The 115,343-nt window shown below is 38.2% G+C and carries 92 protein-coding genes (2 of these 92 only partly in view); 46 read left to right on the top strand and 46 right to left on the bottom strand.

The genetic code is table 11. The annotated features are described in order from the left end of the window. From EGI26_RS15285 to EGI26_RS15295, 3 genes are all read left to right on the top strand, one after another. A protein-coding gene (locus EGI26_RS15285; protein ID WP_255079734.1) for an anhydro-N-acetylmuramic acid kinase crosses the window boundary here: on the top strand, nt 1-289 show its end. The gene continues 908 nt to the left of window position 1, outside the view; the window shows 289 of its 1,197 coding nt (coding positions 909-1,197); its start codon lies off the left edge, out of view; its stop codon occupies nt 287-289. Between the two features lie 173 nt (nt 290-462). After that, entirely contained in the window at nt 463-825 is a 363-nt protein-coding gene (locus EGI26_RS15290; RefSeq protein ID WP_255079735.1) for a BlaI/MecI/CopY family transcriptional regulator, read from the top strand. A gap of 12 nt (nt 826-837) precedes the next feature. Beyond that, nucleotides 838-3,252 carry a M56 family metallopeptidase gene (locus EGI26_RS15295; protein ID WP_255079736.1) on the top strand — a complete coding sequence of 805 codons (2,415 nt, stop codon included), beginning with the start codon at nt 838-840 and terminating at the stop codon, nt 3,250-3,252. A 7-nt stretch (nt 3,253-3,259) separates the two neighbouring features. Here the strand turns inward: EGI26_RS15295 and EGI26_RS15300 are convergent, their stop codons facing one another. Together EGI26_RS15300 and EGI26_RS15305 are read right to left on the bottom strand one after the other, a co-directional pair. After that, the gene (locus tag EGI26_RS15300; RefSeq protein ID WP_255079737.1) at nt 3,260-4,891 is read right to left on the bottom strand and encodes a DUF1501 domain-containing protein; all 1,632 of its coding nucleotides are present in this window, start codon (nt 4,889-4,891) and stop codon (nt 3,260-3,262) included. 3 nt (nt 4,892-4,894) lie between these two features. After that, entirely contained in the window at nt 4,895-6,442 is a 1,548-nt protein-coding gene (locus tag EGI26_RS15305; protein ID WP_255079738.1) for a DUF1800 family protein, read from the bottom strand. 176 nt (nt 6,443-6,618) lie between these two features. Between EGI26_RS15305 and EGI26_RS15310 the strand changes: the two genes are divergently transcribed. Then, entirely contained in the window at nt 6,619-7,317 is a 699-nt protein-coding gene (locus EGI26_RS15310) for a DUF1080 domain-containing protein (RefSeq protein ID WP_255079739.1), read from the top strand. A gap of 53 nt (nt 7,318-7,370) precedes the next feature. Here the strand turns inward: EGI26_RS15310 and EGI26_RS15315 are convergent, their stop codons facing one another. Together EGI26_RS15315 and EGI26_RS15320 are read right to left on the bottom strand one after the other, a co-directional pair. Continuing rightward, a complete protein-coding gene (locus EGI26_RS15315) occupies nt 7,371-7,733 on the bottom strand; it encodes a hypothetical protein (RefSeq protein WP_255079740.1) in 363 nt (120 codons plus the stop codon). Between the two features lie 247 nt (nt 7,734-7,980). Next, nucleotides 7,981-8,469: a methylated-DNA--[protein]-cysteine S-methyltransferase gene (locus tag EGI26_RS15320; protein ID WP_255079741.1), complete on the bottom strand. Its 489-nt coding sequence runs from the start codon at nt 8,467-8,469 to the stop codon at nt 7,981-7,983. A 68-nt stretch (nt 8,470-8,537) separates the two neighbouring features. On the opposite strand from EGI26_RS15320, the gene murF reads away from it, so the two are divergent. From murF to EGI26_RS15335, 3 genes are all read left to right on the top strand, one after another. Continuing rightward, nucleotides 8,538-9,827 carry a UDP-N-acetylmuramoyl-tripeptide--D-alanyl-D-alanine ligase gene (murF, locus tag EGI26_RS15325; protein WP_255079743.1) on the top strand — a complete coding sequence of 430 codons (1,290 nt, stop codon included), beginning with the start codon at nt 8,538-8,540 and terminating at the stop codon, nt 9,825-9,827. A 424-nt stretch (nt 9,828-10,251) separates the two neighbouring features. Beyond that, nucleotides 10,252-11,391 carry a DEAD/DEAH box helicase gene (locus EGI26_RS15330; RefSeq protein ID WP_255079745.1) on the top strand — a complete coding sequence of 380 codons (1,140 nt, stop codon included), beginning with the start codon at nt 10,252-10,254 and terminating at the stop codon, nt 11,389-11,391. A gap of 12 nt (nt 11,392-11,403) precedes the next feature. Beyond that, nucleotides 11,404-12,426 (top strand): serine hydrolase domain-containing protein, encoded by a 1,023-nt coding sequence (locus tag EGI26_RS15335; protein ID WP_255079748.1) that lies wholly within the window; start codon nt 11,404-11,406, stop codon nt 12,424-12,426. Between the two features lie 48 nt (nt 12,427-12,474). Here EGI26_RS15335 and EGI26_RS15340 read toward each other — a convergent pair whose 3' ends face one another. Continuing rightward, on the bottom strand, nt 12,475-13,521 hold the full coding sequence (locus EGI26_RS15340) for a sugar phosphate isomerase/epimerase (RefSeq protein WP_255079749.1): 1,047 nt from the start codon (nt 13,519-13,521) through the stop codon (nt 12,475-12,477). Nucleotides 13,522-13,751: 230 nt separating this feature from the next. On the opposite strand from EGI26_RS15340, the gene EGI26_RS15345 reads away from it, so the two are divergent. Together EGI26_RS15345 and EGI26_RS15350 are read left to right on the top strand one after the other, a co-directional pair. After that, entirely contained in the window at nt 13,752-14,207 is a 456-nt protein-coding gene (locus EGI26_RS15345) for an SRPBCC family protein (RefSeq protein WP_255079750.1), read from the top strand. Between the two features lie 118 nt (nt 14,208-14,325). Further along, on the top strand, nt 14,326-15,198 hold the full coding sequence (locus EGI26_RS15350) for a MerR family transcriptional regulator (protein WP_255079751.1): 873 nt from the start codon (nt 14,326-14,328) through the stop codon (nt 15,196-15,198). Between the two features lie 2 nt (nt 15,199-15,200). Here EGI26_RS15350 and EGI26_RS15355 read toward each other — a convergent pair whose 3' ends face one another. Next, on the bottom strand, nt 15,201-16,019 hold the full coding sequence (locus tag EGI26_RS15355) for an aldo/keto reductase (protein ID WP_255079752.1): 819 nt from the start codon (nt 16,017-16,019) through the stop codon (nt 15,201-15,203). Nucleotides 16,020-16,142: 123 nt separating this feature from the next. After that, complete coding sequence (locus tag EGI26_RS15360; RefSeq protein ID WP_255079755.1) at nt 16,143-17,138, bottom strand: phytanoyl-CoA dioxygenase family protein; 996 nt, start codon at nt 17,136-17,138, stop codon at nt 16,143-16,145. A gap of 133 nt (nt 17,139-17,271) precedes the next feature. On the opposite strand from EGI26_RS15360, the gene EGI26_RS15365 reads away from it, so the two are divergent. Next, on the top strand, nt 17,272-18,132 hold the full coding sequence (locus EGI26_RS15365; protein WP_255079756.1) for an AraC family transcriptional regulator: 861 nt from the start codon (nt 17,272-17,274) through the stop codon (nt 18,130-18,132). A gap of 233 nt (nt 18,133-18,365) precedes the next feature. Beyond that, nucleotides 18,366-20,018, top strand: a complete 1,653-nt coding sequence (locus tag EGI26_RS15370; RefSeq protein WP_255079758.1) for a hypothetical protein — start codon at nt 18,366-18,368, stop codon at nt 20,016-20,018. Nucleotides 20,019-20,065: 47 nt separating this feature from the next. Here EGI26_RS15370 and rlmF read toward each other — a convergent pair whose 3' ends face one another. The 10 genes from rlmF to EGI26_RS15420 form a co-directional block, all read right to left on the bottom strand. After that, on the bottom strand, nt 20,066-20,977 hold the full coding sequence (rlmF, locus tag EGI26_RS15375; protein WP_255079766.1) for a 23S rRNA (adenine(1618)-N(6))-methyltransferase RlmF: 912 nt from the start codon (nt 20,975-20,977) through the stop codon (nt 20,066-20,068). A 60-nt stretch (nt 20,978-21,037) separates the two neighbouring features. Continuing rightward, nucleotides 21,038-21,463, bottom strand: a complete 426-nt coding sequence (locus EGI26_RS15380) for a hypothetical protein (protein WP_255079767.1) — start codon at nt 21,461-21,463, stop codon at nt 21,038-21,040. A gap of 108 nt (nt 21,464-21,571) precedes the next feature. Further along, a complete protein-coding gene (locus EGI26_RS15385; protein WP_255079768.1) occupies nt 21,572-22,909 on the bottom strand; it encodes a Gfo/Idh/MocA family protein in 1,338 nt (445 codons plus the stop codon). A gap of 209 nt (nt 22,910-23,118) precedes the next feature. Next, nucleotides 23,119-25,143 carry a glycoside hydrolase family 3 N-terminal domain-containing protein gene (locus EGI26_RS15390; protein ID WP_255079776.1) on the bottom strand — a complete coding sequence of 675 codons (2,025 nt, stop codon included), beginning with the start codon at nt 25,141-25,143 and terminating at the stop codon, nt 23,119-23,121. Between the two features lie 59 nt (nt 25,144-25,202). Next, on the bottom strand, nt 25,203-26,561 hold the full coding sequence (locus EGI26_RS15395) for a DUF1080 domain-containing protein (RefSeq protein WP_255079778.1): 1,359 nt from the start codon (nt 26,559-26,561) through the stop codon (nt 25,203-25,205). A 116-nt stretch (nt 26,562-26,677) separates the two neighbouring features. Further along, entirely contained in the window at nt 26,678-27,559 is an 882-nt protein-coding gene (locus EGI26_RS15400) for a sugar phosphate isomerase/epimerase (protein WP_255079779.1), read from the bottom strand. Between the two features lie 75 nt (nt 27,560-27,634). Further along, complete coding sequence (locus tag EGI26_RS15405; protein ID WP_255079781.1) at nt 27,635-29,302, bottom strand: RagB/SusD family nutrient uptake outer membrane protein; 1,668 nt, start codon at nt 29,300-29,302, stop codon at nt 27,635-27,637. A gap of 13 nt (nt 29,303-29,315) precedes the next feature. Continuing rightward, nucleotides 29,316-32,372 (bottom strand): TonB-dependent receptor, encoded by a 3,057-nt coding sequence (locus tag EGI26_RS15410; protein ID WP_255079782.1) that lies wholly within the window; start codon nt 32,370-32,372, stop codon nt 29,316-29,318. A gap of 238 nt (nt 32,373-32,610) precedes the next feature. Beyond that, complete coding sequence (locus EGI26_RS15415; protein WP_255079783.1) at nt 32,611-33,996, bottom strand: Gfo/Idh/MocA family protein; 1,386 nt, start codon at nt 33,994-33,996, stop codon at nt 32,611-32,613. A gap of 17 nt (nt 33,997-34,013) precedes the next feature. Beyond that, the gene (locus EGI26_RS15420) at nt 34,014-35,171 is read right to left on the bottom strand and encodes a Gfo/Idh/MocA family protein (protein WP_255079785.1); all 1,158 of its coding nucleotides are present in this window, start codon (nt 35,169-35,171) and stop codon (nt 34,014-34,016) included. A gap of 219 nt (nt 35,172-35,390) precedes the next feature. Here EGI26_RS15420 and EGI26_RS15425 point away from each other — a divergent pair, with 219 nt between their 5' ends. Next, nucleotides 35,391-36,254 carry an AraC family transcriptional regulator gene (locus EGI26_RS15425; RefSeq protein ID WP_255079786.1) on the top strand — a complete coding sequence of 288 codons (864 nt, stop codon included), beginning with the start codon at nt 35,391-35,393 and terminating at the stop codon, nt 36,252-36,254. A 19-nt stretch (nt 36,255-36,273) separates the two neighbouring features. Here EGI26_RS15425 and EGI26_RS15430 read toward each other — a convergent pair whose 3' ends face one another. Both EGI26_RS15430 and EGI26_RS15435 read right to left on the bottom strand, forming a co-directional pair. Next, nucleotides 36,274-37,017 carry a LytTR family DNA-binding domain-containing protein gene (locus EGI26_RS15430; RefSeq protein WP_255079787.1) on the bottom strand — a complete coding sequence of 248 codons (744 nt, stop codon included), beginning with the start codon at nt 37,015-37,017 and terminating at the stop codon, nt 36,274-36,276. A gap of 3 nt (nt 37,018-37,020) precedes the next feature. Further along, on the bottom strand, nt 37,021-39,003 hold the full coding sequence (locus tag EGI26_RS15435) for a histidine kinase (protein ID WP_255079788.1): 1,983 nt from the start codon (nt 39,001-39,003) through the stop codon (nt 37,021-37,023). A gap of 214 nt (nt 39,004-39,217) precedes the next feature. On the opposite strand from EGI26_RS15435, the gene EGI26_RS15440 reads away from it, so the two are divergent. From EGI26_RS15440 to EGI26_RS15450, 3 genes are all read left to right on the top strand, one after another. After that, the gene (locus EGI26_RS15440) at nt 39,218-40,384 is read left to right on the top strand and encodes a hypothetical protein (protein WP_255079789.1); all 1,167 of its coding nucleotides are present in this window, start codon (nt 39,218-39,220) and stop codon (nt 40,382-40,384) included. A gap of 6 nt (nt 40,385-40,390) precedes the next feature. Continuing rightward, nucleotides 40,391-40,717, top strand: a complete 327-nt coding sequence (locus EGI26_RS15445; RefSeq protein WP_255079790.1) for a LytTR family DNA-binding domain-containing protein — start codon at nt 40,391-40,393, stop codon at nt 40,715-40,717. 207 nt (nt 40,718-40,924) lie between these two features. Continuing rightward, nucleotides 40,925-41,545, top strand: coding sequence for a LysE family translocator (locus EGI26_RS15450; protein ID WP_255079792.1), 621 nt, complete (start codon nt 40,925-40,927; stop codon nt 41,543-41,545). Nucleotides 41,546-41,550: 5 nt separating this feature from the next. Here EGI26_RS15450 and uvrA read toward each other — a convergent pair whose 3' ends face one another. From uvrA to EGI26_RS15475, 5 genes are all read right to left on the bottom strand, one after another. Beyond that, nucleotides 41,551-44,445: an excinuclease ABC subunit UvrA gene (gene uvrA / locus EGI26_RS15455; protein WP_303626762.1), complete on the bottom strand. Its 2,895-nt coding sequence runs from the start codon at nt 44,443-44,445 to the stop codon at nt 41,551-41,553. Between the two features lie 67 nt (nt 44,446-44,512). Beyond that, a complete protein-coding gene (locus EGI26_RS15460; protein ID WP_255079793.1) occupies nt 44,513-44,884 on the bottom strand; it encodes a type II toxin-antitoxin system VapC family toxin in 372 nt (123 codons plus the stop codon). Beyond that, complete coding sequence (locus tag EGI26_RS15465) at nt 44,871-45,038, bottom strand: hypothetical protein (RefSeq protein WP_255079794.1); 168 nt, start codon at nt 45,036-45,038, stop codon at nt 44,871-44,873. Before EGI26_RS15465 ends, EGI26_RS15460 begins: the two co-directional genes overlap by 14 nt. Before the next feature lie 82 nt (nt 45,039-45,120). Beyond that, nucleotides 45,121-46,197, bottom strand: a complete 1,077-nt coding sequence (locus tag EGI26_RS15470; RefSeq protein ID WP_255079795.1) for a DUF3810 domain-containing protein — start codon at nt 46,195-46,197, stop codon at nt 45,121-45,123. A gap of 6 nt (nt 46,198-46,203) precedes the next feature. Continuing rightward, nucleotides 46,204-47,553, bottom strand: a complete 1,350-nt coding sequence (locus EGI26_RS15475) for an Nramp family divalent metal transporter (protein WP_255079798.1) — start codon at nt 47,551-47,553, stop codon at nt 46,204-46,206. Between the two features lie 134 nt (nt 47,554-47,687). Between EGI26_RS15475 and EGI26_RS15480 the strand changes: the two genes are divergently transcribed. After that, nucleotides 47,688-47,834, top strand: a complete 147-nt coding sequence (locus EGI26_RS15480; protein WP_255079800.1) for a hypothetical protein — start codon at nt 47,688-47,690, stop codon at nt 47,832-47,834. On the opposite strand, the gene EGI26_RS15485 is transcribed toward EGI26_RS15480, so the two are convergent. From EGI26_RS15485 to EGI26_RS15505, 5 genes are all read right to left on the bottom strand, one after another. After that, nucleotides 47,807-49,330 carry a trypsin-like peptidase domain-containing protein gene (locus tag EGI26_RS15485; RefSeq protein ID WP_255079801.1) on the bottom strand — a complete coding sequence of 508 codons (1,524 nt, stop codon included), beginning with the start codon at nt 49,328-49,330 and terminating at the stop codon, nt 47,807-47,809. The genes EGI26_RS15480 and EGI26_RS15485 overlap by 28 nt on opposite strands. A 180-nt stretch (nt 49,331-49,510) precedes the next feature. Then, nucleotides 49,511-49,936, bottom strand: a complete 426-nt coding sequence (locus tag EGI26_RS15490; RefSeq protein WP_255079802.1) for an Hsp20/alpha crystallin family protein — start codon at nt 49,934-49,936, stop codon at nt 49,511-49,513. Nucleotides 49,937-50,295: 359 nt separating this feature from the next. Next, nucleotides 50,296-51,687, bottom strand: a complete 1,392-nt coding sequence (gene lpdA / locus EGI26_RS15495) for a dihydrolipoyl dehydrogenase (RefSeq protein ID WP_255079803.1) — start codon at nt 51,685-51,687, stop codon at nt 50,296-50,298. Nucleotides 51,688-51,958: 271 nt separating this feature from the next. Next, nucleotides 51,959-54,136, bottom strand: a complete 2,178-nt coding sequence (locus tag EGI26_RS15500) for a tetratricopeptide repeat-containing sensor histidine kinase (protein WP_255079804.1) — start codon at nt 54,134-54,136, stop codon at nt 51,959-51,961. Further along, nucleotides 54,133-54,837 carry a LytTR family DNA-binding domain-containing protein gene (locus EGI26_RS15505; RefSeq protein WP_255079806.1) on the bottom strand — a complete coding sequence of 235 codons (705 nt, stop codon included), beginning with the start codon at nt 54,835-54,837 and terminating at the stop codon, nt 54,133-54,135. The genes EGI26_RS15500 and EGI26_RS15505 overlap by 4 nt, the downstream gene beginning before the upstream one ends. A 247-nt stretch (nt 54,838-55,084) precedes the next feature. On the opposite strand from EGI26_RS15505, the gene EGI26_RS15510 reads away from it, so the two are divergent. From EGI26_RS15510 to EGI26_RS15520, 3 genes are read left to right on the top strand one after another with little or no spacing between them, the layout of a single operon-like run. Next, nucleotides 55,085-55,390 (top strand): LytTR family DNA-binding domain-containing protein, encoded by a 306-nt coding sequence (locus tag EGI26_RS15510; RefSeq protein ID WP_255079807.1) that lies wholly within the window; start codon nt 55,085-55,087, stop codon nt 55,388-55,390. Nucleotides 55,391-55,416: 26 nt separating this feature from the next. Continuing rightward, entirely contained in the window at nt 55,417-56,805 is a 1,389-nt protein-coding gene (locus tag EGI26_RS15515) for a hypothetical protein (protein ID WP_255079809.1), read from the top strand. Between the two features lie 11 nt (nt 56,806-56,816). After that, nucleotides 56,817-57,662, top strand: a complete 846-nt coding sequence (locus EGI26_RS15520) for a complement C1q domain-containing protein (RefSeq protein WP_255079811.1) — start codon at nt 56,817-56,819, stop codon at nt 57,660-57,662. A 509-nt stretch (nt 57,663-58,171) separates the two neighbouring features. On the opposite strand, the gene EGI26_RS15525 is transcribed toward EGI26_RS15520, so the two are convergent. Beyond that, entirely contained in the window at nt 58,172-59,092 is a 921-nt protein-coding gene (locus tag EGI26_RS15525) for an RluA family pseudouridine synthase (protein WP_255079812.1), read from the bottom strand. Between the two features lie 393 nt (nt 59,093-59,485). After that, on the bottom strand, nt 59,486-60,700 hold the full coding sequence (locus tag EGI26_RS15530) for a pyridoxal phosphate-dependent aminotransferase (RefSeq protein ID WP_255079814.1): 1,215 nt from the start codon (nt 60,698-60,700) through the stop codon (nt 59,486-59,488). A 385-nt stretch (nt 60,701-61,085) separates the two neighbouring features. Here EGI26_RS15530 and EGI26_RS15535 point away from each other — a divergent pair, with 385 nt between their 5' ends. The 5 genes from EGI26_RS15535 to EGI26_RS15555 all read left to right on the top strand — a co-directional run bounded on the left by EGI26_RS15535 (nt 61,086) and on the right by EGI26_RS15555 (nt 68,796). Then, complete coding sequence (locus EGI26_RS15535; RefSeq protein ID WP_255079815.1) at nt 61,086-62,321, top strand: flavin-dependent oxidoreductase; 1,236 nt, start codon at nt 61,086-61,088, stop codon at nt 62,319-62,321. After that, nucleotides 62,318-62,980, top strand: a complete 663-nt coding sequence (locus EGI26_RS15540; RefSeq protein ID WP_255079817.1) for a DUF1349 domain-containing protein — start codon at nt 62,318-62,320, stop codon at nt 62,978-62,980. The genes EGI26_RS15535 and EGI26_RS15540 overlap by 4 nt, the downstream gene beginning before the upstream one ends. A 202-nt stretch (nt 62,981-63,182) precedes the next feature. Next, nucleotides 63,183-64,556, top strand: coding sequence for an FAD-binding protein (locus tag EGI26_RS15545; protein ID WP_255079819.1), 1,374 nt, complete (start codon nt 63,183-63,185; stop codon nt 64,554-64,556). A 65-nt stretch (nt 64,557-64,621) separates the two neighbouring features. Beyond that, on the top strand, nt 64,622-65,686 hold the full coding sequence (locus EGI26_RS15550; RefSeq protein WP_255079820.1) for a hypothetical protein: 1,065 nt from the start codon (nt 64,622-64,624) through the stop codon (nt 65,684-65,686). A 251-nt stretch (nt 65,687-65,937) separates the two neighbouring features. Next, the gene (locus tag EGI26_RS15555; RefSeq protein ID WP_255079821.1) at nt 65,938-68,796 is read left to right on the top strand and encodes a gliding motility-associated C-terminal domain-containing protein; all 2,859 of its coding nucleotides are present in this window, start codon (nt 65,938-65,940) and stop codon (nt 68,794-68,796) included. 322 nt (nt 68,797-69,118) lie between these two features. Here EGI26_RS15555 and greA read toward each other — a convergent pair whose 3' ends face one another. From greA to EGI26_RS15570, 3 genes are all read right to left on the bottom strand, one after another. Next, nucleotides 69,119-69,589 carry a transcription elongation factor GreA gene (gene greA, locus EGI26_RS15560; RefSeq protein WP_255079824.1) on the bottom strand — a complete coding sequence of 157 codons (471 nt, stop codon included), beginning with the start codon at nt 69,587-69,589 and terminating at the stop codon, nt 69,119-69,121. A 284-nt stretch (nt 69,590-69,873) separates the two neighbouring features. Beyond that, nucleotides 69,874-70,470, bottom strand: a complete 597-nt coding sequence (locus tag EGI26_RS15565; RefSeq protein ID WP_255079825.1) for an outer membrane beta-barrel protein — start codon at nt 70,468-70,470, stop codon at nt 69,874-69,876. 89 nt (nt 70,471-70,559) lie between these two features. Then, complete coding sequence (locus EGI26_RS15570; RefSeq protein WP_255079831.1) at nt 70,560-71,579, bottom strand: sugar nucleotide-binding protein; 1,020 nt, start codon at nt 71,577-71,579, stop codon at nt 70,560-70,562. A gap of 380 nt (nt 71,580-71,959) precedes the next feature. Between EGI26_RS15570 and EGI26_RS15575 the strand changes: the two genes are divergently transcribed. The 3 genes from EGI26_RS15575 (at nt 71,960) to selD (ending at nt 75,381) form a co-directional block, all read left to right on the top strand. Then, nucleotides 71,960-72,727 (top strand): CDP-alcohol phosphatidyltransferase family protein, encoded by a 768-nt coding sequence (locus tag EGI26_RS15575; protein WP_255079832.1) that lies wholly within the window; start codon nt 71,960-71,962, stop codon nt 72,725-72,727. A 587-nt stretch (nt 72,728-73,314) separates the two neighbouring features. Further along, entirely contained in the window at nt 73,315-74,343 is a 1,029-nt protein-coding gene (gene mnmH / locus EGI26_RS15580) for a tRNA 2-selenouridine(34) synthase MnmH (protein WP_255079833.1), read from the top strand. Continuing rightward, complete coding sequence (gene selD, locus EGI26_RS15585) at nt 74,344-75,381, top strand: selenide, water dikinase SelD (RefSeq protein ID WP_255079834.1); 1,038 nt, start codon at nt 74,344-74,346, stop codon at nt 75,379-75,381. 10 nt (nt 75,382-75,391) lie between these two features. On the opposite strand, the gene EGI26_RS15590 is transcribed toward selD, so the two are convergent. Together EGI26_RS15590 and EGI26_RS15595 are read right to left on the bottom strand one after the other, a co-directional pair. Next, nucleotides 75,392-76,027, bottom strand: a complete 636-nt coding sequence (locus EGI26_RS15590; RefSeq protein WP_255079836.1) for a response regulator transcription factor — start codon at nt 76,025-76,027, stop codon at nt 75,392-75,394. After that, complete coding sequence (locus tag EGI26_RS15595; protein WP_255079841.1) at nt 75,990-77,825, bottom strand: 7TM-DISM domain-containing protein; 1,836 nt, start codon at nt 77,823-77,825, stop codon at nt 75,990-75,992. The genes EGI26_RS15590 and EGI26_RS15595 overlap by 38 nt, the downstream gene beginning before the upstream one ends. A 103-nt stretch (nt 77,826-77,928) precedes the next feature. Between EGI26_RS15595 and EGI26_RS15600 the strand changes: the two genes are divergently transcribed. Continuing rightward, entirely contained in the window at nt 77,929-80,652 is a 2,724-nt protein-coding gene (locus EGI26_RS15600) for a hypothetical protein (RefSeq protein WP_255079842.1), read from the top strand. Here the strand turns inward: EGI26_RS15600 and EGI26_RS15605 are convergent. Beyond that, nucleotides 80,618-80,863, bottom strand: a complete 246-nt coding sequence (locus EGI26_RS15605) for a response regulator transcription factor (protein ID WP_255079843.1) — start codon at nt 80,861-80,863, stop codon at nt 80,618-80,620. The two genes, EGI26_RS15600 and EGI26_RS15605, sit on opposite strands and share 35 nt — an antisense overlap. Nucleotides 80,864-80,917: 54 nt before the next feature. Between EGI26_RS15605 and lnt the strand changes: the two genes are divergently transcribed. Together lnt and EGI26_RS15615 are read left to right on the top strand one after the other, a co-directional pair. Continuing rightward, nucleotides 80,918-82,465 carry an apolipoprotein N-acyltransferase gene (gene lnt, locus EGI26_RS15610; RefSeq protein WP_255079848.1) on the top strand — a complete coding sequence of 516 codons (1,548 nt, stop codon included), beginning with the start codon at nt 80,918-80,920 and terminating at the stop codon, nt 82,463-82,465. A 71-nt stretch (nt 82,466-82,536) separates the two neighbouring features. Further along, nucleotides 82,537-84,027: a hypothetical protein gene (locus EGI26_RS15615; protein WP_255079850.1), complete on the top strand. Its 1,491-nt coding sequence runs from the start codon at nt 82,537-82,539 to the stop codon at nt 84,025-84,027. Here the strand turns inward: EGI26_RS15615 and EGI26_RS15620 are convergent. Continuing rightward, nucleotides 84,016-85,356, bottom strand: a complete 1,341-nt coding sequence (locus EGI26_RS15620; protein WP_255079851.1) for a 7TM diverse intracellular signaling domain-containing protein — start codon at nt 85,354-85,356, stop codon at nt 84,016-84,018. The genes EGI26_RS15615 and EGI26_RS15620 overlap by 12 nt on opposite strands. Before the next feature lie 331 nt (nt 85,357-85,687). Between EGI26_RS15620 and EGI26_RS15625 the strand changes: the two genes are divergently transcribed. The 6 genes from EGI26_RS15625 to EGI26_RS15650 all read left to right on the top strand — a co-directional run bounded on the left by EGI26_RS15625 (nt 85,688) and on the right by EGI26_RS15650 (nt 89,930). Beyond that, a complete protein-coding gene (locus EGI26_RS15625) occupies nt 85,688-87,145 on the top strand; it encodes a hypothetical protein (RefSeq protein ID WP_255079853.1) in 1,458 nt (485 codons plus the stop codon). Nucleotides 87,146-87,242: 97 nt separating this feature from the next. Continuing rightward, a complete protein-coding gene (locus tag EGI26_RS15630) occupies nt 87,243-87,554 on the top strand; it encodes a LytTR family DNA-binding domain-containing protein (protein WP_255079855.1) in 312 nt (103 codons plus the stop codon). 11 nt (nt 87,555-87,565) lie between these two features. Continuing rightward, complete coding sequence (locus EGI26_RS15635; protein WP_255079857.1) at nt 87,566-88,174, top strand: hypothetical protein; 609 nt, start codon at nt 87,566-87,568, stop codon at nt 88,172-88,174. A gap of 40 nt (nt 88,175-88,214) precedes the next feature. After that, nucleotides 88,215-88,343, top strand: coding sequence for a hypothetical protein (locus EGI26_RS15640; RefSeq protein ID WP_255079858.1), 129 nt, complete (start codon nt 88,215-88,217; stop codon nt 88,341-88,343). Nucleotides 88,344-88,552: 209 nt separating this feature from the next. Continuing rightward, nucleotides 88,553-89,446, top strand: coding sequence for a sugar phosphate isomerase/epimerase (locus EGI26_RS15645; protein ID WP_255079859.1), 894 nt, complete (start codon nt 88,553-88,555; stop codon nt 89,444-89,446). Nucleotides 89,447-89,501: 55 nt separating this feature from the next. After that, nucleotides 89,502-89,930 (top strand): DUF1761 domain-containing protein, encoded by a 429-nt coding sequence (locus EGI26_RS15650; RefSeq protein WP_255079861.1) that lies wholly within the window; start codon nt 89,502-89,504, stop codon nt 89,928-89,930. A 126-nt stretch (nt 89,931-90,056) separates the two neighbouring features. Here the strand turns inward: EGI26_RS15650 and EGI26_RS15655 are convergent, their stop codons facing one another. The 5 genes from EGI26_RS15655 to EGI26_RS15675 all read right to left on the bottom strand — a co-directional run bounded on the left by EGI26_RS15655 (nt 90,057) and on the right by EGI26_RS15675 (nt 94,582). Continuing rightward, entirely contained in the window at nt 90,057-90,437 is a 381-nt protein-coding gene (locus EGI26_RS15655; protein ID WP_255079862.1) for a hypothetical protein, read from the bottom strand. Nucleotides 90,438-90,509: 72 nt separating this feature from the next. Further along, complete coding sequence (locus EGI26_RS15660; RefSeq protein ID WP_255079870.1) at nt 90,510-91,142, bottom strand: cupin domain-containing protein; 633 nt, start codon at nt 91,140-91,142, stop codon at nt 90,510-90,512. A 72-nt stretch (nt 91,143-91,214) separates the two neighbouring features. Next, nucleotides 91,215-92,060 carry an AraC family transcriptional regulator gene (locus EGI26_RS15665; protein WP_255079872.1) on the bottom strand — a complete coding sequence of 282 codons (846 nt, stop codon included), beginning with the start codon at nt 92,058-92,060 and terminating at the stop codon, nt 91,215-91,217. A gap of 72 nt (nt 92,061-92,132) precedes the next feature. Continuing rightward, entirely contained in the window at nt 92,133-93,929 is a 1,797-nt protein-coding gene (locus EGI26_RS15670; RefSeq protein WP_255079873.1) for a tetratricopeptide repeat protein, read from the bottom strand. Continuing rightward, nucleotides 93,926-94,582 carry a response regulator transcription factor gene (locus tag EGI26_RS15675; protein ID WP_255079874.1) on the bottom strand — a complete coding sequence of 219 codons (657 nt, stop codon included), beginning with the start codon at nt 94,580-94,582 and terminating at the stop codon, nt 93,926-93,928. Before EGI26_RS15675 ends, EGI26_RS15670 begins: the two co-directional genes overlap by 4 nt. A 167-nt stretch (nt 94,583-94,749) precedes the next feature. On the opposite strand from EGI26_RS15675, the gene EGI26_RS15680 reads away from it, so the two are divergent. From EGI26_RS15680 to EGI26_RS15705, 6 genes are all read left to right on the top strand, one after another. Beyond that, complete coding sequence (locus EGI26_RS15680; protein ID WP_255079877.1) at nt 94,750-95,565, top strand: hypothetical protein; 816 nt, start codon at nt 94,750-94,752, stop codon at nt 95,563-95,565. A 25-nt stretch (nt 95,566-95,590) separates the two neighbouring features. Next, on the top strand, nt 95,591-96,952 hold the full coding sequence (locus EGI26_RS15685) for a sialidase family protein (protein ID WP_255079878.1): 1,362 nt from the start codon (nt 95,591-95,593) through the stop codon (nt 96,950-96,952). 1 nt (nt 96,953) lies between these two features. Then, nucleotides 96,954-98,675 (top strand): C1 family peptidase, encoded by a 1,722-nt coding sequence (locus tag EGI26_RS15690; protein ID WP_255079880.1) that lies wholly within the window; start codon nt 96,954-96,956, stop codon nt 98,673-98,675. After that, on the top strand, nt 98,623-99,591 hold the full coding sequence (locus EGI26_RS15695; RefSeq protein WP_255079882.1) for a pentapeptide repeat-containing protein: 969 nt from the start codon (nt 98,623-98,625) through the stop codon (nt 99,589-99,591). Before EGI26_RS15690 ends, EGI26_RS15695 begins: the two co-directional genes overlap by 53 nt. 283 nt (nt 99,592-99,874) lie before the next feature. Then, on the top strand, nt 99,875-101,707 hold the full coding sequence (locus EGI26_RS15700; RefSeq protein WP_255079887.1) for a C1 family peptidase: 1,833 nt from the start codon (nt 99,875-99,877) through the stop codon (nt 101,705-101,707). Nucleotides 101,708-101,722: 15 nt separating this feature from the next. After that, the gene (locus tag EGI26_RS15705) at nt 101,723-103,648 is read left to right on the top strand and encodes a caspase family protein (RefSeq protein ID WP_255079896.1); all 1,926 of its coding nucleotides are present in this window, start codon (nt 101,723-101,725) and stop codon (nt 103,646-103,648) included. 46 nt (nt 103,649-103,694) lie between these two features. Here the strand turns inward: EGI26_RS15705 and EGI26_RS15710 are convergent, their stop codons facing one another. Further along, nucleotides 103,695-105,557, bottom strand: coding sequence for a hypothetical protein (locus EGI26_RS15710; RefSeq protein WP_255079897.1), 1,863 nt, complete (start codon nt 105,555-105,557; stop codon nt 103,695-103,697). A gap of 208 nt (nt 105,558-105,765) precedes the next feature. Between EGI26_RS15710 and EGI26_RS15715 the strand changes: the two genes are divergently transcribed. Together EGI26_RS15715 and EGI26_RS15720 are read left to right on the top strand one after the other, a co-directional pair. Continuing rightward, complete coding sequence (locus EGI26_RS15715) at nt 105,766-106,740, top strand: ThuA domain-containing protein (protein WP_255079898.1); 975 nt, start codon at nt 105,766-105,768, stop codon at nt 106,738-106,740. A gap of 180 nt (nt 106,741-106,920) precedes the next feature. Continuing rightward, entirely contained in the window at nt 106,921-107,370 is a 450-nt protein-coding gene (locus EGI26_RS15720) for a nuclear transport factor 2 family protein (RefSeq protein WP_255079899.1), read from the top strand. A gap of 69 nt (nt 107,371-107,439) precedes the next feature. Here the strand turns inward: EGI26_RS15720 and EGI26_RS15725 are convergent, their stop codons facing one another. Both EGI26_RS15725 and EGI26_RS15730 read right to left on the bottom strand, forming a co-directional pair. Continuing rightward, nucleotides 107,440-111,249, bottom strand: a complete 3,810-nt coding sequence (locus EGI26_RS15725; RefSeq protein ID WP_255079900.1) for a PVC-type heme-binding CxxCH protein — start codon at nt 111,247-111,249, stop codon at nt 107,440-107,442. Nucleotides 111,250-111,420: 171 nt separating this feature from the next. After that, nucleotides 111,421-112,281, bottom strand: a complete 861-nt coding sequence (locus tag EGI26_RS15730) for a dienelactone hydrolase family protein (RefSeq protein WP_255079901.1) — start codon at nt 112,279-112,281, stop codon at nt 111,421-111,423. A gap of 164 nt (nt 112,282-112,445) precedes the next feature. On the opposite strand from EGI26_RS15730, the gene EGI26_RS15735 reads away from it, so the two are divergent. Next, on the top strand, nt 112,446-115,184 hold the full coding sequence (locus tag EGI26_RS15735) for a glycoside hydrolase family 2 protein (RefSeq protein WP_255079903.1): 2,739 nt from the start codon (nt 112,446-112,448) through the stop codon (nt 115,182-115,184). Between the two features lie 42 nt (nt 115,185-115,226). Further along, nucleotides 115,227-115,343: the beginning of an esterase-like activity of phytase family protein gene (locus EGI26_RS15740; protein ID WP_255079904.1), read on the top strand. Its footprint extends 975 nt past the window's final position; the window shows 117 of its 1,092 coding nt (coding positions 1-117); it begins with the start codon at nt 115,227-115,229; the stop codon falls past the right edge of the window.

Consider the following 115,343-nt stretch of genomic DNA (forward strand, 5'->3'; position numbering starts at 1 on the left):
CGAAACCATAACGGATTGTGTTTTCTCGATTTCAGAAAACGAATTACCTTCTGAGGTATTTATGAGTGGTGGTGGTATGCACAACCCATTGATTGTAAGTTTTTTACAAAAGAAAATGCCGAATACAAAATTTCTAAAAACAGACGACATTGGCATAGATGGAGACGCTAAAGAAGCCGTACTTTTTGCCACGCTAGCCAACGAAGCTCTATGTGGTGGCGAAACCGACTTTGGGAAAAGGAAAGGTGTACCAAGTGTAAGTATGGGCAAGGTCAGTTTTTTTAGCTGAGGATTCATTGTAGCTAGCTCTAGCACATTGAAAGAGAAATATTATCTTCATTCTACCCAATTTAAAGATTTAATACTTTCATTATAAGCACATTAAGCTTAAAAAACTGAATTTTAAATTAAATAACTGAAAAAACAGTTGTAAAACTGGATTTTTAGTTTTACATTTACTTCATGATAGAAGAACTTACAAAAACAGAAGAGAAAATAATGCAAATAATCTGGAATATAGGCAAATGCCTAGTTCGAGATATTATTGAAAAATTACCAGACGAACCCAAACCACCCTACAACACCATTTCGTCGGTGGTGAGGCTTTTAGAAAGTAAGGGCTTTTTGGGATTCAAGGCTTATGGTAAAACCCATGAATACTTCCCGATTATTACAAAAGAGCAATACAAAGAGGTAACTTTCAAAAAAGTATTTGCTGATTATTTTGACAATTCTCCTGAAAGTTTGCTCTCTTTTATGGTAAAAAAAGAAAATATAACGAACGAGGAGATAGATAAAATAAAACGAATGATTGACAATTTTTAAACATAATCCATCATGGAATTCCTGCTAAAATCCTCAGTTTGCATGACGGTCTTTTACGGACTATATTATTTCATTTTCAGTAAATTCACATTTCATACAATCAACCGATTATATTTGTTGATTTCTTTGGCTTTAAGCATAGCTATACCAATTTTAACTTTCGAAAAAGAAATCATAAAATACTACGAACCACAATCTGCCCCTGCAAATCAGCAAACTATAGAGACTTTCGAGGTTACAACTCCACAAAAACCATTCACAGAAGGAGCAAAAATTGAGGACACATCAGTTTCGTCAGCTCAAATTTTGTTAATTTTATATACAATTGGCGTATTTGTTTTTGCTTTCATTTTTCTAAAAAACATACTGAAAATTGGGTCCATAATTTCAAAAATGTCTTTTGAAAAGGATGGAAATTTGAAAATCTTTGATGCTACTGACCAGTTTACAAATGCTTCTTTTTTTAACAACATTTTTATAGATGCCACAAACCTAAATCCACTCGAAAAAACATTGGTGATTAAGCACGAAGAATTGCACTTTAAAAAACACCATAGCATCGACCTCCTAATTACAGCTTTATACAAAGTATTCTTTTGGTTCAACCCCGTAGCTTATTTCATCCAAAATTCTCTAAAGGAAATACACGAGTTTGAGGTAGATGAGGCGATTGCCAAAACTCATGACTCAAAAGAATACGCCAATTTACTTTTAAAACTTTGTGTGTCAAATAAATTCGAGTTTGTTCATCAAATAGGCAAATTACCACTTTCAGAAAGGATAAATTTCTTATTCACAAAACCAACTGTAAAAATGAAAAAATCACTCTATTCTATCTGTGTTCCTGTGTTAGCTCTGGCCATAATGGCATTCGCTAAACAAAAAACTGTAACGGTATTTAAAGACAAAACTGATACTGCAATTGTAAACAAAGTCGATGTAAAAACTTATCCATTAACGTTAAAAGCAGATAAAAACTATACCACTTGGGGCTTTGGAAAGTCATTGCGAATGTCACCAAGCAACATCACGCTGAATCACCTGACCACTGTAAACTATAATGGATTTCATTATGAAGTAAACCCTAACTCACTGACAACAAACACGATAAAAGAAGTAAACAAAGAATTTAAAAAGCGAAATCTTGAATTAATCATTACTGAAGAAGAAACAGATTCTGATGGAAATCTTACAAAATTAGGGTTGGTCATCAAACATTTGAAAACCAAAGAAATGACTCAATCTGAGGTTTTTGATATGAAAAATTACAGAAAAATGGGAGAAAATGGTGCTTTTTTTAACATCGAAGCTTATGATAGAAACTTCAAAAAATCTCAAATTTCTGTCATCTTTGGATCTAAAGATTTATTGGTAAACAAAAGCAATTTGCCCAAAAGTAAACACAATACTTTCAGCATAAACTCCGAATCGTCAATCATCAGCCATAGCTCCGATGTGATTAATTTCACAGTTTATCCAGATAAACTGACTTTAAAAGCCGCAGAAGAAGCCAAGGCATATTTCTCTGAGAATGGATTTGAATTTGAATTAAAAGCTCTCGAAACTGACCTAAAGGGGAATTTAACGAAAGCAAAAGTGTTATTCGGAAACCAAAGTCAAACCTTTGCTTTGGAGGAAATGCGTCATTGGATAAAACTAAAAAGCGAAACCAATTCAAAACCTCACAGAATGGATGAATCATTGGTTTTCGAAGGAATCTTGAAAACCAAAGAAACTAAAATATCTTTGAATAATTCCTGGTTTAAAGCCATGGAAAAGTCAGGAAAGTATGAAATACTTGGTAGTAAAATAGTTGAAAAGGTTACAACTTTAAATCAGAAAAAAGAGATAAGAACCGTATATGAGACCAATTTTTTAGGAGAAAATCCTTTGGTTATTATTAATGGCAAAGAATATCCAGCAGAAATTCTGACAAGAATAAATCCAAAAGTTTGCTTAATGCCTAAAATTCTCAGACCTGAAAATGAAACAGCCCTCAAGAAATATGGAGAAAAAGCCAGCGATGGGTATTTTGAATTACTGACGATGCAAGATTTTGTTCTAACGAGTGAAAAAGAAATATTAATTGAAAAAGAGGTGATTGTTAAGCACCTTAACCTACCAAAGAAAAGAATCCAAAGGATTGAATTTGAAGATCTTAATGGAAATACTTTAAATAGAGTAGTAGTTCACAGAGAAAACATGGAAAGTGTCTTCTTTGAATTTGACTTCAAGAAGAGTAGTAAGATTCTATTTATGTTAGATGGTAAACCAATAAGCGAGAAGGAACTAGCAAACTCCACCATCAGTATTTTAGAAGGAAAAGCTAGTCCGAAAATAACAAGAGAGGATAGTAAATTATATGGGGAGATTCTTAATAATTATGATGGTTTCGTATCATTAAAAACCTATAACACCTTTGACTAGAACTAAACTATATCTTCAAACACTTAACAAAGTGATTCCTCTTGCCGACTTTTATACGAAGCAGATAAAGCCCTGGACCGCCTTTGAGCTCTAGAAATACATTGTGCAGGCCTGCTTGATAGGTTTTTTCGTGTATTAAACCCATTTCTTGGCCGTTTACATAAGTCTGAACAATCCGCACTGCACCTTGAAAATACAGCCGCATATTCAAGAAAGCAGTGTTGCCCTGCACAGGATTAGGATAGAGTGTAAATTTATCTTGTTCGGTTATGTTTTTCGGGTTCATCGGATTCTCAGGATTATTTATATCCTGACTTACCTTGGGCACATCTGGTGGTGGTGGCAAAGTGATATCCTGCTTGGTAGATTTTAGGAATCCTTTCTCTTCTATATAGGCAAATTTTGACCCTAAAACATACTGTGCATATTCTGCCGTTTGCCCAAACCAACTCACCATTATTTCATAATAAATACTTCGAAAGTCTGTACGAAACCACAAATTCTGAAAGTCTCTGAAAGGCAAAAAAGCAAAATGATACCCAAATATTTCACCTTTTACTCCCTCTCCAAATGCAAAGCCAATGTTTGCCGTGCCGTGGTCTGTACCTAAGCTTCCGTTTTCATACGGCCTCCTCCCAAACTCCGAAGTGGTAATTCCTACAACTTTAGATGCATGGCCAAGTTGCTCTATATCAGACTGAAACGCACTGATGGCTTCGCTCAGTTCGGCCAATAATCTAGAATGAACACCGTCTAATACACCCTGATTTGAGTGCGTGTCATAGCCATGATGCTCTACAAAATATACCTTAGATTTTAGTCCGCCATTGATGAGTCTCGCCACCAATTTGAGTTGATTCGAAAGCGGTTGATCAGCATATTTTTCAATGTTTTTTCCATTATCAAACGCTGTCTTTATTACTCTAGAATATTCGTTTACCTCTAAACCTACTTTGTTTATATAATCAAATTCATTCAGAAAATAGGCTGATCCGCCAACATTTATTTTGTTGGACTCCACCGACTGAGCTTGGCTGTAGAGCTGCTCTGCATCTTCTAAAACTATTGATTTTTCGCCGCTTTCTCCCAAAAACATAAGCGAGGGATTCTGCCCTATTTGCAAACAAAATGGGCTGTCGCTTTTCTCTGATGGCCTTCCTCTATCAAAATACCTACCCAACCAACCCGTTTTTAAAGGTTCTGTATCGTTGTTGGGAGCTATTCCACTAAGCCAAATATCGGTAGATCTAAAATGAGAATAGTTGGGATTGTGATAACCGAGCCCATGCATTACTGCCAATTTGCCTGAATTAAACATGCCCAACATCCCGTTTTTAGGCCCTCGTTTGAGGTTGGGGTGCATGGCCATGCCAAGGTCTTTGCTGATAGGCTCCACAACGTTTCTTGGTATATGAAGCTTGGGTCTGTAAAGTGTGTAATAAGACTCCCACTCGTAAGGAGTGATGGTGTTCATGCCATCGTTGCCGCCAAACTGTTGAATAACTACAAGAATATTATCGTTTTCGGTATTGACATTGGATGGATCAAATGCACTCACACGCATTTTGCCAAGAGATAGATTGGTAACTACCCCAACACCCATGGTGGATTGCTTTATGAAATCTCTTCTTTTTATCATTTTCTAAAATAAGAAATATTCTGGTGCTTTGATAATCTCGAAAAGGAAACTCCTAACTCTCTGCCCAGCTTGTTCTTTGTTTTTGATGATTTCGTACCATTCATAATCAGGTGCTCCACCCAAAAACGTATTTTTAAACTTCTTGAATCTATCTTCAGACACTGGTCTGGCCAAAAACAACTCTACAAATCGCTCGGTAAGAATGTGGACATCACCGCTTCCCTCAATGCTCAACGCCCAATCTGCCAGCCGAGTGTTTGAGTTGTTGTTTATTATTTCTTTCAAAAAATGAATGGTGGTAGGCAGTGTTTTGGTAGACACCCAAGCTCTATAACCTCTCCAGCCCGCCACATTGGGAGGATTGAAAAGTTCTAAACCCAACGCCGCCATTATGTTTCTTGCGTAACGATCGTTGTAATCTATGTGCTTTACCAAAGCTACGATGGTTTCCGCAGGCGATTTTATTTGATTCCCAATGTTGAGATCATCAAAAAAATGTTGGCTCTTAAATAGCTTTTTCAGCATCGGTTTTAATTCAAACCCATTGTCTATAATTAGCTTAGCCATTTGGTCCACTACCGCAGTATCGGTCTTTTGTACATTGGCATACACAAAATATTGATAAAGCTTATTGCTCAAATACTTAGCCGAAACAAGTCCCTTCTTGGCCAATATTACATCAATAAGTTTTTGAACAGAATTCTTAAAGACATTTTGCTCATTTATCTCATAATTCACTTGAAAAACCTCTCCCATGAAAAGTTTAGAAGTTTTATCAAATTGGTTGGCATTTAAATATGCTTTGTACGGGGTGCCTTCATCAAGAAAAATGTTTACTTTCCAGCCTGTGAGTATTTTGGCCGCCTCTCTGATATCTTGCTCTGTGTAATTGCCTACACCGAGTGAAAAAAGCTCCATCAGCTCCCTTGCATAATTCTCATTTGGCGACTCGCTGATATTCTCGTTGCCGTTGAGATACTTGAGCATGGCTCCATCTATAGAAATCTGCTCTAAGAGTGTTCTGAAATTACCAGCATAGTTTTTCCGAAACAACTCGTTTTGACGATACATCGAGATAGACGGGATATTGTCGCAGCTAGCAAACTGCGTAGCGAAGTGGTCATGCCAAAAAAGAACCATTTTTTCTAAAAAGCTCTCGGTGTCTTTCTTCATTACACCTACCCACCATTCTCCTAGGGCGAGGTTATAATCTCCCACCAAAAGCGATTTTTTCGCTTCCGCTTCTTCTCTTTGTTTACCAGTAAGATTCCCTGGGTTTTTAATATAGTCATTGGCAAAAAAAGGAGGTGTTGGATTGATGTTGGCGTCTGCTTTGGCAAATAATTCATCAACAACAAAAGAGGCTGTTTTGCCCACAAATTTGTCTATAATATTGTTGGACAAACTAAAAGTGGCTCTTCTCAACAAATGCTGCACCTGAAGTCTACTGAGTGGCTGTGTGTACTCGTCTAAGCTGGAATTTACCTCCAACCTAGTCTGTGAAGTTTCAAACAAACTTTCAAAAAAATTTCTTCTCGAAACTGCCGCCATTTTTTGTGTTGAAATTGTCACAAGTTATAGAGAAAACGGCGTTCTGCCAAATTAGAATTACATTAGAGCGTCTCGAAGGCAGGAATAATATGGGAAAGACTTATTAAAATAATTTATTTAGTTTATTGAAATAAAACATATATTTGTGCTTGTTCAACTAATAAAAAAACGAATAAATGAAAAAGAATATTTTAGTTCTTATGTCCTTCATGCTAGTTTCGGCATTTGCTTTTGCTCAGAAAAAAGGCAAGTGGGTAAAACTCAGTGACGGAAAATCCTTCAAAAACTGGCATATCTACAACCATGCTGGCGAGCCAGTAAATGCCAAATGGAAAATTGTGGATGGAGCGTTTGTATTTGACAACGCAGCAAAGAGCGATTATAAAGTAAACGATTTGGTGTCTGATCAAGCTTATGAAAACTTTGAGTTGGAATTGGACTGGAAAATTGCCAAAAACGGAAATAGTGGGATTTTTTATGGTGTTTATGAAGATGCTAAGTTTAGCACTCCATACCTCACGAGCCCTGAAATACAGGTATTAGACGACGAAGGTCACCCAGATGCAAAGCAAGGAAAAAACGGCAACCGCAAGTCGGGTTCTCTTTATGACATGATACCGTCAGCTTCAAAAGGAAAGCTAGCTGGGGAGTGGAATAAGGTCAAAATCAAGAAGTTAAACAACCAAATAACTGTTTGGCAAAACGGCGTTTTAGCGGTGACCTATCCAACTGCTGGGCCAGAATGGGAGGCAATGGTGGCAGACAGCAAATTTAAAACGTGGGAAGGGTTTGGCAAATACCCAAAAGGTAAAATCGGTCTTCAAGACCACGGAAATGAGGTTTCATTTAAAAATATCAGAATAAAGGAATTGTAGGAAATTCAGTATTTCAGAGCCGTCAATTGATTAATCTTCAGCTGGCGGTTTTTTTATTCCTTAAACCTAAACTGCTTGCCTTCGCTTATAGGCAAGCTCGGCTTCCCTTTATAGTCTTGCACTATTCCTGAAATAAATACGGTTCGACCCACATCCTCTTTGGTGATTTTTACCTCTGGCACTGCATCAGGAAAAACCGTTACGCCAATTTCAGAGTTTGGAAAAGCTTCGTCAATATCCAAAAACAGAATGTCTTTTCCGTTGCGATCTGAATATGGCTTCACGCCTTTTAGAATACCTTTTAAAACCACTTCTTTTCCGATATAGTTTTTGGCTGTTGCTGCCGTAATGGTATCTGATTGAGCGAAAGTTTTTAGAGAAAAAAGGAATATGATTGAGAAAATGAGCGTTTTCATTCTTTGGCTTTTTGGTGAAATATTGGAATGCAAAGATAATTCTTCAAAGTCTATTTTTATTAAAACGATTCAGAACTTCTTTTGACAAAAGAAATTTGCCAAAAGAAATCTTTTTATTTTGAGGAAGGAAACATTCAAGACTAATTTTAGACACAGGCAGGAGTGATTAATTCTTTACGTCTTTTGAGACCTTGTCGTAAATAATAAAAAATCCGTGTCTTATCCGTAAAATCCGTGTGCTAATTGTTCAAAACAATTCCATCACACCATTGGCCACACGATTTTCCAAGTCAAGCAGATATCTTTTGTTTTCCAATCCTCCAGCATAGCCAGTAAGGCTGCCGTTGGTGCCGATTACTCTGTGGCAAGGAATTATTATGGCAATTGGGTTTTTGCCATTGGCCGAAGCTGCCGCTCTTATCACTTTGGGGTCGCCGAGTTTATTGGCCATGTCGGCGTAAGTCCAGGTTTTGCCATAAGGAATTTTGTATAGTAACGCCCAAACTTTTTTCTGAAAATCAGTGCCGTCTGCGTCAAGATTTAAACTAAATTCTTTTAGATTTCCTTCAAAATATTTTCGCAATTGCTCTTTGGCTTGTTGCAATATTTCTGGCTGAATGTCAGAAGATTCCTCAAGTTCTTTTACAAAACTTATGGCCTTTATAGCTCTCTCATCTGACTCTATTTTGAGTAAATGACCCGCGGTTTGTAAAAATGTTTTGAAATGATCAGCCACAATTTTTGGTTAAGGATGCCACGAAATTAAACAAAAAGGTAGAACTTTGATATCGAAAACACGAGCAAATGCAAATAGCAGAAATTTACGAGAAATTTAAGGAAAGTAAGGGCATCACAACGGATACCAGAAAAATAGGCGTGGGACAAATGTTTTTTGCTTTGAAAGGCGAGAAATTCAACGCCAACAATTTTGCAGAACAAGCTATAGCTCAAGGTGCTAGCTATGCCATAGTGGACGAAACAGAACATGCCCAAAATCCACAATGCATTTTGGTAGACGATGTACTAGAAACGCTGCAAAAATTGGCTAATTTTCATAGAAAAACTTTCGATATTCCTTTAATTGGACTGACGGGTTCGAACGGAAAAACGACCAACAAAGAGCTTTTAACAAGGGTTTTAAGCAAAAAATATAAAGTTCATGCAACAAAAGGCAATCTCAACAACCACATTGGTGTGCCATTGACTTTGCTAGAAATGCCCGTAGATACCGAAATGGCGGTGATAGAAATGGGAGCCAATCACCAGAAGGAAATAGAGATGCTTTGTGGTATTTGTGAGCCTACTTTTGGGTTTATCACCAATCTCGGCAAGGCTCATTTAGAAGGTTTTGGTGGAGAGGCTGGTGTAAGAAAAGGAAAAGGTGAGCTTTTTGATTTCTTGAAAACCAATCGAGGAACAGCCTTTGTAAACCAAACGGATGATAATATTGTGAGTTTGGCCAAAGAAAAAAATATGATGTTGGTAGTCTATTATGGAGCAGATGAATTCGCCCTTGAAATGACGGCTGAAAGTCCGACGGTTGAATTCCAAACACCTGATAGTGAGCAAATATACATCACACACATCGGCGGAAAATACAATTTTGACAATATGCAAACTGCTTTTGCCATTGGTCATTATTTCGGAATAAGTAATCATGATGCCGCAGAAGCGATTGCCGAATACAATCCCGACAACAACCGCTCGCAAGTAATTGAAAAAGGCAGTAATTCGTTCCTTATGGATGCTTACAACGCCAACCCATCGTCTATGGCGGCTTCGGTGAAAAACTTCGGAAATCTGAGAACTGAAAAACAAAAAGTGGTGATATTGGGCGACATGTTTGAGCTGGGTGAATACAGCCAAGCTGAGCATGAAACTTTGGGCAAATTAGTTTCCGAACAAGACTTTGACACCGTAGTACTTTATGGCGAAAACATGCAGCATGCATTATGCCATTTACCCAAAGCCTACTATTTTACGGATAAGTTTTCTTTACATAATTGGCTGATAGAAAAGGCTTTTGCAAATACTTATATTCTTGTTAAGGGTTCTAGAGGTGTGGGATTGGAGAGCGTTTTGACGGTGATGTAGTACAATTTTCTTAAATCGTTCGGAATTTATAAGAAAATCAAAATATGATTATTTTTAGAAAGGAGTTTTAAGAGAATTAGTAATAATTCGTTCTAAAATTCGTAGATTTTTCTCAAACTGATTTCTTTTGTAATCAATTATTTATCAAGTATTTATCTTTAAAACTTTTCTTCCTTTTAAAATATACAGGTAAAAATTAAACTTACCATTTAAAATATACAGGTAAAAACTAAATGCTCTCTTTAGAATATACAGGTAAAAACTATAATCCAAAGTGCGGAACACGATTTTACAAATCGTGAAAAATTGAATTATTCCGATATTTGATCTTAGTGATTTGAAAAAACGCTTTACGTTTGGCGGATTATCGGAATTATGATGAGCGATTTGAAAAATCGCTCTACCTTTGTAGAAAAAACAAAACATGTCTTTCCAATCGCTCGGACTATCGAAACCTTTGCTAGATGCCATCGAAAAGATGGAATATACGGAGCCGTATCCCATTCAGCAACAGGCCATTCCGGTAATTCTGAAAGGAAAAGATTTACAGGCCAAAGCCCAAACTGGTTCTGGCAAAACTGCTAGTTTTGTTTTGCCCATTTTGGAGCTTTTTCAACAGAAAAAACCTTCTCGAAACTTACATCTAAAAGTGCTAGTCTTGGCTCCCACGCGTGAACTGGCCATGCAGATAAGTGTGGTATTTAGTTCATTTTCAGTGGGCTTGCCCATTGCACCAAAAAATCTGGCCGTTTTTGGCGGTGTGCCATTGAACCAGCAAATGGTCAAACTCAGAAATACTGAAATCCTTGTGGCTACCCCTGGAAGGTTACTCGATATGGTTTCTACCAACTCTATACATTTGGGTAAAATAGAAATTTTGGTACTCGACGAAGCCGACAAAATGCTCGATATGGGTTTTCAGGACGAAATGGCTGATATTCTGAGATTGATTCCTGCCAAAAGGCAAAATCTGCTGTTTTCGGCTACACTTGACCCCAAGTTGGATAAAATAAAATCTTCCGTACTACATGACCCCGAAATTATTGAAATAGAGGCAGAAGTACTGAATCTGGATTTGATAAAACAAACAGCCTATATCGTAAAACCAGAGAAAAAAGGGCCGCTTTTGCGTCATCTCATTATTTCCCAAAATATGCATCAGGTGCTGGTTTTTGTATCCAGCACACGCACAGCAGACAACGTGGTGGCCAAACTCAAAAAAAATGGCATAAATGCTTCGGCCTTACACAGTGACAAATCTCAAAGTGCTAGAAGTGAGGCTTTAAGTGGATTTAAAAAAGGCAAAATCAATGTTTTGGTGGCCACTGATATTGCTTCAAGAGGGATAGATATAGTACAACTTCCGACGGTTATTAACTACGAATTACCTCGCTCGCCCAAAGATTATGTTCACCGTATTGGTCGCACAGGTCGAGCAAATGCAAACGGAGAAGCCATTTCCTTAGTGACCGATGAAGAGGAACACCATTTCTACATTATTCAGAAAAAAATGGGGCGAAAAGTGGAGAAGATTGATGCGGAAGGTTTGGATTTGGAGGTTTAAAATTAACGAATTGTGAAAAGAATTATCATTTTGGTTTTTAGTTTTTTAGCAAATATTGCCTTTGCTCAAACTCATTTACAATCTAAAATTGACAGTCTCTTAAATCTCAAGCAACCAAGGTCTTTCAATGGCGTAGTTTCCGTTTCTCAAAACGGTAAAACTGTTTATCAAAAGGCTGTTGGTATAGCAAAATCAAAAAATTATGAGTTGTTGAAACCGAATAGTAAATTTGTATTACTCTCTAACAGTAAGCAAATTACGGCCGTTTTGGTTTTAAGAGAAGTAGATAAAGGAAGGATAGATTTAGAGAAAAATATCAAAACTTATCTACCAAATTATCCTCAGAAATGGGCCGATTCTGTTTCGGTTCATCAGTTGCTTAATCATACTTCTGGAATAGGCAATTTTGAAAAACAATTGGCAACAAAGCCAGGAACGACATTTAAATACACCGATTTAAATTATATTCTTTTAGGAAAAATAGTGGAATCTGTCTCCAGAAACACCTACGAAAAAGCGGTAAATGACTTGTTTATGGTTTCTGGAATGAAAAATTCGGGGTACCCGAATCGACTGATTCAAAATGAGTTGGTTAGCGGCTTTCATTTTTCAGAAAACAAAGAAGAAATTACAAAGTATATCATTCCAAAGGATAGAATTCCTGCGGCGGGCTTGATTTCTACAGTTGCAGACCTAGCCATTTGGAACGAAAAACTGCATGATGGCAAACTTTTAAAGCCCGAAACTTATCAGAAAATGATTTCATACAACATCCTGTCTCAGCACAATGTTTTTGGAGAAAAAGCAATTGGTTATGGTTACGGAATTAGGGTAAATGACAAATCAGAAATCACCGAATTTGGTCATACAGGTATTGTGCCAGAGCAAGGTTTCACCTCGGTTAATTTGTATTATCCCAAAACAAAAACAAGTATAATTGTACTTGAAAATCAATGCTTTGACGATTTTAGTATCAGTTATTTTTTTGAGGCTGGAGTGAGGAAAATTGTATTGGAAAGTGGAATTCTGAAATAAAAAAAGAGCCGAAGCTCTTCTTTTTATTTATCAAAGAAAATAAGATTCTTATCCCAAAGCATTCTTACAAAACTCCAAACACTTCTGAACTTCTTTCACAGAGTTTGAGCCTTCTGGTATTTTGTATTCCAGCTCCACCGTTGCCGGGAATTTGTATTTGTTGTCTTTCATGATATTCAATACGTCTTTCAAAGGCGTGTCGCCAGTTCCCCAAGGTAAGTTTCCTTTGCCGTTGGCAGCATTTTGGCGGTCTTTTATGTGCATACTTAGTATGTTTTTATTCATTTTTTTCACAAAAGCAAGTGGCTCTATATTGCCAGCAGCTACAAAATGACCCAGGTCAAGATTTAAACCGTTGGCTGGTGACTGGCTCAAGGCAGTGTCCCAAAAAGTAGGGGTTTGTTGTTCGTGGCCATGGTAACCCACTTTTATACCATATTTTTCGGCTAATTTTCCGAGTCTCAATGTTTGTGCATCGTCTGATGGATGCTCCAAAGTTACTTGGTTGGCTCCTAAAGCTTTTGCGGCTTTCATTCCGTAAGCCACATCGTCGTCGCTATTTTCCTTTCCGAATGCATTTGGCTTAAAACCATATATCGACACACCCGCTTTTTTATACATTTTGCCCACTTCCTCAAACTTACTCATTTGCACACTCGACCTCCATTTTTTCACTTCGGCGTTGTATTCTTTCATCTGAGCATCAGCGGCATCTAATTTTTTAGTCTCCTCTTCTGTCAATGGTTGTTTTTCTCTTCTTTTACGCATCAAAGGGAAAAAAGTACGCATATCCACGGGATTTTTCGGTCTTCCTGCAAAAGTTTCAGCGGGATCTCCCATGAGTTCAACGGCACTTATGCCGCTATCTAGAATATACTGGAGTGTAGCTTCAGCACTTTGGTCGGGCATTTCTCTAAACGAATACGTGATAACACCTATCTGCACGCCTTTTATCAATGAACCGCCCTTGTAAAGGTCTCTGATAATGGCCGGAGCTCCGAAAATTTTGCTTGAACCCAGCACTGAACCAGTAATCAAGGCTGCGTTGGTAATAAACTGCCTACGAGAAACTTGAGATTTATCTATTTTTTCCATGAGATGTTTATGAATAAATGAATGAGTATTTAAGAGAATATTATCTTATAAAACTACAATTTTAAAATAAATATATCCTATAAAAACGACATTATTGATTCTATTTCCGATGATAAGGCAAAATTAACCGACAAAGAGTTTTTTTGTGAGAATGCAATTTTGTGATTTCTGTAAACATTGAGGATAGACCGCTGGTTTAAAGCCTGAGTATTACACTAAAACATTATTTGATGAAACGCCTCAAAGTCGAACAGTTTTTGCCGATTAGTCTTGAAAAAGCTTGGGATTTTTTCTCTTCTCCCAAAAACCTGAATGAGATTACACCACCTGAAATGACCTTCAAAATTCTGTATGATATTCCTGAAAAAATGTATGAAGGTCTCATGATCAGCTATAAAGTGTCGCCTATGCTCAATATTCCGCTTGACTGGATAACAGAGATAACACATGTGAAGGAAAACGAGTTTTTTGTGGATGAACAACGCCTCGGGCCATACAATATTTGGCACCACGAGCATCATTTTAAGGCAGTTGAAGGTGGTGTGTTGATGACGGACATTCTTCATTACGACATTGGCAAGTGGATATTTGGTTGGGTAGCGGGTAAACTTTTTGTTGACGCCAAAGTACGTGGGATTTTCACTTACAGGAAAATTATTTTAGAGAAAATGTTTCCGACAATTTAAAGTACTTTTGTTTCGAAATAGCAAAGTACCTAATCGTTATTTTCAGTTTAGACAAAACTTTTAAACATTTTAGCTTCTAAATAGTTGATTATCTTGTTAACTGAATACTACAAATGAAATGAGTCAATATTCCATAAGAGACCTTGAGCAGTTATCGGGTATAAAAGCCCACACTCTAAGAATTTGGGAGCAACGCTTCAACATTTTGGCTCCTCAACGCACTGATACTAACATCCGGTTTTATGGAGATCAAGAACTTAAACTCATTCTAAATATCTCGGTACTTAAAGATCATGGATACAAAATATCAGAAATAGCGAAGTTCGATGACGAAGAGCTTAAACGAGAAGTAAGTTTTTTGTCAGAAACTAAACTCGAATTTCCAGACCAAATCAACGCCTTAACTATAGCAATGATTGATCTCAACGAAGATGCTTTTGAAGAGATCATCAACAACACCATAGGCTTTTTTGGATTGGAAAAAACTATGGTTAATGTTATTTATCCATTTCTTTCAAAAATTGGCGTACTTTGGCTAACGGGCTCCATTGGTCCGTCGCAAGAACACTTCATCAGCAATCTTATCAGGCAAAAAATTATTGTTGCTATTGACAAACTTCCAAAAATCGAAACAACTAATGCTGAAAAAATTGTAATATTTAATCCCGAAGGTGAATACCACGAAATTGGAATTTTGTTTGCCAACTACATTTTTAAGTCACAAGGCAAAAAGGTCATTTATTTAGGGCAAAGTTTACCATTTGAAGACGTTAGGTTCGTTGTGGAGAAACACAGTCCCGACGCCCTTTTTACGGCTATTACTTCATTTCCATCACAGATTGATGTGCAGTTTTATTTAAATAAACTCTCGGAGGCTTTTCCTAATATTAAAATCTATCTTACTGGTATGCAGATAGTTGGACAATCACTACAGCTGAATCCAAACATGAAAATAATAAGTACCGTGGACGAAATGAGCAAACTGAATTAAGTTTACAATAACTCCATAGGATTGTCAACTACCCTAAAATCTTCGTTGAGCATATTCAAGAGTTTCATGTCATTTGCAGAAATTTCAAAATCAAAAATATCGAAATTCTCTTTTATTCTTAACAAGTTACTGGACTTCGGAATCGGTGAAACTCCGTGCTGAATACTCCATCTGAGAATTATTTGAGCAGGAGTTTTCTCATACTTTTTGGCCAAACTTTGAAGTAGATTATTGTTCATTTTTAGTCCACGAACCAAAGGTGTGTAGGCTTGTAAAACAATTCCTAATTTCTCACATTTCGATTTCAAGTTTTCTAAATACAAAAACGGACTAAACTCTACTTGATTAATGGCTGGAACAATTTCTGAATAAGTAAACAGTTCATCTAAAAAAGGCTCTAAATAATTGGCGACACCAATAGCACGAGCTTTACCAGATTCATAAATTTTTTCCAAAGCTTTCCATGTCTCTTTTCTCGCAGCTTTTATAGGCCAATGAATCAAATATAAATCCACGTAATCGGTCTGTAAAAGCTCAAGACTGTGGTCAAAAGCTCGTAAGGTAGAAGCATATCCTTGGTCTTTATCGTTCACTTTGGTGGTCAGAAATATTTCTTCTCTCGCCACCGAACTCGTTCTGATAGCGTTACCTATTTGCAGTTCATTTTCGTACATTGAAGCCGTATCAATCAATCGGTAACCCGTTTCCAAAGCCCATTCCACTGCTTGTTCAGCTTCTTTGTGGTGCATGTCAAAAACACCCAAGCCTAATAGTGGCATTTCTACACCACTATTGAGGGTTTTATAAGGTTGAGGTTTCATCTATAATTTTTTTGTAAACATAATCAGAAATTGGAACACAAATGACACTGACAGAACGGATTAACACAGATTGTTCTAAATCTGCGTTAATCAACTTGCCACATTAGATGCACAAAATAAATGTCACCATTTTTCCAAACCCAACAATTTCTTACCCAACTCACTCAGTTCTGCAGTTCCGTACTTAGTTTGTTCCCAGTTTCTTGGATCACCTGGAAAAGCATACCCTTCAGGTGCAATGCGATTTTTCCAAGAATTTACTCGCCAATCACGCATGGCCTCGTTGTCTTCTTCGGCTGGCATCATTGATATGTATTGAGCCACTCGTACCTTATTTTTTGAATTATTCGGGCGAATGCCATGTGGCTCTAAACTATTGAATATCAGCAAGTCTCCTGCTTCCAATTTCACTTTGTGGAACTTTCCCTCAAACGCAGATGTATCTGGTTTAAAACGGTTTCTGTCTTCTGGTTGGGTAAGTTTCCAAGTGTCATATGTTCTGTAAAGTTCGGGAATACACTGAAAACCACCCATATTTTCGTCGGTTTGGTCAGCTAATGCCAGCACTCCTTGTACATTTACAGGTTTGGTTTCTGGGTCATAATCCCAATGAATAAAGCCTTTATACTCAAATCCTGGACGAATCGGGAAATTTAGGTTAGCCCTGTCTATCGTTACCCATAGTTTTTCTGTTCCCCAAATATCTACAAAAGCATCGTACACACGCTGCATCTGGCGGTTGTTCCACAAGTGCTGGTTGTTATACACTTCTACCATGCCCGTGCCACCCAATTCTTTCATCTTCATTTCGGCTCTTGGGGCAGTGTACCAAGTAGACTCATCATTCGGGTCTTTTTCTTCAAATTCCCATAAGAAAGCCGCAGATTCTTTAGCTTGTTCTTTTGGTACTGCATTTTTTACTATAACATATCCGTTTTCTATCCAAAACTTCCAGTCCTCTTCGCTCAAAACCCTCAAAGGAGTATCATTGGAACGGTCGTTTAGAGCAATTTGACTACTCGTGGCGGTTGACGGATTTCCAGGAATATCAAGGTGATTAGTATTTGGTATCATAGTGGGAGCCATGGTAGGCACCATTCCAATATTAGGCGTTTCCATAAATATTTATATTTTATGTTTAAATAATATACAAATTTGGGCTTAAAAAATCAGGAAAACATTCTCAAAATTTGCCTATATTTGAACAATATTGACTTTGCTGGCATTTTTTCAAATCAACTAGTACATTATAGTGTCAAATGATAAATTAATCCTCGAAAAAATTATCCCTGATCAAGAAAAAAGCTCTTTTCATTGGTTGGTAAATCCAAAACTCAATGATTTTTTCTTGTGGCATTTTCATCCTGAATACGAACTGGTATTCATTGAAGCCGCAGAAGGTAAAAGACATGTGGGTGAACACGTGGGGAATTTTTACGAGAGCGACTTGGTATTTATTGGTTCATATATTCCCCACCTCAACTTCGATTACGGCATAAAAACCGAATATCTGAAAACTGTGCTGCATATTCAGCCACAATTTCTTAAAAACGAGCTCCTCAACACACCCGAGCTTGAGAGCATCGCTACTCTTTTTGAAAAATCGAAATACGGCATTTCCTTTGGAAAAAGTGTCAAAAACTTAATTGGTGAGAAATTCAAAAAAACAACAGAATTGCCTTATTTTGAACAGTTTATAAGTATGTTGGAGATTTTCAAAATATTGAGTGAAACAAATGACTATATGCTTCTTCACACAGAAATACCTAAAAATCAATACAACAAAAAAGAAGAAGAACGCCTGAGAAAGATAAATCAGTTTATAGAAATCAATTATACCAGAAAAATAGATTTGATAGAGATAGCCCAACTGAGTAATCTCAGCACAGCCGCTTTTTGTAGATATTTCAAAAAAATGACCAAATTGAGTTTTACCGAATTTTTGAATAATTACCGAATAAATCAAGCCAAACTGATGCTCATGAATCATAAAAATGTGTCCGAAACGTGTTTTGATAGTGGATTTGACAGCCTTTCCTATTTTAACAGAACCTTCAAGAAAGTTACCGGTGAAAATCCATCTGCATTTCGGAAAAAGTATAGTAAATTGTAAGCTTCGAGATGAAAAAAAATGGTGTTTTGGGCTCAATACTTTTGCCAATCTTTGGTCATAAACTTCCAATTAGTAAATGATCCGGGAAATATGGAGCAATACCTATAATGAGTGGTCGCTTTTGAAGGCGATTGAGAGTGTTGGATAAAATATTTATATTAAAATTTATTCATCCATATTTAAAGGTTTAATTTTACAAAACTTTTAGATTTCACAATTCAATTAAATGTCAAATGATTCGAATATTAAGTTTTCTATTTTTATCAATAATTTCTATTTCTACTTACTCACAAAAAATTGAAAGTACTAAAAAATTTAAGCTAACGGATTTAGCTGAATTAGAGGAAACCTTTCCGCAAATATGTAGCATAGGTATTGATGAAAAGACCGGACAATTTAATATATATTCAACTTTAAGGCTAGAGGCAACTGTTATTGAAAAAAATTCTAATAAAAAAGAAAATAAGAAACTTGAGTTTTTTTCTGGCAATGGAACTTCAAACTCTAAATCTCAAGGGATGTTAATGTCAAAAATTACTTTGGATAATCATGCAGATTTTCTTTCAATTGATAAAAAGTTGATTTCTAAGATTAATATCGAAAAGAACAAAAATTACGAATTTGAATTTAACAATAAAAAGACTCCTAAGGAACTAATTAAGCTAAATAAAGTTGAAAGTGATTACTTTGAGTTTACTAAAAACAATTTAGATTATAATGATTATTTAAATGAATCTTCTAATTATTTATTAAAAAGTGAGTTCGATAGCGAACTAAAAAAATGGTTTATTTTTCCTATTAAAAAAATTAAACAATTTGAAATAATAAACCAAAAACAAGAAACTTTTTTTGAAGATATCCCAATACATATTGAGAAATGGAAATTAGAATTTATGAATTTTAATACATATTTTGGTAATAAATTAAATTTTCAATTACCCGATAGCAATTATTTGCAGATTGTTATTTTTAATGCGAATGAAGGATATAAAGGTTTTAAGGCAAATTATAAAAATTTTGAATTTTTGTGTTTTGGTAAAAATGGAGAATTTGTTTTTAGTAAAAAAATACCTTTTGACTTACCAGTATCCCTTTATAAATCTAATAAAGTTTTTGATGAGAGAGGGAAATATTGTGGCGTTTATTACCTTTTTAAAAGTGATGCACTAGGCTTGGAAAAGAGGGAGTCAGAATTTAATGAGGATATTTTTCATTTGATTTATTTTGACAAAAACGGGAAATTTGTTTTTAAAAAACAATTCTTATACAAAAAGCAACTTTATCCTTTAATTGCTTTTTACAAAGAAAACTCTTTGAATTTATATAATAAAAATTCACTTAAATGGAAAAAAAATAGCGAATACGACGTTTTGAAATTTGGCTTAAACGATGATTTGCAAATACTTCCTTATAATCCTTTTACAAATCAAATAAATTTTGAAGGAGATGAATTACAATTAAATAATCCTATATTTTATAATGATAAAGTTTATGATGTTTCCTTAATTTACGATATTAAAGTTGTAACAGATGGTATAGGAAATCAAAATTTTATTTACTATTACTCCGGTGCATATTTAAGTGAATTTACTCAAGACATGAAGTTTATCTCGTCGAAAAAAATCCTTGAGCAAAAACCTTCAATTAAACCAATTGAATTTTCATTTTTAGAAAATGAGGGAATTTTAGTTTTTAGACATACCGCTGGAAACTCTATTTTCTCTCTAGAAGATAATAAAAAAGTTTTTCATGTGCTTCCAGACAAAGGAGTCCCACCTTTTTTATTATCAAAAAATTATATCCATTCCAAAATTGACAAAACTTTAAACTTTTTTTATGAAAGTTATAAAACAGGAGAAGGCCAAATAATTTCAGTGAAGCTTTGACTGATTTTCATCAAGAATGCTCGTGCAATCTGAAAAATCACTTTACTTTAGAAACTCCAAGCCACCAAACGGCTAACTTTCTGTCCTTGAGCCATTTCAACGGTTTTGAATTGGCTAACTTTTACCTTTTCAAGTTCTTTGTAAATTCTATCAAGATGCTCTTTTTTTGAAACCAAACTCGTAAACCAACGGCAAGAATCAGAGAATATCACACTTTCGCGAATCATCGAAATGATAAATTTCAGTTCGCCACCCTCGCACCAAAGTTCGTTGGAATTTCCTCCAAAGTTAAGCTTTGGAATGTCCTGTTTCTTTCCTGAAAGGTTGTTTGTTTTTCGCAAATTTTGTGCCGCAGCATCCGCTTCAGAACTATAGAATGGTGGATTACACATGGTCAAATCAAACTTTTCATCGGGCTTTATGATACCTTGGAAAAAATAATTTTTATTGGTTTGCAATCTTATTTCAATTCCATCCTTTAAAACCTCATTAAAACCCACTATTGCATTGGCTGCTTTCACAGAAACGGGGTCAATATCAGTACCCACAAAAGTCCATCCATACGCACAATGCCCGATAATAGGATAAATCGCGTTGGCACCAACTCCAACATCAAGGCATTTTATTTTTTTGCCTTTGGGAATAATTCCATTGTTGGTTTCTGCCAAAATATCAGCCAAATAATGTACATAATCCGCCCGGCCAGGAATAGGCGGACAGAGATAGCCCGCAGGAATGTCCCAATGATTTACCCCATAATAATAAGCTAATAAAGCCTTGTTTAAAGTTTTTACAGCATCGGGATTTGAAAAATCAATAGTTGCTGTGTGGTATTGATTTACGAAAACATAATTCGAAAGTTCTGGAAGGACTGCAGTCAATTTTCCAAAATCATACCGCCCTTGATGTTTGTTTCTAGGATGAAGATTGTTCTTTTGCTTGGGTATTTCTTTAGGCATTGACCTTTATTTTCAAGGCAAATTTACCCATTTACAATAGAAATCGGTGAAGTTTTAAACTTATTGTTTCTTATAATAAAAAGTGTTTCCATCTGCCAGTTCTGCTCCAAGTGGACATTTTTGGTATAAATTAATTTCTCCCTTGGTTTCGTCTATTCCTAAAAAAGAGTAAGTTTCAGCGTCTAAAAACACGAGTGCCAATCTTGGATTAGTCGAACTTTTGGGATAGTTTCTAATCTCAATTTTCGTTGATTGAGTAACAACTCCATCCACTTTTCTTATTAAAGTCCTAGCTTTTGCATCTATTTCTAAAGTTTCTGTTTCGGTCGGAACCAATTCCGTCGGACTATTGGGTGCTGGGTAACCGACTCCAATTTTATATAATTTCCACGTGCCATCAAGCTTCGAAAGTTCAGGATCAACAACAGATTCACATTGAGCGGCACTCAAAACCAATCCAAAAAGCAGAAACAATAGTCGAGGCATAAGTAAAGCATTTTCATTAATGATTCAGAATGAAGAGATTTGGTTGGAAATGAAAAAAGAGAGCCAAACAGCTCTCCTTCTTATAAATTATCCAAATGAATATCTAAATCAAAACGGCTTCCATGGTTTTTCGCCAACCAAAATCTCTTGAGCTTTGGCATCGAAAGTTACTTTTAGGCCTGTTCTGTAGGCTGCATTTGACATCATTGTGGCTATTGAATGCTGATAACCAGCTTCTATGGGAGCATTTGGAGTTTTGCGGCTACGTACGCACTCCATCCAGTTTCTGATATGAGCAAATGTCAACGGATCGCCACCAGTGTTGGCATCAGATGCTACTTTGTCACCTTCCAATTTCAACGGTGCAAGCAAGTTTGCCTTCAATCCCATCGCCTTGGCTTCACGCTCACGCAAACCACCCGTGTCAGATATTTCGTTGGTATCCAAGTTAATCATACCGCCGTTTGAGTAATACAGCTCTTTTGTATCGCCAGCAGAGTTTGAGAATCTACTAGTAAACTGCACTTGGAAACCATTTTGTGGCTTGTCTGCAGGGCCGTAATCAAACACAACCGTCAACGTGTCAGCATTTGAGCGGCCATCTTGCCATTGGTAAATTCCGCCGTTGGCTACCACGCTTCTTGGGTGACTCAAGCCTGAGAACCAGTGAACCGTGTCGATCTGGTGGCTCATCCATTGGCCAGGAATTCCTGATGAATATGGCCAGAAAAGTCTATATTCTAGGTATTTACGAGGGTCAAATTTCTCGTAAGGGCGGTTCATCAAATAACGTTTCCAATCTACATCAGACTCCTTAAGGCTAGCTACCAAGTCAGGGCGTCTCCAACGGCCCGGTTGGTTTACATTCCACATCAACTCTACCATTTTGATATCGCCAAATTTACCTGATTTGATAAAATCCTCGGCTGCATGATAGTTCGCTCCTGAACGTCTTTGAGAACCGATTTGCACGATTTTCTTTGAGTCCTTTACTGCTTTTAACACGGCACGGTTGTCGGCCATTGTTTCTGCCAAAGGTTTTTCGGCGTATACATCACACCCTGCCTTTACGGCCTCTATGGTATGCAAGGCATGTTGAAAATCGGCCGTTGACATCATCACGGCATCTACAGACTTTGAAGCATAGAGCTCTTCGTTGTTTCTGTACACTTGTACATTAGCTCCCAACTGCTTGTCCAAAAACGCCTTACCTTCTTCACGACGGCGATTCCAGATGTCCGAAAGACCCACCATTTCGAAGTTCATTTCTTTTTGCAATGCTGCAAAAGGCCCTACATGCGATGCACGATGACGGTCAGAGAAACCTACACATGCCACTCTAACACGGTCGTTTGCTCCTATGATTTTTCCATAGCTTTTTACAGAAAAACCTGTGGCCACACCGGCCATTATCGATTTTTTAACAAATTCTCTTCTTGTTGTCATTATGATATTTTGGTTGAAGTTTCGAATAATTTTTGAACACAGATGGCACTGATTGAACAGATATTACTGATATTCTTTTTATTTGGTTTAAAAATTTATACGTCCATTTTTTTTAATTCTAAAAATAACTAATTTGATCAAGTCTGCACATTCTTTTCGGAATATTTATCAAAAAAATACAGCTATTTAAGCGAAATATATTTAAAATTTTAATAACTCAAGCCTTGTCCGAAATTAAATAAAGCATATCCGGCATTCTCCTTGCTTCCAGGCAAATCTGACTTGTTTTCTGCTACTGCTTTTTCCGAACTGGGTGTAGCAAAAGGCATCTTACCCGTTGGATTAAATCTACCTGAAATAACATCAATCAAAGCATCGGCAGAAGTACCAAAAGTAGCCAAAACGGTAGCTGTTTTTCCTTTATCTATCTCATCTATTACCCATGGATTGGTATAATTGATTACCACAATTGTTGGCTTATGGTTGATTAATTCATTGACATGAGCAACATCAACTTTATTTTTTGAAAGACTCAATTCTATTGGTTTTCCTGCCGAACTAAATAAACCTCCGGTAGTTGGAAAAAGCCAAAGAAGTACGACATCGGCCTCTTCCTTAGTAGATACAAACTCAATGTTTTCTGCCTTCGTTTCAGGTTTTAACACTTTAATAGGAGACTTTGGAGCTTGTGCCTGCGGCCCTCTTCCCCCTCCTTCTTCTCTGTAATATTCAAAGTAAACCTTTGTTTTCTTAGTTACTGGCAATAATTTATCGTCATTTCTCAACAACACAATTGACTTTCTAAGTGCCAAATCTCCTTTTTGCTGGAATTCCGCATTTCCCACTGTTTTTTCTGCGTTTTCAGCATCTACAAAAGGATTTTCAAATAATCCCAATTCAAATTTTTCTTTGAGCAATCGACTCACTGACTCGTTGATTCGTGTTTCTTTAACCAAACCTTTTTTTACAGTATTAAGCAGTACTGTAGGGTCCGCTGCTCCCGAAAAAATATCTACTCCGGCTTCAATGGCTTTCACATATCGCTGTTCAATAGTTAGAGATTCTACTCCCCAAGGCATCATTTCTATAGGGCCTGTATCAGAGTTTATAATGCCTTTAAAACCTAACTTTTTACGCAATAAATCATCAATAATAGCTTTATTGAACGAAAAACCAACTTCTTCAAACTCCTTGCCTTTAGGTGCTGAATAGTAGGGCATTATGGAAGATGTTCCTGCGTTTATGGCCGCAATGAAAGGTTTCACATGATCATTGAAATTTCCACCGGGATAATGAGCAAATTTTCCCCAATCAAAATGTGAATCTTGTCCACCTTCTTGTGGGCCTCCACCTGGGAAATGTTTGGTAGTCATGGCTACAGAGTTTTTGCCCAGTTTTGTGCCTTGAAAACCCAAAATTATCTCACGAATCATGGCCGAAGAAAGCTCTGCATCTTCACCAAATGTTCCCTCAGTGCGATTCCAACGAGGTTCGGTGGCCAAGTCGGCCATGTACATATAACCTTTGCGAAGACCAACCGCCGACCATTCTTTGGCTGCAATTTCTGCAAATTCTCTCGTAAGTTTGAAATCACGCATAGCGGCCATACCGAGTTCCCCTGGCCATTTTGAAAATGCCGTAGCTCCTACACTCAAGCCCACTGCTGCATCTGTAGTGATATGATTTCTCGGATTTGAGGCAACTATTGCAGGAATCCCCAATCTTGTAGATTCGCAAAGTGCTTGCAAGTTATTTGACCATTCGGCCATTGTTTTGGCCGAAGTATTCGCCCTTAGTATAAAATGTCTTAGCTGTCTTTCGGTAACGGCCTTTGAAGTACCAGAAGCAGACATGTTGGGTTCTGTCAATGGTTTACGCGTAAACATATTAACATTTTGCACCAAATCCTCTTCATTGAAACCGCTCGTAATGGGGGCATTCGGATTAGCCGATGGACCAAAGCCACCATCATTAGCCATTCGGGTGGTGCTTATGAGCATGAAGCCAATCTTCTCCTCCAACGTCATTTTTGACAATAAGTCTTTCACCCTAGCCTCAACTGGTAAACGCCAATCCTCGTATTTATCGACTTTACCGTTTTTGTTTAAGTCTTTGAATTCGAAATTTCCTGACTTAATTATTTTTGTACTTTTGGCACCCAAAACTGGCTGTAATGCCCTCTGAGCTGAAAGTGAACTAACGGAAACTATGAATATGAATAGTGTTTTTTTCATTGATATCAAGAGGTTTCAACACATGTTATAATTTGACAATGAGCCATTTGAAAATCGCATTACTTGATTTCTCTGATTTTGATATTCTTATAGGAAACATTGTCTCCATGATCTTGGAGCAAAATATGTCCTTTATCGGCTGCACCAAAACCTTCATATTTAGCATACTTGCTTCTCGCTACAAGTGCATTATATATATTACTTTTTCGCTCATATTCAAGTACTTTGAACCCATTTAGCCAATGTTGAACGGTATTGTTTGGAAGAACCACAACCCTGCCCTGATTCCAAGAACCGATTTTTTTGATAAATCGTCCATCCATTTTAAGATCTTTATCTATTTTATAAGAAGGTATAAGGTCGTATAGACTAGCAAGAGTTCTATTTCCAGCAGCCCCCATTTTTGCATCTGGATGTTTTTCGTCATCTAAAACCTGAAATTCCAGACCTACACCAGATTTACCACCCGAGTCGTATTTTTCGTCTACAAAATATTTCACTCCAGAATTTGCTCCTTCTGTAAGTTTAAATTCAAAAACTAATTCAAACGCACCGTATTGTTCAGTCGAAACAATATCATTTCCTGTTTCAGAACCATCCGAACTACCTACAGAAAGTATTCCATTTTCAACTTTCCAGCGACTATTGGGTTGATCAGTGCCGTGTACTTTTCTCCAACCATCAAAATTCTGCCCATTGAAAAGCATTTTGTAGCCTTGGGCTTTTTCTTGCTCTGAAATATTATTGAGCAGTAGGTTTACAACTGGACAAGCGTCCGTAGGGCTAGGTTTGAGATTTTCGATCTGAATCCTGATGTTCTTCCAGCGGATTTTCATGCCGGGTTTCATTTTGGCATATATAGAATGTACTTGTAAGGCAATGAAGCCTTGAGCTGTCATGTCATCTATAACATGGGCAGTAGGTACTCCATTTATGAAAGTCCTTAAGGTGTTTCCGATGGCTTCGATTCTGTATTTATTCCAACCTGTAGGCACGAAAGCTTTCTTACCCTCTGGGTTGTTGTTGGGAATATAAAGCCAATCACGACGACCTTCATCATAAATAGCACCAGACCAAGCTCTTGCAGATGGGTCAACCTCCATTTGATAGCCATGCACGCGTCCGTTTTGATATTCTGGCTTTGACAAACTACGAAACTGAACGCCACCGTTCATTTCATCGTCGAGTTTGAGGTCAAGTTCAAGAATAAAGTCACCGTAATCTTTATCTGTACAAAGAAATGAGTTTGGAGTATCGCTTACGGTTTGGCCTACAATCTGGCCATTTTCAACCGTATAAATTGCTTTTCCGCCTTTCTGGTTCCAGCCTTTCAGGGTTTTACCATCAAAAAGCGAGGTCCATTTTTGAGCGAAAACTGTTGTAGAAAAAAGGAAGAATAATAATATTAGTTTTTTCATATTTTTTAGATGAATATTACCCAAAATTACCTAATATTATTATTCCTGAATGATATAGAAAAAGCGAAAAAAAATGAAATTTTGATGCTTTTTTAACAGTTTGTGTCAGAGAGGTGTTAAAATTTCACCTTTATTCCTTCCAAATAGGTTTTGCTTATTTGTCCGCATTCCAGAGCAGTCCTGCCCTTCACCGGAACCGAATCCAATTCTATAATATTCCAGCCCTTAAAACCTATTTTGTTAAGATTTTTGAAGATTCCTGGAAAGTCCACTTTTCCTTGACCTAATTCTACAAATCTATATCCTGACTTGTTCTCAGTATCAGGACGAGTGTCTTTTATGTGCGTGGCATAAATGATATCTTTATATTTCAGAACGGCCTCTGCTGGCAAGCCGCCGCCTTGGTGATAATGTGCCACATCTAACAGTAGTTTTATATATCTAGTATCCATTTCGTTAACGATAATCTCAATTTCCTCAGGAGTTTCGCCTAATTGGTGCATGTGATTATGGTAGGCTGGCTGAATTCCTGTTTCTTCTAGCACAACTTTAGCCACGGCCGACATGTTTTTGGCGTATTTGGTAAGTTCTTCCTTGGTTGGTTGTCTATCTTTTGGTCTTGAGGTATTTGTAATTTGTAGAGAATGGCCACCAAGAGCCTTTATAAATTTTGCATGATTTAGGTGAGTTTCCGTGTCTTTTGAGATATCGTCAGTTATGCCCACGTTGCCACTAGAAAACATGGCTAAGCTAAGTTTTGCTGACTCAATCGTAATCTTTAAATCTTCGGGTTTATCCTTAAAAATAGGATACGTATTAGCTCTTAACTGAATACCCTTAAAGCCTAAGGCTGCAATGTCCTTGATAGCAACTAAATCGTTTCCACTCCATGTAATGGCCGAATATGCCATTTTTTGGTTGTATTTGGCTGCAAACGCATCAAATTGTGATGCCAAAACCAAGCTTGCTGCTGACTGAATAAATGTACGTCTGTTCATGATTTTTTTGGTTGAATTTTAGAAAAGAAAACCCCGAATCTCTCCGGGGTTTTCTTAAGAATAAAATAAGGAATATTAATATCCTGGGTTTTGTGCAAATGAACCTGGGGCTGCACGGTCAATTTGTGTTTGCGGTATCGGACGGAGATAGTGCTTCTCCGCAATAGCCGAGGCTTGCGGATTGTTCTTCTTAACTCTGTCTACTAATATGCCCCAACGCTTAAGGTCCAACCAGCGTGTCTGCTCACCAGCTAATTCACGAGCACGCTCGTCTACTATAAAATCAAATGTAAGTTGATCCGCAGTAATTTTCATAGCTTCTTTCTTACCCGGCCAAGCTGCTCTTTCTCTCACCATATTTACATCTGCTAGTGCTTCTGCTTTTTTACCCATTTGGAACATGGCCTCTGCTCTCATCAAATATATATCTGCCAATCTCCAAACAAAGTAATCTCTTGAACCTCTTGGCTCAGTTCTATCCGAACGTTTGGTATCAAAGAATTTCTGCAAGGTTGGGAAAAGTGCCTCATTGTATACACTAGGAACCAACACTTGATATTTCTTTGTAGCTCTTTCTTCTTTACTCATTTCGTATCCTGGGATAAAAATCGTAGTATCCCCTGCTGCAAAAGTTACCTTTGCCTTCGAGTTGTCAAAAGAAGTATTAAACGTACCAGGGCTATTTGATTTCCAAGTATCTCTAAATGATTTCTTGTAACGTGAGTCGTTTGTTCTATCAGCAAAAACATTGTTTAATAAATACGAAGTAGGTCTCAATCTTTTGAATGGACGACCGTAGAATACGTCACGAATCATACCTGCTTGCGTGTCATATTGCATACCAAAGTATAGGTGTAGGTTGTTACCACCACCGCCTTCGCCACCCACATTGGTCGCGTTTGCAATCATGTCTGTAGTATATTGTACCGCAAAAACTACCTCTGCATTTTGCTGATTATCTTCGTTATGAACCGCCGCAAAATCATCTAACAACTTAAAAGTATATTTGGTGATAAGGTTGGTACACAAATCAGACGCTTTCTGAAAATCATCCGCAGCTTTGTTTGGGCCATAAGCCTTAGCCAAATAAACCTTAGCCAATAGAGCTTCAGCAGAGGCTTTAGTAGCTCTACCATAATCGGCTGAGTGTGCTTTATTCTCAAGATCGGCAATAGCGTCATTACAATCTTTTATTATTTGAGCATAAACCTCGGCCTCAGAATTTCTCTTTGTCTCTTTTGTAGGAGCTAAAGTTTCGGTTAACCTTAAATTTAAAGGTCCATATTGTTGTAACAATATATAATAATAATGAGCTCTCAAAAACTTAACTTCAGCAACTCTCAGTTTTTTTGTAGCGTCAGAAACACCTGTAACTGCTGCTGCACGATCAATAACAGCATTACAAGTGTTTATACCTCTATACATTTCGTCCCAAAGGATGTTCATGTAATCAACCGTTGGTTGGATTTGATTGTCATAAAAATGAAATCCTTTATAACCACCGTCTGCTCCCGTAGCGTAAATGTCAGTGCCATATTCGGTCAATGTAAGACCTAATTGTGTACCGTAGAATGTTCTCAAAGAAGAATAAGCTGCCTTTGTAGCATCCTCAAATCCTTTAGCAGTACTCATATAGTCATTACCGATGTTAGAGATAACCTCTTCTTTAAGTAAATCTTGGCAAGAGGTACTCATGAGCAACAAGCCACCTAATGCAAATCCTTTTATTTTATTTATATTCATGATAATCAATGCTTTAGAATTTAATATTTAAACCAAATGTAGTTACCGTTGTTGATGGCGTAACCCCACTAGTAACCTCGGTTGTACCTGTCGCAGAAGTAGTGATAGCCGCTTCAGGATCTACACCATTGTATTTAGAAAGATAAGTTGACCAAATTTTAGGTTGCTGAATAGAAGAATACAAACGTATCGACTCCGCACCAATCTTCTTGGCAATTCCTTTGCTGAATGTATATCCAAAGTTGACATTTCTCAGCTTTATGAAGCTACCGTCGTAGTAGAACAATGTTGAGTTATAAACAGGGAACTCTTGGTTGCTTTTCGGACGAGGAAACTCATTAGTTGGGTTCTCAGGAGTCCAATAGTCAACTTTGATTTGTTGGTAACGACCTGCTAACTGCAATTGGTTTCTATGAAAGCCAGACAATATAGTGGTTCCAAAACGACCGAATAGGAAGAAACTCAAGTCAAATCCTTTGAATTCGAATCTGTTTGTAAGACCACCTGCCCACTTTGGCACGTCGTTACCAATAAGTGTACGGTCGTCAGCAGTAATTTTTCCGTCACCGTTGGTATCTTGTACTTTTATTTGACCCACCTCAGAACCAAAAGATTTGGCTAAATCAGCCTCACTTGTTTGCCAAATGCCTTCTTTTTTCCAGTCAAAATATGTATTCAATGGGTATCCAATAAACCATCTATTACCTAAGTCATCCACTTTACCATTATATAGTGATACAATTTCCTCCTTGTTTTTAGTAAATTGGAAATCCGTAGTCCATTTGAATCCATTTTTCGAATTTACATTAACAGTAGTCACACCTAACTCAATACCCTTGTTTCTTGTATGACCTACGTTGTTGCTGAAGAAATTAAATCCGATATCACCAGGTAAGAAATCATTAAGTAGTAAGCTCTTGGTATTGGTTTCATAGAATTCCAATGACCCTTGTACACGTCCACGATAAACTGAGAAATCCAAACCAATGTTGGCATTAGAAGAAGACTCCCATCTCAAATCCGGATTACTAATTGTTCCTGGTCTAAATCCAAATGCACCCGTCGCACCGAAAGCATAAGTTGTACGTGCCAATAAACCTTGTGTTTGATAAGGGTTAACTCCTTGGTTACCCACTTTTCCCCAACCCGCACGAAGTTTTAACATATCAATGAAAGTTACATTCTTCATGAAGTCTTCATTAGTAATGTTCCAGCCTACAGCTACCCCAGGGAAGTTACCATATTTTGTATTTTCTCCAAAACGACTCGAACCATCGCGACGCATTGTAGCTGTTAACAAGTATTTGTCATTAAATGAGTAGTTAACACGACCCATGAATGAGTTAATGGTCCATTCTGTCAGACTTGACTGAACTCCCAAAACAGATGTTGCAGAATTTAAACTATGGAACGATTGTGCCTGAGCTGGTATCCCTTGTACATCTGTTCTGTATCTTTCAAAATTGTCTTTTTGTATAGATTGAACACCCGTAACGTTCAAAGTATGTTTGCCAAAGGTTTTGCTGTAATTCAAGATATTCTCCATAGTCATGTTGAAACCAAAGCGATTCTCATTGAATGCCTGGGCATCTCCACGACGACGAGCGTTGGTCTCAGAACCAATGAACCTACCCCAACGCTGTTGAGTAAAGTCTGGGCCAAGGTTTAATTTGTAAGTCAAACCATCCAATATCTTAACCTCAGCGTAGATTGAGTTGAATATTCTATACTTTTTAGTATTGTCAATATTAACTCCGTCGACTATCTCTGAAAGAGGGTTAGACAAAAGAGCATCATTTGTTGGCTCGAATACCAATGAACCATCTGCATTGTAGGCCGACCCAAGTGGATTGGCATTTAAAGTGTTACCATAAGGATTTAGGTTTTCACCATTTCTGACAGAGTACATCATATAAGTTGACATACCTACTTTCAATCTTTTATTTACTTGGTGATCAATATTGGCACGAAGCGAATTACGCGTAAAATCTAAACCTTTTGTGATTCCTTTGTCTTGAAAAAATCCAGCTGAGATATAAAAAGATGTTCTATCGTTGCCACCTTGAATACCAACTGTATGGTTTTGCATCATACCCGTCCTAAGAATTAGGTCCTGATATTGGGTATTATTACCTGCCGCTAAACCTGCAGCAACTTTAGGATCTCCGCCCAAAACTGCAATTTTAGCATCAGCAGCAGGATCCGATTTGCCTGTTGGAACTGCATTTCCGGCAGCGTCTTTATAAAGGTTAGTCGCTCTGTAAGCCTCTCTTACATATTCTGCAAATTCTGCTCCCGAAAAAAGATCCAGTTTACTATAGGCATTTGAAGCACCAGCATAGGTGTCAAATGTTACAGTAGTTTTTCCTTTGTTGGCACCTCTTTTAGTAGTAACCAAAATTACACCATTTGCTCCCCTAGCACCATAAATGGCAGTAGCTGTGGCATCCTTTAGAACTTCCATTGATTGGATGTCATTCGGGTTGATGTCTTCATATCCAGCAGATAATGGAATACCATCCACTACATATAATGGGTCGTTTCCAGCATTGAATGATCTACGACCACGAATAAGGATTCTCGGAGCCGAACCAGGCTTAGATCCAGACTGAGAAACGTCTACACCCGCAGCACGACCTTGAAGGGCTTGCCCAAGTGAAGTAAGCGGCATTTCAGTGATTTGCTTTGCTGTCACTTGTGAAATAGCACCTGTCATTTGGCTTTTTTTCTGGGTACCATATCCTACTACCACTACCTCTGAAAGAGCTGTTGCATCTTCTACTAAAGAGATATTGATTTGGCTTTTAGAACCAATAACAACCTCTTGCGAAACATATCCAATGTAAGAAAATACCAAAGCGTTTTTGTCACTTGGAACATTTACACTGTACACTCCGTTTCCATCTGTTACAGCTCCGTTTGTTGAGCTCTTCACAGTCACACTCACACCTGGAAGGCCGCTGCCACCAGCATCAGTTACCTTGCCTGTAACCGCTCTTGACTGAGCCGCTGCAAACTGGGTTTGGAGGCATAAAAGCACCCCAACAAGAAAAAGTAAACTTTTCTTCATAGTTAAAAAAATGGTTAAAAAATTAAAAAAATCTTAATAGTTCTAAGTTAATTTATACTTCTAAAAAACTAAGAAAAATATACTTTTCTTGGAAAATGAATACTTTTCTTAGAATTTATACAAAATTAGCTACCTACTCCTTAGTTATCCTCCAAAAAAAAAGCAATTTATGATACGATTTTGACGACAATAGCCAAAAAAGTGTCGATAAAGTGTCATAATAAAATATTTTAAAAAATCACTTGGATTTTGCGAATATTTTATCGGTTCCATATGGAGTTCTTTGAGATCGGCTGAGCATTTTGTTTGCGTTCTCGTTGTTTGTAAATCTTTCTGCTTTAGGATCCCAAAGTAATTTTCCTGTTACTTTCATGGCCACATGACTTACCAAACAAACCGAACATGCTCGGTGGGCAATTTCTACGGGTGAAAGAACCGGTGTCTTTTTGAGGATACCTTCCAGCCAGTTGAGGTGATGCTCTTCACTTACTTGCAGTTTAATTTCGTTGTCTTTTATAACAGATGACAATATTTTCGGATCGCTTGCATCTAAGGCTTTTGCACTTTTGGCTGCGGAAACTGGATCACTTGCTGAGGCCACATAGTTTCCTCTCGAAACAAAAATCCATCCTTCAGTGCCTTCATATCTTATACCGTTTGTGTAGCCTCCACTGGTATACATCGTTATTCCGTTGGCATACTCAGCTTTTACCATAAAGTCGCCGTGTACATTCCAAAGGCCCGCTTTTGGAAACTCCGCTACGGATTCAACAGATATTGGACCTGTAAGTTCAGTATCCATTCCCCATGCTGCTGAGTCAAAATGGTGTTGACCCCAACCCGTAATCATACCTGCTCCAAACTGTTCCATTCTGAGCCAGCCCGGTCTGTCGTAGCCTTTTTGTGGATGAACGCCAATTTCTGTGTAAGGCATATTTGGTGTAGAACCTAACCACATATCGTAATTGAAACCTTTTGGTACGGGCATTTCAGGAGCGGCGGGGCCTGCAGGATCGCCTGGCAGTCCAATTTTTACAGTATGTAATTTTCCTATTCTACCATTTCGAACCAACTCGGCAGCTATTCTGAATTGTGGAGAAGAACGCTGCTGAGTCCCTACTTGAAAAACAACGCCTGTTTTGTTTACAATATGAGCCAACTGCCTGCCTTCTGAAATAGTCAGTGATGTTGGTTTCTGTAAATAAATATGCTTCCCTGCCAAAGCGGCCTCCATAGCTGGTTGCGAGTGCCAATGATCAGGCGTACTTATCATAACGGCGTCAATGTCTTTATTGAGAAGCATTTCGCGGTAATCGTCATACATTTTGGTATCCATGTATTTATCGTTACCCATCTTTTTTGCATAAAAACCATCAATTAGTCTTTTGCCATCTTCTAATCTATTTCTATCCACATCACATGCCGCCATGATTCTGGCAGACTCGTGTTTCAATGTGCCGGCCAAATCGTGGTCACGAGCTATTCTACCACAGCCTATTTGTCCAATGTTTACTTTATTACTTGGAGCATTTTTGCCAAAAACCGACGCTGGCACTATGGTAGGCATTGCTATTCCGAGTGCGGCAGTTTTTAGCGTTTTATTTAAAAATTCTCTTCTTTCCATGATTGAATATTGATGATTTAAACGATTTCGATTTTTTGAGCTTTACTTTGGGCTTTAAGGGCAAGTTCCATGGCTAAGAAACAATGGTCTTGGGTCATGGCCGTCTCCGTACGATTCACCACGTCATTTACCAGTTTTTCTCCGTAAGAAAGCGGAAACTCACTGCAATCGAAGTAGGCTGTCTCTTTGCTATTGGCCATATAAAGGTGGTTGCCCATGTCCTTTCTGGCTATATCTATGTTTTTTCTGATTTCTATAAAGCCTTCTGTTCCAAGAATCGTCAATCTACCGTCTCCCCAAGTTTTGAGACCATCTGGAGTAAACCAGTCTACTCGTATATAACCCATGCCCTGATTGCCCTTGAGCATCACATCGCCAAAGTCTTCGAAAGTCGGATATTGTTTATTGTTGAAATTTCCAATCTGAGAGGCCACAACTTGGGCCGATGTAGAACCTGTAAAATGCAAGAATTGATCAAACTGATGAGATGCAATGTCTGTGATTATTCCTCCAAAATATTTCTTTTCAAAAAACCATGCGGGTCTAGTTTTAGGATTCATTCTGTGCGGGCCCATACCGATGGTCTGTAAAACCTTGCCTATTGCCCCTGCCTTCACCAGCTCGCTGGCTTTTTCAGTAGCACGGTTCTCGAATCTCTCACTGTATACTATAGAGAATATCCGACCGGTTTCTTTCTGTACCTTCTTGACTTCTTTGAGTTGCTTAAGGTCTGTAAGACCTGGCTTGTCTACCATGTAATCTTTTCCTGCTCTCATGGCTTTGATACCAATTGCTGCTCTTTCGTTTGGAATAGCTGAACTAAGTATCAGATGAATCTCTTTATTTTCCAAAAGCATGTTTTCATCATTTACTCGGGGAGCGTTTGGAAATCGTTTGGCAAAGTCAGCTGCCAAGTCATTTTCTTTGGCATAAAAACCCACCAATTCGCCTCCACCTCTTATAATGGCGTTGGCCATCGAATATATGTGTCCATGATTGGTACCAATTACTCCAAATTTTATTTTTGGAGCCAGGCTTTTAAAAAAGGCAGGAGCCTTCTCTTTATAAAATTTGGGTTCCGAATCTAAGTTTCCCATGAAAGGTAGCATACCGAGACCCGACAATTTTAATGAAGTATCTCGCAAAAAACTTCTCCTATCCTGTTGTTTTTTCATAATATAAGGTTGATTTTCTCTTATAATATTATTATTTTATATAAGAATTTTAACAAAAATAGGGCTAACATTTCTCAAAAACTACTAAACAGATGCTTATTGTGGTGATATTTTGACAGTAAATTAGTACTTTATGTAAAAATAGTCTTAAAAACAGGTGAGTGCATGATAATTATATGACAGTTTTATAATAAATTTGGAAAAAAAATACCAATTCTCATGAAACCTCAGCTTCTGAAAATTTCAAATCCGGCAGATACGTCGTTCAATTTGTTAAAAATGGACGGGCAGAATTTTCCTACACCTTGGCACTATCATCCTGAAATAGAGATAGTTCTGATGTTGGAAAGTACAGGCAAAAAGTATGTTGGCAGTAGTATTACTGACTTTGAGCCAGGAGACCTCTGTATGATTGGTAGTTTCTTGCCACATTATTATAAGAGTGATGAAGCATATATGAAAAACAACCCGAACTTGAGAGCAAGGTCTATGGTGGTGCATTTCAATACGGATTTTATTGGTAATCAGTTTTGGGAAACGCCCGAGAGCTATAACATAAAAAACCTGCTCGAAAGAGCGAAGAGAGGGCTGCAGTTTAGTAAGGAAACCTCTGCAAATATTCACCCAAAATTTGTGGAGATGTTTAACCTTGAAGGCATGGCACGCCTTTTAAAATTTTTGGAGGTACTAGATGATATGGCCAAAAGCAAAGATTTAGAGTTTTTGTCCACTGACCCAATACAAATTAGAAATGAGGTGGATTCAGACCGTATAAAGAAAGTATTGGAGCATGTCAGTGAGAACTTTAAAAACCAAATTCGTCTTGATGATGTGGCTCAGCTGGCCAACATGAGTGAGTCGGCTTTTAGTAGATATTTTAAAAAAAGAACCAGAAAAACATTTTCGAATTTCCTTACCGACATCAGAATAGAATACGCCTGTAAATTGCTCCAAAACGACAAACTGAGTATTTCGCAGATTGCTTTTGACAGTGGATTTTATAATCTTTCCAACTTCAATCGACAGTTTAAGGCCATAAAGAAAATCACTCCTTTGGCTTACAGGATGAATTATCTAGATTGATCCTTCCGCAAAACATTTTTCACAAAAACCTATCCATCAATTCGCCCTTTTTCTGTCGAGAGACGGGCAAAAGATCGCCGTTGTGCATTTTTACTGCTCCACCCTCTGACCTCACAAAGGCCTTCAAATGACTCAGGTTTATTAAATAGGAATGATGAATCCTGAAAAATCCTTGGTCGGTCAGTAGGTTTTCGTAAGTAATGAGCGGTTTCGAGGTTAGTACTTTTTGACCTGAAATCAGATGGAATTCTGAGTAATTTCTGACACTGTTGACATAAATAATTTCCTCAAGTTTCACCACCACAAAGCCATCGTTGTTGGGTAGTACTATTTTCCGGATTTGGGTCTGCTCGTAGTTTTCCAGGAGAATCTTGAAAGGCGTTTGCTGGGCATTGGTTTCGGTTTTTGACTCAAGTATTCGGTCTATGGTCTTTCTCAAATCCGAAGACTTAAATGGCTTTACCAAATATCCCACCGCCGAAAACTCAAAGGCTTTGATGGCAAAATGATCAAATGCTGTCACAAAAACCACCGAAAAGTCTTTTGAATCCAGTTTATTGAGCAAATCAAATCCGGTTCCATCGGGCATTTTGATGTCGAGAAACAGTAGGTCAAATACCGTATTTTGTATCAAATCGAGGCCTTTTTTGCAATTGTCTGCCTCACCCACCACCTTCGTAATTTCTCCGAAATGGTCTTCTATGGCCCGCTTCAAAAGAAACCGTGCATCCTCTTCGTCGTCGATAATAATGATTTTTAACATGGCCTAATGTTCTAAAATTAGCTTTACTTCTGTGCCTTCAACTTGCCCATTTTGGCCTTTTAACTCTTTAATTTGAAGGACACCACTTTTCCCTAAACGATTCTTTATCAATTCCATAGCCTTAGATTTGTGGTTTGTATTTTTCTTGCCTGAATAGTACCCGACTCCGCTGTCTTTTACACTTATTTCAAGACTAGCGTTTGATAATGTTTCAACTTTTACCTCAATTTTGCCTCTCTCATTTTTAGGTAAAATACCGTGCAGAAGTGCATTTTCTACCAATGGCTGTACTATGAAAGATGGAATGTTATAGTCACCATTTCTGACTTCCTCACTCAGCCATATTTCATAATCAAACTTATCGCCCAGCCGTCTTTTTTCAAGTGAAAGGTAGGCTTCAATGAAATCCATTTCTTCATAAACTGGAATCTGTGTCCTGCCCGTTTTTTCCAAAATATCCCGCATCAGTTGGGCAAAATCGGCTATGAAATCATTGGCAATGTGGGTTTTACCTTCTACATAAAGTCTTTGAATAGAATTTAAAGAATTAAACAAAAAATGTGGGTTAAGCTGTGCCCTTAAAAGTCGCTGTTTCATTTCTGCAGCCTCTTTTACGTTTTTAAGTTTTCGTTGTTTATTCCAAAAATAAAAACCTCCCAAAAGCGAAAAAATACCCAAGGCAGCAGCCAAAATAAGATAGTTTTTTTGTTTGAGTTGAGCTTCTTTGGTTTGATTTTGAAGGGTGAGTACTTCTATTTCTTTTTGTTTTTTCTCAGTCTCGTATTTGGTTTGTAATTCTGAGATTTTGGTAGTGGTATTGGTGGTATAAAGACTGTCTTTAGCAGCCATTTGAGCTTTTTGGTATTCCAGGGCTTTCGCAAAATCTTTCTCTTTGGTGTATGCTTCTTGTAAAATATTGTACAGATTGGGCAAGTCCTTTTCGTTGCTTAGTTTCTTCGACATTTCCAGAGCTAAATTGGCCAATTCAATGGCCTTTGAGGTCTCATTCAATTCCAAATGATTTCTGGCCAAAGATGTCGTAACCTGCATTTTCAAGAGTTTCGAATTGGAAAGCTCCGCATTTTTCAAGGCTTCCTGCAGGTAAACGTTAGCCCCCTTGAAGTTTTTAACGGCATTTTCTACGTTGGCCAAATTAGAATACCTCGCCGTAATAGCCGTATAATCTTTCTGTGTTTTGGCCATATTTAGTGCTTCAAGAAAATACTTTTTGGAGGCTGAATAGGCCTTTCTGTTTTGTATAGAATTCTCAACCCGCAACAGGTTTATAATTCCCAAATTGGCTAAAGCCACTCCCAATCGATATTGATCGTTGATTTTTGATGATAAATTTTTTGCCGAAAAAAAGCTTTTTTCTGCCTGATCCAGTTGCTTAAAATGCATTTGAATATTGCCCAAAATTATGCTGGAAGCCAACTCTATCTGAGGCAAATTGTACTGATTGGCCATTTTCAAGGCTTTCAGAGCATTTTGCGTAGATAACTCATAATCAGACATTTCAAAGTTTACAATGGCAATACTGTTAAGCTGTGCGGCCACTATTTGATTGAGCTTCTTTGGATCCGAAGTGCCATAATGTTTTTCAGCAAAAGTTATGGCTTTTTGATAATTGGCAATGGCTTCTTTAAAGTTTCCGGTTTTGCGGTAATATCCTCCAAATGAAGTATGAATAAAGGATAGGAATTTGGTGTCGCTTCGTTTTTGAAAATCTTTGTAAACTGTATTTAGAACTTTAAACGAACTATCAGGATAAGAACGCATGTTGGAATTTGCCAGAAAAAACTGGAAAAGCCCTTGATTTTCGCTACTTCTTTGCCCCAAATCCAGAGCTACTTTGGCGTATTTTCTTACAGAATCTTGTTGCCCGGCTAAGTAAAAATTCTCGCACTTGTCCAACAACATGGACTGGCTTTGAGCCAAAGTCACACTGGTTGTAAGGACAAAAACAAAGATTAAAAAGCCTTTCATTCGAAATTAAAATAACAAAATTTACCCTAAAGTAGCCCCCTTTTTTTTACAATTCCAAACTAGCAAATTTTGAAAAATTCGGGCATTTACCACTGGATAAGAAAATCTTACAATTGGTACAGCCAACAATGCTTCTTGATAATTGAAGAATTTTTAATTTTTTTTTCGAATCAATTTTGCTTCCGTTTAAAAGTAAAAATTCAACAAAATACATATGAAAATATTAAGAATTATTGGAGCAGGGCTCATTCTGGTAAACTTTGGTTCTTTTGCACAGTCGGTCAGCATAAATCCCCAAAGTTTGGATTTACCTAAGGTTACCAATCTGCCTGGATGTGCAGTGGCAGATTACGGTAAAGTAGTATTTCTAACCTCCAACAACAAAGCACATGTTTGTAGCGGCAGCGGTTGGGTAGCCGTTGAAACTTCGACGGGAGGAGGTGGATCATTGACCTTGCCTTACAGCGGAAGTGGGGCTTTCTCGGCTGCAGGTCTATCTGTCTTTAATACAGCGGGAGGTCTAAACTCTGCTGGTATTCAGGGAATGACTATGTCAGCCCTAAATGGAGCAAACGGGGTTTTAGGAAGTGCCTTTGAAACCGCTCCATCTGGAAATACTGCGGGTGTAGCTGGTATAAACAACTCATTGAATGCCAATGGTTATGGGGTTTATGGCAAGCAAGACGGCGGCGGTGCGGGCGTCTATGGCACAACCAACATCGGAAAAGGGGTCTATGGCCACACCGCCAGCAGCGGTGATGCGGTGTATGGTTTGGCTAATAATATAAATGCCCGGGCCGGGGTATTTGAAAATACGGTAGCAGGTGGTTTAGCTTTGAGAACTGCGGGTACGCTAAGATTTGAAGGACAAAATGCTGCCGCCGGAAGGTTTTTAAGATCGGGAGACAATTTAGGAACGGCTTCCTGGTCAAATATTACCCGTACTGAGGTTATAAAAATCCCCGCTGCCGCATTCGTAGCCCATATATCTACCAATTCAATAACCCATGATAACCAAGGAATTGTATTCACTGGCTCCTCGGGATCTGGCTCAGTTCATGCACCCTTGACGCTCCCAAATGGTGCTACTGTAACACAAATATTGTTTTATTATATAGATGGAGATGCCACTTTAGGAATGACATCATGGGCCATCCAAAAATTTGATCATACTGTGGTTCCACAGGCATATTCCAATATATTTTCAGGGACAATACCCAATGTAAATGACCCTTTCGGTATACGAACACAAGGTGTAAATTCAACGATAGTAATAGACAACACCATAAACTTTTACAGATTGGTTTTTGCCATGCCTTTTGATGCTGATTTGAAATTTTTGGGTGCAGAAGTAAGATACAATTATCAGGTAAACAATTGATTAGCGATGATTACACAGGTTCTTAAAATAGACAGAAAACAGAGTGTATTTTCTAAGGATGTGGTGTTTCTTAGAGCAAATATCAATTACACTGAGATACACCTAAAGTGTGGTAAAAAGTATGTGCTGGCCAAAACGTTAAAGGAATTTTATAAGGAGTTCGAGCAATTTGGATTCTTTCGAATAAACCGGTCCATCGTGGTAAATATGAAATATATAACCAATACCGACGCTCAATATCAGAGCTTAAAACTTAAAAACCAACTCAGTTTGAATATATCCAGAAGAAGAAGGGACGATTTTAAGGAATCACTAGGACGGCTCAATAAGTGAATTAACAGGGAAGATTTCGTAATGGAAATTTCAATAAATACCAAGGTAAAAATTTTGCCTTGGTTATTTTTTTAGCCCTCGAAACGAGATCTTCAATTAAAGTTTACAAAATAGTAATTCCTATTAATGTCTAAGATTTGTTACTTTTGAGCCAACTTGAGAGAAAAATTTAAGAGCGAATATTTTCTCTAAAACAAAAATACACGAATGTTAAACGCAATTCTTACTGGAGTCTCTATCGGTTTAGGCTTAGCTGTTTCTGTTGGGCCCTATTTTCTTTTTCTTGTAAATACCAGTATCTCCGAGGGGAAATCCTCTGCGAGTTATCTTGCTACAGGTGTGGCTATAAACGATTTGGTATTTCTCAGTGTTGCATTCTTGAGTGTCAATTTTTTAATGCAAAACATGTCTTTTATTGAAAATGCGAAAGGCTATGCCGGTTTCTTTATACTTGCATATGGCGTTTATACAATCCAGAAAAAACCGGCGGTAAAATCCGAAAAACCAGTAAAACTAAACCCTAAAGAAAAACTACAAAATATACTTAAAGGCTTTGTATTTAATGGATTAAATCCGAGTGTATTTGTTTTTTGGTTTGCTACGGTAGGTATTTTAATTAGCAAAACAAACTTCAATAGAAACCAAACCTTGGCAGTTTTTCTGAGCATAGTTGCCACCACCTACAGCAGCGATCTCATCAAAATTCGTCTTGCAGAATTCTTTTCACATTATTTCACCGAAATTGTGATAAAAAAAGTGAACCAAGTGGTCGGCTCTTTCTTGATTTTGGGGGCTTGTTATCTGTTGGTGATGGCTTTTGCTTTTTGACACCCTTACTTCATTCCCAACTCCTTTTTCAAAAAGTATCCAGTGTGGCTGCCCTTAACCTTAGCAACCTGTTCTGGAGTGCCTTCGGCCACTATATTGCCTCCTTTGTTTCCCCCTTCGGGGCCTATGTCTATTACATGGTCAGAGATTTTTATAACGTCTAGATTATGTTCAATGATCAATATAGTGTTGCCTTTATCTGCCAATTTCTGAATAACGTCCAAGAGTTTTTTGATGTCTTGAAAATGCAAACCAGTAGTTGGTTCGTCAAGAATATACAATGTTTTTCCAGTGTCTTTTTTCGAAAGTTCTTCAGAGAGTTTTACCCTTTGGGCCTCGCCACCAGAGAGCGTGGTAGCATGCTGGCCTAAAGTAATATATCCCAGACCTACATCGTTCAAAATCTGCACTTTACGATTGATTCTAGGTTGCACTTCGAAAAACGGAATCGCCTCCTCCACTGTCATATCCAATACATCTGAGATAGATTTTCCTTTAAATCTTACTTCTAAGGTCTCTCTGTTGAAACGCTTCCCTTTGCAGGTTTCGCACTCCACATGTACATCGGGCAAGAAATCCATTTCTATTTTTTTCATGCCAGCTCCCTCACAGGTTTCACAACGGCCGCCTTTAACGTTAAACGAAAAACGACCGGGCTTATAACCTCGGATTTTAGATTCAGGGAGCTCGGCATAAAGCGTACGAATATCAGAAAACATGCCTGTATAAGTAGCAGGATTGCTCCGTGGTGTACGGCCTATCGGCGACTGATCCACTTCTATCACCTTGTCGATATGCTCCAGCCCTTCCACCTTTTTGTATTCAAGTGGCTCTTTTTTTGCCCTGAAAAAATAGTGATTAAGTATAGGAAAAAGTGTCTCATGAATTAACGAGGACTTTCCACTACCGCTAACGCCAGTCACACTGGTAATTTTTCCGAGAGGCAATTTAAGGTTTACATTTTTCAAATTATGCCCAACAGCACCCTTAACAACCAAAAAATTTCCATTGCCCTCACGTCGTTTCTTCGGAACCTCTATTTGAACCCTATCGCTGAGATAATCCGCCGTAATGCCACCTTTTTCTATGAATTCTTTTGGTGTACCATAGCTCACTACCTTGCCTCCATGCCGACCAGCCCCTGGACCAATGTCCAAAATATAATCCGACTCCAACATCATGTCTTTGTCGTGTTCTACTACCAAAACGGTGTTACCAAGATCACGAAGGTCTTTGAGAGCCGTGATTAGCTTTACGTTATCTCGCTGGTGCAAACCTATACTCGGCTCATCCATGATGTAAAGTACACCTACCAACTGCGTACCTATTTGTGTGGCCAATCTGATACGTTGTGCCTCGCCACCCGAAAGCGTTTTGAGCGGTCGGTTTAAGGTCAGATAGTCGAGTCCAATTCCAAAAAGAAAACCGATTCGTTTTTTGATTTCTTTCAGGATTTCTGTTGCAATTACATTCTGACGATCATTCAACCTATTTTCCAAAGAGCCAAACCATTCTGCCAAATCAGCAATATCCATGTCGGAAAGCTGGGCGATGTTTTTATCATCAATCAAGAAGTGTAACGACTCCTTTCTCAGTCTTTGTCCGTTACAATCTGGACATTTTTTGATGAGCATAAAGTCTTTTATCCAATCTTGAATCTTGTCCGAGTCAGAATCCTGCTGTTTTTTGAGAAAATTCATGATTCCCTCAAAATTGGTGTTCCAGTCTGTTCCAGGATATTTTTTAGAAGGAACCGCAACTGGCTCTTCACTTCCGTAAAGTATGGTCTTAAGTGCCTCCTCGGGTATTTTCTCTATCGGAACACTGATGGAAGACTTGTAACTTTTAAGAATTATTTCTATCTGCTTGAAAATCCACAAGTCACGATATTCTCCCAAAGGAGCTATTCCTCCACGAGTAATGGACAGTGTTCGGTCTGGAATGATTGACTCTTCGGTGATTTCCTCCACTGCACCCATACCGTTGCAGGTCGGACACGCTCCGTAAGGCGAATTGAATGAGAATGAATTAGGAGAAGGGTCCTCATAACTTATACCAGCTTCGGGGTCAGTGAGGTTTTGTGAAAGATACTGCACATTGCCTTTTTCGTCTAACAAAAGTACAGACCCTTTCCCGAGTTTTAAAGCAGTACCCACCGACTGACTGATTCGGAATCTATCCTCTGTTTTGGGAATTACACGATCCACCACTATCTCTATATCATGAATTTTGTATCTATCGAGCTGCATTTTAGGTGAAACGTCTAGCACCTCATTGTCTACCCTTACTTTCTGATAGCCCATTTTTGATATTTGTACAAAAAGCTCGCGGTAGTGGCCTTTTCTACCTTTAACCAATGGAGCTAAAATACTCACTTTTTTTCCAGTATATTGGTCAAATATCTGTTCAATGATCTGATCCTGAGTTTGTTTCACCATTGGTTTGCCTGTGACATAGCTGTAAGCGATACCTACTCTGGCAAACAAAAGACGGAGGAAATCGTAAATTTCGGTAGTCGTACCGACCGTAGAACGAGGGTTTTTTGAGGTAGTTTTTTGCTCAATACTGATAACTGGCGAAAGTCCGTTGATCTTGTCTACATCGGGACGTTCCATATCACCGATAAAACTACGGGCATAGGCTGAAAAACTCTCCATGTAGCGACGTTGGCCCTCGGCGTAAATCGTATCAAACGCTAATGATGACTTTCCACTGCCGCTGATGCCAGTGATAACCACCAATTTATTACGAGGAATTACTACATCAATGTTTTTGAGGTTGTGTTCTCGAGCACCGAAAACCTCTATTTGTTCGTGTCCTGTAAGCTCTACGTCGTTGAGTTTTTTGTCTACCACCTTAAAGTTTTTGCTGAAAATTGTAAGAACCTCAAAATTAAACAAAAATAAGGTATAATGGTTTTTTGGATTTGAAATAAAGGCGGAATTGCTAAAAAAGGTGGAGGATCCGTTATGGTTGATAAAGTACAAAGGTTAACTCTGTTATCTTTTCAAAATGTTTATCAGCTGAAATTAGAGGAATATTTAGAAAAATTGCTGTTGAAGCAACAATTGCATCTGGAAGTTTGATGGTGTATTTACGTCTTAATTCAATCACAATATTTTTAATCCCAGCATTCAATTCTATGATCGAACATTCTTCAAGAAAAAAATCTAACCTTTCTAATTCGGCGTTTGTTAAACCACTAAATCCCAAAAGCTCCAACTCGTTAATTACAGAAATATAAAACAATTTGTCCTCAAAAAAGCTTCTAAGTACATCATCACCATTGAGCAGGTAAATAATGATGTTGGTATCAAGTAAGAACTTATTCCCACTCATCCCTCATCTTCTTTTGAATAGCCAAAGGATCTTCAGCAAACTTTATTTTTCCCACATATTTTTCAAACCTATGTTTTTTTACAGGGGCTGTTTTTAAAGCCAAAAACTTATCTAATTCTTCTTTGGGTGTATCTTTTTTTAAAATAAAAGTCATAATATTCTTATTTTCTTAGGTAAATCTAACGAGTTTTGTTGATTAAAAAATACAATTTTATCAAAAATTATCTCCTCTATATTTATTTCTTCAAACCCTTCCTACGCTCTGCCACCATCAAATCTATCACCAAATCGTAACTGCGAGAGCCTTGTTCTTGGCCGTTAGATTTTAAAAACAAATCATAAAAAGGACTGACAACATAAACCTGAATAGGGTTTCTGAATTTTTTCCAAACTTGTCTTTCTTTTTCTCTGTCAGCCTTTACAGCTGGACTCAATTTATCGAAAAGCGTTTTTGAATAGGTACTGTCTATTTCCCAGACTTTATTCAATGCCCTGAAGACTGTGCCATAATAGGCCGAATATTGAAAAACGGGATCTGGATTATTTTTGCAAGATAAATAGGCCAAATAATTAGCTTCTTCCTCAGACGCAAATCCCAGTTGATGAGCCATTTCGTGCGTTGTAACGTATGGTACGTCGTAAATCATGTTGTTGGTATTGACATTCGCCTCGCCAGTCGGAAACATATACACTCCGCTGGTACTCATATAGGCCAAAAGATTGCTCCCTTCTGCTTTCTTGATGGATGGTGTGGTGTAATTTAAAAAGGTATAACGAGCCTCCAAGTTTGCATATCCTATTGGTGCCAACTCAAATATTTTTTCAAAAGTCTGTTCCTTTAGTTTTGATTCTGAAATCCTTGCTCTGGTGACATTAGCTGAGTCAATCAACACCTTACAAAGTGATATAACCTCTTGATTTTGAATGTTTTTCGTGTTCAAATTCAAAAGTTTTTCTAAAGGTTTTTTGTGATAGGCCAATCCCCAAGTGAGCATAAAAAACAAATAAACTGGCGAAAGATAGGCAAAGAAATTTGTGGCGATTTGCCTTAGCGAAACTTCCTTTTTTCTTATTCTAAAAATGCTTTTTATTATCAAATAAACCAAAAAAGCACTCAAAATATAAACCAAAATCAAGCCGATAGAAAAACTAGTCCAGCCTGTTATTATCCTTAGAAAATGCGTAATTATCTTAAAAAAACCTCTAGAATAATAGTATTCTACCCATTCCTCGTTGGAGGTGATTATTTTAAAAACTATAAATTGTATGGGCAGCAAAATAATGCTGATGATTTTCCAACCGAGGTTTTTCATGTGTCTTTAGAACAATTTTACGATACCAAAAATACAAAACGAAAGGATGGCCGAGATACTTATCCAAAGCAACAGATTGTAAGTCAAAGTTGATTTTTCGACATCATTTTTTCTAAAATATTTATTGAAAATTACCGCCCAAATGACCAAAATTAGCAGGAACGAGCCTACAATTCCACCCGAAATAACCATAATCATGGGCAGTTTGATATAGACAAACAAAAATGCCCAAAGAAATGGAATTACCCAAGCCAGACGAGCAATTAGTCTTTTCCGCTCAGTCATATTTCCGAAATCTATCCAGCCCATCTGACCAAAAATATCAGCAAACTGGCGAGTCCAAGCTGCTAAAGCAGCAAAAACCGTCGAAAAAAGAATGGTAAACGACCCCGCTAAAAAGAAGATTTTCGACCAAGCTCCAAGGCTTTCTGTAAACATAGACGAAAGCACTTCTATCATCTGATAACCTTCTGGCAAATTGGCTTGGTGATGTAAAACCGCAGCCCCGAGAAGATAAAAAGCGGCTGTAACCGTGGTGTAGATCAGCATCGCCAGAAAAGCATCCAGGTGCATGACTTTCACCCAGCCTTTCACTCTTGCTTTCCAAGCAGCGGAATCGTCTCTTGGGCCTACAAATGACGCATAACCTTTCTCCAGACACCAGTAGTTGTAATGGATAATCTCGTCGGCACCCACACCTGTGATACCAAATGCCCCGAACGCAAATGCCAAAGCGGCTTTGGGGAGCTTGAAAGAAAGACCTTCAAGAATATTACCAAAGGAGATATGATAATTGGTATATTTTAGAAAATACAAAGAAGAAAACGTAAAAACGGTAAAGAAAGCAATCATAACCAATGAGAGTTTCTCAAGGCTTTGATAATAACCCTGATAAACCAAAACGGCTCCTAAAGCCGCAACCAAAAATGCAAAAACCGGAACAGAAACCATCGGAAAAACCATATTGAGCGTGATGGCCACTCCGCCAACTATTCCACCGACTTGCAGGAGTTTGAAAATCATAATCACAAAAACAAGCCACACGCTCCACCTTGTATTACGGAGTTTAGGGCCTGGAAGTTTCGACATGATTTGCATGGAAGTTTCTCCCGTGCTTACGGTATGTTTACCAAATTCCAACTGAATCATTACTTTGACAACACAGCTGACCAGAATTATCCAAAAACACACAAAACCAGCCTTGGCACCAAGCGTAGTGGTGGCTATGAGTTCACCAGAACCAACGATAGCTGCAGAAAGAATGAGACTTGGACCTAGAAATTTTAATCTTTCTTTGAATGTCTCGGGTGCTGGCTTTATTTTTTCAATACTTAAATGATAAGGATCGTTTTCCATACTATTTTTCACCGCAACGCCGCTAAGACGCTAGGAAATAATTATTTCGAAAGCATCTCAAACTTTTGCTTGGTGTTTCATTTTAGGGTTGAACATTTTATAAAAATAGCAAGATATCTTCAAAACCCAATTTTATGAAACCTAAATACATCAAAAAGCCCGAAGATTTGATCTTCGGGCTCAAGCTTCGACTACACTCAGCTACCAGAACTTATTCTTTTTTACCAAGCCGAATGGTGGCTCCGCTCAGCCACTATTCTACAGGAATTCCGACACAATAATTTCTAGAAGTACTGCCTTCATAAACTCCACATATCAATACTCCCTCCTCTCCATTTTTCTTGGCTGCATTTATCTGTTCTTTAACTTCTTTTGTAGAGTTTACTTTTGCGTTACCAACTCTGGTAATAATAAAGCCTTCCTCAATATTGGTCTGTTCTCCAAAGAAACCGTCTTTTTCGATTTCCGAAATTCTAACGCCGTTTCTCAAGCCGATTTTCTCTTTGTCTTTGGCAGACAAATCTTCGAGGGTAATACCTAACTTGCCATAAGCGGAAGCCAATTCTGGGTCTTTCTTCACTACTCCTTCCCCGCCTTTGTTGTTTCTAAGTGTTACAACATAATCCTTCTCTTTGCCATTTCTGTTTACGGTCAAAGTTACTTTTTCACCCGGTCTTTTTCTTCCTATTAACTCTCTGAATTTTGGTTCTGATTTCGTTTCTATACCATCAACTTTCGTAATTACATCCCCTTTTTTGATACCAGCACTGTTGGCGGCTCCATCTTCTGGTACTTCAGCCACATAGATACCTTCATCCAAGTCGGAATCAAGTTCTTTGGCGTTCTTGTTGTTCAACTCTAACGGAGCAAGGCCAATAAAGCCACGTTGAACGTTTCCAAATTTGATTAAATCCGTGGAAACTTTCTTCACAATACTCGAGGGAACTGCGAAAGCATACCCTGCATAAGCACCGTTTGGTGAAGCTATGGCTGTGTTTATACCTATCAAATGTCCACTTAGATTTACCAATGCACCTCCACTATTACCTGGGTTTACGGCGGCATCCGTCTGAATGAACGACTCTATCGGAGAATCTTGTTTTTGATCAGATTGCTGACCTCTTCTTTGTCCTTGGCCTAATATGTTGATATTACGACCAATAGCACTAATAATACCGGCCGTAACCGTCGATTCAAGGTTAAATGGATTCCCTACAGCCAAAACCCACTCTCCAACTTTTACCTCATCCGAGTTTCCAAAAGTAATAGCCGGTAATTTTCTTTCTTCGATTTTTATTACGGCGATATCTGTTGAAGGATCGGTACCAACGACAGTGGCATCATAGGCTTTTTTGTTATAAGTCACAACCTCAAGTTCACTTGCTCCTTCTACAACGTGGTTATTGGTCACAATGTAGCCATCTTCAGAAATGATAACACCTGAACCTGACGACTCTTGGTTTTGAGTACGAGGTCCACCAAACATGTCGTCGTCCATTCCAAAAAATTGATCAAAAATCGAAGGCATTTGGCGTACCGTTCTAGAACTTTTTGCCTTTATATGTACTACAGCTGGAGCCGAAGCACCTGCAGCAAAAGTAAAGTCTCCCGGTTGGCCTGCTGGCAAATTGGCAAATTTCATCACCGAGCCGTTTGACCCTGCTTCATTAATTACCACGTCATTACGATATCCATCGATGGCTCTGTAGCCAGCAATAGTTGCCACACTTGCCGAAACGGCGATGAGGGCTGTTTTCCAAGAATTATTCAATGTCATCTTTTTAATAGCTTTATTTTTGTTGAATTCAAAACTTATAGAATTACAAATTTATTTTCAAGTAAAGCAATAACGCAAATTATTGAAATAAAATTTATTCTGCTGATATTTGTTTAACAATTATTAACTAAAAAAGCATCTCTCTAAATTTCAGAGAGATGCTCGAATAATACCCGACCCTTAGTTTATCGAAATCAATTTTGGTTCCTTTGGTTTTGCTTCCTCTTTTTTAGGAATGGTTAAGTGCAAAACACCGTCTTCGTAACTAGCTTCTATGTTGTCAGAATCTACAGTATTTGGCAATCTGAACGACCTTGTGAACGAACCGAAACTGTATTCCTTTCTTAAGAATGTCTCGGTCTTTTCTTCAGACTCGGTTTTTTCTCCTGCCGAAATAGTCAAGTTACGCTCATGCACCTCTACCTTGAAAGCTTCCTTTTTGAAACCTGGAACTACCAACTCAATTCCGAAATTGTCCTCCGTTTCCTTGATGTTAGCTGATGGAACATTTTTGTTAAATTTAGATACAGCCTGCTCACCAAAAAGCTCATTGAACAAAGCCGGGAAAGAATTCAAATTGTCATAGTTTCTTACTAACGTTTTCATAATTATTGTTTGTTTAATGTTTTACAAATTTTGTTTGGTTGACAGTGAACAAAACTTATTCCAATTGACCCTTTAAGACAAAATGGCCGAAAAGTGCATTTTATAAAAAATTCATAATGACAAAGTGGCCGACTTGATTGCTTTTTGATGTGACATTTTTTCCTGGACGCCTTCGTAACGTCCTCGTTTGTGTCCTCACAAACGATAACGTTATGTAAATTTGGGCAAGATGGAATGTTTGAAAGGAGTGGAAGAGTGGAATGTTTGTGAGGACACAAACATGGGCCAAAAAAAACCTCCAAGACGCATCTTGAAGGTTTCTAATATTTTCAAAAACTTCTATTCGAAATCTCTATCTATTACAAGTGAATTACCTCACCATAAGCAGCGGCAGCGGCTTCCATTATGGCCTCGGACATTGTAGGGTGTGGGTGAACCGACTTCACGATTTCCATACCGGTTGTCTCCAAATTACGAGCAACAACAGCCTCAGCTATCATTTCGGTTACGTTGGCACCAATCATGTGACAACCCAACCACTCACCATATTTAGCATCAAAAATTACTTTTACAAAACCTTCGGGCACACCACCAGCCTTGGCCTTGCCAGATGCTGAGAATGGAAACTTGCCTACTTTTATTTCATATCCTGCTTCTTTCGCAGCTTTTTCGGTATAACCAACTGAAGCAATTTCTGGTGAACAGTAAGTACAACCAGGTATATTTCCGTAGTTCAAAGGTTGTGGATGATGTCCGGCCAATTTCTCCACACAAATAATACCTTCGGCACTTGCTACGTGAGCCAATGCTTGTCCCGGAACCACATCACCAATGGCGAAATATCCAGGAACGTTGGTTTGGTAATATTTGTCTACCAATATTTTACCTCTGTCTGTAGCGATGCCTACATCTTCAAGGCCGATATTTTCTATATTAGCTACTATACCTGCTGCCGAAAGCACGATGTCTGACTCTATCGTTATTTCGCCTTTTGGAGTTTTAACAGTCGAAACACAACCCGCTCCTGAAATATCTACCTTCTCTACACTTGAGTCTGTGTAAATTTCGATACCCATTTTTTTGTATTGCTTCGCCAATTCTTTTGAAACGTCCTCGTCTTCAACAGGGACAATGTTTGGCAAAAATTCCACAATAGTAACCTTTGTACCCATGCTGGCGTACACATAAGCAAACTCAACACCTATGGCACCCGAACCAATGACTACCAGTGACTTGGGTTGTTTTTCGAGCGTCATGGCTTTGCGATATTCTATCACTTTCCCTCCATCAATAGGCACATTTGGCAATGCTCTGGCTCTTGCACCAGTAGCGATGATAATGTTTTTTCCTTCAATGATTGACTTGTTACCGTCTGCAGCTGTAACTTCTACCTTCTTACCAGGCTGTACTTTACCGTATCCGTCTATAACATCAATTTTGTTTTTCTTCATCAAAAACTGCACGCCTTTGCTCATGCCATCGGCTACACTTCTTGAGCGGCCTATTACAGCCGAAAAGTCCGCACTGGCATCACCCACGGTGATACCGTAGTCTTTGGCATGCTGAATATATTGAAACACTTGTGCCGATTTTAACAGAGCCTTGGTAGGAATACACCCCCAATTGAGGCAGATACCGCCCAGATTTTCCTTCTCTATAACCGCTACTTTCATTCCCAACTGAGAAGCTCTAATAGCGGTAACGTAACCACCTGGGCCACTTCCGAGAATCACAACATCATACTGTGCCATAAGAAATTTGATTTTTGGTATAATTTGGGTGCAAATTTAGTGAATAAAATCGAAAGCTGAATTGTGCGTACAACTTTTGAGGATTTATTAAACAAATAGTAAAAGTTTTGGGCGGGAAAGTACAAGGTCTGGCTTGATTGTTCGGAATCATGACTCAAAAAAAATACATTTAAAAACTCCAAGTTCTTTTTGGCATCAGAACATTTTTCAAAAAGTAAGGTAAAATGACAAAATATAAACTTTCAGTAAGAAGTATTAAATGATTTAATTATCAAAAAGTTAGGACAAAGGTAGTACCCTCCTCTTGATTAGATTTTATTGAAATAGTACAATTTATTGCCTTTGCTAAATCACGGATAAGGTGTAGGCCGAGACCAGATTTGATACCAATAACTTCAGAATTATTAAACAAAGCCTTAAACTGGTCTTCGGTAGCTCCCGGCCCATTATCTGTCACCGAAACAAACTTCACCCCTTTCTCGTCCCAAGCATTCCAGGTTATTGTTGGATTTTCTGTCTTTGACAAAGCCCCAATAGCATTGCCGGTTAGATTCCGAATTATCGTTTTTAGATAGTTTTCATCAGTGTATAAAGTTAAATTTTCGGGACTTTGGTAATTTATTTTTATATGCTCTTGGCTTTCGAAATGCCTTTGAGTGTCTTCAAAAATTGATTTTACTTCTACTTTTTTGTGGAATGGCTTAAAGTTTTGCATTTGCCCTTTGCTCCAAAGCAACAAGTCTTCCATGGAAACCAACAGGTTTTCTACACTCGTTATGGTCTTGTTTTGGAGTCTCTTTTTGTTAGTTTCATCCAATAGGTCAGGGCTTTCTTGCTGCAATTGCAAAAACTGCAATAAACTCGCTACAGGGCTTCGTAAGTCGTGATTTAAGATTCCCATGAACCGTATTTTGGCTTTATTGGCCTCCTCCAATTCAGTGTTTAATACTTGTAGTTTCCTATTAGCTTTTTGGCTGGTATTTCGTTGATAAAGAAGCAATCCTCCGATTACACTCAAAAGAAGCAATCCACTGACATAGAACCATTTTTGTGTTTCTTTGGCTGCCAAATTAAGATTGGCAATCTCAACCTCGGTTTTTTTCAATTTCACTTCGTTTTCAGCCGCTACCAATTGTTTTTTGTTGGAAATACCCTGAATCTGCTCCGCTTTCAGGTCAGCTTGGGTTTTTAGATAGCTCAGTTTTACCAAGTCTCGCTCCTTGTTACTAACGCTCAGTTTTGCATTGTTCAGAGCCAGCAATAATTGGCCTTGTTTTAAACTTTCGGCATCCAGAAGTTGCTGGTTTTTGTATTTTTCTTCCTTTGTATCAAACTCGTACTGAATCTCTAATCGGGCCAATTGCTTCTGATTATCTTCACTATCTATACTTTCTTTTATGTCTACATACTTTTTGAAATAGTGATAGGCACTATCAGCGATACCCTTTTTTTCAAAGATATTGCTAAGTCCAAGGTAGGCATCTCTTAGTACGTCTCGGGTGCCTATTTCCAGAGCCATATCCTTAGATTTCATCATGAAAGGCAAAGCCTCATCTAATCTGTTTTTCTGCAAATAATATTCACCAACACCCGCATTGTTGATGGCGATTCCCTTTTTGTTTCCCACCTCTTCAGATAGTTTAAGTGCCTTGGTGTGGTTTTCAAAGGATGGCTCATAAATCTTCTGTCTAGCATACACAAGACCCAAATTACCGTAATCGCGAGCCATTCCCAGCTTATTATTCGTTTCAACGTCTCTAGCTAGGGCTTTATTAAAAAATTCCAATGCCTTGTCATATTTCTTGGTATCCAAATACACAGAAGCGATGTTGTTGTAGCCTGCGGCCATTCCATCGGTAGAGTTGGCTGTTGCATTTATCGAAACAGCGTCTTGAAAGTGTTTGAGTGCTAAGTCATACTTTTTTTGTGTGGTGTAAATAATCCCAATGTTGCTGTAGGCCAATCCGGCAAGCTTGGGCAATTTAGCCTTTTCGGACACACGAATAGAATTTTGAAAATACAACAATGCCTCTGGATATTTATTTTGCATCAGGGCTACAGTTCCTAAATTATTATTACAAATGATGATTCCGGAATATGTTTTTGATTCTTCAAATAACTTTAATGAAGTGTGAAAACTAGCTTCTGCCTTTTGATAATCCCCCACCGAAACGTACTTTGCACCGAGCAGCTTATAACCCTCCGCCTGTCCTTTTTTAAAGTTTAATTTGTTGGACAATTGGATGGCTTCTTCTGCATGCAACTGCATATTGGCAAGATTTATACCGTAGTTGGCAACCGAAAGTTTGAGAATTGACATTACCCTTATGGTATCTTGGGCGGTATGTTTTTGAAGTTCGGCCGTGAGTTCTTCAATGGCTTTGTTTGACTGCGAAAACAGCAATCTGCTCGAAAGGAGCAAAAAGATAAATAAAAGTTTAGTCTTCATTGTAGCTGAATCAGGTTTTCTCTAAAACTCCTTCCAATGGGTACCAGAAACTCGTTCCGCAGCATGACATCGTTGGTTTGAATTTTTGATACGTAGTGTTTCTGAATGGCATAACTACGGTGTACCCTCACAAAACTACTAAAATGCTGGTCTTTGATAAGCACTCCCAAACTCGACAACACGCAATGTTGCTTGGTTTCTGTTACTATTTTGGTGTAATCTTTAAGTGCTTCGAGGTACAAAATATCATGAAGCTTTATCTTAACTTGGTCTGTGCCTTCTTTTATGTAAATAACATCGCCACCCAGGCTAGCTTCGAAAAGGTTGGCTTTTTGTTTGAGTTCGAGATAATCTCTAATGCGGTCAACCGCTTTGTTGAACCTATCAAACTTGAGCGGTTTTACGATAAAATCGAGCGTGTCAAGATCAAAACTTTCAACGGCAAATTCGGGATGTGAGGTTATGAAAATACAAATTGGGACATCCTTGGCTATTTTCCTGAAGTCAATACCATTCATGTTGGGCATATCAATATCTAAAAACAAGACCTCAACTTTTTCTTTCTCCAAAACAGGAATGGCATCAAAAGCATTTTCAAAAACACCAACCACTTCAAACGCAGAACTTCTATTTACAAAAGAACTCACTGTGAGTCTATCAATTTCGTCGTCGTCAATGATAATGCAAGTTATTGGCTTCATAAAACAAACATACCTATAATTTCCAAGCCTTTAAAACTATGAATCGATAATTCTCGGTGTCGTTCGTCTATTTGTTGGGTTGTTTATCTATTGGCTGTTTCATGGAGCGGCATTTTAATGCAACTTTGGAAACTAATGAATACAGATTTAAGGGTAAAAAGTAATTATGAAACCAATCAGAAAAACGATTCTTTTTCAGGAGACTGATTGGATAAAAACAAAGTGAAAATTAATTTAAAAACAAGCTATGAAAAACCATGTAATACCGATTGGCAGTCGTAAAAAAGTGCCCTCAGGAGATATACTGTATCTACAGTCAGACCTCAACTACACCAAAGTGTTTTTGGTTAATGGCCAAATGATTTTTTCGTCAACAACCCTAAAAACCATAGAAAGTCGCCTTGCCGAAAACCCTGAGTTTTTAAGAATAAACCGCGGCCTTGTCATCAATCGGCAACACGTAAAAACCTATCAAGAAGCCAGCGTTGAGCTTTCCAACAATCTCAGCTTCGTGGTTTCAAGAAGGCGTAAGGCCTTTCTTAATGTTATTTAAAATTCTAATTATTAATGGTTTGTGATATGAAAAAAGTATTGATTTTATTGATGTTTGTAAGTTTAGGATTGGTTGGCCAAACACCTAAAATGGAGATTGTGGTAGGTACTACTGAAAACGTTGATGGTATTACTGTTACTTCAAAAAACACTGCTCCGAGTTCCCACAACTATTCAATTTATGGTTTAAACAAATCCACAACTTATAATGGCATAGGCGTATATGGTGGCCACGAAGGCTCTGGCACTGGAGTGCATGGCTATTCCAAAAGCGGCACTGGCGTATCTGGCTTTTCCCAAATGGGTACCTTTGGATCTGGCGTCTATGGATTAGCGTATGGAGCCGGAAAAAGTGGGGTAAAAGGATATTCAGAAAACGGTTACGGAAACGGTATTCTTGGTGAGGCAGAGTCGGGTATTGGTGTAAAAGGATATGCTCTGAATTTTTTCAGCACAACTGGTATAGGAGGGCATTTTTCAAATGCTTTTTCTACTGGTTATGCATTAGTAACCGGAACAGGCAAGGTTGGTATCGGAACAGAAACTCCAGTCGCCAAAATGGACATAATGGGGACATCCTATTTAAGCCATTTTTTTTATGGCACACCCGAAGACACTTATATAAGAGGAGGGAAAGCCGGCTCAAAAGTTTTAATCAACGACATTGCCGGTATGGGAAGTGTAGGCATAGGTTTATCAAATCCAAATGAGTTACTGGATGTAAACGGCAGAATGAGAATTCGGCATAATGTAAACACTTCCGGTCTTTGGATGAGTAATTCTACAAATAGTCTAAACGGAGCTGATGGGGCTTTTTATGGCATGAAAACCGATACAGAAACCGGAATTTACATTGGCAACGCTTGGCGTTTTTGGGTAAATAATAATGGGCAAGTTACTTCTACTTCACTTGCAGGTGCTGGGAATAGGCCACTATTGGCAGATGCCAATGGCGTGATTTCTGCCGCATCATCTTCTCAAACGTTGTTGCTTCAACCATCGCACTTTCATGCTCTAAGCTCTTCCTCCCCAATTATTAGAACAGAAAACAGTATTTCTTTGACAGGGGCAGGCACTATAGTTGCACCAATAAACCTACCTGTAGGGGCAAAAATAAATTCCATAATTTTAAGAGTTAAAGACAACACAAGCAGTGGCTTTGCATTATATAGTCTTGAAAAAATGAGTACTGCAACAAATGTCTCACTACAGTTGAGTTCGGATGGGTCAACCATCGGTTCGTCCAATTCTTCCGCTATAAACTGGCTATGCACAAATTCACTACCCGTAACCATAGCAACAAATAATTATTATTACATCAGTGTCACAGGTTATGATTCTATTGGGAATTTAATTTCTTGGGCTTCCGGCTCAACATTTGATTTTCGTTGGATCGAAATCCAATATACTTTCTAAAAACAATTGCTATGAAAAAAATCTTACTCTTCTCATTATTTATTAGCATCAGGCTGTTTGGGCAGTCGGTAACGATTGTACCATCAAACGGCCAGTTTACCGAATTTCTAAAAATCAAAAAAAATGGTTTTGGCTTAGACCATCGAACAGTTGATAACTTGGTGGGAGTTGGCACTTTTGCTGCTAACAATTCGGCATATGTTCAAACACATACTCCTCATAGTCTTTTCTTTTCGACAAATAATGGAGACCCTTTCATGACTATTGCTTATTCTGCTACGGCTGGCCTTAATGGTAATATAGGCATTAATAATATTTCACCCCAAGAAAAGCTCCACGTAGTTGGCAATATCCGAACATCGTCATTGGCTGGTACTGGTTTAAGACCAGTAATAGCAGATGCCAACGGAATACTCAAACCAACTACTATTGTTGCTTTTGCTGTTCACAATTTGATAGGAACAGGAGATATTAGTGTAGCTCACCAGACTTATTTAACTCTTCCTTTTACGACAAAAGACTATGATTTGGGAGGGAATTTTAGTACCTCAACGTATCAATTTACAGCTCCTGTCAGAGGAATTTATCATTTCGATGTCCAAGTTTCATGGGTTACCTCAACCAATTCGGTAGGGAACTATGATCTTCAACTTGAAAAAAATGGCACCTACATTACTGTTCAAGGTACTCCTTTAATTAGTGGGCAGTTTTCTTCTAACACAGTTTCAACAGATATTGATTTAGAAGTGGGCGATGCCGTAAAAGCAGTTGTTTATCAAGACTCCGGAGCAACTCAGAAACTCCAAGGTTTTAATAGACTTTCGAGGTTTTCGGGTAGATTGGTTATGCCCTTGTAATCAACTAATACGCATTTCTCTGTTTTATCACCATAAAAATAATATCATCAGTTTCTCTATTTATTAGTATCCGAATATTTGGGCAAACACCCAAAATGCAAGCCGTTGTCTCGGCATCAGAAATTCCATTGGAATTGATGTAGTACTAAAAAATACAAACCCAAGTTCATCAACTCCCGCTGTTGTTGGTATAAACCTATCAACCAATTCAAATGGATATGGGATTTATGGAGAACATTCTGGTTCAGGGATTGGAGTTTATGGTTATTCTTCTTCAGGACGAGGTGGGCAATTTAATTCTTCAACTGATTTTGCAATAGAGACATCAGGAAAACTAAAGTTTGCAGCATCTGGCGTAGGAACATTATGTGCGAGTTCAAGCGATTCTTGTATTTCCTAAAACTTCAAAGCGGCAAAATCATCAAAAAAAACAGCGTGACTATTCAAAGTACTGGAACGTCTTGGGCTATTATTGATAACGATTTCCAGTTCTAAACAATTTCCCTATCTCAAAATAACCCCAAAAACACCTGAGGAACTTCCGTCTCAAAACGCATGGCTTCTTTGGTGACGGGATGCGTAAATGACAACACCCAAGCATGTAGGCCGAGGCGTTTGATAGGATTGGTGGTGGCTCCGTATTTGTCGTCGCCTATCACCGGGTGGCCGATGTCTTTCATGTGAACGCGAATCTGGTTTTTACGACCTGTTTCGAGGTTTACTTGCAGCAAACTGTGCTTTTTGGAGCTTTTTGTTAATTCATAATAGGTTACGGCCTTTTGCCCATGTTCAGGATTTTGCGATGAATACATGATCAATGCCTTGCTTTCTGCCAAATAGGAAATAATCTTGCCCACAGGCTTCGCCACAATTCCTTCCACAACTGCTAAATAGGTGCGTTCCAGTATATTGTCGTTCCAGTTTTCTTGCAAAGCCTTTTGGATTCTCTGGCTTTTGGCGTACATCATAATGCCCGATGTGTCTTTATCGAGGCGGTGAACTACAAATATTTTGTTAACAGGGTCTTGCCTTTTTACATATTCGCTCAAAACACTATAAGCTGTGTTTTCTTTTTGTTTTTCGGTGGCTATGGACAGAACACCCGCTTCTTTGTCAATCACTATCAAATATTGGTCTTCAAAAATGATTTTTAAGCCTCTAATTTTAATTTCCTCAGGTTGTTTTTCCCAACGAATTTCTACTTTTTGACCAGAACTTAAAGGCTGATTAAACTGGCTGATGGCTTCTCCTTCAACAAAAACTTTCTTGTCTCTAAGCAAAACCTTTACATCGTTTCGGCTCTTTTGAGGCATTTTTCCCAACAAAAAAACCAGAAGTTCAGAATCTTGCTCAACTTCAAACTTGAGGTCGTTCGGCTTACCTTTTTTCTTTTGCGAAAATGTTCTTCTAGTATCTTTTTGCTGTCTCATTTGGGGTGGTTTTACTTTAAAACGTTCATTAAACCGAAATACACATTTGACCCCTTTGGGGTCATGAAACTTAATAATTATTTACTCCCCGAATTTCATTCGGGGCTATTGACATTAGACCACTTCGTGGTCATATAGGTAAATCCAAAAACTGCTGATTTATAGAATTTCATTCCGGGTTATTTACATATGACCACTTCGTAGTCATATCAACAACGAAACATCTACAAACTGCTGAATATAGAATTTCAATTAGAGCTATTCACACTTGACCAATTGTGGTCTTTTTTGGACAAAAATAAACTATAAATTGCTAAATTATAGTGCTTTATAAAAAATCAAGCCCTATTCAAATCGCTTGAATAGGGCTCAAAACTTATTTGCTAATTCTACTTATTTCAAAGTCTCCACAGCAGATTTTATTCTTGCAACGGCTTCTTTCAAGGCTTCGTCTGAAGCCGCAGTGGAAATACGGATACAGTTTGGAGCTCCGAAAGATCCTCCTCCAACGGTAGCAACAAATACTTTTTCTAACAACCACATAGAAAGGTCGTCAGAGTTGTTTATGGTTACTTCTCCGTCTGTTTTTCCGAAATAATAACTTACATCAGGGAAAGCATAAAATGCTCCTTCCGGCACATTAACTTTGAACCCTTCTATTTCTTTCAACAAACCAATCACCAAATCTCTTCTCACCAAATACGCTCTCTTCATGGTTTCTGGGGCAGTCATGTCGTCCCAAGCAACCACTGAGGCTCTTTGTGCAATGCTGTTTGTGCCTGATGTTACCTGACCTTGTAGCTTGTCGATACCGTCCACAATCCACTTGGCTGCACCAATGAAACCAATTCTCCAGCCAGTCATGGCGAAGCCTTTAGCCATACCATTTACCGTAATTACTTTTTCTTTGATGGCCGGAATAGACCCGATACTGAAATGCCCTTCCTCACGGAAGTTGATATATTCGTAAATTTCGTCAGCAAGAACGAATACGTTTTCGTGTTTTTCGATAACCGCCGCTATAGCTCTCAACTCAGCTTCGCTATAAACTGATCCCGTTGGATTGTTTGGCGATGCATACATAACCACTTTGGTTTTGTCGGTAATGGCAGCCTCCAATTGCTCAGGCGTAACTTTGAAGTCGTTGTCAAATGCTCCTTCCAAAATCACAGATGTACCTTCGGCCAATTTCACCATTTCAGAGTAGCTTACCCAATAAGGAGCAAAAATGATCACCTCGTCGCCTGGATTTACCATCACAGCCAAGGCATTTGCTAACGAATGTTTGGCTCCAGTAGATACGATTACGTTCTCTGGTTTCCAGTCTATATTGTTGTCCCGCTTAAATTTCTCAGATATTACCTTTCTCAATTCAGGAATTCCGGCCACCGGTGTGTACGCATGAAATCCATTGTCGATGGCCTGTTTGGCAGCCTCACAGATGTGCTTTGGCGTTTTAAAATCAGGTTCGCCTATTGAAAGATTGATTACTTTGTGGCCTTGTGCAGCCAACTCTCTTGATTTTTTTGACATTGCAAGCGTTGCAGACTCCTCCAAATTGTTGATTCTGTCAGCGAGCAAATTTGCGGTTTCAACCATTACAGCCATTTTTTAGATATTTTTGTTTCCCAAAACTTATTGATTTTCAAAAAACTAAGTGTTTTTTCAAATCGGCTGCAAAATTACGCAATACCTTTTTAAATGCCTTAGGAAATATCGTTTTTTCGAGGAAAAGAGATTGTTTCGCAAAAACTTAATTGAAAGATTTTCTCCCCAAATGTGTATTTAAATAAAATTGAACCAAAAAAATGTATTTACCCCCATAGCGTCTTCGTTCATTCGATTTCTTCTCCAATTTTAAGTATCGTGGAAATCTTTTTTTAATTTTGGTTTTGAAATATAACGTATAAACAAAACAACCGCAATTGAGAGCCAAAGTCGTGAAAAGTAAAATTTCTTTGCGTCTTAGTGTCCTTGTTGTTAAATTTAAAATATGAAAATCGATATAATCGGTGGTGGAATTGGCGGACTTACCGCAGCTTTGTGTCTTCACGAAGCAGGCTTTGAGATAAATGTATTTGAATCTGTCAAAGAAATAAGACCGCTTGGCGTAGGAATAAATATTCTGCCGCATTGTGTTAGAGTTTTGACAAATCTCGGTTTGCAAGAAAAAATTGCTCAAAGTGCTATAGAAACCTCTGATTTGGTATATTTTAACAAATTCGGGCAACAGTTTTGGACCGAGCCTCGAGGCAGATTTGCAGGTTACAAGTGGCCGCAGTTTTCGGTTCACCGAGGTGTATTGCAAATGATTTTGTTAGATGCTGTAAAAGAACGAATTGGCGAAAGCTGTTTACACCTCAATCACCACCTTTCGCACTTTGATCAATCTGAAGGGCAAGTGACGGCTCATTTTATAGACAAAGAAACTGGCGAAAAATTATTAGAATCTACCGCAAACATACTTATAGGAGCTGATGGAATAAACTCCGAAGTCAGAAAACAGCTCAATCCAGACGAAGGCTCACCTGTGTACTCCGAAAACGTTTTGTACAGAGGAGCATCCAAAATGAAGGGATTTCTAAACAGCACATCCATGGTCATGATTGGGCATTTGGGCCAAAAAATGGTAGCCTATCCCATCGCTAACCAACCTGATGAAGACGGAAATTATCTCATCAACTGGGTGGCCAACCTCAGAGAGGGAAAGTCTAAACTAACCGCACGAGATTGGAATAGAGAGGCCGACAAACAGCGATTGGTGGATATTTACAAAAACTGGAACTTTGATTGGCTAAATGTACCTGAGATGATCAATCTTGCCGAAAAAGTATATGAATTTCCGATGTCGGACCGCAATCCGCTCGACAAATGGACAGAAGGTAGAGTAACCTTGTTAGGCGATGCCGCACACCCGATGTATCCGATTGGGTCAAATGGTGCTTCACAGGCGATATTGGACGCTAACGCACTTTGCGAAGCACTTAAAAGTGAAAACACTGCCGAACTGGCATTATCTGTTTACGAAGCCGAAAGGTTACCGGCAACCTCAAGTGTGGTTCTCCAAAACAGAGCCAAAGGCCCTGACCAAATCATGGACATGATGGAGGAGTGGTTTCCAGAGGGTTTTTCGGAGGAACAAATTCCACACGAAGCACTGAAAGAAGTAATGGACAATTACAAAAAAGTGGCGGGATTTGACATAAATACTTTAAATCTGAAAAAATGAAAAGACAATTACTGTTTCTCTTTGTTTTTCTAAACACGTTTACGGCGGCAAATGCACAACAACAGCCTGTTAAAATAAATGGTATTCCGCAGCTTTTGTACTGGGAAAACTCCCCAAATAGTGTTTCGCTCAAAGCTGGTGTTTTAGAAATAGAAGCCGGTGCAAAAACCGATCTGTTTCGTGACCCCAACGTGACCTACAATACCGATAACGCTCCCAAGTTGATGTTTGTGCCTGACAAAGACTTCGTGCTTTCGGCCACTATTGAGCACAATTTTGTGAACAAATGGGATGCCGGCGGATTGGTGTTAAAAGCCGACAGTCTTAACTGGATAAAATTGTGTTTTGAAAGAGATTATCTTGGCTACAGAAGGGTAGTTTCAGTTGTAACCAAAGACGTTTCTGATGATGCTAATTCACAAACCATCTACGAAAACTTTGCTCATTTCAAAATAGCCAAAGCAGACAACGTGGTTACACTTTATGTGTCTACAGATGGCAAAAAATGGCTGTTGATAAGACACTTACAGTTCAACACCAACAAAGAAATTAAAGTGGGTTTTTTGGCTCAGTCGCCTGTGGGATTACGATGTAAAGTAAAGTTTTCGAACATAAAATACGAGGCTCGGAAAATAAAAGATCCGTATTTGGGAAATTGAGCGGGTGAATAAGAAAAGAATAGAAAACTTAGGCTATTATTTGTGTTTAAACCCAAATCCCGCGGCAGGGATGGAGCCTTTGTTTGAGCTCCTTTGGTGAGCTGGCCTTGGCCGCACACCAAAGAGCGAGTGGCAACAGCCCGACCTTTGGGGCCGCCCAAAATAAAATGATAACGAAACAACCTTAAAATATACCTTTAGAATGAAAAAAAGAGAATTCCTTAAATCGGCCTCCTTATTGGCAGCCGGAGCAGCATTTCCACAATTGATGTCTTGCAGCAGCAATACCTCTGAAACCACCCAAACTGCAGAGGCAGTACATGTTGGTCGCACCAATTGGGCTGGAAATTATACCTACAGCACCGATAACTTGGTGGCCCCAAAGACAGTGGAAGAGCTACAAGAACTAATAAAATCATACAAAAAGGCTAAAGGGCTGGGTACAATGCACTGCTTCAACGGTATAGCCGACAGTAAATTCAACCAGATTTCTACGGCTGCACTGAATAAAGTGATTTCGTTGGACAAAGAAAATCAAACGATAACGGTGGAGTCTGGCATAAAATACGGCGAGTTTTGTGAATATCTCGATAAAAACGGCTTCGCATTGCACAATTTGGCTTCTTTGCCACATATTTCTGTTGCTGGGGCTTGTTCTACCTCTACGCATGGCTCAGGCATAAGCAACGGCAGCTTGGCCACGGCAGCAATAGCCCTTGAAATGGTAAACGGCAAAGGGGAATTGGTGACGCTAACCAAAGAAAAAAACAGTGAGGAATTTCTGATGGCCATAGTGAGTTTGGGAGCTTTGGGTATAATCACCAAGCTGACTTTGAGGGTACAACCAACTTTCAAAATGAAACAGGTAGTGTACCAAAACATGCCTATGGCCGCCCTGGAGAAGGATTTTGAGAAAATAATGGCCAGTGGCTATAGCGTAAGCTTGTTTACCGACTGGAAAAACAAAAATGTGAGTGAGGTGTGGATAAAGTCCAAATCTGACGACGTGAAGGAGTTTGCTCCAGAATTTTACGGAGCCAAATTGGCCACCAAAAACCTCCACCCCATAGAGTCTGCTGACCCAATAAACTGCACAGACCAAATGGGCGTAGACGGCACTTGGTACGAGCGTATGCCGCACTTTAAAATGGGCTTTACGCCGAGCAGTGGCAAAGAATTGCAAGCTGAATATTTTGTCAATATCAAAGACGCATACCAGGCATTTATGGCGGTAGAAAAACTAAACGAGAAAGTGGCCCCACTCCTATTCATCACCGAAATACGCACCATAGCCGCCGATGAAATACCGATGAGTCCGTTTTACAAAAAAACTTGCTTGGCGATACACTTCACTTGGAAACAGGAAGTTGATGCTGTAATGGCACTATTGCCAGAAGTTGAAAAAGCCTTAGAACCCTTCGGAGCAAGACCCCACTGGGGTAAAGTTTTCACTTTAACGCCTAATGTGTTGCAGTCGAGAATAGAAAAACTCAATGAATTTAAGGCATTGATGATCAAGCACGACCCTGAAGGAAAATTCAGAAACGATTTTATTGACACCAATCTGTTTAGTTAAAAAAAGGTGGTTAAAAATCAGACTTTTGATTTTTAACCACCTTTTTAGATAGAGAAAATACATTTATGACTCAAAAAATATTAAAAAAAGAGGCATCTGAAAACAAAAAATCTAAACTTCAACAAAAATATGAGCGTTTACTCAAGGATATAGAAAAGCGAAAAAAGCAGCACAAAAACCTAACTGAAGGCCTGCGAGCGGCTGTTCCACGTGTAATTTCTGAACTTCAGCCTTTGGCTAAAAGTGAAAGCGAATGGCACATAAAGAAATTGCTTCGTTTAGATGAAATTGTAGACGAAATTGTAATCTCAAAAACAAAAAAAGAAATATTTGTTAGCTATGTTTTGGAAGAAATATTTTTGTTTTTAACTACCTCCCATCCTGATAATGAAGAACTTAAAAATCTCTATAAAAAATATGCAAAGGAAGAGTTTACTTTTAATAACATACCAAAACAATTCGATTTTGACGAAAACAAGCAATCAACTTCTGAGGAAATAATTGATGAATTTGAGGATCATGGTTCGTTTGAAAGTAATGAAAAAAATTCTGATCCTAAGATTAATAAAAAAGAAAAACAACCTAACAAAAAGCAAGAGAAAGAATTAGAGGAAGAAAAAATTCTGGCTCAAGACGCCAAAGCTATTTATTTTAGGCTCATAAAGAAATATCATCCCGACCGCCAACAAGATCTCGAAAAGCAAAAAGAATATACTGAAATATCAAAATTGGTCACCAAGGCATACAAAGAAAATGACTTTATGGCCCTATTGAGACTTCAGGTAGAATATATCGACGAAAACGAAAATGATGCACACGCCCTAGCCGATGATATGATTGAAAGGTATAACAAAATATTGCTAAGTCAACTAACAGAACTAAACTTAACGGTTCTTCAAGCCAAAAGAAACGCTTATGGTTTATTTGAAGACTTTTTCGATGAAAGTTATACTTTTTCAGAAAAGTTATTCGAAAAAAAGAAAAGGGAAATTGAAATTAGTATCTCCAAAATCAAACAAAATATTGAAGACTCTCATTTACAAAAAAAAGGATGGTTTAAACAATGGCTCAGGGAGTTACAGGAATTGAACGACAAGAAAAATCTGGCTATATTTTATACTGGATTTTGACACTCTAACCCAAAAACTTTAATCAAATAGAGGTTGATATTTCGAAACTTTAGCGTCAACACTTAGTTGTACTTTTTGAGCTCTATTTATATCCATCGATAAAAGAATATTTTAGCAGTTTTTGTCGTTTTCTTAAAAGCATTTAGGTTATTTTTGACCGATACAATAAAAACCACCCGATAGCTATCGGGATTCCATTAACCTTTGGAACATAAACAGCGTATTTGTAAGCACATAAGCGAAGCTTTACTATGAGAAAAATCTTTCACTTTATTTTTATATTGATTTTGGCTAGTCCGTTTTGGAGTTACGCCACCCACTTACGTGCAGGAGAAATCACAGCCAAGAGGGTATCAGAAACCCAGCTTACCTACAAAGTAACACTGACTACTTTTACTGACCAAGTAAACGGTAAGGCAGCTAACGAAGGTCAAGAGACTGTTAGTTTTTACTTTGGTTTTTCTACCAATAAAGTAGAATCTTACAATGTCACCCGAAAAAAGAAATTTCTGATAAGTCCAACAACCATGTGCAACGTGTACGATACCACGTTTACTTTTCCTGCTCCTGGGCGATACACTATAAGCTGCGGAATAGTTAACCGAAACGAACGCACCATAAACCTTCCACAACCTTCCGAAAACATCAGTTTTTTTGTTCAAACTACCATTGTTATCAGTTCGAGTTTTGGACTAAATAGTACGCCTGTTCTTCTTAATATTCCATTAGATTCTGCTGCTATTGGTAAAAGATTTATTCATAATCCTGGTGCATTTGATATTGACGGCGACAGCCTTTCTTACAAATTAACCACCCCTCAACGAGACAAAGGCGTTGATACGGGCATAGGTGAATTTATTACGGGATACCTCGATCCCAGCACAGTTGGACCGTCCCCCGTACTAAATCAAGCGGGCACGGGACCAGCAACATTCAGAATAGACCCCAGAACAGGAGATCTCATCTGGGATGCTCCAAGAGAAATCGGACAATATAATGTGGCATTTATTATAGAAGAATGGCGAAAAGCTCCTGACGGAACTTATATAAAAATTGGTGAAATAGTCCGAGATATGCAGATAATTGTGGCAGAATCAGACAACAATAGCCCAGAACTCATACTACCTCCCGATATTTGTATAGAGGCCGGCAAAAAACTTGAATTTGAAGTTAAGGCTACTGATAAAGACGATCAACCGCTCAAAATAACCTCCACAGGTGGTGTTTATAATCTTGATGCCAATGGGCTGTTTTTCAAATACGTAGAGCCCGAATCTGCTAAATTTAAAAGCACCGTTACAAACAAACAAGCCAATGGAACTTTCACTTGGAACACCAACTGTCTGCATGTACGTGAGCAAGCTTATGATGTACTTTTTAAGGTAGAAGACAATCCCGGACGATTCGATATTCAATTGGTTGACATCAAAACCATCAAAATAAGTGTCCTGCCTCCTAGGCCTTTGGGCCTTACTGCACTTGAGACAGATGCAGGCATAAAGCTCACTTGGCAAGCCCAAAAAGTATGTAAAACTGCAGGTAAAATCTTAGTTTATAGAAAAAGCGGTTGCAGTGGCTTGAATCCAGGAGAATGTGCCTCGGGAATTCCTAACGATTGGGGGTATGCTTTGGTAGGTGAAGTAAATGTATCAGACAGCACTTATCTCGATACAAAAGCCGACAAAGGCTCAATCTACAGCTATAGATTGGTGACCGAGTTGGCCGTCAATCAGTTCTTAAATATGCAAAGTGCTCCATCTACAGAGTTTTGTATTGGTTCAGAAATAAAACAAGGTATGAATGTCATGACCAAAGTTTCTGTAACCAAAACTGACCTTACAACTGGTGAGATATTGGTAAACTGGACAAAACCTTTAGGCCTGAAAATAGAGGAAAACAAAGGCCCGTATGTGTACAAACTTTACAGAGCCATAGGAATAGGCGGAGAAAACTATACGCTTGTTCATACCCAAAACACACTTTTAAACACTGCAGCCGACACCATTTTTACAGATAAAAACCTCAATACCAAAGAATTGGTTTACAGATATAAAGTAGAGTTTTATATAGAATCTACCAAGTTATCTAGTAGTTCAGCAGTAGCTTCTAGTGTGAGGTTGGGTGTTTTACCAGACGACAAATCTCTTAAACTATCTTGGGAGGCCAACGTGCCGTGGTCAAACGAAAATCGTACTCATTTTGTTTACAGAGAAGATAAGCTCAATTTGGGTAAGTTTAATTTGGTAAAAAAAGTTAATGTTACCCTAGCCAATACTTTTAGTTTTACCGACATAGGATTAGACGAAGAAAAAGCTGACGGAGACATTTCTTACGATATACAAAATGGTGAAACACATTGCTATTTTGTGGTTACCTACGGTACCTATGCCGAGCTTCCACAATTTGGAGTTTTAGAGAATTACTCTCAAATAGCCTGTGGAAGTCCATCTGATAAGTCGCCCCCGTGCCCACCAGCTATTGTAAATACCCCAGGTGGAAGCGGCTCAGGTTGTGTGGGGCTTAATGCAAAAGATTTTTGTGACGACAATGTATTTGTAAATAAGATAAATTGGGGCACTCCAACTACCAATGGAACCGACGCATGCAGGCAAGACATTGTTTCTTATAGTATATTTTTTGCCCGATATGAAGACGAAAAACCGACATTAGTTGCTGTGCAAGATGCTGCTTTTGGTACAACATTTTCACACAGAAGAAATTCTAAAGACGGATTTGCGGGATGCTATACCATATCAGCAAAAAATTCATTAGGTATAGAAAGCGAAACAAGTAAGAAAATATGCTTTGACAACTGCGAGGATTTGAGTTTCCCTAACGTGTTTTCACCCAACAACGACGGGAAAAACGACACTTTCTCTCCATTGAATTGTCCTGCTTTTATCAAAAATATAAATTTTGATCTTTATTCTTCTCAAGGATTAAAAGTGGCTACAAGTATGGGCGAAAGGCTCGAATGGGACGGTAAAGACTTGAAAGGCAAAGACTTACCTTCGGGTGTGTATTATTACTATATCACAGTTAATTTCGAAAAACTGGATAGGGCCGGTCTTACCAAGACATTCAAGGGATATGTGACATTGATTAAGTAATGAGAACGTTCATGTCCTTGAATCCCTTCATGTTAAAACCCTAACTTTCCGAACTTTCTAACATTAAGAAAATTAAGGAGTTAAGATTGTTAAGACTAAAAAGACTCTTCATGTCCCTTCATTTTCTTCATCCCTTCATGTTAAAACTATACTCTATGAACATTTTCTAACATTAAGAACATTAAGGAGTTAAGAGCATTAAGACTAAAAATGTCCCTTCATGTCCCTTCCTTTCTTAATTACTTCATGTTAAAAAAATCAAAAACACTATAAAACAAAAAAGGGAGCAAATGCTCCCTTAAATGTTCTTATAAACAATCGATTACATCGAAATCTCTACTACTTCCACCTCCACCATACCAGCTGGGGCTTGTATTTGTGCTTTGTCGCCCACTTTTTTGCCTAATAGACCTTTTGCAAATGGCGAATTGATAGAAATCTTACCTTGTTTCAAATCTGCTTCTTCTTCAGCTACTAATGTATAAGTCATTATAGCACCATTTTTGGCATTTTTAATTTTCACTTTGTTCATCAGCGATACCGTTGAAATATCAATCGTAGACTCGTCTAAAATACGAGCACTAGAAAACAAAATCTCGAGTTTCGAAATTTCGCCTTCCATCAAACCTTGAGCATCTTTGGCGGCATCATATTCTGCATTTTCCGACAAATCACCCTTGTCTTTGGCTTCTGCTATGGCTTTTGATATTTCTCTACGTCCTTTGGTTTTTAGATCGTTGAGTTTGTTTTTCAAATTATCATATCCTTCCTGTGTATAATATTGAAATGACATGGTTTTTACGTTTTAATGTTAATACTACTAAAAAAAAACACCCGCCTTCTCAGGGCTGGGTAGAAAAAAAAAGAACGGCGAAAATCCACCGTTCCTGATATTAAATAAAATCAGAAACTCGGCTAAGTTTTGCTTGAAAATGTAAATTTCGTTTTTTGCATTCTTTTCATATAAGCAACAAAGATAACACTTTTTTTTGGTGTGTCAAGCTAATTTTTTGGGGTGAGAATTGGTCGATTTATAATTCCAGCTTCTAGCCTCAAATGGACCAAAGTCTATTTATTTCATATTTGTCTTGAATAAACCAACGGCATATACCAGTTCAATTCACCCGAATAAACATGTCCTGCTAACCGAGCTCCAACATAATTTTTCTTCTTGATTTTTACGGCACCTTCCACTTGACCCGTAAAACCCAATGTGTTAGTTTTAAAGCTTTGGTTATACGTAACAGATAAAGAACTAGCATTTTGGTGGTAACTGACACCAAAAGAGTTCGGTCGGCTACTTACTTGATACCTCAATACTGGTCCTGCCAAAAGACTAATTTTAATACCTTCATTGATTATTGACAGTACAGGAAGCATCTCTAATTGAGCTCCAGAAACCGAGAACCGAAGTTCTTTATTAGATTCTGGGATAATTGAATTTGGAATCCCAGCAAAATATATACGTCCACTCGCTGAAGTGGCTCTAAGGTTGGTTTCTATACCAAAATGCTTGTTTAACTGTTTTTGAAAACCAAAACCCACATTGAATCCTCTCAAATCACCAGTACCCATAAATGTATGGCCCGCTGAAAAGCTCATAAGGTTTTTGTTTTGAGGGCTTTGGGCCATTGTTACTTGGCAAAGAAGAAGAGAAAGTAGCGTTTTTTTCATTTTGAAAAATATAAATGTTATAATAGTTGAATTCAAAAAATGACAAAAATCCATCTCTTTCGAAACGACCCGTTTCTTAAAAAATTACCTCAAAACCTAAACTCAAAAACCCCAGATTCATTGCCTAGCAATTTCTCGAAAAAAACTTCTGGTTCCACCAGCTCGTCCACCCGCAAAACGCCTGTATGGGATGATAGAAAAGGCAGAATAGCTGCCACACCCGCTCCAGCTGCATAGATGGCATCTTTTACTTTTATTTGAGAGATGTCTTTGTCGTTTATGACCACCGAAATGAGCATTTCGGAAGTACGGTTTTTAAACAATATGCCCCTCATAAAATAGAAACATTGGGCATAAAGATTGACAAAAAAAGCACCTTTAGGAGCATAATTGAACAATTTCAACAGTGGAAATAGGAAATCGGCCATGGGTGAAAAGTATGAACCAATAAACTTCAAATCTGGCCGAATAGCAGCGAAATATTGCGTGTCGGGCAAGTCTGCCAGAAAGCCCTTCCATATGTTTTTCTCTTGGGCTTTTTCTCGAAAAATAGTGATTGGTCCAATAGGTTTTTCGGTAAACCACGCTTGGTTCTGATAATAAACGGAAGGCCTCGTCAAGCTCTCAGCCATGAGCTGGCACATGTCGCGACCGGCTTTGCTAAAGACAGAATACTTGACATTGAATGCTGCCGTTATGGCCTCGGGATGTTGCTTTATGGCTTCTCGAAAGAGGAAATTACTAATACCAGGAAAAAGCCCAGCTCCATGCACAAAAAGACCAAGAAAAGTAGATTGATTTTGTTCCTGAAAAGCAATGATGGCTTGAACTAAACTGGAATTTGCTGTGGTTTCCACTAAAATTCGCTTTTGACTCAAAGTCTGTTTGGCAAAATCAAAGTATAGCTCAAAGTCACGAACAGGTGCGGCATTGATGATTATCTGGTAATCAAAGGCGTTTTCGAAGGTTTTACAGACCTTCCAATCAAAATATATTTCTGATTTTTGTGGGTTTCGGCTGGTAGATGTGCAATCGTAGCCTGCTTTTGCACAAGCTTTTACTATCTGGCTTCCAAGCTCGCCATTGCCTCCTATGATTAAGATTTTCAATTGTGAATCGGTTTCTTGTGATCGGTTTCTATTTTGCAAATTTCTGTAGAGAAATTGTTCTTAAAGATACTTTTATTTTGGTAAAATTGGGTAAAGAAATTGTTTTTATAAAGCGTGGTAAAATGACACAAAGATAACATTCCGATAGCTATCGGAACCAGCAACGCAGATTTCACGGATTTCTAACTGCATAGTGGAATTTCACGAATTATTTGAAAGTGCTTCAAAATCTACAATTTCAATAAGCGATATACATTTCTCCATTATACTCAAATATTTGATTTTCGATTTTAAACCAAAACCAACATTATAAGGTTATCAAAATGTTATGAAATCATAGCCACGACTATTTTGTCGCATTACGGATTATAAAACTTTCGATGTCGAAACTCGCTCCCGAGGACAAATTCATTGATTTCTCAGATTACGGTAGGCCAATTGCCAAAAAAATAGCGGCCGTCTTAAAAAACACCAAAGCCACGCCTATTCATGTTACGCTCGCATTTGGGGTATCCGGCTTGTTGGCTATTTACTGTATTTTTGAAGAATCTTATTTGGCTGCCGGATTTTTTCTGATCCTAAAATCCATTCTAGACGCCGCCGATGGAGAGCTTTCTCGCCAAAAAAATACGCCTTCATACGTTGGTCGGTATTTGGACAGTATCTTCGACATACTCCTTAATTTTGTGCTTTTGTTTTCTGTTGGCTATCTAACTAACGCACCACTTTGGATTATGTTTGCGGCATTTGTTTGTGTTCAGTTGCAAGGCACGCTTTACAATTATTACTACGTCATTCTGCGTAATATCACTATAGGAGGCGACAATACCAGTAAGATTTTTGAGCAAAAAAGTCCAACCGCATTCTCAGGTGAAAACCAAAAAACTGTAAACATTATGTTTATGATTTTCAACTTGTTGTACGGTTTTTTTGATAGATTCGTACAAGCACTTGATGCCAATGCTCACCGCTCCAAAAACTACCCCAACTGGTTTATGAGCTTGGTTTCAGTTTATGGTTTAGGATTTCAGTTGCTCATCGTAGCCCTATTTTTGTCTTTGGGCAAAATGACTTTTATCGTTCCCTTTTTTATCGGATATACCGTTTTGTTTCCGATCATGATTATCATTCGTAAGTCTTTAAAATAATATTTAAATACTATTCCTTTCTTCTTTGATCATTATCAAATGCTCCCTTTCATCAATCAAAGAGCCTATTTTATTAAAAATCACCCAATTAAGAATGCAAAAGATACTTGTTATAGTCTGTCAAAACACCATTCTTTAAGATTCTTTGTATTGATATTTGGTGCTGGCGTTTTCTCAAAACATGTTGACCCCAGTCCCGTCAGAATATTCCAAAAGTTTTAAACATCTCTGTTTTGAGTCTTTTCAAAAAAGCACTTGAAGGTAAATGGTTGAAAAAATAAAAATGGACAGCTGATGTTTCTTTTGTTGGGGTAATTTTTTAATAGTTTAGTGAAAATAGCACAAATATTTTTAAATTGCAGTCGTTGTAAATTATAGACCAAAAAACAACTATTCTTTAGAAGGATTTTGGTTGCATTTTTCAATTAAAAACCTAAAAAAATGGGAAAAGCACAAGACGCCAAAAAAGCTGTAAAAAAAGAACCTGCCAAAACAGCCAAAGAAAAAAAGCAGGAAAAACAAGAAAAGAAAAGCAGAAAAGACTATTGAGAAACACCCTTTTGTGGTGTTTTTTTTATTCATAAAAGATGGCTATACAAAAAATTGATATTGCGACTTTCCTGCTTCTCTCGCCAAACAGCCTGGTCTTGGATGTCCGAAGTCCATCAGAGTATTCACAGGCCCGATATCCGGGTGCGTACAGTTTGCCGCTTTTTACAGACGAAGAACGAAGGGTTGTAGGCACTGCATATAAACAAGAAAGCAAAGAAAAAGCCATAAAAATAGGCTTGGACTACTTTGGTCCAAAAATGCGAGCCATGGTAGAAGAAGTAGAAACCCTGACTCGAAACAATACCAAAAAAATACTGGTGCACTGTTGGCGTGGTGGAATGCGAAGCGGCGGAGTAGCCTGGCTGTTAGATCTTTATGGCTTTGAAGTATATCAGTTGACGGGCGGCTACAAGGCCTATCGCAACTGGGTTCTCAGACAACTAGAAAACCCTTATGACATAAAAATATTAAGCGGAAACACCGGAAGCGGAAAAACTCCACTACTTCATGAGCTGGAGAAGTCGGGAAAACAAATGCTTGACCTAGAGGCTCTTGCTCATCACAAAGGATCGGCTTTGGGTGGTATCAATCAAGCTCCGCAGCCCAGCCAGGAGATGTTTGAAAATCTACTTGCCGAAAAACTTTCTTCGAAAAACATAGAAAAAACCATTCTGCTCGAAGACGAAAGCCAACGCATAGGAAACTTAAATATACCGAATGTTTTATGGCAAAAAATGAAGACCAGCGAGCTTTTGTATCTCCAAATTCCTTTCGAGGAACGACTCAAATATTTGGTGGAAGAATATGGAAAACTGCCAATTGAGGACCTAAAAAATGCCATACTAAGAATACAAAAAAGACTAGGCGGACTCGAAACCAAGAATGCCATAATGCATTTGGAAGAAGGAAATTTGAGTGGCTGTTTTGGTATTTTACTTCGATACTACGACAAATGGTATGAAAAGGGGCTTAATTCTAAAGAAAAAGGAGAAATTATAAAAATAGAAGGACAAAGCGTGAATGTAGAAGTAAACGCAAAAAAAATTATAGAAAGACTAACGTAAATGGAAGAAATAAAACTTACACAATATTCGCACGGTGCAGGTTGTGGCTGTAAAATATCCCCTCAGGTGTTGGATGTGATTTTGAAAGGAAACATAGCCCTGCCGAACAACGAAAATCTGATAGTAGGCAACCATAGCAAAGACGATGCGGCAGTATTGAATCTCGGCAATGGCACAGCCCTTATTTCTACCACTGATTTTTTTATGCCAATCGTTGACGACCCTTACAACTTTGGAAGAATAGCCTCCTGCAATGCTATTAGTGATGTGTACGCCATGGGTGGAAAACCCGTTTTGGCCATCGCAATTTTGGGTTGGCCTATCAACAAACTGTCTGCAGAAGTGGCTCAAAAAGTAATAGATGGCAGCCGAAGCATCTGCCTCGAAGCGGGAATTTCTCTTGCCGGCGGACACAGTATTGATTCCCCAGAACCGATATTTGGGTTGGCCGTAAACGGTATAGTCCCGATAGAAAATATCAAACAAAATAACCAAGCAAAAGCGGGTGATGTGTTGTTTTTAACCAAGCCACTTGGCGTAGGAATATTGACGACAGCCGAGAAAAAGTCCATACTTAAACCAGAACACAAAGACTTAGCACCTAACCAAATGATGCGACTCAACAAAGTTGGAGAAGAGTTGGGAAAATTAGCTTGCGTGTCAGCCATGACAGATGTAACAGGATTTGGACTACTCGGGCATTTAACTGAAATGGCTGAAGGATCGGGCTTGAGTGCGGTTATTGATTTTGAAAAAATTCCAGTTATTACGCCTGAAATTTACTACTACATAGCCCAAGGATCAGTGCCTGGAGGAACCAACCGAAACATGGACAGCTATGGTCATAAAATTGCTCCAATGACAGATCAACAGAGGGCTATCCTCGCCGACCCACAAACGAGTGGCGGATTACTTATAGCGGTGGGAAAAGACCAAGCTTCAGAAGTGATTAAAGTCCTTTCGGAAAATGGATTAGCCGATTTCTGTGAGCCGATTGGATATTTGACGGAAAAGTCAAACTATATCGTTAAACTCTAAGTTTGGCATATCAAAGTCCATTTTCGTTGGCAAACTTGATTAACTCCGAGATTGTTTTAGTGCCTAACTTAAAATGAATATTGCGGCGATGTGTTTTGATGGTTAGGTAGCTGAGATTGGTTTTGTTGGCAATCTGATAAGAATCAAGGCCTGCCTTTATAAATCTTATGATTTCCTTTTCACGCTCAGTAAGGCCAAATTTCTTCGATAAAGCATCTCTTTTTTCGGATTGAGGTTCGCCCTTCATCTTACTATCGAAATAGGTCAAGCCTTTGTGTGCGGCGTTTATAGCTTTCATAATTTCAAGTTTAGATGAGTTTTTCAAAACATATCCGCTAGGACCAACTTTGAGAGCCTCTTTGTAAATATGCGAGTCCTCATACATAGTTAGGAAAATAATTTTTACGCCAGTAAAAGCTTTTTGAATTTCAGAAGCCAGTTCAATTCCATTTTTGTGAGGTAGATTTATATCCAACAGAATAACGTCCGGACTATGCTTTTGAATCTCGAAAAAAGCATTTTTAACATCGAATATTTGTGCTACAATCTCAATTTCTTCTTCAGTGATAAGCAAACTTTTAAGTCCATCATTGAAGAGTTGGTGATCGTCAATCAGTAAGATTTTTATTTTTGGGCTTAGGCTCATACGGAATTTCTATCAAAACCAAAGTACCCTTCGGCGATGATTCAAGGCTTAGTTTTCCATTTAAATAATTAACCCTCAAATTTATGTTTTTTAGTCCATTTCCAGTCACTTCAACCCCTTTTTCTTCGAAGCCGATGCCGTTATCTTCTACCGAAATATACATGAACGAATCATAGTAAATGATTTGAAGCTCTATTTTTGAAGCTGTGGCATGTTTAATGGCATTGTTGAGTAATTCTTTGATGATTCGGAAAATATTTAGTTCAGTATCCAAATCTAAGCGATTTTCGGTGCCAGAATGAATAAATTCAACCCTCGAGCCAATTTTATTGATAGTAATAAATTCCTCTAAAGCCATGAGTAATCCACGTTGCAGAAACATGGTTGGCATAAGATTATACGATATTTGACGTAGGTCTTCTACGGCTTTATTGGTGATGGATATTTCATTAAGTAACTTACTATCAAATAATTTATTAGATTCTTCTAACTGAAACTTGAGCATCGACAGCGTACTTCCTAAGTCGTCGTGCAGGTCTTGTGAAATCCGCTGACGTTCCTCCTCTTGTGCCGAAATTATTTTACTGGCAACTAGCGTGCGTTCTTCATTGAGTTTGCCTTCGATGGCTTGTTTTTCGTCGTTAAGCTGATAAACCAAGCCAACACCGAACACAATTATTTCGAAAACCGTAAATGGAAACGCCAACGAAAAAGAAATGGAATATAATGGCAAAATACGTAGTGTAGTTAGCAAAAAATAGATGATCAATACAATACTCGGAATTGTGGCAAGGCTATAAAGTAAGGTTTTGGGTTCTCTTTTTCGGATGCCCCAAACAACTAAATATATAATAAGAACTCCTATTATAAACAGCAAAATACGTGTAGAGTAGGATAAAAAGGTGGGTATCGGTAGAATAAAAAAGACAAAGGCGAGTAATACTGAAAGAAAAATAAGGAAATAAATAAAATACTGAAAAGTTAGAGAAAAGTGTTCTTTTATATCTAAAAACTTATAGATAAGGTATAAATGCAGTGCTGAACCAAACCATAAAGTGCCAAGCGTGAAGCGTGCCGAGCCAACAAAACTTTGTGCTGCATAGACATTCAGATAACCACTATTACCCAAATAATAAAGCAAAATACTAAATATATAAACACCATATACGGCATAAATAAGTTTTCGTCCGAAGTAGAAAAGTAATATTCCTGAGATGAACGATAAAAACAAAAACCCAACCAAAATACCAAAAGAAAAGGTCTTATAACGAGCTTTTTGGTGAAAAGAGTTTTCATCATAAAGCCGAAGTAAAGCCCTCGAAATTCCATAAACCGAATCAGCCTTTATTCTTATATAAATACTGTTTTTTTTGTTTGCCAAAATTTCGAATGAAAACACGAAGTTGGGATGATAGAAAGGACGAAAACGGCTTGTTGTAAACTGGGTTAATTCTCTCTTAGAAATGAGAGAATCCGCTTGAAATAGATAAAAATCTGCATTCTGTAAAAAAGTTTGATCTAAAAATAAAACCAATTCTTTATTGGTATTAAGGCTATTTTTAATGTCAATCTTTATCCAGTTTTCATTGGTGTTTATCCCGAAGTTAATCAACGGAGAAGTAGATTTTTCAAATTTGGCCCTACTAGGATTGGTAATATCAACATTTTTAGATGTTGATAAAAATCCATTCAAGTCTGAATAAACACACGATTCATCCACAACAAAAATCGCGTTTTGTTGTGCTGACAACCTTCCTATGGTCAGTATCAAAAGAAGTGCTAGTCGCAAATTATTCATAAAACAAAGTTAATGCTATTTCATAAAGATATTCTTTACCTCCTGAGAGGTATTTTTTTAAGAAATGCTCTGCAAGAAATTTGTGCAATGAAAAATCTTGGTTATGAAAAAATCTTTACTTCTACTGTTTTTTAGTTTGAGTTTTACACAAATAATCGCTCAATCGTCTGTCATATTGCCAAACGGCAACGTTATTCCGTCATTCACACTAGCCAATAGGCCAGCCACTAATCAAACAGTGGGACAGCTGATTTATCAAACCGACGGCACTTCTGGATTGTATGTTTGGAGCGGCACGGCTTGGACGGCGGTTTCGGCAGGAAGTAGCGGAAGTGGTACTGTTACGAATGTAGCGGCAAGTTCCCCTATTTCGGTAGTCAATGGCACAACAACGCCAACTTTAAGTATTTCGCAAGCCAATTCAACTACTAACGGCTTCCTTTCTACTGCTGATTGGAACAGTTTCAATAATAAGCAAAATGCTCTTTCAAATGCTAATGCCACGACCAATGGAATTCTGACGAGTGCCGACTGGAATACTTTCAGTAATAAGGGAAGTTTCAACTTACCAAGCCTTACCGATGGAAGTGTTTTGTTTTCGGACGGAACAACGATTTCGCAAAACAACTCAAGCCTAAAATGGAATAATTCACTTAGAAGATTAGATATCAAAGGATTAAATGACGGAACAATCGGGGCTGGTTTTACAAATTGGATAAGTACAAGCATCGGTGGTAGTGGAGGAAATCGGATTGTTGCCGGTGTTCAGAACGGTGAGGCAACCATCGGAGCTCATAATGAAACACTAAGTGGTTGGTCAAAGTTGGTCATTAATCCAGCAGGGCCAACTGCGGTAGGTTCGCTTGTAGGCGTGGGTAATAGAATGGTAGTAGCTAATGCTGAAGGAGAACTAAGCACGCAGGCGATTCCTACAGGAAACGTCGGTACGGTTACGAATGTAGTCGGGACTTCTCCAATTTCGGTTACAAACGGCTTAAGTACACCGACTATTGCAATCTCACAGGCAAACTCTGTTACAAATGGGTTTTTGAGTAGTACTGATTGGAATATTTTTAATGGTAAACAAAATACTTTGCCCAACTCCAATGGCTCAACTTCTGGGATTTTGACAAGTACTGATTGGAATACATTTAACACTAAATTTTCGCTTCCAAGTCTTACTGATGGCAGTATTGTATTTAGCAATGGATTAAACCTTTCTCAAAACAGCACTAACTTATTTTGGGAGAATACTAATGCTCGTTTGGGCATTGGAACTAATACCCCAAATGCCAAACTTACAGTTTCAAGTACAAACGCTGGGTCGGGAACTATTGATTGGATAGCGGGTAATTTTGGTGGAACGGTTGGCGACAGGGTAGTGATGGGCAATATCAATGGCAAAGCCACAATTGCTGCTCACAATAATAATTTAGCAGGTTATTCCGAATTAGTAATCAATCCGGGGGGTGTTACAAATGTTGCTAATAGTCTGGGTATCAATAACCTTTCTGCACCTCAGGGTGTGTTAGATGTTGCCCTAACAACAAATATCTATACAGGTACATTTACCAAGCCACCGACAGTAATGAGAGGTTGTAATGCTGTTAGCAATTTCAATCCTTACAACTGTGATTATCCATTTGATGGAAATCTTAATACATTTGTCCAAGCGAATAATAATTCCAATTTGGATGGAGCATTAAAGATTACGCCTTATTATGTTATAGTTGGACATACCAATGTGCAAAAAATTATTCGTAAATATAGAGTATATATTAAAAGTATTTTTCCGGCTTCTGGCACGATTACTATTAATGCAAGAATTCAACTTTTTGGCTTTAATAATGATGGTGGTCGTACTTTACTAGATGATTTTAATACCTCTGGGAACCTCATTGATGTTTCACGCACTATCAACAATACAACACCTTATGATGCCTATGAGGTAGTGTTACCATATAGCGGTTTTTCTAATACATCTTCTTATCCAAACGACCCTCCATGGGTGAATGAAGTCGAGTTTTTTGAGGAAAGTAGCCAACCATCCTTTAATTCTGGGGCATTTACAGTAAAGGCAGATGGTAAAGTTGGTGTTGGCACAAATACCCCGACTGCCAATTTGGATGTCGTAGGAAATATACGTTTTAGAAATGGTGCTTTGGCAAATAGCTTTTTAGTAAGTGATGCCAATGGCAATGCTTCATGGTCGAATACCATCGGAAACCTACAAGTCGGGAACCTGCAATCTTCATCGTTAGGAATTGGTACACCATCAAGTGGGAACAATAAACTTATTGTTAATGGAATCGGGGGTGCAAAAATTAATAGTACTAACAATAGTACTGGAACTTCAGACTGGATAGCTTTCAATGCAGGGGGAACATTGGGAGATAGGGTTGTGGCGGGTGTTTTGAACGGAAAAGCTACCATTGGTGCTCACAATAGTGAATTAACAGCATGGTCGAATCTGGCAATAAATAATGGCGGTGGAATCGTAACCATAGGTGGCGACGCTACTACACCCGCAAGCTTGGCAAATGGAGCACATGGTCGTCCTCTTTCAGTCAACGGCTCCATTCGTCAAGGATTTTATATTGTACCTGTCACGGTGCCTGCCAATGGCGTAAGTTATGTGACTTGGACGCATAATCTAGGATATGGTCCAATATTAATGATGAGTACCGACCAAAATGGAGGAGGAAATAATATGGACTATGTAGTAGTAACTACCTTAAATAATAACGCAAATGAATCAGTTTTTGTACTTCGAAATCATGGTGGAACTACCGCTAATGGAGCATTAAGATGGATTTTGGTATGGTAAATGATTCAAATCCCATAAACCGAATCAAATCGGCAGTAGTTTCGGTTTTGAGTTTAAAGTGTATGTTCCGGCGGTGAGTTTTTACGGTAAGTAGGCTCAAATTGCTTTTCTCGGCAATATCTTGCGAACTTATTCCATCTCGAATCGTACGAATCATTTCGATTTCTCGTGGAGTAAGCGAGAATTGTTTGACAAATTCGTCATAGACCAAAGTCGCTTATTGTGAATTTTCAATACATTTGCCAAATTTCAAAAACGACCCTTAATGACCAAATTCTTATTTTCTAAAATTGGCAGCATAGTTCTCTCTGGCATTCTTTTGGGGCTTTCGTATCCTTCTTTCGACCCAATTCCGACAGGGATTTTGGCATGGTTTGCGTTTGTGCCGTTTTTATTGGCTCACAGAGAAGAAAATTCGTTCAAAAAATATCTGCTCAATGCAAGTTTATTCATCCTTCTGGCAATTTTGATTGACGTTTATTGGCTCAATTATTACAGCTTCAAGGCATATTTGTTTTGTGTTTTTTCGCAATTTTATTTTTTTGTTTTACCGCTAACAATTTTCTATTTCAAAAAAAAACGCTTCGGTTGGAAAACCGCTCTTTTACTGTTGCCTTTCGTATGGACACTCACCGACTGGCTTGCCCACCTCGCACCGCATGGAATGCAAGTATATTTGCTTCCATACACCCAAGCCAATAACATATGGCTTGTTCAGTTTATTGATATTACAGGAATGTGGGGAATTACCTTTTGGGTGGTAATGATGAATGTTTTGATTCTGCTCTTCATCGAAACTAAATCTAAGAAAAATTTGATCTTTACCGTAATCTGGCTCATTTTACCATTATTTTACAGTTTCTATGTACTAGTATTAAATTCTCGTAGTGCCATCGGTACAGCCAACCGAAAATCTAAAGTTTCGATAGTTCAGACCAATCAAGATTCATATTCAACTGACTCGACAGCTTCTCAAAAAACCTTTGACGAAATCGTTTCATTGTCAGATTCCGCAGTTCGAACTGCCCAACCCGATTTAATCATACTGCCCGAAGCGGCCATTCCTGTCGCTTTGTTTCAAAACAAAAATTTATTAGACTTTACCAAAAATGCCATTTCCAATTGGCAAACTTCGGTAGCGATTGGCTTTGTAGAGTTTCCTGACTCAACAAAAAAACATATTTTTCGCAATAATGCCTTAGTTTTCACGCCACAGCTTGCCATGTTTTGGGATTCGCTGAAAATTCAAGCCCAAGATGTAAAAGTGTATCAAAAACGCTACGGTTTGCCATTTGTGGAGCTAATGCCTTATTTTGAAACCCAACCAACAACAAGAGGCTCGGCGATGGAGCGGGGCACCGAGCCTTATACATTTAGTTATGCCAATTTCGCAGGCGATAAATTTAAAGTCGCTCTCACGATTTGTTGGGAACAAATGTATCCGCACCGCATGGCTGAGCTGGTGAATGACAATGCCGAATTTGTGGCGTTAATGAACAACGATGCGTGGTTTGAAAAGTCGGGCGGGGCAAAACAGTTATTGGCTTTTACGAGGCTTCGAGCCATAGAAAATCGCCGAAGTATTGTTCGATGCTCGAATGGTGGTATTTCGTGTTTTATTGACCCATTCGGCCAAATTTCGGGGAAATTGCCTTGGTTTACTTCAACTATTGGTACACAAGAAGTGCTTTGCGTATACAAAAAGAGTTTTTTCACACGTCATCCCGAATGGTTTCCGAAGTTTTGTGGGGTGTTATTGGTCCTGATGCTATTGTTTTTATTCTTCTTCAAAAAACAACAAACTACCTCCTAAGAGGTATTTTGGTTAGTTTATTTAAGAAATATTTTTGTATTTCTTATGATTCTAAATAAATCTTGTTCTCCATGAAAAGTACATTTTATATACCTTTTAGCTTCATTTTGTTAGTTTTTTTATTACAAAATATCACAGTTTATGGAGGAAGCAAACCTGCTTCTGGGTGTTTTTATCCAAATCAGTGCAATCCTGGTGGAGGAAGAATATCGATAGAACGGAAATTTACACAATCCAAGAAAATACAGTTATTTGATGTAAGCACATTAAATCTTAAAAGTACTGTTCAGAATTTTGTTAAAGAAACTCAATCAGCAATTTCAATTACTTATCCTGATGTAAACACCATTAGTGCGGCTGGAAATACTTGGCTTGAATTCGATGGTTTTGATAATTCTTTCAATATGAATATTGGCGTTGCTAATAATTTTTCACCTCAAGTATGGACTTTGCCTACCAATCTACTCACTTATATGTATGGAACCAGTCGGCAAGATTTTTTAAACCTGAGTAGTGTACCTGTGGCTTTGCAGATTGCAGGGGCAAATCGTGTAACTCGTGAATATTTTTATGACGACCAAGACCGCCCCATGAAGGTCTATGAACATTATAATATTACGAATGCCACTATTGACCACTTGGGTACAAGTTATGATTTAGTTAGCGGACAAGATGATACTTTTGATGAACCTAACTATAAATTTGCGGATATTCCACTCGACTTGAATGATTCATATACGGCTATAGAAGAAGAAACTGATTATATAGCCAATGAAATTTTAACAAAATATGAAATTTCTACTGATGTAGATGCTTATGGGACGATAACTACACCAGATGGTACTTTTAATTGCTTAAGAATGAGCCATCTAACAAAAAAATATACTCGCCCAAATGCCTCTACTGCATATACACTTGTTTCTACAATTAACCAAATAACATTCATTACCAAAGAAGGCTATTATTTTAATGCTAATGTTTCAGCAACAAATGGGACTGTTTCTGTTACAAATGTACGCTATCGGAAAGTGGTTTTATCTTCCCTACTTGCTGAAAGTTCAGATGTGAGAATTAGTAATGACAGCAAAGGTGTTACAATTAATACAGATAATGATTTAGCACACCCATCAGCAATTTTAGACATAAAGAATGATAGTTTAGGAGTTCTCATTCCTCGCATTGCTCAAGCCAACCGCCCGAATTCACCTGCCGAAGGGCTATTGGTTTATCAGGTTGACAACACCGCCGGATTTTATTATTTTGACGGAACATCGTGGCAAATGTTAAGCACTTCAACACCATTGGCAAGCATTGCTTCACAAAATACAAGAATGGGCATCACCAACAGCCCTTTGATGAAAGGGAAAAGTAAGCTACATAGAGGTACGGCTTTTATCAAATTTGAACAAAGCCAAAATAATTTTGAAGATTTAATGATACAGATTCAGCTCGAAGGCAATTGCAATGGATTATATATCTCGAAGAAAACTCGTGAAGGTTTCGAGATAAAAGAATTGCAAAGGGGAAAATCAAATGCGAAATTTTCTTGGTCAATCAATTAATGTCGCCGCTTTTAGTTTAGCTTCCTGTCGGCTCGAAATTTCGAGTTTATCATACAGGTTTTTAACGTGGTACTTGATGGTGTTTACTGAAATAAACAGTTTGTCGGCCATTTCTTTGGTAGGAGTTCCGTTGGCAATCATCTTCAATATTTCTACCTCTCTTCCGCTTAGGTTGGCGGTAGTTATTTTATTGTTTTCGCCCAATTTTAGTTTGTTAAGTTCATCTTCGAGTTTTTCGATTTGCGAAGTTCGCTGAAACAACGAAGCCTGAATGTCGGCATTTTCTTTGTGCAAAATACGCATACGATACACCACCGCATAGCTAAGAATCAGCATTTCAAAAACTGACGATACTTTCATTAATGCTGTGGTGATACCCAAATTGGGTAATCCAAAAATAGGTAAAATGAAAAAATCTATCGTAAGTAATAAAATAAAGCTATAAGCTATGGCAAAAAATGCAGAAAATTTGTTTTTATTAAAAAGTAATAAGCTCGAAATCCAATAGACGCTCAAAAGCAAAATGCCAGAAAGTTGTGCCAATGCAAACCAAATAAAAGTATCGGTAAAAACATATAAACCAAAAAATAGGGCTGACATCAGCGAATTGAAAAGAGAGTAATATTTTAGGAGAGGAAAATACAATTGATGCCGCAGATACTCAGAGGCAAATAAAATACCGAAAGTGACAGTAGCAAAATGAAAAATTACTTCGCCGTCTTTTGCCAACCATTGATTTTGAAATAAATAAGGTATCAGTCCGTCTCTGAATAGAATCGTAAAGATAATGCCCGTCAAAAAAAAGGAATAATACAAAAAGGTAATCTCTCTAAAATTGAAAAAATAAAATAGGTTTAAAATCACAATTACTATGGCTAATCCGTAATATAGACCATAGCTTATGTATTGACTTTTAAGAGATTTTATGACGGCACTTTTAAGATGACTAACCACAGGAAAACCACCTTCCTTTTCGCACAATACACTCAAATACAGCACTTTATTTGCTTCTAATTCAAAAGTTATCATATTAAAATCAGGCAACTGTTGCACTTCTTTTTCATTAATAAAACCTCGAACCTTCCGAATCCTTGCCGACGAAACCTCAATCAGCCTATTTTGATTATCATTCTCAATTTTTAGCCAATAAATTCCATTTTCTAAGCCCCTATTTATTTTTGTTTCAAAAGGCTTAAAAGTAATTGCCGAAACATTGGTAATTGTTATTTTCTGCAAAGTGTCATGGTAATAACTCATGTTTACCTGTGCTTTTATAGCAAGCGGCAAAAAAATTATAACAAGTAAGATTTGTACGATTTTAGTTTGCATAAATCAAATTTTCAATTCAAGAAAATGAATACACAAAGATAAGATTCTTATTAGGGGTTTTACTTTCATCGTTATGTTTTCTGTTTCTAGTATAAAATCTCAAAACGTTTATTATGGTTTTAAAGCTGACAAAAAGACATTAATAACTGACTATAAGGATATTATATACACACTACCCATTTACTACCCGTCTGTTTTTTGTTTAGCTGATATGTATTTATCTACCTTTGGCACATTGATTTCAAAAGTTCAAGCAATATTTATGAGCACAAAAATTAAGCAATTTTTATCAGCCAAGAATCTATTCTTATTTGTCATTTACCTTTATTTTATGCAAATAGATTTGTTTGCAAATACCATGGGAGGACCTCAAAATCATGGGTATCCTGGTGGCAGATTAAGTGTTTCGGCAATCAAACCAAAAGTGCTACAACCCTTTGATATAAGTACCTTAAATTTGAAGAATACCCAACCTCAACATTCGGTTACTCAAACCAATTCAGCAATTTCAATTGATTATTCAGATTTTAATACTATTTCGTCTATAGGAAATACGTGGCTACTATACCAAAAAGTAGATGGTGGATTTAGTATGAATATTGGTATAGCAAACAGCACTACTCCACAAACATGGACATTACCCTCTACCCTTGTGACGGGTATTTCGGGTGTGGGTAGAGGCGATTTTATTAACCCCAATGCTGTGCCGGTAGGCTTAGAAATATCTGGTGCAAATAAGGTTATGCGAACCTATTATTTTGACAACAACGACCGACTATTAGACCAATATGACCATTTTTTTATAGATAATGACGGCGTTGACCATCTCGGCACCAGCTATGATGTGGAAGTTGGTAGTGATGATAATTTTGATGAAGAACCCGACTATGAATATGCTGATGTACCATTTGATTTAGGAGATAATTTCTCGACAACAGTTGAGGAAAAAGATTATGTATCTAATCAAACACTCACAAAATATGTTCAGAATTCAACTGTTGATGCCTTCGGAACAATATCAACGCCCGATGGTGTCTATGAATGCCTACGCTCAATTGTTACAAGCCAAAGATATACTCGACCCGATGAAAACACGGCCTATACACTGGAAGGCACATACATTTGGGTAAGTTTTTTGACAAAAGAGGGCGTATATTTCAGAGGAGTGGCTTCCAGTTCAAGTGGCACGGCAAATATTAGTTTTTTTGAATACCGAAAAGTTGTTCCAACAGCAACTTTAACAGAACAAAACGATGTAAAACTCAACAACGACAGCAAAGGCGTAACGATTAACGGAGATAACGACACTCCTCACCCGTCAGCAATTTTAGATGTAAAAAGTGAAAATCAAGGCATTTTGATTCCTCGAATTGCCAAAGCTAATAGACCAGCGTCACCGGCATTGGGCTTACTGATATACCAGATAGATGATACCCCAGGGTTTTACTTTTACGATGGCTCAGCTTGGCAAAGGTTAAATTCTACGGCGGTGCTCATGGCCAGCAATAACGAAAAAAATGTTTCAGCCCGAATAAATCAATCAGAAAATATACTTCCGGCGAGCCTGATCGAGAGCTTTACAGGAAAAGGACGGCTATTAAAAGGAGCCACATTTATAAAATTCGAAGGACCAATTGAAAACTATGAAGGTTTACAAATAAATATTCAGTTGGAGGGCGACTGTAATGGCGTATTTATCTCAAAGAAAACCCGTGAAGGTTTTGAAGTGAAAGAATTGCAAAAAGGTAAATCGAATGCTATGTTCAGCTGGAAAATCATTAAAGAATAATATCTTTTTCGATAGATTACCGAATACATTAAATACCTCGAAGGAGGTATTTTTTGATAAAATCAGCGAATATAAATTTGTACCAACAAAAATAGCCATGAAAATAAACATAGGAAGTAGAACCAAAATAGATGTTGCGAAAATGCTTTTTTGCAAGTCTGAAGCTAATTACACACGCGTTTTTTTGAATGACGGCAGCGTGGTTTTGACATCGACCAATCTGGGAAAAATCGAGGAGCGGTTAGGAAAAACAAGTTATTTGGTAAGGCCGAACCGGTCTTTTCTGATTAATATCAAATATGCGAGCTTTTTGGGAGGAAGCGAAACAATTTTATTGAAAACCGGAGAAGAAATAAAAGTATCTCGGAGAAGAAAGGCCTTGATAATAAGACATTTTGAAAACATTTAATTTTTAAAAAGATGAAAAAAGTAATTCTTAGTATAGTATGGCTATGTGGTGTTTTACCGGCTTTGGCACAGTCAGGTTCGCATTTTGGTAGGTACGCTGGGGCTGTTGGAGTCAATCAGAATTCTTTGGAAAGAGCTTCGGCTGTTGGTTACAATGCCAAAGTTTCTGTTAACGACGGTTTAGTTTTGGGAGATACTTTGCTCGTGAAAGTTGGAATTGGTCTATCCCATCCTCGCTACAGACTTGATGTGAAGGGGGTATTTAATACCAGTATGGCCTACAATAGCCCGGTTTACAAAATCAATGACAGAAATTTTTTAGAATTAGATGAGAAAGGCCAGTTTGTTTTGAATTCCTTTAAGATGAAATACACCAACGAAAATCAATGGTCAGACAGAGTCTTTGAGAAAAACTATCCCCTAATGCCTCTTATAGATGTTGAAAAACACATCCTTCAAAACAAACATTTGCCCAACATCCCTTCGAGTAAAGAGGTTGTTGCAAATGGAATTTCGATGGATGGAATGATATCAAAACTTCTTGAAAAAATTGAAGAACTAACATTGTATGTCATAGAACAGCAAAAACAAATAGACGCCCTAAAAGTAAAACAGCGTTGAAATAGGCTTGAAGACGATAAGCCTTAAAAATACAAGAAACATGAAAACTATACACATTGGTGGGAGGAGGTCTATTTCTCCCGATACAATTTGGTATCTTCAATCAGACCAAAATTATCAAAAGTATATCTCAATTCTGGCAAAATGTATTTTGTTGCCACCAGCTTAAAAGTGATCGAGAACAGGCTAACAGAGCTCGGGAATTTCGTAAGAATAAACCGAAGGGGGTAATTATAAACAACATTTTTGTGCAACAACAGATAAACTCGCCAGTGACAATGCCTAACAATATATCCTTTGTGATTTCGAGAAGGCGAAATATTCAATAATCATGGTTTGAAGAATCTCATTTTCTATCTTTGATTAAAAGAATATCATATGAATAGAAAAAAATTCCTTCAAACCAGCCTTGGTATTTTGATTGGCTCCCAAGCATTTTCGAAGCCAAAAAACAAACGTAAACTTTGTTTTAATACATTGGCTTGTCCCGACTGGAGTTTGCGAGAAGTTTTGGAAAATGCCAAAAAGTATGGTTACAAAGCGGTTGAAATCAGAGGTATAAAGGGCGATGTAGATATTCTGAACAGTCCTGAATTTGCACCAAGTAGAATCGGCGATATTAGAAAAATGTCTGAGGATTTTGGTGTAAAAATTCTGAATCTCAATTCTTCTGTGGTTTTACATGAATATGAACCCGAGAAAAAAACAAAAAACCTAGATACCGCAAAGAGATATATTGACTTAGCTCAGCAATTGGACTGTCCTTTTGTGAGAGTTTTCCCCGATAAATTTCCGAAAGAGAAATCCAAAGAATTTGCTTTAGATACTATAAAATCTAATTACGAAACGCTCATCGATTATTGCAAAGGCACAAAAGTAAAAGTGTTGCTCGATGCTCATGGCGATTTGGTATGGTCAGAAGACCTGCTAAAAATGATGCAAGGCTTTGATAAAAAGCACGTTGGCATTATTTGGGATTTTTTCAATATGCATTTGATTACCAAAGAAAGTCCACAAAAAATGTATGAAACCCTGAAATCCTACATAGAAATAGTACAAATAAAAGACGGTTATTTTAAACCCAACAACACCTACGAATATACCCTCACGGGCAAAGGCGAAGTGCCAATAAATGAAATTCTTGGAATAATTGAAGGCGATAAGTACAAGGGTTTCATTAGTTTCGAATGGGAAAAACGCTGGCATCCTGAATTACCAAATCCAGAAGTGGCGTTGCCAAGTTTTGTAGATTATATCCAAAAACAGTTTTGAGTTTCCAGATTTTTCATACTTTTGGTTATATTCTAACCTTAAAACACTATTAATCATGGATTTAAACATCAATTATTTGGCAATAATCATTGCCGTTGTAGCCAATTTTGTACTTGGTTTTCTCTGGTACACACCGCTTTTGGGCAAAGTTTGGGCCCAAGAACTCAAAATGGACACCACTCAAAAGCCCGATCCAAAAATCATGATGAAAGGCATGGCATTCAATCTGATCGGTAATTTTTTTATGGCTTATGTGTTGGCTCACAATAACGCCGCTTGGAGTTTTGTGCCTGGCATGGATCAGATGGGAAAACTTGGAACCATCCTCAATTCTGCCATTTTCACTTGGCTTGGTTTTTATGTTCCCTACCATCTTGGAGCCATCGTGTGGGAAAGTCGCTCTTGGAAACTGTTCTTTATCAACACGGGCTATGCTTTGGCCTCTCTGCTGTTGGTTTCGGCAATTTTGACTTTCATGGGTTAAGCCTTGCTTTTTGAATAGATTTGCCACGAATGCACGAATATCTAAGCCGTCTTATCTGTGTGTTTGTGGCAAAAAATGACCCCATCAATATCAACGGAGCCATTTAACCCTAACCATTATGATTTCCTAATTACAAACTTCCAAATCCATTATGACCCCAAATGCACTCCAATTCATCTTTAGGCTAGTTTCTGAAAAAGTCTCAATGTCGTACTCCCAGCCAGTTTTTGATTTCTTGTTATAGTCCAATACGCTGCTGATTACAATTTTCTTTTTATTGGACGACAAAGCCCACTTGCCCGAGTCGTTAAACCGCCCGCCCTTAGAGCCTTGTTCCCAAGTGCCGTCAGCTTTAAAATATTGTGAAGAAATTGTACCCGTACCAGCTTTTGCACACCACCATTTGTCTGTTATTTGGGAGGTAGGGTCCGGATTTGAGGCTTCTTTGGAGCATGAAAAATTCAATAAAAGTATAAGTATAACAAAAAGCGAACCTTTGATTTTCATAGTAATTATGGTTAAAATTGTAATAGTTTAAAGAGCCAAATTTGGTCAAAACGTGCTGTTAAAATAAAGGACTTACTCTGACATTTTGCTAATTATTCTTGCCGAAGGACTTAATAACCACCTTATTGTTTTCTGTACAAAAATCGGTGGGTTTTGCATCCAAGTGTCGCACTTGAATCCCAAAACAGCCAACTTCAAAAGTACTTTGGGCGATTTGGCACCATGCTTATCCATGACTGGGTAAAGCTGGCTTAAACCATATGCAAAGTGCGAGGGCATGGTGGGATGAATGTCTGTACAATCGTTCAAGATAACTACTTGGTCGGTTTCATTAAATGGTTTATGCGGTGTTCCTTTCGGAATCAAAATACTTTCACCAGCCTTTAATGTGCGTTTTTGACCATTGATAAGTAAACTCAGTGTTCCTTTTTCCACTGCAAAAAATTCATCGAAGTTCTGGTGAATATGTTCTGGAGGTCCCTCAGCGTATGGCTCTAGGGACATCTTTAGAAAAACTTTTTCCGCATCCAGCTTTTTTATGCTCAATTGCATTCCTTCTTCTTTACTTGCAAACTGTTGATGTTTCTCGAAATATGCTGGGTAATCAATCGGTTTTGGCAGGAAAACATGGTTAAACAAAATGCCTCCGCCGACAAAATAAAGTAACACAAAGCCGAAAAAGTAAATGGTAATCTTTTGAATCATGGCTATAAAATTGTAATGATTATGTCACAAAATTATAGTGCTCAAAAGCTCAAAAATTGTAAAAAATGAAACTCAAAGGTAAATAACACGAGAAGTGATGGGCAGCGAGAGATTTTTGAATTCCTTAGGTGTAAAACCCGTCATTTTCTTGATTTGATGTATGAAATGGGCTTGGTCAAAATAGTTTAACTCATGAGCCAAAGCTGTGAAATTCTCAATTTTTGAATCCTGTTTGAGCATTTGAATGGCCTGACTCACCTTATAAATATTCTGAAGGCTTTTGATACTTACGCCCGCATGGGATCTCAAAATTTTGTTGACATATTGGTGAGAATAGCCTGTTTTGTCAATTATTGCATTGATATTCAGCTCATTCCTGAATTTTATCAAGTTTATAAAATCCTGAGGTAAAGTTACGCTGTCAAACTTGGAAAGAATGTTTGACAATATTTTCTCAAGAATAAGAATCTTGGTCTCGCAAGATTCCACTTCGCCCAAATTGTGATAGATACTTTCGAAGAGATTTTTATTTATCAGGTCGGCATCAATGGCTTGGTTTTTAAACTCTTCTATCGGAATTTTTATGAAAGGGTAAGCTCCGCCGGATTTAAAAATCACCCCAACTTGCTGGTGAATTTCTTCTTCTGAGTCATACTTCATAGAAATAAAATTGGTAAAGACCCCAGTAAAAACGCAGCGTTTGATGGGCAAATGTAACTTCCCGCTGATGCTGGCGACAGGTTTCCCAAAATTAAAAAGCAACAAACAGGATCCATCAGGAATGACTCGCTCCTCCTTGAAGTTAGGCCGGCCATTGCTCGCCCAAATGAGGTCAATATAAGGCAAAAGTCTAGCATTGGGTTTCTTGATAAAGAAATCCATGCCTTCATTTATTTTTATATTGACGGGTGCATCCATTCAGGAAAGAATTGAATTCGTGCAAGTTAAAAGAATTTTTGAATAAGAAAATTGTAAAAAATGAAACTCGGCTTAGGCCCTCTTTGAAAACTCAACAACTGTGCCTTCTGAACTTGAAGAAACGCTCAACTCCCCTCCTATTTCCTCCGCCCGGGACTTCATGTTACCCAAACCGTAAGAATTTCCGGTATTGGCTTTATTGAGATCAAAGCCAAGTCCATTGTCAGAAATCTGCAAGTTGTAATTGTCTTTTTCGAAATTTCCGTCCATTTTTACCAAACTCGCTGAGGCGTATTTTTGGGTATTGTTAAGTGCCTCTTGCACTATCCTAAATAGATTTAGACCCTCAATTGGCGTTAAAACTACCTCTTCACCTTTTATATTAATTTCCACGTTGAAGCTATTTTCATCACTGAATTTTTTTACAAATTCCTGAATCCTCGACCTCAAATCTGCGACTGAAATTTCAGAATTATAAGTAGCCCAAATCGTATCTCGCAAACTCTGTGCGGCCAAGCGAACTTCGCCTGAAATATTCTCAAGTTTCTCGGGTTTAAGTTTTTGATTTTCAAACAGATAAAAGGCATTGTCAAGACTAGTACTGACCACCGTAAGCTGCGAACCAACGCTATCGTGAAGTTCTTTGGCTATGCGTTGGCGTTCTATTTCTTTGGCAGATAGTAGTTTCTTTTGGTTTTCTATTTCAATGTTTTTGAGTTTTTCAGTTTCTGTAGCTTTTGTTTTTATGCTGGAAATTCTCCATAATAATCCACCCGAAACCAAAATTCCTAAAATTCCAAGGCTTAAACCAATGATTAAGTTGCGATGTTGTGCAATCTCAAGTTGAGCCGCTTTCAGTTTTGCTTCCTTATCAGCAGTTTGATATTTTACATCAAACTCCGCCAAAAGCTTATTGTTTTCGGCTGTATAAAGTGAATCTCGCATTTTGATGATTAGTTTTTGATACATATCACCATTTTTTAAATCCTTTTTTACATAATGTAGTTTTTCTAAGGTATAAAACACTTTGAGAATCGAGCTGTTGTCGTGGTGTGCTTTTGACAATCTCAATGATTCATTTAAATACTGGTTCGCTTTTTCAAACTCATATTTATCCGTATAAAACATTCCGAGAAACCTTGACACATCAATAAGTGTCCAATCGTCTTTATATTTTTTAGAAATTGCGTACGCTTCTAAAAGTGGTTTTTCGGCAGCATCTATATTGTTCAAACGACGATACAAATTTGCTGCTGTGGCCAAATGAGAAGCATAAGTATCATAATTTTTTTGTTTCTTTTGATATTCCGCTGCTTTAAAATACATTAATTGGGCCTTTTTATAATCTTCCAAAGCAATATGTGAATTTGCTATGCCAACATAAATCCAATACAAGTAATCTTCATCATTTTCAGCTTTTGCCAAAACAATCGCCTCTTCATAATATTTCAATGATTCTTTAAAGTTTCCTGACTCATGATAAAATAAGCCAAGTGTCTTCAAGGCTCTCATTTCCAGATTTTTCTCTTTATTGTTCTTAGAAATCTCCAAAGCTCTGGTGAGATAAAATTTAGACTTTGGAAAATCGCTCTTGATTAAAAGCCAATTGCCCAAGCTTATTGAAGATTCAAATTCGCCAACAGGATCATTAATTCTTCTAGCTAAAACAAGACTTTCTTTTGTTATAGATATTGCAGAATCAATTTTTTGGATATCATAATAATATTGACCCATTTTTTGCAATACTTCAACCTTCCTTTTGGGGTCTTTTAGATTTCGATACTCTGTATTCAAGCTATCTAAAGTTGTTTTATTTTGGGCATATATGCTCCCTGAAAACAAGGTCAAGAAAATTAAAAATATCCTCATACCCACCTGTTTTTTTGTGCCACAGCTACGGCCTCCAGTTTGGAATGTACATGTAGCTTTTGATAAATGTTTTCGATATGCTTACGAGCGGTTTTGGCAGAAATAAAAAGTTGGTCGGCAATTTGGTTGTAGGTCAATCCAGCCGCCACTTTCTCCAAAATCTCAATTTCTCTTTTTGACAAATTATAAGATTCTGGGCTTAAATACGATTCTGTTTTTTGACCTACAACCTCCTGATTACGCAGCATTTTAAGGGTTTTCATGGCTATAGTTGGCGACATAGGTGCACCGCCTTCCATCAGCTCTTCTATGGCCGCCACTATTTTAGAAGGTTTTTCGTCTTTGGTCAGGTAGCCGGAAGCTCCGGCTTTTATGGCCTCAAAGATTTTGTCTTCACGGTCGAGAACACTCAACATCATGATTTTTATTTCAGGAAAAAGCTCCTTTATCTGCCTAGTGGTTTCTATGCCGTCCATTTCGGGCATTTCTATGTCCATTAGGAGCATATCTGGGCGGTGATTATTGAGCTTGTCCAATGCATCATGACCACCGTTGGCTTTAAACAATACCTGCACCTCATCAAATATCGAGAGATTCTGACCTATGTTTCGCAGCAAAGTGGGATTATCGTCAACGAGGCCAATGGTAATCATGGAGTTTGTTTTTATACAAATGTAGGATTTTATCACATCAAAAAACAATAAGGCATTTGACGTATTTATAAATTTCTCTCTAACTGAGCATTAAAAAAATAGGGCAAATGCCTTATTGAGTTCTTTTTTTTTCATGGTCAAATTTGTGTCATCATAAAACATAAACTATGAAAAAATTATTTTTGGTTCTTGTGGCTTTTACTGTTTTTTCTTCTTGCGAAAAAAAATCAGATCCTTCGCTACAAGACGCTGCCTGTAAAATACAAAGCCTTAGCGTTGAGTCACTTGGAAATATCCAATACGTTTTTGATGCAAACGATTTTTTGAAAGAAATAATTTTTCTCGCCGACGATGGCACCAAATCTTCTTCAGTTTTTGAGTACAACAATTTGGGTGATGTTATTAAAACTATCGCCACCGATGGAAGTTATGACATCTACAATTATGACAATGCACGAAAACTAACCCGGGTAGATTTTTTTCAAGCTGACAAAACCATGTCCAATCAGTTTGTGGTAACAATGGACGACAAGCGTCGAATCACCAAAATGGTATCTGAGACCTGGGGAGCAGATGCGACCTATGAATACAACTATGCTGGGGGTAAACTTTCTAAGATTGTGGTTAAAGCAGACGGTTTAATATTTGACCAAACAGACATAACAGCTTATGAGTCTGATGCCACTAAAAAGCACTATGAACTACAATTTAAAGGCCTTGCTTTTAATCCAACCCTGCCAACCAATGATATCCTCTTGTTTGCTCCGCTTAACTACCAGCCATATTCTGATTTATGGACTGCTTGCAAATATTTGGACGAATTAGATGATGACGGAAATCCAACAGGAAAACTAGAAGTATATGCCGACAGAGAAGTAAGCTATACTTACAATACAAACAATTACGTAAGTGGGCTTACTATAAAAGACAAACTTTCTCCAGAAGTTATAAAGCAAGTAATGAGCTACACCAATTGCAAGTAATTGATTATTCTAAATTAAAGATGATATGAAAACAAAATTACTTATAGTTTGTGTAGTCTTTTTGGCTTCTTGCAAACTACTACCCGACACTCTAAATCCAAACAATACGCCAGAGGAAGTTTTAATTTCTCAATTCGAAAGAGTGGGTTATAGCGATTTGCTGATTGCGAAAAACGGAACATATCACACTGTTTTTCAAGAAAGTCCTGATATTGGAAAGCCCATCTATATCTATTACTCACAATCTTTAGATGAAGGAAAGTCCTGGAGTAAGCCTATAACTCTTAGCGATGACGGCACGGGCAATGGCAGCGGCTATGCCAGAATCATTGAAGATGGTCAAGGGCTAATATATGCCATTTGGAAAAGATATGGCAGTGCAAAAATCCCTCAGCCAGATATAAGTCTTGATGGCCCAGGTGGTTATGTAGCCGGCACACTCATGTATAAAGTTCTTCAAGGGAACTCATGGGGTAGCCAAAAACGTCTTGCAGACAATGAATTAACACAGTTCTCTTGGTTTGCCAATGTTGACCCCTCTGGTACGCTCAGAGTCGTTTGGTCACAGATTAGCAATTTGTCTTCCACCAATAATTGGGTAAACAAATGGTACGCCGATTGGATTCGAGAGGCAAAAATGAATGGCTCCAATTATTCAATTACAGCATTGACCAACCCGCTTCCCGCAGAATATCCAACTGGACCGCCAAAAAGAGCTGGGTATAACAATCTGGATGGATACTATGACAGCAACGGCAAGCTTCACTTTGTGGGGGAAGCCCTCGACGATGAAGGTGTACAGAACTTTATTTATTTCAACGGAACGGGTGCTTTTTCTATTTATAAATTTCCCAAGTTTTCAACGAATAACACTTTCATGAATCCGCCACGTTTAGTTGTGGATGACAACAACAGAGACCACGTGGTTTTCCAACCCAGCAGCTCTACGGTAAGTACTGACCAAATCTGGGACATCACTCCACACAATGGCCAAAAGAAAATAATTGGAGAAATCGCTACAAAGGGGGCTGAAATTCAAAGCTTTCAGGTCACTCAAGGCCCGGGTGGGAAATATGGTTTAGTTATACAAGCGGGTGGGTTAGTAGAATCAAACCAAACTCTGGGTGTGTTTTATTCCAATGGAAAGTTTGAAAACTTAAACCTTTCAAACAACGAAGCCAAAGAATCCTTCTTTACTACTGAATTTCAAAATTTTGCACAGAAAAAAACCTATTTATCCGTTCTTACACTTTTTCTTACGGATCATACCAGTGTAGCATATGATAATTCTGGAAAACGAAAAATCCTGATGACGATTTCGGAGCAATCTCTGTTAGGAGGAGCCAGACTGAGTAGCCCATCTTTGTATTATGTAACTATTGACTAACATGAAAACTTTATCAAAATCAACCCTTGTATGGTTAATTGCATTTAGCATTTCTTCGCAAAGTTGCAAGATTACGGAAGCCCTAGAACCCGATGACGATGATACAGATAATCAAACAAACAGTGCATTGTATAAAACTGGCTGGCTCGGAAACGACAATTTGGCGGATACACCAAACAACATACGTTTTGGATTTGCGTCTTCAACCAACTTGCCAAGTTCTTTTGACAATTCCAAACTGATGCCACCAGTAAAAAACCAAGGTCAATACGGTACTTGTGTTTCTTGGGCCACGGGCTATTACACCAAAACCGCCACTGAAGGAATCAGCTTTAATTATGGAGCCACAGAACTGGCAAACGAAAAGAACCAAATAAGTGCAAAAGACTTGTTTACGTCCTTACCAGAAGGCAACTCAAAAGGTGACAAGTGCGACGGAAGCAGTTATATCATCAATTTCGAAATGCTTCAGAAGCGTGGTGCGGCTACATTAGATGTTGTGCCGTACACAGGTTTGGGCGATTGCTCATCTTCATCTATTCAGTCTTCATGGACCAAAAGTGCAGAAAATCACAAAATCAAAAATTATAGAACCATAGAAAGTAGTGTGGTGGCCATAAAACAGCAGATTGTAAACAGAGTGCCAGTAGTAATGGGTGCCAAGCTTTCTGATAGCTTTATGAGCTGGAATAGCGATAACGTGCTTTCAGCCAACACCACTTACAACAACACTGGCCAGCATTCTTACCACGCTCTCACTATCGTTGGCTATGATAACAACAAAGGGCTCAATGGAGCTTTTAAGGTTATTAACTCTTGGGGTACTGGTTGGGGCAGCAAGGGTTTTATATGGATAGACTATAATTTTTTTATCAATTCGTTTTTGCAAAGAGACCAAGCAGGCAATGGCGTGCTGATGGTCATGAGTGATGGAGCAAGTAAACCCACTGGCGATCCTACACCTCCGCCCCCGCCTACAGAAGTTGATCAAGTGTCGGGCATTGAACTGGTTTCTTGGGTAGAGGAAGATTATTCTACCGCGACTGAAACAAAAACGCCAAGTTCGAGATCCGTTGTTTTTGATATTTATAACGATGGTGAGTTTACGGCAACTCCCGTAAACCCTTGGAAAACCTATTATCTGTATTACAACTCAAAAAACGCCAACGACTATGGAATAATATTCAACTACAATTTTACAACTAAAAATCTAGCTCCAAACAAGTACAATTGTACCTCGGGTAGCTCTTGCGACTTCAACCTTTCCATTCCGTCTTGGAGTAGTTTTTCGGAGGAATTATTTGGCTCAGCAGAAGGCGTTTTGGTTAAATATACCATGCCCTCTAACCTGACTGGGTCATATTATATTGTTTTGGTAGTAGATGCAGAAGATGTGTTTCAAGAATATGACGAGGATGATAATTTCTTCTACACTACAGACGATCCAATTATTTTCAGAAATGGAGAAGGCGGAAGAATAAGTTTCAAAAGCACGGGAAAGGAGTTTTCGTTTAAAAATACAATTTCCAAAAACAGCCTCAAAGAACAAAAAAAGCAGTTTTACACCACTATAACACCTGAAAGATTAAACGAATATTCTCCCGAAGAGATTGGGGAGTTTATTGTTCAAAAGAAAAAATCTGGGGAGTTGGAAAGAAAAATAAAAGATTATGAAAACGGTCAAAAAACCAATATCTCTATTGAGCCTTATTTTAAGAAGTAAATATTGGTTTTGGCTGTTGGTTTTGGGTTCTTTCTTAAGCACACAGGCCCAAAAGTTTGAAACAATTGAAGCCAAAAGTATTATATCTCAAATAAAAAAAGGTAAACCCATCAATATCGAAAATGCAGAAATTACGGGAGACCTAGACTTTACAAAAGCTGGCTTTTACACAGAAACTAAGCAAAACGCAAGGGTGATTGTAGAAACCCCCTTGTTTTTTAAAAATTGCAAATTTCGTGGCCAAGTAATTGGTTTCAAAGAGGTTACAGACTTGTCTATTGCAAGTACATTTTCCAAAAACCTTACTTTTATCGACTGTATCTTTTACCAAAATTTTAATCTAAACAGCTGTTATGTTAATTCTGTAAGTGATTTTTCTAGTTCACAATTTTACGGTGAAGTCCATTTCGAGAACTCCATTTTTAATAATCCCGTTTTTTTCAATAAAGCCATTTTTGCCAAAGAATGCTTTTTCCAAAATGCTCGGTTCAGGTCTAATCTTGATTTATCGGAAAGTATATTCAACCAAAACGCAAGCTTCCAAGGTTCTGATTTCTATGATTTAGCTCTCTTTAGACTAGCCGAGTTTCGCGAAAGTTTGGATGTCTCTTTATGTACATTTTTCAAAAATGCTAGCTTTAATTTTTTTAGTATCAAAAACAAAGGGCTATTTAACAACTGTCGTTTCGAAGCCAGGCTCGAATTTGAGAACACAAAAGCAACTACGATAGAAATGGAAGAATGTGTTTTTGAGAATGATGTGCTTTTCAATGAACTCGACTGTGCTTCTTTTAGCATCAACAAATCTCTGTTCTACAAAGACTCTCCAACCATTGATTTTAAACAAAAAAACACCACTCTTTTTACTCATGATGATGCTAAATATTTAGGGCAAAAGTTGCTGGAGATTAAGTAGATATTGATTTATTCTTTTCTGGGTAAACTAAATCACATTTGAAACTCTGATTATGAAAACCCCATATTTTGGGTCATAAAAATATTTGTAGGCAATTGTTGCTATCCACATTTTGCTTTTTTATTAACTCGCGAACATTCATAACTTCCCTATCTACTATTTCATCAAGATTGAATTTTTGTTAATTGATGGTTAAAATCATTCAAATATCAATTTTCAGGATTAATATTGAGCCTTGAAAGTAATTTTTCAAAACCTAGCCATTAAAACCTAAAATATTTGCATGAAAAAAACCATTCTTTTCCTGATTCTCAGTGTCTTTTTATCGACCATTTCCCAAGCCCAAATCTACGTTTTAGAAACTCAAGGACAGGTTTCTTCCAACGGAAAAGCACTTAAAAAAGGAGAGGAAGTCTCGGAAAAAGCAATATTACTTTTTGGAAAAGATAGCAAAATAAATCTTCTTTCTCCCAGCGGTTTTATCAATATTGACAGTCGTATCCCTAACGTAAACACCACAGAATTAGGCATTTTAATAAAAAACCAAGCGTTTTCTAAGGGTAATTCTACCCGCTCATTTTCTGAATCAGAAAACATACAATTGGAAAATGAGCTGACCAACATAATGGATATTTTGGAAGGAAACGGCCAGTCGTTTGAACAAAATTATGGCAATTACTTAGAGCCTTATCTGAAAAGCCGCTTGGATGAGAATACGGTAAAAAAAGCTTTTGATTTTTTACAAAATAAGTACGACAAAAGCCCTCCCACACTTACGGGTCTAATGAGCGACGAGGCTCAATATCAGTCCATTCCGCAAATTTCGAGACTAATTAACAGGTCGTACACGAGTTTGCCCGAGCGAGTTTCGTTGAAAGAATATTGCCCAAAACCAGGTCTTCAACAATACAGCGATTGCGTGGGTTGGTCTACCACTTATGCCGCCCGAACGATTCTTTATGCCATCAGAAACAACATAAAAAACCGACAAACTATTACTAATGAGACCTTTGCTCCGTCATTTACCTACAGTCAGATAAAATCTAGCCAAACCGAAGCTGCCTGTAAACAAGGTTCTTACATTCAAGATGCCGTTAAACTCATCAAAGATTTAGGCTCCATCAAAAATGTGGATTTTGAGTATAGCTGTTCTCCTGTTATCGAAAATCAAGACGTAAGAATTGCCTCCAAATTCAGAATAAAAAACTACAAACGTCTTTCAGGAGATTACAATTCAGACCGCACTCAAATGATGGAAAACATCAAAAAAAGTCTCTCTGAAAAACGCCCCGTGGTAATAGCCATGGAAGTTTATGATTCGTTCCAAAGACCAAGTGCATCGGCCACCAAAGGACTTTGGGAAGGCAAAAAAGGCAAATTGGTTAGCCGACACGCCATAACGGTGATTGGCTACGACGACACAAAATATGGCGGTGCTTTCGAAATCATCAACAGTTGGGGTACTTATTGGGGCAACGAGGGCTTTATATGGCTCAAATACAATGACTTTGCCGCAGTAACCTACGAAGCCTACGAAATGGCTGATTATGAGGCCACTACGCCAAACAATACCAAAGCCGATTTGTCAGGAAGTTTCGAGGTGATTTTAGACAACGGTAATAGCATGCCTGTGAGATTAAACAATAACACATCCGAAACGGTAAACTATGCCTCCACCAAATCTTACAGCTCTGGCACACAGTTTCGTCTGAGTTTTACAAACAACCAGCCGGCTTATGTTTACTTAATCAGCTATGGCACCAACACCACAAAAGTGAGTAACATCTTCCCTTTTGATGGCTACAGTGCGTATCTGGATTATTCAAAAAACGAAATAATGATACCCAACGAAGATTATTGGGTACAGATGGACAACAACATCGGCACGGATTATCTTTGTATTTTGTTTTCGAAAGAAGAGCTGGACATAAAAGCTATCGCCAAACAAATGCAGCGACAAACGGGTAGTTTTGACGCTAAACTAAAAGCCGCCCTTCAAAACAAAATGGTAGAAAACAAAAGCGTAAACCTGACCAAAGACAAAATAAACTTTGAAGCAAAACTTAACGGCAAAAGCGTGATTCCTATTACTTTAGAGATTAAACATGTGAATTAAAGACCCAAAAATTCAATGAAAACCAAACTATATATTTTAATAATAATTTTACTGCCTTTACTGAGTTTTGGACAAAATTCCTACCAAAAAGGCGTAGAATATTACAAAAAAGCCGACTACAAAAATGCTGAAAATGCATTCGATGAGGCCCTAGATGAAGAAATTGAGCCAGCATATAACACTCTTACATACAGAGGATTGGCTAAATATTATCAAAAAAAATACAACGAGGCGTATGAAGACTATAACCTTGCCGTAAAAGACCTCAACAAACTCGGTTATACCAAAATCGGAGAAATGCCAACAAATATCCTAAAAGCCTATGGACTCACACTTTATGACAGAGCTTTAGCCCAGCACAAACGTGGTCAATACAACGAAGCCATAAAGGATTTCAACTTTGCGTTGATGTATAAATATAGCCCTGGAGACTGCTACTACCAAATCGCCAACGCCTATTACGCACTTTCTGATTTTGGAAAAGCTGCCGAGAATTATTCGCTCAGTATGCCTTATAAATCAACAGATTACAGTTTGTATTACTGGCGTGGAAATGCCTATCTGAGCGATGGAAAATGGAAACAAAGCGTTGCTGACTTCGACTATTATATCAAACAAAAACCCAACGATCCCTACGGATACCATTACCGTGGTTTTTCTAAAATCATGTTGGGCAATATTGATGCGGCTATAGAAGATACACAAAAATCTATCGACCTCAATATGAAAGACATCTATTTGGCTTTCAGAAACTTAGGCATGATAAATATCCAATTGGAAGATTGTGAAAAAGCCAGAGAGAATTTTGAATATGCGATTAAATTAAATTCAAACGACAATTTTAGCAAAAACAAACTCGAAACCTTAAGTGACGATTGTGGCGAAACTGAAGAAGAGGAAGTGGTCGTAAAAAATATGCCAAAATATTCAAAACCTACCATCAGCTGGGTATATCCTACACAAGAAAGTATAGAAACATCAGAAAATGTAGTAACCATAAAAGCCTGCGTAAACAGCTCAGAAAAACCAAGCATGAGTTTGTATGCCGACGGCGTGGAGTTGACTTCGAGAGATTTCGTAATTGTGCCATCCAAACAACCTGACTGCCCGTATAGATTTGAAAAACAGGTAACTATACCACCCAACGCCAACCTGACTAACCTCCGTTTTGTAGCCAAAAACTCCGGAGGAAGTGTGGAATCAAGCCGGAAAATTTACAAAATAAAATCACAAAATCCTGAGGCTGAAGAACGTAGAATCGCACTTTTGATAGGTAATGCAGCCTACAAACACAAACCTCTCAACAACACACTCAACGACGTGGACGACATGGCCAAGAAGCTCGAAGGCTTGGGTTTTAAAGTAATCAAGCACAAAAACCTGAAAGCCGAAGAAATGAGTATGGCTTTTATAAAATTTGGAAGAGAGCTGGCCAATTACGATGTGGGCATGTTTTTTTATGCTGGCCACGGACTACAAAACGGCAGCGGTACCAATTTCCTTGTGCCTGTAGATGCTGAAGCCATAAAAACCGACCAAGATTTCAATAAATATTGTGTAGAAGTGGACGAGCTTTTTGGCCAAATGAAAAAAGCCAATTCAAAAGTAAATATCATCATTTTGGATGCTTGCCGTGACAACCCTTTGGACGCAAGAAACACCACCCGTGGCTCTGGCTCTAGAGGCTTGTCTGCCCCTACCCAAAACCCGCAAGGCTCATTTATTTTTTATGCAGCTTCAGCCAACCAAACCGCACTGGAAGGTGAAGGAAGCCGAAACGGTATCTTCACAGGAGAATTGCTGAAGTTTATCGACAAACCCAACCTCAAGCTAGAAGAAGTAGTAAAAGAAACCTCAAAAGCTGTAAAACTAAAAACCAACGACCAACAAAAACCCGCTTGGTACTCAGAGTTTGATGGCGATTTTTATTTTAGGCATTGAGGTGGGGAGATAGCCATTCCGTTGGTTTGCAAAAAGAATGAAGAAATTAATTGATTGGATGTATTTCGAAATGGTTTTTATAAACAACTACTATTTTATCCTCTTTAGTAAAGAATACATTAATTATCCGTGGGTCTTCAAATTTTTTAAGAATTTTGAAATTTTTCAAATCGTAAATTGCTACTATCCCATAAAAGTAATTTTCTCCTATAACTCCATAATTATTGTTTTTGGACAATTTAAGGGTTATTGAAGCAGGATTCAATAAGTGCTTGAACAAGTAGTTTGGAATATTCAAAATGTTTTTCTCAGAATCCAAATCAAAAATACTAATTGAATCGGAGTCAATTTTAACTAAATTCCTATCAAAATCATCCTCTAATATCATATTTATTTTATCTAAAATCATAATAGGCTGTTGACCATCTTGTATTTTTGCAATCCCCCAATTTTTATTTAATAAAAACAATTTGTTCTGTTCTTTAGAAAATATAACTCTATCCCAATAAGACTCCCCCTCAATTGTTATACTATCAATTAATTGTCCAGTTTTTACATTTATTCTCTTTAGTATTTTGTCTGAAAAAAGCATTTCAACTTTTTCGGTTACAGCCATATTTAAAAAAGTAAAAAGCCTCTTCCCGCTACCTGATTCTGGAGTTCTGATTATATCCACAGTGGGTTTTGAATTATTAAATTTGAAATGATAAAAGTTATTTTCGTTAGGAATTTTGGTAACCAATTCATTTGGATTCAAAGACTTTTGAAAAATATAATTATCATATCCTGTTTGAAAAACATTAAGCAATTTATTATTTCTAATATCAATCTTTTTAAGTTGATAGTTACTTGTATTTAAGTATAAATAATTTTCTGATAACAATGCCTTTGTATTTCTTTCAGATGGACTTAGGTCTATTATGTTTTCTGGAATGATTTTTTTTACCTCTCCATCTTCCATTAAAAACAATAAAAAATTCAAGTTTGAGGCAACTTCAAAATCAATGAATCGCCCTTTGTAGGAAATGGTTCTTACTTTCTGACCACTGTCCGACTTATAAATGTCGATTTTGGATAAAACATGGTTGGCAATTGCATAATATAAACCGTCTTTAGAAAATTTTACAAAAGTATCCTCAGCCCAGATATCTAAGACATTTACTTTGTGTTCTCTGTACTTTTCCAAACTTTCACTATTCCAAATAGTCACTTTTTCCCTATCATAAGTTGCCAAATAATTATTTTGATTAGATACTGCCAGAATATTTTTTTCAAAATCTCCAAATGTAGAACTTGTAAATTGGACAGTTTTTAAAATCTTATTACCTTCAAAATCCATTAAAAGCAAGTGTCCTCTTTCAGATACTACCGCAATTTTATTTTTATGCGTTCTTGCAATTGCAGAAAATCCGCCTAAAGTATTTTTCGGGAAATCTAAAACCGTAAATTTTTTTTCAACATTATTATATTCCTCTAAAGTATGTGAAATAAAAAAAAATCGATTCTCGAAACTGCTTTTAACAAAGTCTCTCATTTGGTATGGTTCAAAAAAGAATTCTTGCTTTTTAGAGGTCAAATTAATTTTGCCAATAAAACACTGATTAGTATCTATTCTATTAAATCCACTATAGTATATCACGTAATCTTTAGCTTCTTTATCCAAAAATATCGGATTCACACTACTAATGTCAATATCCTCCCTAAAAAGGAGTTTATTTTGATTTAAAGACCAAACGGACATTGAATTTGATGAATTTATTAAGAAAGTATTATTATCTGGAAAAAGTATTAGCCTCCTTGGATTATTTACAGAAATGATATTTGGTTGACTAAACGTATCAAAAGCACAAAAAAAAGTTGTAGCCATTAAGAAGATTAAAAAAGAGCGTTGCGTTAGATATATAAACATACTTCAAATAATATTTTTAAATATTTTTCAAGTTCCGTGCCAATAATCAGGATAGTAATAGTAAATTGACATTTATTCATTTTTTCTTACCCTTAGGATTGCTCCTTATTTCTAACCTCTTCCCAAATTCCAAACTCAATATTTTGACCATTAAAGTTTAAACCACGATATTGCACAAATATTTCAACCCATTTTTAAAATCACTCTGATGAAAACCAAACTGTTGCTCATCTTTACTGTGTCGCTTTTTATGGTCAATACCTCCACTGCCCAATCGAAAAAAAAACCTATTAAAACGCTCATTGTAGACGGTCAGAATAACCATACGCACTGGCCAAAGATCACCTACATGATGAAGAAATACTTGGAGGAAACCGGTCTTTTTAAAGTTGATGTGCAACGAAGTGCCTATACTTGGGGTGAAGCCGATGGACAAATCAATGATTTTACTATAGCAGGTGTGCCTCAAACAACTGCCGAGAAAAAGCCAAAGGCTGACCCTAATTTCTCTCCTGATTTTAAGAAATACGACTTGGTAATAGTCAACTTTGGCTGGAATGCAGCCCCTTGGCCAGATGCCACCAATGAGGCCTTTGACAGTTTTGTAAAAAAAGGCGGCGGTGTGGTAATCATCCATGCAGCCGACAATTCGTTTCCAACTTGGCCAGCCTACAACCAAATGATAGGCCTTGGTGGCTGGGGCGACCGCACCGAAAAAGACGGCCCGTATGTATATTTTGATGACGCTGGCAAGATGGTGAGAGACAACACACCCGGCAAAGCTGGCTCACACGGTCCGCAACACGAATACACCATAGAAGTCAGAGACGCCGAGCACCCGATAACCAAAGGAATGCCGATGAAATGGCTCCACGCTAAAGACGAACTTTATGACCGTCTGCGTGGTCCAGCAGAAAACATGAAGGTTTTGGCCACTGCCTATTCTTCAAAAGAAAACAGAGGAACGGCTCGCCACGAACCCATGCTCATGACCATAGACTACGGCAAAGGGCGGATTTTCCATACACCGATGGGTCATATTGACTACTCTGTGGAGTGTGTTGGATTTATCACCACACTACTCCGTGGCTCACAATGGGCGGCCACAGGAAAAGTTACGATTCCGATTCCGGCGGATTTTCCTACGGTGGATAAGACAAGTTCTCGTGCATTTGTGAAGTGAGTATTGGGGTGAATTTTTAAACACACAGAAGGATAGAAAACATAGTTTATAACCGCTGGAGCGGAAATACGCAAAGATATTAAGTGAAGTAAAAAACTCCGTGAAACTCAATTATAGATATAGTTTGTAAACTCCGGGTACCTCTGTAGTAAAAAATATCGCAATTTTAACGACCTAATAATGAAACAATTAATATTTCTTGTAACGCTTATTTTTTGCTCTTTTTCTACAAAAGCCCAAAATGTAGAGAAAGAAACCGCTGCCATCAAAGCAGTATTGACTGACTTTTTTGAGACTTTTACTCATCCCGACATGAAATATTTTGATAGAAATTGTAGTCCAGATTTTCAACTTTTGGAGGTGGGTGAAGTCTGGGAACGCAAGGAGATCCAAGCCTATGTAGACCGAATGACTGCCAAGCCTTTGACGTTTGAACGCACCAATCAGTTTGATTTTATTAAAGTCAAATTTTACAAAAACATTGCATGGGTAAATTACCACAACACCGCCACCATCAGATCTTTACAAGACAATTCTATTAAAAAAAGAGAATGGTTAGAAAGCATCATATTGGAAAAAGTAAAAGGCCGATGGGTCTTGCAACAAATGCACAGTTCGGTTAAAAAATAAATAGGTCAAGTGAATTGCCACGAATGCACGAATTATTGTATTAGTGCATTCGTGGCTTACAAAACCGCATTACTTCTTCATTGTTTTCAAGTACTTCATCAAGTCCAAAATCTCAGCTTCCTCCATATTGTCAAATAACCCAACTGGCATGAGTGATGTCGGCATTACCTCTCTCGACTGTATGTCTGATTTGTTGATGAAAACTTTGTCTTGACCAACAATTCGCATGGTGAGTTGCCTGTCATTTTCCGAAATCACGTTGCCAGAATAAGTCCTTCCATCACGGGTAATTACCACTACCAATTTGTAATCATCCTGAATTTCTCCGCTCGGATTCAGCACATTGAATAGAATGTAGTCTGTGCTGGCTCTGTTTGATCCTGTAAGTTCAGGCCCGATATTTCCACCTTTACCATACATTTTGTGGCAGCTTCCACATACTGTTTGAAATACCTTTTCTCCTTTAATTGGGTTTGCCGAGGTCAAAGATTTTTCATTTATCATTCTTTGGTATTTGGCATACGATTTCTCCAAAGACGGCTCCTGCTCTATCGGGCCCCAAACTTCAATAAAACCACTTCCTACCACTCTCAAGAGTTGTCGGGCAGCATAAGGTGGTACATCTCGTTTTGGTATTTTTTCCGATTTTATGGCTTGTGTAAGTTCCCAACCATACTTAGATCTCGACGAAAGCGTCTGAATAGCCTGCTGTTTTTCGACGGCGTTGAATTGGTTATAATTGGCCACCAAAAGCTTTCCAAACTCCGCTTTGTCGTATTCAGAAATGGCTCTGATAGCCTCTAATCTAAGTTTCGGGTCGTTCAATAGGTTTGGAATTTCAGCTAGCAATTCTTCTCTTTTTCTATTTGAAAGTGACTGTATGGCTTGTTGCCTTTGGAGAATCGGTGCGTTCTTGTTTTTTAAGGTAGCGAGCTGTTGTTCAGAGGCTTGGGTATCTCCAAAACGTTGCGAAATCTGGTTGGCCAAAGTAGCAGATTCGCCTTTTGCTACTTTCAATTTTGCAGAAAGTGCGGCCCAATTTTTCGGAGCTTTTAGGTCAAATCTTCCCTCCAATCCATCTCGCATTCCTTTTAAAATCTCTACTTGGTTCGCTCCATTTTTTGTCAAAGAACTTACGATAGCTTCTGGATTATTGGCATCTACCAATCTTCTAGAAATATAGTTTGAAATGAGTGGAATCTTAGCTTGGTGTGCCAAAGCCATGGCCCGAGCAGGATTCACTTTTACCAAACCTTCCAAACCAAACCATATCATTTTAGGCAAATTGTGATCTTCGGCATCTTCGCCATGCATTGCCAATCCTTCAGATATTTGCCAAGCTGTTGCATTATCCACCCTTTGTATTGCCGAAGCCAAATATAATCTAATTACAGCCGAAGCATCCTCTTGGGCCATTTTTACAAACTTCTCTTTGGCATTTTGCTCAGCATTTTTGTCTTCACAAAGCATCTGTATAGCCCACGCTCTCACATATTCGTCTTTGTCTGAAAGCGATTTGTAGAGTTCGTCTTTGCTAATATTATTGGTGATAAACAAAGCCCAAAATGCTCTCAAACGATAGTCTGCATTGGCATTAGTTTCAAAAATAGTTTTCAAATCTGCCAAAGCGGAGGCATCTAACTTACCTTTCAATGCTCTATTTTGTAAAATCAATCTAGCTCTTCTGGAATGCCAATCGCTGGTATTGGTTTGTAAGGCAACTAATTGTTTGTCTGAAAGTTTGTTCAAGTCTTCATATCTACCTTCCCAGTTGATGGCTTTGTTTTCTTTGGGCATAATTCTAAAAACCCTACCCGTTTCCCCATTTACCACTTCTTGGCCGCAAATGTCTGCATCGTGCCAATCGAGGACGTACAATCCACCATCGGGGCCAACTTCCATACTGAATCCCACCCACTGAGCATTGTTGGCCATCAAGAGTTCGTCGCCGTGTTTGGCCACAAAACCAGAGCCTTTTTTCTCTAAAATATCAGATAAAACCGCATGCTCATGGATGTTGGCCATGAATATACGGCCCTGATGTTCAGCCGGAAAAGCATCCGATTGGTACACCCTGGCACCACCGTGAGCAGAGCGATGACTGTGGTCGGCGATAGTTCTGATATCACTGTAGGTATAAGGATTAAAATGCTGTCCCCCCTGACGGTGATAGATGCCTCCCGGAATGATATGCCACATGTGAGGAATCACACAAGCACTTATAAACAGTTGACCTTTAGCGTCATAGTCGATTCCCCAAGGATTGCTGAAACCGTGTGATACCACTTCAAACTTGTCTTTCGTTGGGTGATATCGCCATACACCACCGTTGATATCCACACCTTCACCTTGCAAAATATCTTCCGGAAATGGGTCTTTGTGTCTATAAAGTCGGCCTTTACCCACAGGTTTTCTGACCTTTGAAGGAGTAGCAAATCCTTGACAGCCATAAAGCCAGCCGTCTGGCCCCCAATGCAAACTGTTGAGCGTTTCGTGACGGTCTCGGATTCCCCAGCCGGTTAGTCTCACCTCTATGTCGTCCATATCCGCTTGGTCGTCGTGGTTTTTATCTGGCACAAAAAGCAAGTTTGGCGGAGCCCCCAAATACAATCCATCAAAACCCACAGCCATAGCCGCAGGAAAAGCAATTCCTTCTAAAAACACTTTTTTAGAATCTGCCACACCGTCGTGGTTGGTGTCTTCTAATATCAAAATTCTACTGTTGCCAGCATTCGAAAATCCTTTTCCTCTGGACTCATAATCTCGGTTTTCGGCTATCCAAAGGCGACCTTTATCGTCCCAACAAAAAGCCATCGGTTGGGTTATCATCGGCTCTGATGCCCAAGTATTTACTTTGAAACCATCTTTCAATGTCATGTTGGCCACGGCTTCCTCTGGCGACAAAAACTTAGCATCACGGCCTTCTTTTTGGGCAACTCCCCATAGTGCGTAGGTGTCTCTGTGTCCGCTGAATTCGGTCCACAAATTAGTAAGAGAAACGTCATTGAAAGAACCCGTATAAACAACCAACTGGTGTTTTATAACCTCTACTGTTCCTTTTTTTATTTGCCAATCGCTCGTTCTCGCACGTGCGGGCCCAATCCCCAGCTGGCCATCTACACGCCAATGTTGCGGAAACCCTTTATTTTCGGGATGGTCAAAAACTGCCACATGTACTCTGTCTTTTCTGCCTTCGATGGTCATGCCTGCATCTACCCACATAGATCTTTGGCCTTCTGCTTTTTCGTTCTTTTGCCTTGCCGCATTTATAACTTCGCCATCTATGCCTTCTTTCCAAAGCATTCTCACAAACAAGCCACCATAGTCATATTTACTTATCGTCACATCGGTTTGGGCATCTCCCTCCCACTCCACATTTAGCACATATTTACCATCTTTTTCCTGCATAGTCCAGGTTTGGATTTCTCTCAAAACGGTATTTCCCTTTTCATCCAGAAGGTCATAAACCGTTTGCCATTTCACCTCTGCTCCTTTTGCTTTAATGATTTTGGCAGAAACTTTTCTCCAATAATCTCCCTCAGGATGATGAAAATAATCCCGACCATTCACTCGCGTGTAGCCCCAATAAATTCCTGTTTGGTGTTTGTGGTGGCCTGGGCTGTACTCGGTTATTACCCCTTTTCCATCTGGAGCCATTATGGGGTGTAGGTATGGTCTAAAGTCTTTCTTGGCCACTTGAGTAAGTATGGCTGTTGTTCCTGAAAGCCGAAATACAGAAATGGTTTGTGCTTTTTCGTCTTGGACAACTCTAAGTTGACTTATTTTCGGTGCTGAGTAAGTCTCTTTTTTTGTGTTTGGAATAAAAAACAATAAAAAGCTAAGAAATGCCAAATGCATGGCTAGAAAGAAGTTCTTCATAAAGGAAAAGGTTGAAATTGACCTAAATTTAGAAAATTTTGGGTAAAATCAAGAGTTTTGGAGCAAGCATTCTTTTTTGAAAAAAACTCTTTCTAAATCTTCAACAAAAAAAATGCATCCGAAATATCAGATGCATCTATCATAAGACCCGAATAAGGGTTTTTTAAAATCCTATTTCAATTCCTCTTTAAAAAACCCGATAGTTCTGTCCCAAGCCAGTTTCGCCACTTCAGCGTTATAACGAGCAGGCGAAGAATCGTTGTTGAAAGCATGTTGAGCTCCTTCGTAAATATAGAGTTTGTAATCAATTTTGTTTTCTTTCAAAGCGGCTTCATAAGCCGGAATTCCTTCATTTACACGCTCGTCCATTCCAGCATATTGGAGCATAAGTTTGGCTTTTATTTTAGGAACATCTACCGCGGCAGCTTGTCGGCCATAGTAAGGAACGGCCGCATTGAGCAATGGATCGCTGACAGCCATGGCATTGGCGATGGCTCCACCCCAACAAAAACCTACGCAACCTGTCTTTTTATTGCTATTTTTCAAGCCTCTCAAATAATCCAAGCCACTTTTGATATTTTCAATATTTTGAGCTGGGTCAAGTTTTGGAAACATCGCTCTGCCTTCGTCTTCATTGGCTGGTGTACCTCCAAATGGCGAAAGTGCATCTATGCCCAAAGCAATAAATCCAGCCTTTGCAATTCTTCTTGTAACGTCCTTTATGTGGGGGGTTAGTCCTCTATTTTCATGTACTACCAACACTGCTCCTAGTTTCCCTTTTGCGTTTTTGGGCATTACCAGGTAACCCTTCATGGTGCAGTTTTTAGAAGCATAACTGATGTCTTCCATTGTTAAATCTTCGTCTTGCTCTGATACTTGGTTGGCAAATGCATATTTACCCTCCAACATCGGTAAAATGGCCATAGCAGCGGCCGTTCCTCCAGCTAGTTTTGTAAGTTTTGCTAAAAAATCCTCTCTTTTGAGGGGCTTATGGGTGTATTCGTCAAAAAGGTTGATAATTCTCTGATCCATTTTTTATTTTGGTTTGATAGAACAATTTAAAGAAAATTCTCACAATTATTTTCTGCAATCGACAAAATGCCTAAAATAATCGTTGGATTGGAACTTTCGTCTTCCGCAAGCTTTCTGTTTTCAGTTTTTAATCCTAAATTCGCCACCAAATTCAACCATAAAACATGAAAAAAACTTTTTTAGCTTCTTTGCTCTTATTCTTTTCTCTTAGCCTAGCCGCCCAAACCATCCCCCTACCCGAACATCCAAGACCTGACTTTGAACGTACAGATTGGGTCAATCTTAACGGAAAGTGGGAGTTCGAATTTGATAGTCTTAGTAAAGGCGAAACTCAAAATTGGCAAAATGGAAATACTAAATTTTCAAAAACCATCAATGTTCCATTTCCTTGGGGGGCACCGCTTTCGGGTGTAAAAGATGAGGCGGATATTGCTTGGTATCAGAAAAACATCACGATACCTGCGTCATTCAAAAATAAAAAATCATTCATAACCATCGGAGCCTCTGACTGGGAAACTACCGTGTGGTTTGATGGCAATCTATTAGGAAAACACCAAGGTGGCTACACCCCATTTTCTTTCGATATTACACCTTTTGTAAAACAGGGTTCAGCCCAGAAATTGGTCATAAAAGTAGACGACAAACGCCGTGAATTTACGCTTTATGGCAAACAAGGTTACGGAAACGCCAGAGGAATTTGGCAGACCATCTACCTCGAAGCTCGTGGAAATAGTTTTCTAGACTACGTTCATTTTACGCCCGATATCGACCAAAACAAAGTGAAGGTTTCAGGAGAAATAATTGGTGGAGATTCCAAAGACAATGTGCTGAAAATCAAAGTAAAAGACCGTTCAGAATCTTTGAGTTTTACAGTACCGAAAGGTCAAAAAATGTTTGAATTTACATTTGATGTTCCTAACGCCAAACTTTGGACGTTGGAGAATCCTTACTTATACGAAACAGAAGTTTCTTGGGGAGATGATGTGGTGAAAACCTACTTTGCCATGAGAAAAATCTCAGTGACCAATCTACCTGGCACAAATATTCCTTATGTGGCTTTGAACAATAAAACTATCTATCTTCAACTTACCCTCGATCAGTCGTACCATCCAGAAGGGTTTTACACTTTCCCGACGGACGAATTTATGAAAAACGAGATCCAGCTTTGCAAAAACATTGGCCTCAACGGCCTCCGCACGCACATAAAAGTTGACGTGCCTCGTAAGCTCTATTGGGCAGATAAATTAGGCCTTTTGGTAATGGCCGATTTGCCTAATTTCTGGGGTGAACCCGATGCACAAGCACAAAAAGAGTCAGAGTTTACACTCCGACAAATGATAAAACGCGACTACAATCACCCTGCGATATTTTCTTGGATTGTTTTCAACGAAACTTGGGGCTTAAAGTCAAAAGTGAAAAACGAAACCACAGGAAAAGTAGAAAGTCAATATTTGCCAAAAACTCAAAACTGGGTAGCTTCTATGTATTATTTGGCTAAATCGTTAGACCAGAGCCGCTTGGCAGAAGACAATTCTATCTGTTGTGGATTTGGTCATACAGAAACCGATATTAACTCTTGGCACGAATATCTGCCTGGCTATGAGTGGGAAGCACACATGCAAAAGATTGACCAAGGCACTTATGCAGGAAGCGATTTTCATTTCGAAAAAGGCTTTACACAAGGCAACCAACCAATGATAAATTCAGAATGTGGCAATGTGTGGGGCTACGACGGCAGCACCGGCGATGTGGACTGGAGCTACGACTACCACCGCATGATGAATACCTTCAGAGTACACCCAAAAATGTCTGGCTGGTTGTACACAGAGCACCACGACGTTATAAACGAATGGAACGGCTATTGGCGTTTTGATAGAACCATGAAATACACTGGCCTTGGCGATTTGGCACAGGGAATGACCGACAAAGATTTTCATTCTTTGGTGTATTTGTCTAACGGCCAAGACATTACCCATACAGTAAAAGCCAACGAAGAGGTATCGGTGCCGATATTTGTGTCGGTAATGGAAGACATAAAAATGGTAGACAAGGTGTTTTTGGTAGAATACACGCTCGAAGGAGTAAACCAAATAGGAAATACTGTGAAAGTGAGCGAAGGCAAACTCAACTTGCCGTTTGAGCCATGGATGCAAAAAGCGTTTGATCCTTTGAAAATCAAAATGCCAGAAACCAACGGTGTTTACACGCTTACATTTACTTTGAAAGACAGCAAAGGTGGTACGGTTTATCACAAAAACTTTGTGTCATTTGTGGTCACAGATGGCAAACTTCCAGCTGGTGTTTCGGTAATAGAAAAAGCCGCAAACGCATATTCAGATGCTAAATGGTCCTTGAAAAAATGGGAAATATTGGGTGGTAAAAAAGTAAACGGTGCGGGCAATGGTAGCTTTACTTATACTTTTGAAGGAAAATCTTCAAAAGCAAAATCAGGCTATTTGTTAATGGAATTGGGTGCAAAAGAACTTTTCTTCAAAGATCGTGAAGGCTCAGAAATCAAAAACAGTGACTATATGTTAGGTGCAATAGCTGAGCCGAGCCAAAACCAAAACTCGTATCCGATGACCGACGAGAAAAAGTTTGCTTCAAATCTGAAAGTTTTGGTAAATGGTTCTTTGGTAAAAACAATAACATTAGAAGACGACCCAGCCGATCACCGTGGTATATTGAGTTGGCATAACCAATTGCAAAACAGGAAGCTATCAGAAGCTGGTAGCTATGGATACATGGTAAAAATACCTTTGACAAGTAGCCAAATAAAGTCTTTAGAAAAAACAGGCAAGCTAAGTGTAAAGCTGAGTGTTGACAACGGCGGCGGACTTGCTGTTTATGGTAAAGAATTTGGCAGATATGCTTTTGATCCGTCTATTGTTTTGATGAAATAGTTATTAAATGCTATTTTGCGTCCTAAATATAATGGAACACGGATGACACAGATATTAAAAATAACACAGATTTTCACGGATTTTTTTCATCTATCTTTGAAAGTCTGTGCTTTAAATTTCATATTGACTAATCTAGGGTTTCGTAAAGCTTTAATTGTG

Source organism: Lacihabitans sp. CCS-44, assembly GCF_024343735.1.
In the GTDB taxonomy this organism is placed as follows: Bacteria; Bacteroidota; Bacteroidia; order Cytophagales; family Spirosomataceae; genus Leadbetterella.

Excerpts from the sequence above, each read along its gene's own strand:
- EGI26_RS15290 (WP_255079735.1), top strand. The coding sequence starts at position 463 with ATGATAGAAGAACTTACAAAAACAGAAGAGAAAATAATGCAAATAATC.
- EGI26_RS15295 (WP_255079736.1), top strand. The coding sequence starts at position 838 with ATGGAATTCCTGCTAAAATCCTCAGTTTGCATGACGGTCTTTTACGGA.
- EGI26_RS15300 (WP_255079737.1), bottom strand. The coding sequence starts at position 4,891 with ATGATAAAAAGAAGAGATTTCATAAAGCAATCCACCATGGGTGTTGGG.
- EGI26_RS15305 (WP_255079738.1), bottom strand. The coding sequence starts at position 6,442 with ATGGCGGCAGTTTCGAGAAGAAATTTTTTTGAAAGTTTGTTTGAAACT.
- EGI26_RS15310 (WP_255079739.1), top strand. The coding sequence starts at position 6,619 with ATGAAAAAGAATATTTTAGTTCTTATGTCCTTCATGCTAGTTTCGGCA.
- EGI26_RS15315 (WP_255079740.1), bottom strand. The coding sequence starts at position 7,733 with ATGAAAACGCTCATTTTCTCAATCATATTCCTTTTTTCTCTAAAAACT.
- murF (WP_255079743.1), top strand. The coding sequence starts at position 8,538 with ATGCAAATAGCAGAAATTTACGAGAAATTTAAGGAAAGTAAGGGCATC.
- EGI26_RS15330 (WP_255079745.1), top strand. The coding sequence starts at position 10,252 with ATGTCTTTCCAATCGCTCGGACTATCGAAACCTTTGCTAGATGCCATC.
- EGI26_RS15340 (WP_255079749.1), bottom strand. The coding sequence starts at position 13,521 with ATGGAAAAAATAGATAAATCTCAAGTTTCTCGTAGGCAGTTTATTACC.
- EGI26_RS15345 (WP_255079750.1), top strand. The coding sequence starts at position 13,752 with ATGAAACGCCTCAAAGTCGAACAGTTTTTGCCGATTAGTCTTGAAAAA.
- EGI26_RS15350 (WP_255079751.1), top strand. The coding sequence starts at position 14,326 with ATGAGTCAATATTCCATAAGAGACCTTGAGCAGTTATCGGGTATAAAA.
- EGI26_RS15355 (WP_255079752.1), bottom strand. The coding sequence starts at position 16,019 with ATGAAACCTCAACCTTATAAAACCCTCAATAGTGGTGTAGAAATGCCA.
- EGI26_RS15360 (WP_255079755.1), bottom strand. The coding sequence starts at position 17,138 with ATGGAAACGCCTAATATTGGAATGGTGCCTACCATGGCTCCCACTATG.
- EGI26_RS15370 (WP_255079758.1), top strand. The coding sequence starts at position 18,366 with ATGATTCGAATATTAAGTTTTCTATTTTTATCAATAATTTCTATTTCT.
- rlmF (WP_255079766.1), bottom strand. The coding sequence starts at position 20,977 with ATGCCTAAAGAAATACCCAAGCAAAAGAACAATCTTCATCCTAGAAAC.
- EGI26_RS15380 (WP_255079767.1), bottom strand. The coding sequence starts at position 21,463 with ATGCCTCGACTATTGTTTCTGCTTTTTGGATTGGTTTTGAGTGCCGCT.
- EGI26_RS15385 (WP_255079768.1), bottom strand. The coding sequence starts at position 22,909 with ATGACAACAAGAAGAGAATTTGTTAAAAAATCGATAATGGCCGGTGTG.
- EGI26_RS15390 (WP_255079776.1), bottom strand. The coding sequence starts at position 25,143 with ATGAAAAAAACACTATTCATATTCATAGTTTCCGTTAGTTCACTTTCA.
- EGI26_RS15395 (WP_255079778.1), bottom strand. The coding sequence starts at position 26,561 with ATGAAAAAACTAATATTATTATTCTTCCTTTTTTCTACAACAGTTTTC.
- EGI26_RS15400 (WP_255079779.1), bottom strand. The coding sequence starts at position 27,559 with ATGAACAGACGTACATTTATTCAGTCAGCAGCAAGCTTGGTTTTGGCA.
- EGI26_RS15405 (WP_255079781.1), bottom strand. The coding sequence starts at position 29,302 with ATGAATATAAATAAAATAAAAGGATTTGCATTAGGTGGCTTGTTGCTC.
- EGI26_RS15410 (WP_255079782.1), bottom strand. The coding sequence starts at position 32,372 with ATGAAGAAAAGTTTACTTTTTCTTGTTGGGGTGCTTTTATGCCTCCAA.
- EGI26_RS15415 (WP_255079783.1), bottom strand. The coding sequence starts at position 33,996 with ATGGAAAGAAGAGAATTTTTAAATAAAACGCTAAAAACTGCCGCACTC.
- EGI26_RS15420 (WP_255079785.1), bottom strand. The coding sequence starts at position 35,171 with ATGAAAAAACAACAGGATAGGAGAAGTTTTTTGCGAGATACTTCATTA.
- EGI26_RS15425 (WP_255079786.1), top strand. The coding sequence starts at position 35,391 with ATGAAACCTCAGCTTCTGAAAATTTCAAATCCGGCAGATACGTCGTTC.
- EGI26_RS15430 (WP_255079787.1), bottom strand. The coding sequence starts at position 37,017 with ATGTTAAAAATCATTATTATCGACGACGAAGAGGATGCACGGTTTCTT.
- EGI26_RS15435 (WP_255079788.1), bottom strand. The coding sequence starts at position 39,003 with ATGAAAGGCTTTTTAATCTTTGTTTTTGTCCTTACAACCAGTGTGACT.
- EGI26_RS15440 (WP_255079789.1), top strand. The coding sequence starts at position 39,218 with ATGAAAATATTAAGAATTATTGGAGCAGGGCTCATTCTGGTAAACTTT.
- EGI26_RS15445 (WP_255079790.1), top strand. The coding sequence starts at position 40,391 with ATGATTACACAGGTTCTTAAAATAGACAGAAAACAGAGTGTATTTTCT.
- EGI26_RS15450 (WP_255079792.1), top strand. The coding sequence starts at position 40,925 with ATGTTAAACGCAATTCTTACTGGAGTCTCTATCGGTTTAGGCTTAGCT.
- EGI26_RS15460 (WP_255079793.1), bottom strand. The coding sequence starts at position 44,884 with ATGAGTGGGAATAAGTTCTTACTTGATACCAACATCATTATTTACCTG.
- EGI26_RS15465 (WP_255079794.1), bottom strand. The coding sequence starts at position 45,038 with ATGACTTTTATTTTAAAAAAAGATACACCCAAAGAAGAATTAGATAAG.
- EGI26_RS15470 (WP_255079795.1), bottom strand. The coding sequence starts at position 46,197 with ATGAAAAACCTCGGTTGGAAAATCATCAGCATTATTTTGCTGCCCATA.
- EGI26_RS15475 (WP_255079798.1), bottom strand. The coding sequence starts at position 47,553 with ATGGAAAACGATCCTTATCATTTAAGTATTGAAAAAATAAAGCCAGCA.
- EGI26_RS15480 (WP_255079800.1), top strand. The coding sequence starts at position 47,688 with ATGAAACCTAAATACATCAAAAAGCCCGAAGATTTGATCTTCGGGCTC.
- EGI26_RS15485 (WP_255079801.1), bottom strand. The coding sequence starts at position 49,330 with ATGACATTGAATAATTCTTGGAAAACAGCCCTCATCGCCGTTTCGGCA.
- EGI26_RS15490 (WP_255079802.1), bottom strand. The coding sequence starts at position 49,936 with ATGAAAACGTTAGTAAGAAACTATGACAATTTGAATTCTTTCCCGGCT.
- lpdA (WP_255079803.1), bottom strand. The coding sequence starts at position 51,687 with ATGGCACAGTATGATGTTGTGATTCTCGGAAGTGGCCCAGGTGGTTAC.
- EGI26_RS15500 (WP_255079804.1), bottom strand. The coding sequence starts at position 54,136 with ATGAAGACTAAACTTTTATTTATCTTTTTGCTCCTTTCGAGCAGATTG.
- EGI26_RS15505 (WP_255079806.1), bottom strand. The coding sequence starts at position 54,837 with ATGAAGCCAATAACTTGCATTATCATTGACGACGACGAAATTGATAGA.
- EGI26_RS15510 (WP_255079807.1), top strand. The coding sequence starts at position 55,085 with ATGAAAAACCATGTAATACCGATTGGCAGTCGTAAAAAAGTGCCCTCA.
- EGI26_RS15515 (WP_255079809.1), top strand. The coding sequence starts at position 55,417 with ATGAAAAAAGTATTGATTTTATTGATGTTTGTAAGTTTAGGATTGGTT.
- EGI26_RS15520 (WP_255079811.1), top strand. The coding sequence starts at position 56,817 with ATGAAAAAAATCTTACTCTTCTCATTATTTATTAGCATCAGGCTGTTT.
- EGI26_RS15525 (WP_255079812.1), bottom strand. The coding sequence starts at position 59,092 with ATGAGACAGCAAAAAGATACTAGAAGAACATTTTCGCAAAAGAAAAAA.
- EGI26_RS15530 (WP_255079814.1), bottom strand. The coding sequence starts at position 60,700 with ATGGCTGTAATGGTTGAAACCGCAAATTTGCTCGCTGACAGAATCAAC.
- EGI26_RS15535 (WP_255079815.1), top strand. The coding sequence starts at position 61,086 with ATGAAAATCGATATAATCGGTGGTGGAATTGGCGGACTTACCGCAGCT.
- EGI26_RS15540 (WP_255079817.1), top strand. The coding sequence starts at position 62,318 with ATGAAAAGACAATTACTGTTTCTCTTTGTTTTTCTAAACACGTTTACG.
- EGI26_RS15545 (WP_255079819.1), top strand. The coding sequence starts at position 63,183 with ATGAAAAAAAGAGAATTCCTTAAATCGGCCTCCTTATTGGCAGCCGGA.
- EGI26_RS15550 (WP_255079820.1), top strand. The coding sequence starts at position 64,622 with ATGACTCAAAAAATATTAAAAAAAGAGGCATCTGAAAACAAAAAATCT.
- EGI26_RS15555 (WP_255079821.1), top strand. The coding sequence starts at position 65,938 with ATGAGAAAAATCTTTCACTTTATTTTTATATTGATTTTGGCTAGTCCG.
- greA (WP_255079824.1), bottom strand. The coding sequence starts at position 69,589 with ATGTCATTTCAATATTATACACAGGAAGGATATGATAATTTGAAAAAC.
- EGI26_RS15565 (WP_255079825.1), bottom strand. The coding sequence starts at position 70,470 with ATGAAAAAAACGCTACTTTCTCTTCTTCTTTGCCAAGTAACAATGGCC.
- EGI26_RS15575 (WP_255079832.1), top strand. The coding sequence starts at position 71,960 with ATGTCGAAACTCGCTCCCGAGGACAAATTCATTGATTTCTCAGATTAC.
- mnmH (WP_255079833.1), top strand. The coding sequence starts at position 73,315 with ATGGCTATACAAAAAATTGATATTGCGACTTTCCTGCTTCTCTCGCCA.
- selD (WP_255079834.1), top strand. The coding sequence starts at position 74,344 with ATGGAAGAAATAAAACTTACACAATATTCGCACGGTGCAGGTTGTGGC.
- EGI26_RS15590 (WP_255079836.1), bottom strand. The coding sequence starts at position 76,027 with ATGAGCCTAAGCCCAAAAATAAAAATCTTACTGATTGACGATCACCAA.
- EGI26_RS15595 (WP_255079841.1), bottom strand. The coding sequence starts at position 77,825 with ATGAATAATTTGCGACTAGCACTTCTTTTGATACTGACCATAGGAAGG.
- EGI26_RS15600 (WP_255079842.1), top strand. The coding sequence starts at position 77,929 with ATGAAAAAATCTTTACTTCTACTGTTTTTTAGTTTGAGTTTTACACAA.
- lnt (WP_255079848.1), top strand. The coding sequence starts at position 80,918 with ATGACCAAATTCTTATTTTCTAAAATTGGCAGCATAGTTCTCTCTGGC.
- EGI26_RS15615 (WP_255079850.1), top strand. The coding sequence starts at position 82,537 with ATGAAAAGTACATTTTATATACCTTTTAGCTTCATTTTGTTAGTTTTT.
- EGI26_RS15620 (WP_255079851.1), bottom strand. The coding sequence starts at position 85,356 with ATGCAAACTAAAATCGTACAAATCTTACTTGTTATAATTTTTTTGCCG.
- EGI26_RS15625 (WP_255079853.1), top strand. The coding sequence starts at position 85,688 with ATGCAAATAGATTTGTTTGCAAATACCATGGGAGGACCTCAAAATCAT.
- EGI26_RS15630 (WP_255079855.1), top strand. The coding sequence starts at position 87,243 with ATGAAAATAAACATAGGAAGTAGAACCAAAATAGATGTTGCGAAAATG.
- EGI26_RS15635 (WP_255079857.1), top strand. The coding sequence starts at position 87,566 with ATGAAAAAAGTAATTCTTAGTATAGTATGGCTATGTGGTGTTTTACCG.
- EGI26_RS15640 (WP_255079858.1), top strand. The coding sequence starts at position 88,215 with ATGAAAACTATACACATTGGTGGGAGGAGGTCTATTTCTCCCGATACA.
- EGI26_RS15645 (WP_255079859.1), top strand. The coding sequence starts at position 88,553 with ATGAATAGAAAAAAATTCCTTCAAACCAGCCTTGGTATTTTGATTGGC.
- EGI26_RS15650 (WP_255079861.1), top strand. The coding sequence starts at position 89,502 with ATGGATTTAAACATCAATTATTTGGCAATAATCATTGCCGTTGTAGCC.
- EGI26_RS15655 (WP_255079862.1), bottom strand. The coding sequence starts at position 90,437 with ATGAAAATCAAAGGTTCGCTTTTTGTTATACTTATACTTTTATTGAAT.
- EGI26_RS15660 (WP_255079870.1), bottom strand. The coding sequence starts at position 91,142 with ATGATTCAAAAGATTACCATTTACTTTTTCGGCTTTGTGTTACTTTAT.
- EGI26_RS15665 (WP_255079872.1), bottom strand. The coding sequence starts at position 92,060 with ATGGATGCACCCGTCAATATAAAAATAAATGAAGGCATGGATTTCTTT.
- EGI26_RS15670 (WP_255079873.1), bottom strand. The coding sequence starts at position 93,929 with ATGAGGATATTTTTAATTTTCTTGACCTTGTTTTCAGGGAGCATATAT.
- EGI26_RS15675 (WP_255079874.1), bottom strand. The coding sequence starts at position 94,582 with ATGATTACCATTGGCCTCGTTGACGATAATCCCACTTTGCTGCGAAAC.
- EGI26_RS15680 (WP_255079877.1), top strand. The coding sequence starts at position 94,750 with ATGAAAAAATTATTTTTGGTTCTTGTGGCTTTTACTGTTTTTTCTTCT.
- EGI26_RS15685 (WP_255079878.1), top strand. The coding sequence starts at position 95,591 with ATGAAAACAAAATTACTTATAGTTTGTGTAGTCTTTTTGGCTTCTTGC.
- EGI26_RS15690 (WP_255079880.1), top strand. The coding sequence starts at position 96,954 with ATGAAAACTTTATCAAAATCAACCCTTGTATGGTTAATTGCATTTAGC.
- EGI26_RS15695 (WP_255079882.1), top strand. The coding sequence starts at position 98,623 with ATGAAAACGGTCAAAAAACCAATATCTCTATTGAGCCTTATTTTAAGA.
- EGI26_RS15700 (WP_255079887.1), top strand. The coding sequence starts at position 99,875 with ATGAAAAAAACCATTCTTTTCCTGATTCTCAGTGTCTTTTTATCGACC.
- EGI26_RS15705 (WP_255079896.1), top strand. The coding sequence starts at position 101,723 with ATGAAAACCAAACTATATATTTTAATAATAATTTTACTGCCTTTACTG.
- EGI26_RS15710 (WP_255079897.1), bottom strand. The coding sequence starts at position 105,557 with ATGTTTATATATCTAACGCAACGCTCTTTTTTAATCTTCTTAATGGCT.
- EGI26_RS15715 (WP_255079898.1), top strand. The coding sequence starts at position 105,766 with ATGAAAACCAAACTGTTGCTCATCTTTACTGTGTCGCTTTTTATGGTC.
- EGI26_RS15720 (WP_255079899.1), top strand. The coding sequence starts at position 106,921 with ATGAAACAATTAATATTTCTTGTAACGCTTATTTTTTGCTCTTTTTCT.
- EGI26_RS15725 (WP_255079900.1), bottom strand. The coding sequence starts at position 111,249 with ATGAAGAACTTCTTTCTAGCCATGCATTTGGCATTTCTTAGCTTTTTA.
- EGI26_RS15730 (WP_255079901.1), bottom strand. The coding sequence starts at position 112,281 with ATGGATCAGAGAATTATCAACCTTTTTGACGAATACACCCATAAGCCC.
- EGI26_RS15735 (WP_255079903.1), top strand. The coding sequence starts at position 112,446 with ATGAAAAAAACTTTTTTAGCTTCTTTGCTCTTATTCTTTTCTCTTAGC.